The sequence below is a fragment of the Streptomyces sp. NPDC002520 genome (assembly GCF_053595235.1).
Genome location: NZ_JBSFXG010000003.1, coordinates 369,440 through 481,751, shown reverse-complemented (window position 1 = coordinate 481,751; position 112,312 = coordinate 369,440). Strand labels below are relative to the sequence as shown.

90 protein-coding genes, 11 tRNA genes, 1 other RNA gene, 1 pseudogene and 1 riboswitch are annotated in these 112,312 nt (G+C 71.5%); of the genes and pseudogenes, 47 read left to right on the top strand and 56 right to left on the bottom strand.

Going from position 1 to position 112,312, the window contains the following annotated elements; all coding sequences use genetic code 11:
• Positions 1-626 precede the first annotated feature (626 nt).
• The gene (locus ACWD5D_RS08195; RefSeq protein ID WP_451371963.1) at positions 627-1,175 is read right to left on the bottom strand and encodes a MarR family winged helix-turn-helix transcriptional regulator; all 549 of its coding nucleotides are present in this window, start codon (positions 1,173-1,175) and stop codon (positions 627-629) included.
• Between the two features lie 111 nt (positions 1,176-1,286).
• Between ACWD5D_RS08195 and ACWD5D_RS08190 the strand changes: the two genes are divergently transcribed.
• A complete protein-coding gene (locus tag ACWD5D_RS08190; protein ID WP_451371962.1) occupies positions 1,287-2,576 on the top strand; it encodes an MFS transporter in 1,290 nt (429 codons plus the stop codon).
• 188 nt (positions 2,577-2,764) lie between these two features.
• Here the strand turns inward: ACWD5D_RS08190 and ACWD5D_RS08185 are convergent, their stop codons facing one another.
• Both ACWD5D_RS08185 and ACWD5D_RS08180 read right to left on the bottom strand, forming a co-directional pair.
• Positions 2,765-4,423 carry an ATP-binding SpoIIE family protein phosphatase gene (locus ACWD5D_RS08185; protein WP_451371961.1) on the bottom strand — a complete coding sequence of 553 codons (1,659 nt, stop codon included), beginning with the start codon at positions 4,421-4,423 and terminating at the stop codon, positions 2,765-2,767.
• Positions 4,424-4,553: 130 nt separating this feature from the next.
• Positions 4,554-5,933, bottom strand: a complete 1,380-nt coding sequence (locus ACWD5D_RS08180; RefSeq protein WP_451371960.1) for an NAD(P)/FAD-dependent oxidoreductase — start codon at positions 5,931-5,933, stop codon at positions 4,554-4,556.
• A 380-nt stretch (positions 5,934-6,313) separates the two neighbouring features.
• Between ACWD5D_RS08180 and ACWD5D_RS08175 the strand changes: the two genes are divergently transcribed.
• On the top strand, positions 6,314-7,108 hold the full coding sequence (locus tag ACWD5D_RS08175; RefSeq protein WP_451371959.1) for a TetR/AcrR family transcriptional regulator: 795 nt from the start codon (positions 6,314-6,316) through the stop codon (positions 7,106-7,108).
• Positions 7,109-7,422: 314 nt separating this feature from the next.
• Positions 7,423-9,366: a sigma-70 family RNA polymerase sigma factor gene (locus tag ACWD5D_RS08170; RefSeq protein ID WP_451371958.1), complete on the top strand. Its 1,944-nt coding sequence runs from the start codon at positions 7,423-7,425 to the stop codon at positions 9,364-9,366.
• Positions 9,367-9,427: 61 nt separating this feature from the next.
• On the opposite strand, the gene ACWD5D_RS08165 is transcribed toward ACWD5D_RS08170, so the two are convergent.
• The gene (locus ACWD5D_RS08165; RefSeq protein ID WP_451371957.1) at positions 9,428-11,506 is read right to left on the bottom strand and encodes an asparagine synthase-related protein; all 2,079 of its coding nucleotides are present in this window, start codon (positions 11,504-11,506) and stop codon (positions 9,428-9,430) included.
• A gap of 812 nt (positions 11,507-12,318) precedes the next feature.
• Between ACWD5D_RS08165 and ACWD5D_RS08160 the strand changes: the two genes are divergently transcribed.
• The 4 genes from ACWD5D_RS08160 (at position 12,319) to ACWD5D_RS08145 (ending at position 17,457) form a co-directional block, all read left to right on the top strand.
• Entirely contained in the window at positions 12,319-13,746 is a 1,428-nt protein-coding gene (locus tag ACWD5D_RS08160) for an MFS transporter (protein WP_451371956.1), read from the top strand.
• 151 nt (positions 13,747-13,897) lie between these two features.
• Complete coding sequence (gene lhgO, locus ACWD5D_RS08155; RefSeq protein ID WP_451371955.1) at positions 13,898-15,115, top strand: L-2-hydroxyglutarate oxidase; 1,218 nt, start codon at positions 13,898-13,900, stop codon at positions 15,113-15,115.
• A gap of 103 nt (positions 15,116-15,218) precedes the next feature.
• Positions 15,219-16,067 (top strand): tRNA (guanosine(46)-N7)-methyltransferase TrmB, encoded by an 849-nt coding sequence (gene trmB, locus ACWD5D_RS08150; protein WP_451371954.1) that lies wholly within the window; start codon positions 15,219-15,221, stop codon positions 16,065-16,067.
• A gap of 67 nt (positions 16,068-16,134) precedes the next feature.
• On the top strand, positions 16,135-17,457 hold the full coding sequence (locus ACWD5D_RS08145; RefSeq protein WP_451371953.1) for a PrsW family intramembrane metalloprotease: 1,323 nt from the start codon (positions 16,135-16,137) through the stop codon (positions 17,455-17,457).
• Between the two features lie 67 nt (positions 17,458-17,524).
• Here ACWD5D_RS08145 and ACWD5D_RS08140 read toward each other — a convergent pair whose 3' ends face one another.
• The 5 genes from ACWD5D_RS08140 to ACWD5D_RS08120 all read right to left on the bottom strand — a co-directional run bounded on the left by ACWD5D_RS08140 (position 17,525) and on the right by ACWD5D_RS08120 (position 22,971).
• A complete protein-coding gene (locus tag ACWD5D_RS08140; protein ID WP_451371952.1) occupies positions 17,525-18,481 on the bottom strand; it encodes an aldo/keto reductase in 957 nt (318 codons plus the stop codon).
• Positions 18,482-18,799: 318 nt separating this feature from the next.
• Positions 18,800-19,852, bottom strand: a complete 1,053-nt coding sequence (locus ACWD5D_RS08135) for a M23 family metallopeptidase (protein WP_451371951.1) — start codon at positions 19,850-19,852, stop codon at positions 18,800-18,802.
• Between the two features lie 9 nt (positions 19,853-19,861).
• Positions 19,862-20,027: riboswitch (cyclic di-AMP (ydaO/yuaA leader) on the bottom strand.
• Between the two features lie 215 nt (positions 20,028-20,242).
• Positions 20,243-21,478 (bottom strand): PP2C family protein-serine/threonine phosphatase, encoded by a 1,236-nt coding sequence (locus ACWD5D_RS08130; RefSeq protein ID WP_451371950.1) that lies wholly within the window; start codon positions 21,476-21,478, stop codon positions 20,243-20,245.
• 220 nt (positions 21,479-21,698) lie between these two features.
• Positions 21,699-21,772, bottom strand: a tRNA-Met gene (locus tag ACWD5D_RS08125).
• Between the two features lie 65 nt (positions 21,773-21,837).
• Complete coding sequence (locus tag ACWD5D_RS08120; protein ID WP_451371949.1) at positions 21,838-22,971, bottom strand: dihydrofolate reductase family protein; 1,134 nt, start codon at positions 22,969-22,971, stop codon at positions 21,838-21,840.
• 72 nt (positions 22,972-23,043) lie between these two features.
• Here ACWD5D_RS08120 and ACWD5D_RS08115 point away from each other — a divergent pair, with 72 nt between their 5' ends.
• Both ACWD5D_RS08115 and ACWD5D_RS08110 read left to right on the top strand, forming a co-directional pair.
• Positions 23,044-23,562: a MarR family winged helix-turn-helix transcriptional regulator gene (locus ACWD5D_RS08115; protein ID WP_451371948.1), complete on the top strand. Its 519-nt coding sequence runs from the start codon at positions 23,044-23,046 to the stop codon at positions 23,560-23,562.
• A 132-nt stretch (positions 23,563-23,694) separates the two neighbouring features.
• Entirely contained in the window at positions 23,695-24,345 is a 651-nt protein-coding gene (locus ACWD5D_RS08110; protein WP_451371947.1) for a GTP cyclohydrolase II, read from the top strand.
• Positions 24,346-24,444: 99 nt separating this feature from the next.
• Here the strand turns inward: ACWD5D_RS08110 and ACWD5D_RS08105 are convergent, their stop codons facing one another.
• The 10 genes and pseudogenes from ACWD5D_RS08105 to ACWD5D_RS08060 form a co-directional block, all read right to left on the bottom strand.
• Positions 24,445-25,173 (bottom strand): SDR family oxidoreductase, encoded by a 729-nt coding sequence (locus ACWD5D_RS08105; RefSeq protein ID WP_451371946.1) that lies wholly within the window; start codon positions 25,171-25,173, stop codon positions 24,445-24,447.
• A gap of 99 nt (positions 25,174-25,272) precedes the next feature.
• Positions 25,273-25,852, bottom strand: a pseudogene (locus ACWD5D_RS08100) (nitroreductase).
• A 143-nt stretch (positions 25,853-25,995) separates the two neighbouring features.
• Positions 25,996-26,481 carry a MarR family winged helix-turn-helix transcriptional regulator gene (locus tag ACWD5D_RS08095; protein WP_451371945.1) on the bottom strand — a complete coding sequence of 162 codons (486 nt, stop codon included), beginning with the start codon at positions 26,479-26,481 and terminating at the stop codon, positions 25,996-25,998.
• Positions 26,482-26,596: 115 nt separating this feature from the next.
• Positions 26,597-27,886: a protein kinase domain-containing protein gene (locus tag ACWD5D_RS08090; RefSeq protein WP_451371944.1), complete on the bottom strand. Its 1,290-nt coding sequence runs from the start codon at positions 27,884-27,886 to the stop codon at positions 26,597-26,599.
• 595 nt (positions 27,887-28,481) lie between these two features.
• Positions 28,482-28,554: transfer RNA gene (locus tag ACWD5D_RS08085), tRNA-Lys, on the bottom strand.
• A 94-nt stretch (positions 28,555-28,648) separates the two neighbouring features.
• The gene (locus ACWD5D_RS08080; RefSeq protein ID WP_451371943.1) at positions 28,649-30,193 is read right to left on the bottom strand and encodes an amino acid permease; all 1,545 of its coding nucleotides are present in this window, start codon (positions 30,191-30,193) and stop codon (positions 28,649-28,651) included.
• A gap of 62 nt (positions 30,194-30,255) precedes the next feature.
• Positions 30,256-33,390, bottom strand: a complete 3,135-nt coding sequence (locus tag ACWD5D_RS08075) for an FG-GAP repeat domain-containing protein (RefSeq protein ID WP_451371942.1) — start codon at positions 33,388-33,390, stop codon at positions 30,256-30,258.
• Between the two features lie 212 nt (positions 33,391-33,602).
• Positions 33,603-35,783 (bottom strand): DEAD/DEAH box helicase, encoded by a 2,181-nt coding sequence (locus ACWD5D_RS08070; protein ID WP_451371941.1) that lies wholly within the window; start codon positions 35,781-35,783, stop codon positions 33,603-33,605.
• Between the two features lie 277 nt (positions 35,784-36,060).
• Positions 36,061-36,570, bottom strand: a complete 510-nt coding sequence (locus tag ACWD5D_RS08065) for a hypothetical protein (RefSeq protein WP_451371940.1) — start codon at positions 36,568-36,570, stop codon at positions 36,061-36,063.
• A gap of 85 nt (positions 36,571-36,655) precedes the next feature.
• Positions 36,656-37,006, bottom strand: coding sequence for a metallopeptidase family protein (locus ACWD5D_RS08060; RefSeq protein ID WP_451371981.1), 351 nt, complete (start codon positions 37,004-37,006; stop codon positions 36,656-36,658).
• A 110-nt stretch (positions 37,007-37,116) separates the two neighbouring features.
• Between ACWD5D_RS08060 and ACWD5D_RS08055 the strand changes: the two genes are divergently transcribed.
• A complete protein-coding gene (locus tag ACWD5D_RS08055) occupies positions 37,117-38,736 on the top strand; it encodes a metallophosphoesterase family protein (protein ID WP_451371939.1) in 1,620 nt (539 codons plus the stop codon).
• A 68-nt stretch (positions 38,737-38,804) separates the two neighbouring features.
• A tRNA-Glu gene (locus ACWD5D_RS08050) sits at positions 38,805-38,880 on the top strand.
• Between the two features lie 237 nt (positions 38,881-39,117).
• On the opposite strand, the gene ACWD5D_RS08045 is transcribed toward ACWD5D_RS08050, so the two are convergent.
• On the bottom strand, positions 39,118-39,993 hold the full coding sequence (locus ACWD5D_RS08045; RefSeq protein ID WP_451371938.1) for a DUF4097 family beta strand repeat-containing protein: 876 nt from the start codon (positions 39,991-39,993) through the stop codon (positions 39,118-39,120).
• A 94-nt stretch (positions 39,994-40,087) separates the two neighbouring features.
• Positions 40,088-40,285, bottom strand: a complete 198-nt coding sequence (locus tag ACWD5D_RS08040) for a hypothetical protein (RefSeq protein ID WP_451371937.1) — start codon at positions 40,283-40,285, stop codon at positions 40,088-40,090.
• 85 nt (positions 40,286-40,370) lie between these two features.
• Here ACWD5D_RS08040 and ACWD5D_RS08035 point away from each other — a divergent pair, with 85 nt between their 5' ends.
• The 4 genes from ACWD5D_RS08035 (at position 40,371) to ACWD5D_RS08020 (ending at position 42,411) form a co-directional block, all read left to right on the top strand.
• Positions 40,371-41,111: a TetR/AcrR family transcriptional regulator C-terminal domain-containing protein gene (locus ACWD5D_RS08035; protein WP_451371936.1), complete on the top strand. Its 741-nt coding sequence runs from the start codon at positions 40,371-40,373 to the stop codon at positions 41,109-41,111.
• Positions 41,112-41,324: 213 nt separating this feature from the next.
• Complete coding sequence (locus ACWD5D_RS08030) at positions 41,325-41,948, top strand: oxidoreductase C-terminal domain-containing protein (RefSeq protein ID WP_451371935.1); 624 nt, start codon at positions 41,325-41,327, stop codon at positions 41,946-41,948.
• Positions 41,949-42,237: 289 nt separating this feature from the next.
• Positions 42,238-42,315, top strand: a tRNA-Asp gene (locus ACWD5D_RS08025).
• A 22-nt stretch (positions 42,316-42,337) separates the two neighbouring features.
• Positions 42,338-42,411, top strand: a tRNA-Phe gene (locus ACWD5D_RS08020).
• 170 nt (positions 42,412-42,581) lie between these two features.
• Here the strand turns inward: ACWD5D_RS08020 and ACWD5D_RS08015 are convergent.
• A complete protein-coding gene (locus tag ACWD5D_RS08015; protein WP_451371980.1) occupies positions 42,582-43,754 on the bottom strand; it encodes an RNA-guided endonuclease InsQ/TnpB family protein in 1,173 nt (390 codons plus the stop codon).
• 249 nt (positions 43,755-44,003) lie between these two features.
• Here ACWD5D_RS08015 and ACWD5D_RS08010 point away from each other — a divergent pair, with 249 nt between their 5' ends.
• The 4 genes from ACWD5D_RS08010 to ACWD5D_RS07995 all read left to right on the top strand — a co-directional run bounded on the left by ACWD5D_RS08010 (position 44,004) and on the right by ACWD5D_RS07995 (position 48,915).
• Positions 44,004-44,156 (top strand): hypothetical protein, encoded by a 153-nt coding sequence (locus ACWD5D_RS08010; RefSeq protein ID WP_451371934.1) that lies wholly within the window; start codon positions 44,004-44,006, stop codon positions 44,154-44,156.
• Between the two features lie 167 nt (positions 44,157-44,323).
• The gene (gene hrpA / locus ACWD5D_RS08005; protein WP_451371933.1) at positions 44,324-48,286 is read left to right on the top strand and encodes an ATP-dependent RNA helicase HrpA; all 3,963 of its coding nucleotides are present in this window, start codon (positions 44,324-44,326) and stop codon (positions 48,284-48,286) included.
• Positions 48,287-48,381: 95 nt separating this feature from the next.
• Positions 48,382-48,456 (top strand) — tRNA-Asp (locus tag ACWD5D_RS08000).
• Positions 48,457-48,720: 264 nt separating this feature from the next.
• The gene (locus ACWD5D_RS07995) at positions 48,721-48,915 is read left to right on the top strand and encodes a DUF6274 family protein (protein ID WP_451371932.1); all 195 of its coding nucleotides are present in this window, start codon (positions 48,721-48,723) and stop codon (positions 48,913-48,915) included.
• A gap of 473 nt (positions 48,916-49,388) precedes the next feature.
• On the opposite strand, the gene bldC is transcribed toward ACWD5D_RS07995, so the two are convergent.
• On the bottom strand, positions 49,389-49,595 hold the full coding sequence (bldC, locus tag ACWD5D_RS07990; RefSeq protein ID WP_003949541.1) for a developmental transcriptional regulator BldC: 207 nt from the start codon (positions 49,593-49,595) through the stop codon (positions 49,389-49,391).
• A 521-nt stretch (positions 49,596-50,116) separates the two neighbouring features.
• The gene (locus tag ACWD5D_RS07985) at positions 50,117-50,959 is read right to left on the bottom strand and encodes a hypothetical protein (RefSeq protein WP_451371931.1); all 843 of its coding nucleotides are present in this window, start codon (positions 50,957-50,959) and stop codon (positions 50,117-50,119) included.
• 200 nt (positions 50,960-51,159) lie between these two features.
• On the opposite strand from ACWD5D_RS07985, the gene ACWD5D_RS07980 reads away from it, so the two are divergent.
• Both ACWD5D_RS07980 and ACWD5D_RS07975 read left to right on the top strand, forming a co-directional pair.
• Positions 51,160-52,257, top strand: a complete 1,098-nt coding sequence (locus ACWD5D_RS07980; RefSeq protein WP_451371930.1) for a Leu/Phe/Val dehydrogenase — start codon at positions 51,160-51,162, stop codon at positions 52,255-52,257.
• Positions 52,258-52,608: 351 nt separating this feature from the next.
• Positions 52,609-52,869 (top strand): DUF3073 domain-containing protein, encoded by a 261-nt coding sequence (locus tag ACWD5D_RS07975; protein WP_451371929.1) that lies wholly within the window; start codon positions 52,609-52,611, stop codon positions 52,867-52,869.
• 81 nt (positions 52,870-52,950) lie between these two features.
• Here ACWD5D_RS07975 and purM read toward each other — a convergent pair whose 3' ends face one another.
• From purM to purS, 8 genes are all read right to left on the bottom strand, one after another.
• The gene (gene purM / locus ACWD5D_RS07970) at positions 52,951-54,024 is read right to left on the bottom strand and encodes a phosphoribosylformylglycinamidine cyclo-ligase (protein WP_451371928.1); all 1,074 of its coding nucleotides are present in this window, start codon (positions 54,022-54,024) and stop codon (positions 52,951-52,953) included.
• Positions 54,025-54,058: 34 nt separating this feature from the next.
• The gene (purF, locus tag ACWD5D_RS07965; RefSeq protein ID WP_451371927.1) at positions 54,059-55,588 is read right to left on the bottom strand and encodes an amidophosphoribosyltransferase; all 1,530 of its coding nucleotides are present in this window, start codon (positions 55,586-55,588) and stop codon (positions 54,059-54,061) included.
• 202 nt (positions 55,589-55,790) lie between these two features.
• Entirely contained in the window at positions 55,791-56,252 is a 462-nt protein-coding gene (locus ACWD5D_RS07960) for an META domain-containing protein (RefSeq protein ID WP_451371926.1), read from the bottom strand.
• A 52-nt stretch (positions 56,253-56,304) separates the two neighbouring features.
• Positions 56,305-57,102, bottom strand: a complete 798-nt coding sequence (locus tag ACWD5D_RS07955; protein WP_451371925.1) for a sterol carrier family protein — start codon at positions 57,100-57,102, stop codon at positions 56,305-56,307.
• Positions 57,103-57,329: 227 nt separating this feature from the next.
• Positions 57,330-58,628, bottom strand: a complete 1,299-nt coding sequence (locus tag ACWD5D_RS07950; protein ID WP_451371924.1) for a hypothetical protein — start codon at positions 58,626-58,628, stop codon at positions 57,330-57,332.
• Positions 58,629-58,774: 146 nt separating this feature from the next.
• Positions 58,775-61,033, bottom strand: coding sequence for a phosphoribosylformylglycinamidine synthase subunit PurL (gene purL, locus ACWD5D_RS07945; RefSeq protein WP_451371923.1), 2,259 nt, complete (start codon positions 61,031-61,033; stop codon positions 58,775-58,777).
• Positions 61,030-61,710 (bottom strand): phosphoribosylformylglycinamidine synthase subunit PurQ, encoded by a 681-nt coding sequence (gene purQ / locus ACWD5D_RS07940; protein ID WP_451371922.1) that lies wholly within the window; start codon positions 61,708-61,710, stop codon positions 61,030-61,032. The genes purL and purQ overlap by 4 nt, the downstream gene beginning before the upstream one ends.
• Positions 61,707-61,979: a phosphoribosylformylglycinamidine synthase subunit PurS gene (purS, locus tag ACWD5D_RS07935; protein ID WP_356938180.1), complete on the bottom strand. Its 273-nt coding sequence runs from the start codon at positions 61,977-61,979 to the stop codon at positions 61,707-61,709. The genes purQ and purS overlap by 4 nt, the downstream gene beginning before the upstream one ends.
• A gap of 309 nt (positions 61,980-62,288) precedes the next feature.
• Between purS and ACWD5D_RS07930 the strand changes: the two genes are divergently transcribed.
• The 4 genes from ACWD5D_RS07930 (at position 62,289) to ACWD5D_RS07915 (ending at position 63,420) form a co-directional block, all read left to right on the top strand.
• Positions 62,289-62,606, top strand: coding sequence for a histone-like nucleoid-structuring protein Lsr2 (locus ACWD5D_RS07930; RefSeq protein WP_451371921.1), 318 nt, complete (start codon positions 62,289-62,291; stop codon positions 62,604-62,606).
• Between the two features lie 179 nt (positions 62,607-62,785).
• Positions 62,786-62,857: transfer RNA gene (locus ACWD5D_RS07925), tRNA-Gly, on the top strand.
• 82 nt (positions 62,858-62,939) lie between these two features.
• A tRNA-Gly gene (locus ACWD5D_RS07920) sits at positions 62,940-63,015 on the top strand.
• 329 nt (positions 63,016-63,344) lie between these two features.
• Positions 63,345-63,420, top strand: a tRNA-Gly gene (locus ACWD5D_RS07915).
• Positions 63,421-63,479: 59 nt separating this feature from the next.
• On the opposite strand, the gene ACWD5D_RS07910 is transcribed toward ACWD5D_RS07915, so the two are convergent.
• From ACWD5D_RS07910 to ffs, 6 genes are all read right to left on the bottom strand, one after another.
• Positions 63,480-64,379: a phosphoribosylaminoimidazolesuccinocarboxamide synthase gene (locus ACWD5D_RS07910; protein WP_451371920.1), complete on the bottom strand. Its 900-nt coding sequence runs from the start codon at positions 64,377-64,379 to the stop codon at positions 63,480-63,482.
• A 111-nt stretch (positions 64,380-64,490) separates the two neighbouring features.
• Complete coding sequence (locus ACWD5D_RS07905) at positions 64,491-65,987, bottom strand: N,N-dimethylformamidase beta subunit family domain-containing protein (RefSeq protein ID WP_451371919.1); 1,497 nt, start codon at positions 65,985-65,987, stop codon at positions 64,491-64,493.
• A gap of 321 nt (positions 65,988-66,308) precedes the next feature.
• Positions 66,309-68,213 (bottom strand): hypothetical protein, encoded by a 1,905-nt coding sequence (locus tag ACWD5D_RS07900; protein WP_451371918.1) that lies wholly within the window; start codon positions 68,211-68,213, stop codon positions 66,309-66,311.
• Between the two features lie 352 nt (positions 68,214-68,565).
• Positions 68,566-69,816 (bottom strand): phosphoribosylamine--glycine ligase, encoded by a 1,251-nt coding sequence (purD, locus tag ACWD5D_RS07895; protein WP_451371917.1) that lies wholly within the window; start codon positions 69,814-69,816, stop codon positions 68,566-68,568.
• Positions 69,817-70,075: 259 nt separating this feature from the next.
• Positions 70,076-72,463: a DNA polymerase III subunit gamma and tau gene (locus ACWD5D_RS07890; protein WP_451371916.1), complete on the bottom strand. Its 2,388-nt coding sequence runs from the start codon at positions 72,461-72,463 to the stop codon at positions 70,076-70,078.
• Between the two features lie 72 nt (positions 72,464-72,535).
• Positions 72,536-72,634, bottom strand: an RNA gene (gene ffs / locus ACWD5D_RS07885) — signal recognition particle sRNA small type.
• 108 nt (positions 72,635-72,742) lie between these two features.
• On the opposite strand from ffs, the gene ACWD5D_RS07880 reads away from it, so the two are divergent.
• Positions 72,743-72,830, top strand: a tRNA-Ser gene (locus ACWD5D_RS07880).
• A gap of 165 nt (positions 72,831-72,995) precedes the next feature.
• On the opposite strand, the gene ACWD5D_RS07875 is transcribed toward ACWD5D_RS07880, so the two are convergent.
• Complete coding sequence (locus ACWD5D_RS07875; protein WP_451371915.1) at positions 72,996-74,174, bottom strand: M20 family metallopeptidase; 1,179 nt, start codon at positions 74,172-74,174, stop codon at positions 72,996-72,998.
• Positions 74,171-75,601: an MFS transporter gene (locus ACWD5D_RS07870; RefSeq protein ID WP_451371914.1), complete on the bottom strand. Its 1,431-nt coding sequence runs from the start codon at positions 75,599-75,601 to the stop codon at positions 74,171-74,173. Before ACWD5D_RS07870 ends, ACWD5D_RS07875 begins: the two co-directional genes overlap by 4 nt.
• A gap of 172 nt (positions 75,602-75,773) precedes the next feature.
• Here ACWD5D_RS07870 and ACWD5D_RS07865 point away from each other — a divergent pair, with 172 nt between their 5' ends.
• Positions 75,774-76,799: an Lrp/AsnC family transcriptional regulator gene (locus ACWD5D_RS07865; RefSeq protein WP_451371913.1), complete on the top strand. Its 1,026-nt coding sequence runs from the start codon at positions 75,774-75,776 to the stop codon at positions 76,797-76,799.
• 662 nt (positions 76,800-77,461) lie between these two features.
• On the opposite strand, the gene ACWD5D_RS07860 is transcribed toward ACWD5D_RS07865, so the two are convergent.
• The 6 genes from ACWD5D_RS07860 to ACWD5D_RS07835 all read right to left on the bottom strand — a co-directional run bounded on the left by ACWD5D_RS07860 (position 77,462) and on the right by ACWD5D_RS07835 (position 86,080).
• A complete protein-coding gene (locus ACWD5D_RS07860) occupies positions 77,462-77,965 on the bottom strand; it encodes a nucleoside deaminase (protein ID WP_451371912.1) in 504 nt (167 codons plus the stop codon).
• 473 nt (positions 77,966-78,438) lie between these two features.
• Complete coding sequence (gene xdhC, locus ACWD5D_RS07855; RefSeq protein ID WP_451371911.1) at positions 78,439-79,248, bottom strand: xanthine dehydrogenase accessory protein XdhC; 810 nt, start codon at positions 79,246-79,248, stop codon at positions 78,439-78,441.
• A 1-nt stretch (position 79,249) separates the two neighbouring features.
• The gene (gene xdhB, locus ACWD5D_RS07850) at positions 79,250-81,643 is read right to left on the bottom strand and encodes a xanthine dehydrogenase molybdopterin binding subunit (RefSeq protein ID WP_451371910.1); all 2,394 of its coding nucleotides are present in this window, start codon (positions 81,641-81,643) and stop codon (positions 79,250-79,252) included.
• Positions 81,640-83,139 (bottom strand): xanthine dehydrogenase small subunit, encoded by a 1,500-nt coding sequence (locus ACWD5D_RS07845; protein WP_451371909.1) that lies wholly within the window; start codon positions 83,137-83,139, stop codon positions 81,640-81,642. The genes xdhB and ACWD5D_RS07845 overlap by 4 nt, the downstream gene beginning before the upstream one ends.
• A gap of 536 nt (positions 83,140-83,675) precedes the next feature.
• On the bottom strand, positions 83,676-84,305 hold the full coding sequence (locus tag ACWD5D_RS07840) for a poly-gamma-glutamate hydrolase family protein (protein WP_451371908.1): 630 nt from the start codon (positions 84,303-84,305) through the stop codon (positions 83,676-83,678).
• A gap of 29 nt (positions 84,306-84,334) precedes the next feature.
• The gene (locus ACWD5D_RS07835) at positions 84,335-86,080 is read right to left on the bottom strand and encodes a copper resistance CopC/CopD family protein (protein ID WP_451371907.1); all 1,746 of its coding nucleotides are present in this window, start codon (positions 86,078-86,080) and stop codon (positions 84,335-84,337) included.
• 270 nt (positions 86,081-86,350) lie between these two features.
• Here ACWD5D_RS07835 and ACWD5D_RS07830 point away from each other — a divergent pair, with 270 nt between their 5' ends.
• The 6 genes from ACWD5D_RS07830 (at position 86,351) to ACWD5D_RS07805 (ending at position 90,135) form a co-directional block, all read left to right on the top strand.
• Entirely contained in the window at positions 86,351-86,953 is a 603-nt protein-coding gene (locus ACWD5D_RS07830; protein ID WP_451371906.1) for an HhH-GPD-type base excision DNA repair protein, read from the top strand.
• Between the two features lie 89 nt (positions 86,954-87,042).
• Positions 87,043-87,750, top strand: a complete 708-nt coding sequence (locus tag ACWD5D_RS07825) for an HdeD family acid-resistance protein (RefSeq protein ID WP_451371905.1) — start codon at positions 87,043-87,045, stop codon at positions 87,748-87,750.
• A 94-nt stretch (positions 87,751-87,844) separates the two neighbouring features.
• Entirely contained in the window at positions 87,845-88,174 is a 330-nt protein-coding gene (locus ACWD5D_RS07820) for a hypothetical protein (RefSeq protein ID WP_451371904.1), read from the top strand.
• A 66-nt stretch (positions 88,175-88,240) separates the two neighbouring features.
• The gene (locus tag ACWD5D_RS07815) at positions 88,241-88,366 is read left to right on the top strand and encodes a hypothetical protein (protein WP_451371903.1); all 126 of its coding nucleotides are present in this window, start codon (positions 88,241-88,243) and stop codon (positions 88,364-88,366) included.
• A 732-nt stretch (positions 88,367-89,098) separates the two neighbouring features.
• Entirely contained in the window at positions 89,099-89,395 is a 297-nt protein-coding gene (locus tag ACWD5D_RS07810) for a type II toxin-antitoxin system VapB family antitoxin (protein WP_004943146.1), read from the top strand.
• Positions 89,396-89,496: 101 nt separating this feature from the next.
• Entirely contained in the window at positions 89,497-90,135 is a 639-nt protein-coding gene (locus ACWD5D_RS07805) for a LytR C-terminal domain-containing protein (protein ID WP_451371902.1), read from the top strand.
• A gap of 119 nt (positions 90,136-90,254) precedes the next feature.
• Here the strand turns inward: ACWD5D_RS07805 and upp are convergent, their stop codons facing one another.
• Positions 90,255-90,890 carry a uracil phosphoribosyltransferase gene (gene upp / locus ACWD5D_RS07800; RefSeq protein ID WP_451371901.1) on the bottom strand — a complete coding sequence of 212 codons (636 nt, stop codon included), beginning with the start codon at positions 90,888-90,890 and terminating at the stop codon, positions 90,255-90,257.
• A gap of 117 nt (positions 90,891-91,007) precedes the next feature.
• On the opposite strand from upp, the gene ACWD5D_RS07795 reads away from it, so the two are divergent.
• The 9 genes from ACWD5D_RS07795 (at position 91,008) to ACWD5D_RS07755 (ending at position 96,468) form a co-directional block, all read left to right on the top strand.
• On the top strand, positions 91,008-91,211 hold the full coding sequence (locus ACWD5D_RS07795; RefSeq protein WP_451371979.1) for a hypothetical protein: 204 nt from the start codon (positions 91,008-91,010) through the stop codon (positions 91,209-91,211).
• A gap of 359 nt (positions 91,212-91,570) precedes the next feature.
• Entirely contained in the window at positions 91,571-92,113 is a 543-nt protein-coding gene (locus ACWD5D_RS07790; RefSeq protein WP_451371978.1) for a tRNA adenosine deaminase-associated protein, read from the top strand.
• Positions 92,114-92,190: 77 nt separating this feature from the next.
• Positions 92,191-92,622, top strand: a complete 432-nt coding sequence (gene tadA, locus ACWD5D_RS07785) for a tRNA adenosine(34) deaminase TadA (protein ID WP_451371900.1) — start codon at positions 92,191-92,193, stop codon at positions 92,620-92,622.
• 45 nt (positions 92,623-92,667) lie between these two features.
• Positions 92,668-92,752: transfer RNA gene (locus tag ACWD5D_RS07780), tRNA-Ser, on the top strand.
• Between the two features lie 125 nt (positions 92,753-92,877).
• Positions 92,878-93,057 (top strand): hypothetical protein, encoded by a 180-nt coding sequence (locus ACWD5D_RS07775; protein ID WP_451371899.1) that lies wholly within the window; start codon positions 92,878-92,880, stop codon positions 93,055-93,057.
• A 10-nt stretch (positions 93,058-93,067) separates the two neighbouring features.
• Positions 93,068-93,361, top strand: coding sequence for a Dabb family protein (locus ACWD5D_RS07770; RefSeq protein WP_451371898.1), 294 nt, complete (start codon positions 93,068-93,070; stop codon positions 93,359-93,361).
• A gap of 182 nt (positions 93,362-93,543) precedes the next feature.
• Positions 93,544-94,443, top strand: a complete 900-nt coding sequence (locus ACWD5D_RS07765) for an RNA polymerase sigma factor SigF (RefSeq protein ID WP_451371977.1) — start codon at positions 93,544-93,546, stop codon at positions 94,441-94,443.
• A 319-nt stretch (positions 94,444-94,762) separates the two neighbouring features.
• Positions 94,763-95,698, top strand: a complete 936-nt coding sequence (locus ACWD5D_RS07760; protein ID WP_451371897.1) for an RNA polymerase sigma factor SigF — start codon at positions 94,763-94,765, stop codon at positions 95,696-95,698.
• 38 nt (positions 95,699-95,736) lie between these two features.
• Positions 95,737-96,468, top strand: a complete 732-nt coding sequence (locus ACWD5D_RS07755) for a hypothetical protein (protein ID WP_451371896.1) — start codon at positions 95,737-95,739, stop codon at positions 96,466-96,468.
• A 36-nt stretch (positions 96,469-96,504) separates the two neighbouring features.
• On the opposite strand, the gene ACWD5D_RS07750 is transcribed toward ACWD5D_RS07755, so the two are convergent.
• Positions 96,505-96,699 (bottom strand): hypothetical protein, encoded by a 195-nt coding sequence (locus tag ACWD5D_RS07750; protein ID WP_451371895.1) that lies wholly within the window; start codon positions 96,697-96,699, stop codon positions 96,505-96,507.
• Between the two features lie 205 nt (positions 96,700-96,904).
• Between ACWD5D_RS07750 and ACWD5D_RS07745 the strand changes: the two genes are divergently transcribed.
• From ACWD5D_RS07745 to ACWD5D_RS07730, 4 genes are all read left to right on the top strand, one after another.
• The gene (locus tag ACWD5D_RS07745; RefSeq protein WP_451371894.1) at positions 96,905-97,399 is read left to right on the top strand and encodes a MarR family winged helix-turn-helix transcriptional regulator; all 495 of its coding nucleotides are present in this window, start codon (positions 96,905-96,907) and stop codon (positions 97,397-97,399) included.
• A gap of 13 nt (positions 97,400-97,412) precedes the next feature.
• Positions 97,413-99,947 carry an MFS transporter gene (locus ACWD5D_RS07740; RefSeq protein ID WP_451371893.1) on the top strand — a complete coding sequence of 845 codons (2,535 nt, stop codon included), beginning with the start codon at positions 97,413-97,415 and terminating at the stop codon, positions 99,945-99,947.
• A gap of 106 nt (positions 99,948-100,053) precedes the next feature.
• On the top strand, positions 100,054-100,875 hold the full coding sequence (locus ACWD5D_RS07735) for a YceI family protein (protein WP_451371892.1): 822 nt from the start codon (positions 100,054-100,056) through the stop codon (positions 100,873-100,875).
• Between the two features lie 308 nt (positions 100,876-101,183).
• Positions 101,184-101,651 (top strand): PPOX class F420-dependent oxidoreductase, encoded by a 468-nt coding sequence (locus tag ACWD5D_RS07730; RefSeq protein WP_451371891.1) that lies wholly within the window; start codon positions 101,184-101,186, stop codon positions 101,649-101,651.
• Between the two features lie 28 nt (positions 101,652-101,679).
• Here ACWD5D_RS07730 and ACWD5D_RS07725 read toward each other — a convergent pair whose 3' ends face one another.
• The 8 genes from ACWD5D_RS07725 to ACWD5D_RS07690 form a co-directional block, all read right to left on the bottom strand.
• Positions 101,680-102,435 (bottom strand): TetR/AcrR family transcriptional regulator, encoded by a 756-nt coding sequence (locus ACWD5D_RS07725; RefSeq protein ID WP_451371890.1) that lies wholly within the window; start codon positions 102,433-102,435, stop codon positions 101,680-101,682.
• Positions 102,436-102,522: 87 nt separating this feature from the next.
• A complete protein-coding gene (locus tag ACWD5D_RS07720; RefSeq protein WP_451371889.1) occupies positions 102,523-102,663 on the bottom strand; it encodes a hypothetical protein in 141 nt (46 codons plus the stop codon).
• A 30-nt stretch (positions 102,664-102,693) separates the two neighbouring features.
• Positions 102,694-104,940: an ArnT family glycosyltransferase gene (locus ACWD5D_RS07715; protein WP_451371888.1), complete on the bottom strand. Its 2,247-nt coding sequence runs from the start codon at positions 104,938-104,940 to the stop codon at positions 102,694-102,696.
• A complete protein-coding gene (locus ACWD5D_RS07710) occupies positions 104,937-106,439 on the bottom strand; it encodes a glycosyltransferase (protein WP_451371887.1) in 1,503 nt (500 codons plus the stop codon). The genes ACWD5D_RS07715 and ACWD5D_RS07710 overlap by 4 nt, the downstream gene beginning before the upstream one ends.
• Before the next feature lie 14 nt (positions 106,440-106,453).
• Complete coding sequence (locus tag ACWD5D_RS07705) at positions 106,454-108,115, bottom strand: ATP-binding protein (protein WP_451371886.1); 1,662 nt, start codon at positions 108,113-108,115, stop codon at positions 106,454-106,456.
• Entirely contained in the window at positions 108,112-108,864 is a 753-nt protein-coding gene (locus tag ACWD5D_RS07700) for a response regulator transcription factor (RefSeq protein ID WP_451371885.1), read from the bottom strand. The genes ACWD5D_RS07705 and ACWD5D_RS07700 overlap by 4 nt, the downstream gene beginning before the upstream one ends.
• Positions 108,865-108,970: 106 nt before the next feature.
• Positions 108,971-109,846 (bottom strand): DUF2797 domain-containing protein, encoded by an 876-nt coding sequence (locus ACWD5D_RS07695; RefSeq protein WP_451371884.1) that lies wholly within the window; start codon positions 109,844-109,846, stop codon positions 108,971-108,973.
• A 141-nt stretch (positions 109,847-109,987) separates the two neighbouring features.
• Positions 109,988-110,350, bottom strand: coding sequence for an HGxxPAAW family protein (locus ACWD5D_RS07690; RefSeq protein WP_451371883.1), 363 nt, complete (start codon positions 110,348-110,350; stop codon positions 109,988-109,990).
• Positions 110,351-110,751: 401 nt separating this feature from the next.
• On the opposite strand from ACWD5D_RS07690, the gene ACWD5D_RS07685 reads away from it, so the two are divergent.
• A complete protein-coding gene (locus ACWD5D_RS07685) occupies positions 110,752-112,245 on the top strand; it encodes an MFS transporter (protein ID WP_451371882.1) in 1,494 nt (497 codons plus the stop codon).
• Positions 112,246-112,312 lie beyond the last annotated feature (67 nt).

Here is a 112,312-nt window from a genome sequence, read left to right as displayed (position 1 = left end):
GGGATGAACACCACGAGAGCGGTGCGAGAGGAGGAATGATCCTCCCGCACACAGCGTCCTCGCTGTGTTATTTCAAAGGAACCTCGACCATCGGAATGTTCCGACGGACGGGGTATCAACATATCTGGCGTTGATTTTTGGCACGCTGTTGAGTTCTCAAGGAACGGTCGCTTCCTTTGTACTCGCCCTCTCGGGCTTTCCTCCGGGCGCTTCCCTTCGGTCTTGCGTTTCCGACTCTATCAGATCTTTTCTCGATCCGATTTCCTCGGTGCTTTCCAGGTTTTCGCTCTCGCGTTTCCCTTTCCGGCGTTTCCGACTCTATCAGATCCTCGCGGCGTCTGATTCCCAGTCAGAGGGGGTTGTCTTCGCGGCTGTTGGGCCGTTCCGACGTCTCAAACCTTAGCGGATCTCTCCGGCGATTCCCAATCGGGTCACCGGGTCCCTATTCGAATTGAATTCGGGCATGCCGAAATCAATCCCAAGAGGAGATCGTGCTGATGGTGTGAGTGCCGCTCGAAGCGGCGGAGTTGCTGCCGCAGAAGCGTTACGGCTCTGTGGCAACCCGGAGAACTGTACGGATCGGGCGGGGGTGTGTCAACCGCCCCTGTCAAGATTTTTTCCGGGCCTCAGTCCAGGTCGGTGAGCCGGCCGCCCGCGTCGGGCTGGGCGTGCTCCACGCGGCGCAGCAGCCTGGTCAGGACCTCGTCGAGGACCGCGCGCTCCGCGGGGGTGAGGTCCTGGAGCAGGTCCTCCTCGAAGACGGTCGCCAGACGCATCGCCTCCAGCCACTTCTCGCGCCCTTCGGGAGTCAGCTCGACGATGACCCGGACGCGGTTGGACTCGTCGCGCTCACGGGTGACGAGTCCTTCGGCGACCATGCGGTCGATCCGGTGGGTCATCGCGGCCGGCGTGAGGCCGAGTCGCTTGGCGAGGTCGCTGGGGCCCATGCGGTACGGGGCGCCCGAGAGGACCAGCGCCTTGAGGACCTCCCACTCGGCGTTGCTGATGCCGAGGGCGGAGGTCTGGCGGCCGTAGGCGACGTTCATACGGCGGTTCAGGCGTGACAGCGCCGACACGATCTTCTCGACCTGGGGGTCGAGGTCATGGAACTCGCGCTGGTAGGCGGCGATCTGTTCTTCGAGCGTCGGCTCGGTGACGCCGGGGGTGTCGGCCATGGCCGCAGTATCGCACGCGGCTCCTTTGCTTTGAAGTCCTTCGAGGTGTACTCTTCAACATTGAACTTTAGCTTCGAAGTCTTCACTCCTAACTAGTTGAGAGAGGTGAACGTGACCAGGGCGATGGGCGCAGCGATGCGCCGGATCCACGTGGGCAATGCACTCAGCGCGTTCGGGCTCGGTTTCACGGTCCCCTACCTGTACGTCTATGTGGCGCAGGTGCGGGGGCTGGGAGCCATGACGGCGGGACTCGTGCTCGCCGTCTTCGCCGTGGCCGCGCTGATCGTTCTGCCGTTCGCCGGCAGGGCGATCGTGCGACGCGGCCCGCGGCCGGTCCTGCTCACCGCCCTGGTCACGGCAGCGGCGGGTGCGCTGAGTCTGGGGCTGGCGGGCAACGCCGCCGCGGTGCTGGCGTCCGCCGCGGCGCTCGGGGCGGGGCAGGCCGTGATGCAGCCCGCGCTGGCGACGATGATCGTGGACTGCTCGACGGCGGAGACGCGGTCGCGGGCCTTCGCGATGCAGTTCTTCCTGCAGAACCTGGGCCTCGGCGTCGGCGGGCTCATCGGCGGCCACCTGGTCGACACGACGCGGGTCTCCTCCTTCACCCTGCTGTTCGCGATCGAGGCGGCGATGTTCCTGCTGCTGGTCGGCGTGATGGCGACGGTGCGGATGCCGCACTCGCCGCGGATCGCGGACGCGCCGGGCGGTTCGGCCAAGGGCGGCTGGAAGCAGCTGCTGGGGAACCGGGCGATGGTGCAGCTGTCTGTGCTGGGCTTCGTGCTGTTCTTCGCCTGTTACGGGCAGTTCGAGTCGGGGCTGAGCGCCTACGGCGTCGAGGCCGCCGGAATTTCCACGTCCGCGCTCGGTACGGCGCTGGCGGCGAACACGTTGATGATCGTCGTCGCGCAGTTCGCGGTGCTGAAGTTCGTCGAGCGGCGTCGGCGGTCCCGGGTGATCGCGGGTGTGGGGCTCATCTGGGCGGTGGCCTGGCTCGCGGCGGGGTACGCGGGGCTCGGGCACGGGAGCCAGGAGATGGCGACGGCCGCGTTCGTGTCGACGTACGCGCTGTTCGGACTCGGCGAGGCGATGTTGTCGCCGACGGTCGCTCCGCTGGTGGCCGACCTGGCGCCGGAGGGGATGGCCGGGCAGTACAACTCGGCTTTCGCCCTGGTCAAGCAGTTGGCGCTGGCCATCGGCCCGGCGGTGGGCGGTCCTCTGGGAGCGTCCTTCCACGCGCCCTACATTGTGACCTTCCTGCTGTTCTCGCTGGGGATCACGGTGCTGGCGCTGCGGCTGGGTCGCCGGCTCACCGTCGCTCAGGACCAGCCGTGGGCCGCCACGAAGAGCCGGGTGGTCGCCCGGGGCACCGCAGCTGCGGAGCCCGTCCCCACTGAGGCGTAAGGCATCCGGTTCCCCGCGCCCCTGGGTCGGCACAGGCGCCGCCGCTTGCACAGCCCGCGGCGGCGCAACCCCCTAGGGGCGCGGGGAACCGCGCGACCAGCCACCACTCACCCGCACCCGGAAGCGCACCCGCACGCCGACCACGCTCCCCGACGACACTCCCCGGCTGCGCCCCCTCACCCCCTAGGTCACCCCCTGGGCAAGAGGAACTCGCACCACACCGCCTTACCCCCGTCCGGTGTTCTCCGGGAGCCCCAGGAGGAGGCGATCGTCGCGACGATGGCGATGCCCCGGCCCGACTCGTCGCCGGGTTCGGCGCGCCGGCGGCGGGGGAGGTGGTCGTCGCCGTCGGTCACCTCGATGATCAGGCGGCGGTCGGTGCGGCGGAGCCGCAACCGCATGGGCGGGGTGCCGTGCTGGAGCGAGTTGGCGACGAGTTCGCTGGTGGCGAGGACACCCGTGTCGTGCAGATCGGGTGGGAAGCGCCAACTGGCCAGGACGCCGGAGGCGAACGCACGGGCGCGCGGCGCGGCCTCCACCCCGCCGAGGAGGTCCAGTGCCGCGTTGCGGAAGAGGTCGCCCTCGGGGCCCGTGCGCGCGGGGTGCTGGAGGACGAGGACGGCGACGTCGTCGTCGTGGTCGGCGGTGACGCCGGCGGAGCGGACCAGGCGGTCGCAGACGACCTGGGGGGTGCCGGTCGCGCCGGACAGGGCACGCTCCAGGGAGGCGATTCCCTCGTCCAGGTCCTCGTCGCGCCGTTCGACCAGGCCGTCCGTGTAGAGGACGGCCGTGGAGCCGGGGCCGAGCGGGATGGAGCCGGAGGCGTGGATCCAGCCGCCGGTGCCGAGCGGCGGGCCGGTGGGTTCGTCGGCGCGCAGGACGGTGCCGTTCTCGTCGCGGACCAGGATCGGCAGATGGCCGGCGGATGCGTAGACCAGGCGGCCCTCGTTGGGGTCGTGGACGGCGTAGACGCAGGTGGCGATCTGGTTGGCGTCGATCTCGGTGGCGAGGCCGTCGAGGAGTTGCAGGACCTCGTGCGGGGGCAGGTCGAGGCGGGCGTAGGCGCGGACCGCCGTGCGGAGCTGGCCCATCACCGCGGCGGCCCGGACGCCTCGTCCCATCACGTCGCCGATGACGAGTGCCGTACGGCCGCCGCCCAGGGTGATGACGTCGTACCAGTCGCCGCCGACCGCCGCTTCCGTGCCGCCCGGCTGGTAGGTGGCGGCGATGCGCAGGTCGTCGGGCTGCTCCAGTTCCTGCGGGAGGAGGGAGCGCTGGAGGGTCACGGCCGTCTCGCGCTGGCGGCGCTCGCTGGCGCGCAGCCGTTCGGCGGCCTCGGCGTGGTCGGTGACGTCGGTGGCGAAGACGAGGACCGCGCCGTCGCCGCCGTCGCCGTCCTCGGCGACGGGGGTGCAGGTGAAGGTGTAGGAGCGGCCGTCGACGGCCTTGCGGGACTTCAGGGTGCGGGGCTTGCCGCTGCGCAGCACCTGGTCGAGGAGCGGGAGAAGACCGAGTTCGGCGAGTTCGGGCAGGGTCTCGCGGGCGGGGGTGCCCAGGGGGCGGGCGCCGAAGGCCGTCGTGTAGGCGTCGTTGACGTAGGCGATGCGGTGGTCGGGGCCGTGGACGAGGGCGACGAGGGCCGGGACGCGGTCGAGGACGGCGCGTGCGGGCAGCTCGTCGACGGCGGGGACGGCCGGGACGGCGGTTGTCCCGTCGGCGGGCCGTTCGGCGCGGGCCGCGGGTACGGAGCCTTCCCCCCGCCGGTCCGGGGAGACCGCCTGCTCGGTCCGCGCTGCGGCGCGGCGCTGCGTTCCGGGGAGCCGGGCGCTCCAGCGCGTGAAGTTCACAGTGGGGAAAGCCTCGTGGGTGCTGAGGGCGGGCGGGTGCCCGTCCGAGGACGTGTTGCAGTCTGGCAGGTGGCGGTCCGCGGCGATATCCGTCAGACGCCCGGGAAGGTCGGGGAGTTCCTCGCTCCGGTCAGGACGACCCCTTCGGGTTGTCCGAGTGCCCGTGGGGAGGTTTGCCACCGGCCGCGAGTTCGAACTCCGCTCGGGGATGTTCGAGGGATCCGAGCGAGACGATCTCCCGTTTGAAGAGCCCGGCGAGGGTCCATTCCGCCAGCACGCGGGCCTTTCGGTTGAAGGTGGGCACCCTGCTGAGGTGGTAGACGCGGTGCATGAACCAGGCAGGGTAGCCCTTCAGCTTGCGGCCGTAGACCTGGGCGACGCCTTTGTGCAGGCCGAGGGAGGCGACGGAGCCGACGTACGCGTGCTCGTACGTCTCCAGGGGCTCGCCGCGCAGCGCGTGGACGATGTTGTCGCCGAGGACCTTGGCCTGGCGGACCGCGTGCTGGGCGTTGGGGGCGGTCTCGGTGCCGGGTTCGGCGGCGGTGACGTCGGGGACGGCGGCGGCGTCGCCCGCGGCCCAGGCGTGCTCGGTGCCGTCGATCGTCAGCTCGGCGGTGCACTTCAGCCGGCCGCGCTCGGTGAGCGGCAGGTCGGTGGCGGCGAGCAGCGGGTGCGGTTTGACGCCGGCCGTCCACACGAGCGTGCGGGTCGGGAAGCGCTGGCCGTCGCTGAGGACCGCGACGCGGTCGGCGCAGGATTCCAGGCGGGTGCCCAGCAGGACCTGGATGTTGCGGCGGCGCAGCTCGGTGACGGTGTAGCGGCCCATCTCCGCGCCGACCTCGGGGAGGATGCGGTCGGAGGCCTCCACGAGGATCCATTTCATGTCCTCGGGGCGGAGGTTGTGGTAGTAGCGAGCCGTGTAGCGGGCCATGTCCTCCAGTTCGCCGAGCGCCTCGACGCCGGCGTAGCCGCCGCCGACGAACACGAAGGTGAGGGCGGCGTCGCGGATCGCGGGGTCGCGGGTGGAGGAGGCGATGTCCATCTGCTCGATGACGTGGTTGCGCAGCCCGATGGCCTCTTCGACGGTCTTGAAGCCGATGCCGTACTCGGCGAGGCCGGGGACGGGCAGGGTGCGGGAGACCGAGCCGGGGGCGAGGACGAGTTCGTCGTAGCCGAGGAGTTCGGCCGCGTTGCCCTCCTCGGCGGTGGCGAGCGTGGTGACGGCGGCCGTGCGTACGGCGTGGTCGATGGAGGTGACCTCACCGACGACCACGTGGCACTGGTCCAGGACGCGGCGCAGGGGTACGACGACGTGACGGGGGGAGATCGAACCGGCTGCCGCCTCGGGGAGGAACGGCTGGTACGTCATGTAGGGGTCGGGGGTGACGACAGTGATGTCGACCTCGCCCCGCCTGAGCTCCCGCTTCAGCTTCCGCTGAAGGCGCAGGGCGGTGTACATCCCGACGTAGCCGCCGCCGACAACCAGAATGCGCGCGCGTTCCTTCACCATCCCATGACGCACCGGGCGCTGTTGTTTGTCCACAGCCTCGTCAATTTGTGTGACCGGCGGACTGGTGTGCGCGGGGGTGGAGGTGCGAGCGAGGAAAGGGGAATGCGGGCTGGTCAGCGGGGGCGGACGGGCGGGTGCGAAGGAGTGGAACCCGGACAAAAAAGATCCGTACTCCGATCGGGGGCGCACTGTGCGGAACCTGCCCCTTCTGAATTGACTTCCTCTCAACTATGTTCGTGTGTCGACGGGGTGTAGGGAATGTGGTCGAAAGGGTCCAGGACGGGCGGTCCCGCTCTCATGGGCCGACGCGAGGGTTCCGCGCACTCCGGATCCAGTGGCGGGGAGTCTCCGGGGGGAGACGTCATTACCGGGGGAAACACATGCATGTTCAGGACACTCATTGGGCATCGGCAGCCGCCATCGCACCAGGCGGCAAAGCGGTGAACGCCGCGGTCGGCAACGGGCGCGCCGACGCGGCGCGTACGACGCCGCTGCGGGTGGACGCACAGCGCAATCTGGAGCACGTGCTGCGGGCGGCGCGCGAGGTGTTCGGCGAGCTGGGGTACGGCGCGCCGATGGAGGACGTGGCGCGGCGGGCGCGGGTCGGTGTCGGCACGGTGTACCGGCGCTTCCCGAGCAAGGACGTGCTCGTACGCAGGATCGCCGAGGAGGAGACCGCGCGGCTGACCGAGCAGGCGCGGACCGCGCTCGGGCAGGAGGACGAGCCGTGGTCCGCGCTGGCGCGGTTCCTGCGGACGTCCGTGGCGTCGGGGGCGGGGCGGTTGCTGCCGCCTCAGGTGCTGCGGGTCGGGGTCGCGGAGGAGGGCTCCGCCGGGCCGGCCGGCACCGGTGGCGGCTCCGACGAGGCTCGGGTGCCTCAGCAGCGGTCGCAGGCCGGGCTCGGCAGCGCTGAGCTTCGGCTGGTGACCGAGGAGCGGGCCGTCGTGGCCGCGGTCGCCGACGACCACGGGGCGACCGCGCTGCTCGACGTGGTCGGGCAGTTGGTGGAACGGGCCCGGACCGCGGGCCAGTTGCGGACCGACGTGTCGGTGTCCGATGTGCTGCTGGTGATCGCCACGGCGGCTCCGTCGCTGCCGGACGCGGCCCAGCAGGCCGCGGCTTCGACTCGGCTGCTGGACATCCTGCTGGAGGGGCTCCGGTCCCGTCCGGCGTAGCCGAGATCGCCGGCCCGCCTCGGCTCCGGCCGCGGCCGTCCGGGACGGCCGGCCCTGGACCGTCCACCCCGCTCGGCGTGCGGCCCTCGTTCGCGCCGAGGTGACAAGCGGCGCCGCCGTGTGGGGGTTTCGTGGGGGCAGGGGGAGGCTCGGGAATGAGGACGGGGCGTCTTGTTCGGGTGGTGTTCGGCAGGGGCGAGGGTTCGGGCGCTCGGATGAGTGACGGGCTGGTCGAGGGGGCCACCGGTTCATGGCGATGTGGCACCCTGAGCCGGTGACGGAGTGGGCTGGGCCGGTGTCGGGGGCTTTGCGCAATGAGCGTTGACGGACGGGACGGGTCGCGCGGTGGCGGTGACACGGACGCCGGGGGGCTGACCTCGCCCCAGGTGCCCAGCCAGGGGAGACGAGCCGCCGCGCCGGGCAACACGGCGGGCGGCACCGAGCGCGGTGTCGGGGCGAGCCTCCCGGCACAGCGTGACGGCAGTGCGCTGCCACCACCGCGGGACTTGCCGCCGTCCGACGGTGACCTGATCGAGCGGTTGCGCGGCGGCGGCGACTCCGCCTACGAGGAGTTGTACCGGCGGCATGCCGAAGCGGTGCGGCGATACGCCCGTACCTGCTGCCGTGACGGCCACACCGCGGACGACCTCACCGCCGAGGTCTTCGCCCGCATGCTCCAGGCGGTGCGCGGCGGTTCGGGGCCCGAGCACGCCGTGCGTGCCTATCTGCTGACCTCCGTGCGGCGCGTCGCCGCGCACTGGACGAAGTCCGCGCGGCGTGAGCATCTCGTCGACGACTTCGCGAAGTTCGCGCAGCAGGCCTCACGCGCCTCCGAGGTGTCCGACGACACCGCGTCCATGGGCTCCTTCGGAGCGGGTCTCGACCTGGGCGCCGACGTACGCGCCATGCACGAGGCCGAGCAGTCCATGGCCGTGCGGGCCTTCCGCTCGCTGCCCGAGCGCTGGCAGGCCGTGCTGTGGCACACCGAGGTGGAGGACGAGTCGCCCAGCGAGGTGGCCGTTCTGTTCGGTCTTGACGCCAACGGCACCCGGGTGCTGGCCAGCCGCGCCCGCGAGGGGCTGAAGCAGGCCTATCTGCAGGCCCACGTCAGCGCCACCCTCGCCGACGACGCGGAGTGCGCCCGCTACTCCGACCAGCTCGGCGGCTACGCCCGCCGCAAGCTGCGCATCCGCGCCGAACGCGGCCTGCGCAAGCATCTGGAGCAGTGCGCCAAGTGCCGGCTGGCGGCCGCGCAGATCGAAGAGGTCGCGAGCGGCATCCCCGGTGTCGTCCCGGTCGCGGTCATCGGTTGGTTCGGTGCGGCCGGGTACGCCAAGGCACTCGGCATCATCGCGGGCGGCGCCGGAGCGGGCGCCGCGGGTACGGCGGCCGCGGTGAGCGGCTCCTCGGGAGGCGCGAGCGGCGGCGCGGCGGCCTCGGAATGGCTCGCCGCCCCGGTCAAGGCCGGTATCGCCGCGGGTGTGGTGGCGGTCGCGGTGGCCGCCGTGGCGATGGCCCTGGTGAACGACGGCCACCGGGCGAAGGAGGTGGCCGAGCCGGCGCCGTCCGCGCCCGTGATCCAGCAGCAGCCGCCCGCGCCGGAGCCCACCCCGAAGAAGCCCGCGCCGAGGAATCCCGCGCCGGAGCCCGTGGTGCTGACTCCCCACCGCCCGGCACCCCCGCCGAAGCCGACCCCGGCCTCCACACCCACACCCACACCCAGGCCGGAACCGAAGCCGACCCCGACGCCCGCACCCACACCCACCCCGAAGCCGAGGCCCACGCCGACCCCGACGCCCACGCCGACTCCCCCGCCGCCTCCCGTCGTCTACGAGATGAACGAGCTGAGCTACGACGTCACCGGCGACGGCACCGAGCCCGAGATGCGGCTGGGCGCGAGCAGCTGGGTGTGGCAGCGCTACGGCATGTCCGTCGGCGGCACGCGCTACGCGCGCGGTGTCACCGTCCGCGGGCAGTCGTCGGTCACCGTCGACCTCAACCGCCGGTGCACCGCCTACGACGCCGTGGCGGGCGTGGACGACATGACGCTCGGGCTCGGCAAGGTCTCCTTCTCCGTCTACGCCGACGGGGTACGGCTGTGGAAGTCCGCCGCGGTGAAGGGCGGCGACGCGGCCGTACCCGTCCATGTGGACCTGACCGGGCGCAAGACCGTACGGCTCGTCGTGGAACCGGACAACCGGATCCTCGACCGGACCACCCTGGCGGACTGGGCCGACTCCCGGTTCACCTGCGAGTAGCCGGCGACCGGCCGCACGGCGGCCCGCGGGGCTCCGCTCCGGCAGCGCGCTCCCGCGCCGCTCAGGCGCCCGGCGTCAGAGCGCCCCTCCTCGGCGTGATCCCGGACGGCACCGCGCGGGCGCGGGCGGGGGTGCCGGTCCAGCAGGTGCCCCGGCGGGAGAGGATGCGGCGGAGCCAGAGTTCGAGGGAGACGAGGTCGGCGAGGCCGTCCAGGGGGAGGGGTTCGCCGGCGGCCGCGGCGCGCAGGGCCTTGCGGACGACCCGGGCCTCGACCAGGCCCGCATCGGCCAGCAGGGGCGTGGCGAAGAGGTCGACCAGGGAGTCGGCGGCCACGCGCAGGCCCGTGCGTGCGGCGGCTGCCGAGGACGCGTGGGAGGGGGCGCCCCAGCCGGGCGGGAGGTCGGTGATGCCGGCGCCCTCCAGGACCGTGCGCAGGACGGCGGAGCGGGCGCCCGGCTTGACGCGCAGGGCCTCGGGGAGAGCGCGGCAGGCGCGGACGACCTGGTTGTCGAGGAAGGGCGCGTGCAGCCGCTGGGAGCGGATCTCGGCGGCCTGTTCGAGGACACGCAGGTCGGCGGCGTGCCGGGCGAGCACCGCACGCGCGCGGAACTCGCCGGGACGCTGGGCGGCGCCCGTGGAGGACCGGTCCGCCTCGGCCTGGAGCAGAACCGATACTTCAGCCAGTGCCTCTCCCGTCAGCCACCGCGCCGCCGGCCCGGGACCGGCCCAGGTCAGCGCGGCCAGGGACGCGCCGACCGCGCCCTTGGGCTCCTCCAGGCGGCGCCGCATCAGCCGCTCGGCGAGCAGCTCCAGGCCCGCCCGGTACGGGGTGCGGGCCAGGCGCCGGGCGGCGCCGTACACGCGCGCGGGGACCATCACCGAGCCGTCGGCCCGGGTGAGGGCCGCGACCGGGCGGACCAGGTGGCGCCGCTGCCGGTCCATCAGGAGGTCCGCGAGACGGGCCGGGTGGGCGTCCAGGACCTGGCGGGCACCGTGGCCGGTGAAGTGGTCGGCGCTGCCGGCGGCGAGCCGGGCGCGGTGCCGGGCCGCCGTGACCAGCGAGGGTCCCGGCTCGTCGGTGAGGGGGCCGTCGAGGTCGGCGTAGGGCAGGGTCTCCTCGCCGCCGGTGACCACCACGTGGTGCAGCCGGGGGTTGGCGGCGAGGGCTCCGGCGCGCTCCAGCTCGTCCTCCCGGCCGCCGACGGCCAGGTCGTTGAAGGTGACGGCGACGAGCCGCTCGCCGGCGCCGGTGCCGTGGCCGAGCAGCGTGCCGGGCCGGCCGGGCAGTCCGGCGGCGAGCAGCGCCAGCGTGCCGGAGGCCGGTCCGCCGGACAGGTCGGCGCCGATGCCGGGCACCGGCATCCCGCGCGCGGCCCGCCGCTCGGCCGGGCCCATGCCGGGCACCGGACCGGGGTCGAGGTCGGGCACGTGCCGGGGTGCCGACAGCCGTGTGCGTACGGCCTCGATCAGGGCGTCCCGTACGCCGTCCACGGCGCGGTCGGGGTCGGTGGGGGGCGCGGCGACGGCGAGGGAGGCGACCGGCTCGTATCCGGCGATCTCCCGCGCTCCGGCGCGCAGCACCAGCGCGTGCCCCGGTGGAATGCGTCGTACGCCTTCGTACGGGGTGGTGTCGCGCAGTGCGGCCGGTACGTCGGGGGCGGCGAGCAGGGCAGCGAGGTGGCCGAAGTCCAGGTTGGCCTCGGCGAGGTCGGCGAGCGGCAGCGCGGCGGTGGCGTAGGCGGTGCCGCCGGCCCAGGGGGTGTGGAACACCGGGCGGGCGCCCGCGAGATCGCCGCAGACCGTGATGCGCCGGCCGACCTGGACGACGGCCGTGTAACTGCCGGGCCAGGTCGTCAGGTGCCGGAGCGCGCCCCCGCGCGCGGTGAACAGGCTGCGCCGCAGCTCCTCGTCGGAGGCGCCGCAGATGCCGAGGACGGCGATCCGGCTCTGCGCGTCGGCGGCCACCACGCGGACCTCGTCGGGCCGCCAGTCGCCGACGGCCCACAACGGATCGGGGTCGCCCCACAGAAGCCGGGAGCCGACCGGGTGCAGCGTCTCGCCGTCGTATCCGGTGGCGCCCGCGGAACCGGTCCCGACGGCGCCCGCGGCGGTGCTGCTCCAACCCACCAACCACCGCATCGACGCCTCCACAGGCTGTGGACAACCAGTGCACCCTTGGAACCGGACCCCATGCTGCCATGAAGAACGCGCCGTGGAGGGACGGTGGCACCGCCTTCGATCGAGGGAAAACCGAGGGAAAGCTGCGGGAAAGCTGCGGGAAAGCCGAGGGATGGCCGCGGGGAAACGGTGGGGAGACTGCGACACGGGCGCCGCGGAAGCCGAGAGGGGGGCCGGCGTCGCGCCCACGGAGAAGGGTCACGCGAACGCCCGTACGGGGAAAGGGTGAAAGCTCGGTGCGACTCGAATGCGCCCCCGAAACGCTCCCCTAAAACACCCTTCGCGCCCTCAAGTCCCATGGTGGGAGCGGATTTCACCCACGAGGACAGGGGGCTGTTTTCAGCCAAATCGGCGGAGGGCAGGGAGGTTTGAGCACGCTCTGTACAGGCCTGTGAAACGCACGGCGGCGCGGTGGCGCGCACAGTCCGGGAGGCGGGCATCGCCTCCCGGACCGGTCCGCCACCCGCGGGGATGAAGGTGGCGGTGTCCCCCAGCCCACTGGATCCAGTACAGCGGGCCGACCCACGCACGAGCCATGGAACCGCTCCCCCGATGGCCGGAGAAGAGCGCACGCACAGGCGCACGGCCACACGGGCGGGTGCACACCCGGCCCGGCCGTGCACGGTGCGTACAGGACCGTACTCCCGTACGGACCACAATCCCGCCATCCGGAACAATGCCCCTTAACGCTTGGGATCCGGCGAACTACGCTGTGTTTACGAATGCCGCGTGGTTATGCCAGAGCGGCGGCCGTCTGTGTCGAGGGGTGGCGCATGTCCAGGGAGCAACGCGGGCCGAACGAAAAGCTCGGCACCGTTCTCGCCCTCGCGGGAATCAGCAACGCAGGACTCGCGCGTCGCGTCAACGACCTTGGCGCCCAACGCGGGTTGACTCTTCGCTACGACAAGACCTCGGTGGCGCGCTGGGTGTCGAAGGGGATGGTGCCGCAGGGTGCGGCACCGCACCTCATCGCGGCCGCCATCGGCCAGAAGCTCGGCCGTCCGGTGCCGCTCCACGAGATCGGCCTGGCGGACGCGGACCCCGCCCCCGAAGTCGGCCTCGCCTTCCCCAGGGACGTGGGACAGGCGGTGAGGTCGGCGACGGAGCTGTACCGGCTCGACCTCGCCGGGCGCCGGGCGGGCTCCGGCGGCATCTGGCAGTCGCTCGCCGGATCGTTCGCGGTGAGCGCGTACGCAACGCCCGCCTCACGGTGGCTGATAACCCCCGCCGACAGTTCGGTCGCGCGGGAGGCGAACTCCGCCGAGGACTCCGGCGCACCGATCAAAGTCGGCCACAGCGATGTGCAGAAGCTGCGGGAGGCCGCCGAGGACGCCAGGCGCTGGGACTCCAAGTACGGGGGCGGCGACTGGCGTTCGTCCATGGTTCCGGAGTGCTTAAGGGTGGAGGCGGCGCCGCTGCTGCTCGGCTCCTACTCCGACGAGGTCGGCCGCGCCCTGTTCGGGGCGAGCGCCGAACTCACCCGGCTCGCCGGCTGGATGGCCTTCGACACCGGCCAGCAGGAGGCGGCGCAGCGCTACTACATCCAGGCGCTGCGGCTCGCACGCGCGGCGGCCGACGTCCCGCTCGGGGGCTACGTACTGGCCTCCATGTCGCTGCAGGCGACGTACCGGGGGTTCGGTGACGAGGGTGTCGACCTGGCGCAGGCCGCCCTGGAGCGCAACCGGGGCCTGGCGACCGCCCGCACGATGAGTTTCTTCCGGCTGATCGAGGCGCGGGCACACGCGCGCGCGGGGGACGCGCAGGCGGCGGGTGCGGCGCTGAAGGCGGCGGAGGGATGGCTCGAACGCTCCAGGGAAGGTGACAACGACCCTTCATGGCTTGGTTTTTATGGATACGACCGGTTCGCCGCCGACGCGGCGGAGTGCTACCGGGACCTGAAGGCGCCACGGCAGGTGCGGAGGTTCACCGAGCAGGCCCTGTCGAAGCCGACGGAGGAGTTCGTGCGCTCCCACGGGCTGCGGCTGGTGGTGTCCGCCGTGGCCGAGCTGGAGTCCGGGAATCTGGACGCCGCGTGCGAGCAGGGAGTGCGGGCCGTGGAGGTGGCCGGGCGGATCTCCTCGGCCCGCACCACCGAGTACGTGAAGGATCTTCTGCACCGGCTGGAGCCCTACGGGGACGAACCGAGGGTGGTCGAGCTGCGGGAGCGGGCGCGGCCGCTGCTGATGGCTGCGCCGGCGTAGGGGGCGCCTGCTCGTCTGCCTGGTTTGTGTCTGTTTGCGGCTGCGGGTCGTCTTTGCTGGATCGCGCAGTTCCCCGCGCCCCTTCAGCACGCCGCCGCTCCGTGGCGTTTGAAGGGACTGTCAGTGGCGCAGTGCACTATCGAGGTGGGAGGTGGTGCAGGTGGCGGTCGGTGCGTACGACTGTGATGTGCTCGTGGTGGGTGGCGGGATCGTCGGACTGTCCACGGCGTACGCGATCACGCGTGCCGCGCCGGGTACGCGGGTGACCGTGCTGGAGAAGGAGGCGGGGGCGGCCCGGCACCAGACGGGGCGCAACAGCGGGGTCATCCACAGCGGGATCTACTACCGGCCGGGCTCCCTCAAGGCGCGGTACGCGGTGCGGGGCGCCGCCGAGATGGTGAAGTTCTGCGCCGAGTACGGCATCGAGCACGCGGTCACCGGCAAGCTGATCGTCGCCACCGAGCGGGAGGAGCTGCCCCGGCTGCACGCGCTCGTGCAGCGCGGCCGGGAGAACGGGATTCCGGTGCGGGAGCTGGGCCCCGCGCAGATCGGTGAGTACGAACCCGAGGTGCGCGGCCTCGCGGCCATCCACGTGGGCACGACGGGCGTGTGCGACTTCGTGGGCGTCGCCCGGCAGCTGGCCCGGGCCTCCGGGGCCGAGATCCGGTACGGCGCACGGGTCGTGCGGATCGACCGGCGCCCGGAGCGCGGCGTGGCCGTGCTGACGTCGGGCGGGGACGTCGTCCGCGCGCGGGTGCTGGTGAACTGCGCCGGCCTGTACTGCGACGAGGTGGCCCGGCTGACCGGCGACGAGCCCGGGGTGCGGATCGTGCCGTTCCGGGGGGAGTACTACGAGCTGGCGCGGCCCGAGCTGGTGCGGGGACTGGTGTATCCGGTGCCGGATCCGGCGTTCCCGTTCCTCGGCGTGCATCTGACCCGGGGGATCGACGGAGGCGTGCACATCGGCCCGAACGCGGTGCCGGCGCTCGCCCGGGAGGGGTACGGGTGGGGGGTCGTACGCCCCCGGGAGTTTGCCGGGACCGTGGCCTGGCCGGGGTCCTGGGTGATCGCCCGGCGGCACTGGCGGTACGGGGCGGGAGAGCTGCGGCGGTCGGTGTCCAGGAAGGCGTTCCTGGGGGCCGTACGAAGACTCCTGCCCGCGGTGCAGGAGACGGATCTGGTGCGGGCCCCCGCGGGAGTGCGGGCGCAGGCGGTGCTGCGGGACGGGACGCTGGTCGACGACTTCCTCATCCGGGAGGGGAGCCGGGCCGTGCACGTGCTCAACGCGCCCTCTCCCGCGGCCACCGCTTCGCTGCCGATCGGCCGGGAGGTCGGGCGTCGGGCGCTGGACATGCTCGGTTCGCTGTAGTCGCCGTACCGGGGGCTCTGCCCCCGGCTCCCGGCTCCCGGCGGCCCGCCCGTCCCGTGCCCGTCCCGGCGCATCGAAGAGGCGCCGTAAAATCGGCCTCACTGTGTCTGACTTCCTCAACGCCCCCGAAGCCACCCGGTCCGCTGCCGCCGCGCACGCGCCGGCGTCCTCGCACGTCCCCGGTGAGTCCGTCCGGCACACGCGGGCCAAGGGCGAGCCGCGGTTCCCGGACGGCCCCAAGGCCGATCCCGCCGGCTCGCACTTCGAGCGGCGGATCCGGAGTTTCCAGCCGCGGCGGAGCAGGGTGACCACGGGGCAGGCCGACGCGTTGCAGCGGCTGTGGCCCACGTGGGGACTGGACATCGACGGCCAGCGGGTCATCGACTTCGCGGAGATGTACGGGAACGGGAACCCCGTCGTGCTCGAGATCGGGTTCGGCATGGGCGAGGCCACCGCGCAGATGGCGGCCGCGGACCCCGGGACCAACATCCTCGCCGTGGACGTGCACACCCCGGGGCAGGGCAATCTGCTGGCTCTCGCCGAGCAGAACGGGCTGTCCAACGTCCGGGTCGCGAACGGGGACGCGATCATCCTGCTCAGGGAGATGCTCCGGCCCGGCTCGCTCGACGGTCTGCGCGTGTACTTCCCGGACCCCTGGCCGAAGAAGCGGCACCACAAGCGGCGGCTGATCCAGCCCGAGTTCCTGTCCCTGGCGGCGACCCGGCTGAGGCCCGGGGCGATCGTGCACTGCGCGACCGACTGGGAGCCGTACGCCGAGCAGATGCTGGAGGTGCTCACCGCGCACCCCGACTTCGAGAACACGCAGGCCGACGGCGGTTTCGCGCCGCGTCCCGACTTCCGGCCGCTGACCCGTTTCGAGGGGCAGGGTCTGGACAAGGGACATGTGGTGAACGATCTCCTCTTTCGTCGCGTACCGCAGCCGAAGCAGTAACCATCCGTAGCCGCGACGACGGCGACAGCATCACCGCCTTCGTCCGGTCACCGTTAGGGTCGATGCCGTGGCCAGCAGTCCTCCGTACCCGACGTACTCCCCCGGCCCCATGAGCGGAGCGCATCCGCACTGGTGGCAGCGCCGGTCGGTGCGCTACGGGGCGCTGATCACACTGCTCGCCCTGTCCGGTCTGGTGATTCTCGCGCTGGTGCGGCGGCAGACCGGCACCGAGGGGTTCCTGGTCGGACTGGGTCTCGCGGTGCTGCCGGTGCCCTGGCTCATAGCCGCCTTCCGGTGGCTGGATCGGGTCGAGCCGGGACCCTGGCGGAACCTGGTCTTCGCCTTCGCCTGGGGGGCGTGCGCGGCGGCGCTGATCGCCATCGTCGCCAACAGTTTCGCGACCAAGTGGATCGTCACGGCCACCGCCGACCCCGGGAGCGCCGACACCCTCGGCGCGACGGTGATAGCGCCGATAGTGGAGGAGTCCGCCAAGGCGGCGGCCGTGCTGCTGGTCTTCCTGTTCCGCAGACGCGAGTTCACCGGGATCATCGACGGGGTCGTGATCGCGGGGCTCACCGCGACCGGGTTCGCGTTCACCGAGAACATCCTCTACCTGGGCACGGCCTTCGGGACCGACCAGCTCACCGGCGGCGGGGGCATCGCCTCCGTCACCGCCGCCACCTTCTTCGTGCGCGTCGTGATGTCCCCGTTCGCGCATCCCCTGTTCACCGTGCTCACCGGCATCGGCTTCGGCATCGCCGCGCTGTCCGCGGACGGCCGGACCGCCCGGCGCGTGCTGGTTCCGCTCGGCGGGCTGCTGCTCGCGATGAGCATGCACGCCTTCTGGAACGGCTCCTCGACCTTCGGCGAGTACGGCTTCTTCGCCGTGTACGGGGCGTTCATGGTGCCCGCGTTCGGCCTGCTGACCTGGCTCGCGGTGTGGACGCGGCAGCGGGAGCTGCGGACCGTGCGGGAAGAGCTGACGGCGTACGTGTACGCCGGCTGGCTGGGTCCCGCCGAGCCGTTCGTCCTCGGGTCCATGCGGGCGCGGCGGATGGCCCGCGACCATGCCCGCCGGCACTTCGGGGGACGGCCGGCGGCGCGGGCGGTGGCCCAGTACGAGGCGTACGCCACCTCGCTCGCGTTCCTGCGCCACCGGGGGCGCCGGGGGAAGGCCGGGGCCGACTTCATCACCCGCGAGCGGGAACTGCTGGGCGCGCTGTGGGAGCGGCGCCAGGTGGCCCGCCCGTCCCTGGAGTACGCCTCCCGCGCTGTGGCGCCGCCCCGCCCGGTGCACGGCGCCCCGGCCCCCTACTGGTACGGCTACGCGGCGGCGCCCTATCCCGCGTACCAGGCGCCCTATCCCGCGTACAACCCGTACCGGTCGTAGGCCTTCGGGCCGCGCAGGGTGCCGCGCCCCCGTACCGGTACGGGGGCGGCGCGGCGGGGGGTCCCGGTCAGGCCGAGGCCTGCGTCAGCTGGTTCACTTCCTGGTCCGTCAGGTGGAGGCCGGCGACGCCCAGCAGGGCCGGGAGCTGGTCGACGGTGCGGGCGGAGGCGATGGGGGCCGCGATGGTCGGCTGGGCGGCGAGCCAGGCGAGGGCGACCGTGGCGACGGGGGCCTCGTGGGCGGCGGCGACCTCGTCCAGGGCGGCGAGGACCTTCTGGCCGCGCTCGGTCTCGAGGTGCTGGGCGGCGGAGCCGGCGCGGGCGCTGTCGACCGTGGTGCCGGGGCGGTACTTGCCGGTGAGGAAGCCGGAGGCGAGGGCGAAGTACGGAATGCCGGCCAGGCCCTCGCGGGCGGCCAGGTCCTGCAGCGGGCCCTCGTAGGTGTCGCGGGAGACCAGGTTGTAGTGCGGCTGGACGGCGACGTAGCGGGCCAGGCCCTCGCGGGCGGAGAAGTCGAGGGAGGCCCGCAGACGCTCGGGGGTGATGTTGGAGGCGGCGATCTGCCGGACCTTGCCCGCCTTCACCAGCTCGTCGAGGGCGCCGATGATCTCCTCGACCGGCACCTCGGGCTGGTCGAAGTGCGTGTAGTAGAGGTCGATGTAGTCGGTGTCCAGGCGGCGCAGGGACGCGTCGGCGGCGGCCTTGATGTTGGCGGCGGTGAGGCCCATGTACTCCGGGTGCTGGCTGACCTTGGTCGCGACGACGACGTCCGAGCGGTTGCCGCGCGCCTTGAGCCACTTGCCGATGATCGTCTCGGACTCGCCGCCCTTGTTGCCCTCGATCCACGCCGAATAGGAGTCGGCGGTGTCGACGAAGTTGCCGCCGGCGGCCGTGTAGGCGTCGAGGACGGCGAAGGAGGCCTCCTCGTCGGCGGTCCAGCCGAAGACGTTGCCACCGAGGGCCAGCGGGAAGACCTCGAGGTCGGAGGAGCCGAGCTTGCGCAGAGGGGAATGTGAAGCAGTCATGTTTCAGTTCAACTGCCACTTCCGCCCCACCCATTCCGGGTTCCTGCGAAGAGTGGGTGAAAACGCCCGGACGGACCACGTGCGTGCCCGGAGAACGGGACCTGCCCGAGAGCGGGACCTGCCCGGAGGACGGGACTTGCCCGGCCGGCCGGGCTCACACGGGCGGCGAAGGCGCACCCGGGCGGCCGGGCGCGCCGACGGCCCTGACGTCGGGGGGATGCCGCCAGGGCCGCCGGGGGCCGGTCATGGGGGGATCAGAACCGGCCGAGGCCCGGTCGCGAACGACCGGGCGTGGGCCGGGAGCGGGTCAGTGGCCGCTCAGGGGGTGAGACCCTTGCCGCGCAGCCACGCCGCCGGGTCGATGCCGGTGGACTGGCCGCCGGGGTGGACCTCCAGGTGGAGGTGCGGGCCGGTGACGTTGCCGGTGGCGCCGACGCGGCCGATGACCTCGCCGGTGGTGACCTTCTGGCCGGCGGAGACGGTGATCGAGGACTGGTGGCAGAACCACAGCTCGGTGCCGTCGTCGAGGGTGAGGACGGTGCGGTAGCCGTAGGCGCCGGCCCAGCCCGCCTCGGTGATCGTGCCGCCGTGGACGGCCTTGATGAGCGTGCCGGTGGGCGCGGCGAAGTCGAGGCCGGTGTGGTAGCCGGAGGACCACATGGAGCCGGGCTGACCGAAGGTGCCGGTGATGGTGTACGAGACGACCGGCAGCTTGAACTGCCGCGCCAGCGCGGCCAGGCGCTCCGCCTCGGCCTTCTTCCTGGCCTCGGCCTCCGCCTTCTCCTTCGCGGCGGCCGCCTTGGCGGCGGCCTCCTTCTTCGCCTTGGCGGCCGCGTCGGCGGCGGCCTTCTCGGCGGCGGCGGCCGCTGCCGCGGCGGCCTTGTCCTCGGCCCGGCTGTCGGCCTTGCTCTGCTGCTGCTCGGCCTGCGCCATGATCCGGTTGCGCAGGGCCTCGCCCGCGTCGGCGCCCTTCGCGCTGTCGGCGGAGGTCACGCCGACGTTGGTGAGGGAGGCGGTGGTGGCCTTGGGCGCGCCGGAGGAGTCGTCGAACAGGTGCTCGACGGAGTCCATGGAGGGCAGGTGGTCGGGCAGCGAGATGGACACCGGCGGCTTGCCGGTGTTCGCGCTGGCGATGCCGCCCGCACCGACGGCGGCGATGACACCGACGCCGAGGACGGTGGAGCTGCGGGCGAGTCCGCCGCGCTGCTTGGCGACGCGGTGCCGGCCGCGCACCGGGCGGATGGACTCCTCGGTGGGGTTCCACTCCTCCCAGGGACCCTCTTCGGGGCCGGGACCGCCGTAACCGAAGGTCTCGGGATCTCGCTGAGCGGGCACGAACGGGGCTTCTGGGGCAGGGCGGTTGGACGCCACGCGGGCGTACTCCTTTCCTTCCTTCGCCTACCGGGTTAGCTGACGGGTTCGGAGCAGGAAGGTCTCCTACGCGCGTATACCGGTCGTGAGTCAAGCAGTTCACGACGGCGTCCGCGTGATTCACCCCAAGGTGGTGGTTCCCCGGTTCCCTTGCGAGATTCGGCGTGTGCGCACGGAGCCGCCTCTTGTGACGGCTGGGACGACCGCGCTGCGTTATCGAACGTTAATAGACCCGGGCGCCAGATTCCAAGCCGTTCAAGCTGATCCTTAACACTCTCCGGGGTGGACGTACGCGTCAGGAACGGCGGAAAACGGGCGAGTTGGTCCACGTTCAGGAGTCACGCACTTTTTGATGGTGACTCAGATGTTATGCGGAGGGCTGCCACCCGATCACCGTGAGTGAGAGTCCGGCGAGGCCGTCGCCGTACGGCGGTCACGGTCGGCGGCGTGGTGCCGCGGGGGTCTTCGTACGGCCAGCAGCGCCATGTCGTCCGCCATCCCGCCGCCCGAATGCCGCCGCACCTCGGCGGCGAGCCGGCCGAGCAGGCTCCCCGGGTCCGGGCAGAGGCGTCCGGTGAGGCGGCGCGCGGGGTCGTAGAACCGGCCGTGGGCGTCCCGGGCCTCGGACAGGCCGTCGGTGTAGAACAGCAGGGTGGAGCCGCCCGGGAAATCGGTCTCGAACGCGCGGTCCGGCCACAGCCCCAGGTCGCTCATGCCGAGCGGCAGGGCGGGCTCGTGCACCGTGAGGGCGCGCAGGGTGCCGTCGGAGTGCAGCATCAGCGGCGGCGGGTGGCCGCGGTTGAGGATGCGGGCGACGCTGTCGTCGTGCGGGAGTTCGGCGAGCACGGCGGTGGTGAAGCCCTCGCAGGCGTCGGGCCCCTCCCGCCGGGTGTCCTCGCGGGCCAGCGCCCGCTCCAGCCGCGTGGCCACCGCCTCCAGCGTGGCCTCCTGCTCGGCGGCCTCCCGGAACGCCCCGATCACCACGGCCACGGCGGCGACCGCCCCCATGCCCTTGCCGCGCACGTCCCCGACGATCAGCCGTACGCCGTGCGGGCTGTCCTGCACCGCGTACAGGTCGCCGCCGATGAACGCGCCCTCCTGGGCCGCCTCGTATCGGGCCGCGATGTCGAATCCGCCGATCCGCGCGGCGGGTTCGGGCAGGACGGCGCGCTGAGCGGCCTCGGCGATCTGCCGGGCGGAGGCGAGCCGCTCGTCGCCACGGCGTACGACGCGGTTGATGACGAGGGCGAGGACGGCGACCGTGACGACGGTGACGGCCTCGGTGACGGCGCCGGCGTCCGTCAGGGCGTAGCGGGAGTGCACGAGGAGGGCGGCGAGCACGGTGGCGAGGCCGGTGAGGGCCGTGGTGCGCAGCGAGGACAGGGGCGCGGCGATCAGCGGGGCGGCCGTGAAGAACGGGACGGCGGTGAGGGCGGGCGGGGTGAACAGGTCGTAGACGATCCCGACGGTGATCAGGAGCGCGGGCAGGGCGCGGGCGAGCGTCCGCAGGGTGGGGCGGCACATCCGGTCCCGGGGCGCGGGTCCGGGGTCCTCGCCGGGGCCCGGGTCCGGGACGGGGTCCCCGGGGAGCCTGCCGCAGGCGCGGGCGTAGGTGTTCTCCTCCATCTCACCTGGGCCCACCGTTCGTCTCCCGTGTCATCGACGTAGATACAGCGTGGTGGGGCCGGGGGCGGCGGGCGACCGGTGTGGACCGAGCGGATGATCTGGTGTGAGGTACGCCACTACGGCGTGCACGGGGGGCGGCGGACGCCCGGAACCGGGGGGAAACACCGGGAAAACACTCAGGGCCGGTATCCATTGCTGGATACCGGCCCTGAGCCTTCAGTAGCGGGGACAGGATTTGAACCTGCGACCTCTGGGTTATGAGCCCAGCGAGCTACCGAGCTGCTCCACCCCGCGTCGTTGTGTCTCAAGCATACGTCATGTTCGGGGTGCTCAGCGCACGGGTTTGCGTGAGGTGGCCCTCAGGGCAGCAGGTGCGCGTTCGGCTCCTTCGCCGCGGCCTCGTGTTCCGGGAGCAGGACGACGTCCACACCCTCGCCCGCCAGGAGCCCGGCGCCGTCGGCCGCCGTCACGAAGGTGTCCGGCTCCCGCCAGGCCGTGACCACCCGGCGCACGCCCGCGCGCAGGATCAGCTCGGCGCACGGGGCGGGGCGGGAGGCGCGCCGGGAGCAGGGCTCCAGGCTGCTGTAGACGGTGGCTCCGGGCAGGCGCGGGTCGGCGGGGTCCAGCTTGGCGAGGGCCGCCTCCTCCGCGTGCACGACGGGGTCGCCGCCCTCGCGCGAGTGGCCGCGCGCCAGTTCGGTGCCGTCGGCCGCGACCACCACCGCGCCGACGCTGAAGGCCGTGGACGAGGGCGGGCACAGGGCCGCCAGCTCGCAGGCGGTGCGCAGCCAGTGGTGGTCGGCGGCGGTGGGCAGCGGGCCGGCGCCGGGGGCGGTGGGCTCGTAGCGCATCAGGACGACGTCCTCGATGCGGCGGGTCTCGACGAGGCGCAGCCGTCCGGCCTGGTACGCCCCCGGGCCGAACAGGCGTGGGGCCGCCGGGTCGCCGACGAACAGCGGTGCCAGGACCAGCTGGAGCTCGTCGGCGAGGCCCTGCCGCAGGAGCTGGGTGTGGACGGTGCCGCCGCCCTCCACCATCAGGCGCCGTACGCCGCGCACGTCGTAGAGGTGTTCCAGCAGGGCGCGCCAGTCGAGGTCCGGGCCGAGGGAGACCACGTCGGCGGTCCGGCCGAGGACGCGGGCGGCCCGCTCGGCCCCCTTGTCCGTCGTGCAGACGAGCTTGTCGCCGCCGGTGTGCCAGAACCTGGCGTCAGGGTCGAGGTCGCCGGAGGCGGTGACGGTGACCTTCAGCGGGTACTCCGGCTTGCCCTGCGCCCGCCGGGCCGCGCGGCGCTCGGGCGCGTTGACGAGGAGGCGGGGGTTGTCGGCGCGGATGGTGCCGGCGCCGATCAGGATCGCGTCCACCGAGGCCCGGACCTCGTCGACCCGGTCGAAGTCGGCCGGGCCGGAGAGCAGGAGGCGGTCGGGGCCGGTGTCGTCCAGGTAGCCGTCGAGGGAGACGGCGGCGGACAGGAGGACGTACGGGTACGGCATCGGCGCGGACTCCCCGGGAGTGATGAGGACGGGCGGCTTGGTTCAAGTTTGAAACAAACTTACACTGGCCGCATGACGACCCGCTGGCTCACCCCCGAGGAGCAGCGCGCCTGGCGCGCCTACATCGCCGCCTCCCAGCTCCTGGAGGACGCGATCGACCGGCAGCTCCAGCAGGACGCCGGCATGCCCCACCTGTTCTACTCCGTGCTGGCCAACCTCTCCGACGCGCCCGACCGGCGGCTGCGCATGACCGATCTCGCCGAGGCGCTGAAGATCACGCGCAGCAGGCTGACGTACGCGGTGACCAGGCTGGAGCGGGACGGACTGGTACGGCGGGAGGGATGCGACCAGGACAAGCGCAGCAGCATCGCGGCGCTGACCGGCGAGGGGATGGCCGTGCTGGAGCGTACGGCACCCGGGCACGTGGAGACGGTGCGCGCGACCCTCTTCGACCGGCTCACGCCGGAGCAGGTGGGTCAGCTGGAGGAGATCTGCACCAGCATCGCGGGGGCGCTGGAGGGCGAGGACGGTGCACGCAGCGCACCGGACGAGGTCCCCTGGCTCCGGCGCTCGTCCAGGGGCTGCTCGTAACTCACCCCACCGGCCAGTTGATTCAACTTTAAAGCAGAGGTAGTGTCTCCGCGGAAACCTGCTTCAAATCTGAAGCAGAGGCCTCGGCGGTCTTCCGTCCGCCCCGCCCCGCCCCGCCCCGGAGGGACCCGCATGCCCGACACCCCCGCCGCCACACAGCGCGCCCGCGTCCGGGTACCGCTGCACTTCCACGACGGCTACGGCGTCGACGCCGAACTCGTCACCTTCCACGGCCTCGCCGACGGGCTGGAGCATGTCGCCGTCGTCCTCGGCGACCCGGCGCCCGGAACCGTACCCCTGGTGCGCCTGCACTCCGAGTGCCTGACCGGGGACGTCTTCGGCTCGGCCCGCTGCGACTGCGGACCCCAGCTGCGCGAGGCGGTGGAGCGGATCGCCGAGCGCGGGGGCGTGCTGCTCTACCTGCGCCAGGAAGGGCGCGGCATCGGCCTGTACAACAAGCTCGACGCCTACGCCCTCCAGGACCAGGGCCTCGACACCTACGAGGCGAACGCCGCGCTGGGCCTCCCGGAGGACGCCCGCGACTACACTGCCGCCGCCCAGATGCTGCGCGCCCTCGGCGTCACCGAGCTGGATCTGCTGTCCAACAACCCCGACAAGGCGGAGCAGTTGCGCTCCCTCGGGGTGTCCGTGCGCGACCGGGTGCCGACCGGCGTCTTCACCACGGCCCACAACGTCCGTTACCTGCGCGCGAAGGTCCTCCAGACCCAGCACACCCTGCCCCTGGCGGAGTTGGCCGACCTGACCGGACGGAACGCGGGCTGACGCGGCCGGACCCCGGCCGGCTCACGCCGGCTCACGCCGCCGCACCCGGCGGACGCGACGAAGGACCGCCGGGCCGGGGCGTGCGGGAGGCGGGGACCGTCAGGAGAGCCACTCGGTGTAGCTGGTGGGGGCGAGGTGGGCGTTCTTGTCCGTGAGGACGTCGCCCTTGACGACGGCGAACATGCCGGCGGTGGGGTCGGTGACGACGGTGCGGTTGTCGCCCTTGTGGGACAGGGTGATCCGGCCCAGCTCGTCCAGGGTGTAGATGTCGGGGCCGGCGATGTTGCGGATGCCGTTCAGCGGAGCGCCGGCGGCGACCTCGGCCACCGCGGCGGCCACGTCCTTGGAGGCGATGGGCTGGATGGGTGTGGCGGGCAGCCGGACGGTGTCGGCGTCGGCGGTCCAGGAGATGACCGCGTCCATGAAGTCCATGAACTGTGTGGCGCGCACGATCGAGTAGGGGATCGGCCCGGCCGCGAGGATCTTCTCCTGGAGCGTCTTGGCGCGGTAGTAGTCCATCTCCGGCACCTGGTCCACGCCGACGATCGACAGGATGACGACGTGGCCGACGCCGCCCTTGTGGGCCGCCGCCAGGAGGTTGTCCATCGAGGTCTGGAAGAAGGCCGGGGAGGCTTCGTCGAAGGTCGGGGAGTTCGTCAGGTTCACGACGACGTCGGCCCCCGCCACCGCCTCGTCCAGTCCCTGGCCGCTGATGACGTCGACGCCACTGGACTTCGAGTGCGGTACCGCCTCGTGCCCGGCGGCGTTCAGGTTCTTGACGACCTGCGACCCGATCAGCCCGGTACCACCGATGACTGCGATCTTCATGGCACACCTTTCCTTGGCGTTTTGTGCGCAATATGGCATATGTGCGCCTATGTGGGCGCGGCAAGAAACGGCACCTCGACCGGCTGAGGCCGGACGCCGTCAGCGGCCGTCGACGAACGTGACCGTCTCGTCGAGCGGCGCCCGGGCCGTATGGGGGTCACTCACCGTGACGTCTTCGAACCCGATCGACATGCCGCAGAAGAGGACGAGACCGTCCGGGGGCGACAGGACCTCCGCGACGGTCCGGTGGAACTTCGCCCATGCCATCTGCGGGCAGCTGTGCAGCCCCTCGGCGCGCAGCAGCAGCATGACGGTCTGCAGATACATGCCGGCGTCGGCCCACTGGGGCGAACCCATCTCGCGGTCGATGTAGCAGAACAGGGCAGCGGGCGCGCCGAAGCAGTCCCAGTTCGCGGAAGCGGCCCGCTGGCGCCCCTCCAGGTCCCCGCGCGCAATGCCGAGCGCGCCGTAGCGCTGCTCCCCGAAGGCGGATCGGCGCTCACTTGAGTTCGGCAAGCGGTGCGCCGGTCAGCACGTAGACGTGCCACGGCTGGAGGTACGATCCGGACGGCGCCCAGGCCGCGGCGGACAGCACCCGTTCCAGCGCCCGCCGCGGGACGGGCCGGTCGGTGAACGCGCGTACCGCCCGTCGGCTCACGACCGCCTCATAGACGTCCATGATCGCCCATCTCCATCTGCTTCATGGGTCGACCTTCGTTACAGAGGAAATCCACTCGCGCGGCGCCTCGCCGCGTGACCCGCCGGGCCGTGGACGCCGTGTGACGCCCCGTCCCGGGAGGTCACACGGCGCCCGCGCAGTACTTACGCCTCGTCATCCGCCGGATGGGCAAGCCGGGTCAGCAGTTCCGTCAGCTTCTCGGGCTCGCCGGGCCCCAGTTCGGCGACCAGACGCTCGGCCAGCGGCTCCGCCGCCAGGTGGACCGCGTCGAAGAGCTCCAGCCCCTGAGGGGTGATCTCCACCGCCCGCACCCGCCGGTCCCCCGGAACGGACTTGCGTACGGCCAGCCCCTTCCGCTCCAGGTCGTCCACGACCCGCATGATTCCCGCCTTGTCCGACCCCGTCGCCGCCGCCAGATCCCGCTGCACCGTGGGCCCGTGATTGACCAGCTCGATCAGCACAGCGAAATGCCGCAACTCGATGCCGAGCGGCCGAAGGGCCTCCGTCATCACCGCGGCCGCGCGCCAGTGCGCCCGGCGCAGCAGCAGACCGAGAGCGAAGGGCGACGTGTCCCCGGGGCGGTCGGTCGCGTGCGAGGCGGTGGTTCGGTGGGGAGCGTCAGCGGCCATGGGACCAGACTACTTCGTTCGATACGGTATCGCTTGAAACTAAATGGCCGTCCGAGCGTGCTGGGAGGCGACAGGAGCCGGGCGATGCAGACCGTGCGAGGGCCCCAGACCCCTGTCAGTGCTTGCGCTTGCCGTGCTTGTCGGCCTCCTTGGGGCCTGGTTTGACGTCGGGCTCCCTCTCCGGCTTCTGCTCGGCAGGCTGTTCCGGGGGTGAGGAAGCAGTCTCGTACGACGTCGAGGGGGACGGCGTGGCGGGGCTCGTGCTCGCGGACGGGCTGATCTGCGGCCCCTGCGCCGAGCCGGTGCCGGGCGAGAACCACACCATGCCCACCACCAACGCCACGGTGAAGAGGCCGGCACCGCCCAGCACAGCCACCAGCCGGGAACGGCGGAGGAACGGCAGGTGTGAGCGGCGGGTCGCGGCACGGTGCACGCTCGTCTGCCACTCGGTGTCCGCCACCGGGGCGAAGGCGCCGTCGGAGCGGGCGGTGGGAGCGGAGACGGGGCGTGCGGGGGCGGCGGCCCTCGAGCCGGTGACGTGCGGCCGGTCCGGACGGCCGTGGTCCTGGTGTTCGCTCGGCAGTGGCTCCGTCACCCCGCGCCAGGCTCCGCGCCCGAACCAGTCCGCCACCTCCCCGGCCGTGGGCCGGCTCTCGGGCTCCTTGGCCAGCAGACCGAGCAGATAGCTCTCGAAGGCGGCCGGTAGATCGGCGCCGAGTTGCCGGGGTGGGACCGGGGCGGCATCGAGGTGCTGATGAAGCACCGCGAGCGCACTGTCCGCCTGGAACGGCGGCCGACCGATGAGGAGTTGGTAGAGCACGCAGCCCAGGGAGTACACGTCGGATGCCGGGCCGGCGGTGCGGCCCAGGGCCCGCTCGGGCGCGAGGTAAAGGCTGGTGCCGACGATCTGCCCGGTGGCGGTGAGCGCGGCACCGGGGTCGTCGAGGAAGCGGGCGATGCCGAAGTCGCCGATCTTCAGGGTGCCGTCGGCGTCCAGCAGGAGGTTGGCCGGCTTGATGTCCCGGTGCACGATGCCCTGCTGATGCGCGGCGGCCAGCCCGGCGGCGGCCTGCGCGGCGATACGGGCCACCCGCTCGGCGGACAACGGTCCGGAGTCGGTGAGCAGGTCGGCGAGGCTGTCACCGTCGACAAGCTCCATCACCAGGAACAGACGGTCTTCGTGCTCGCCGAAGTCCAGGACGCCGACCACATGCGGGTGACTGAGACGGCCGGCGGTCTGCGCCTCCAGCCGGAAGCGGGAGGGGGCGGTGGGGTCGGAGTTGTGCGGGAGCAGGAGTTTCAACGCAACCGGTCTGCCGAGCGTCTCGTCGAAGGCCCGCCAGACCTCCCCCATCGCGCCCCGTCCGATGGTGTCTCGCAGCCGGTACCGGCCCGCTATCAGCACTTGTTCTTCATCCTCATGCCCAAAGACGTCTTGATCGCCGCAAGCCATGACTCACCGTGGGGCGCGGATCAAGGTGCGGGGTGCCACAGCGGCCCCAGCGTACCGGCCCCGCGATCTTGTTCTTCCCGTCGGCGCGGAGACCGGCCACTACGGGCAGCCCCGCCAGAGGACGAGGATACGTGCATGGTTCCCGGCCGAGTCGTGACGGCTCCAAGTCGCTCTCTTCACACGAGCGTTGGATTCGTGACCATCTCTCACCACCAGTGACATTCCAGAGACACGATGCGCTGGAGGGAGTGACCCGATCATGAGGGTCGAGGCGCTCGCTCTCCTGGGGAGGTACGCGGGCGCCGACCGCAGGAGCGGGCTGGTTCCCCCCGTGCCGGCCCGCTCCTGCGCGCAAACGGCAGCCCGGGCGTCCCACGTGGCAGTGGCACCCGGGCTGCCGTATGGCCGACTTCGTCGCACGTTCTGGCTGCGTACCCGGCACATCCGCTCACGCAAGGGCCCGAAACCGAAGCAGCGCCCGAGTCGACCGAAGCCGACCCGAGCGCTGCACCGCAGGTCAGAGGGGGTAACCCCTCTTCCGCACCGGTAGGCCCTGTGGGACTCGAACCCACAACCAATGGATTAAAAGTCCACTGCTCTGCCAATTGAGCTAAGGGCCCAGGCGATGTTGCCTGTCCGAGCATAGCCGGACACGGCCGCGTCTCCGATCGGGTATCGGTGTCGCGGCCGCGTCGGGCGGTGGCGAAAGGGGGGTCAGGGGCTCGGCATGCCGGTGGGAGCCGTGCGGGACGCCTCGCGGGCCACGGTGCGGGCGTGGTCGGGGTTGAGGAACCAGTGGCGGGCCGAGGCCAGCCACCACGTCGCGGCGAAGCCCAGGACGACAAGGACCGCGACCGGCGCGTAGTTGAAGGTCTCCCAGGTGACCGGGGAGACCTGCGGAAGCATGAACAGGATCGTGATCACACCGACCCAGATCACCGACACGATGCCGATCGGCTGGGACCAGCGGCCCAGATGCCACGGACCGCGTTCGAACGCGTCGCCCTTGCGCACCCTCAGCAGCGTCGGGACGACGTACGCGATGTACAGGCCGATCACCGCGATCGACGTCACCGCCGCGTACGCCGTCACGTTGATCAGATACGGCAGCCCCAGCACCAGCGCACCCCCCGCCGCCAGCCACACCGCCGCGACCGGGGTGCGTGTGCGCGGGCTGACCGTGTGCCAGACGTGCGAGAAGGGCAGCGCGCCGTCGCGGGAAAAGGCGTAGATCATGCGGCTGTTGGCCGTCACCGACGCCATCCCGCAGAAGAGCTGTGCGCCGATCACGACGAGCAGGAGCAGCTTGCCGGCCGTCGCGCCCAGCGCGTCCAGGAGGATCTGCGCCGGGGGAGCGCCGGTCGGGGACGCCAGCTCCTTGTCGTACGACTGGATGGCGAAGGTGAAGCCCAGAAGGAGTACGAAGCCGGCGATCCAGGACGTCCAGATCGATCGGACGATGCCCTTCGGGCCCGCCGTCGACGCGTCGCGCGTCTCCTCGGTCATGTGGGCCGAGGCGTCGTACCCCGTGAAGGTGTACTGGGCCATCAGAAGGCCGAGCAGCACCACGTACACGCCGCTGCCCCAACCCGTGTTGTTCACGAAGTGGGTGAACACGAAGGACGCCGACTGGTGGTGGTCCGGCACGAAGGCCAGCGCGCCGACGATCACGGCGACACCCAGCACGTGCCACCACACGCTCACGCTGTTGAGGAGCGCGACGATGCGGACGCCGAAGGTGTTCAGCAAGCCGTGCAGGAGGAGGATCGCCGCGAAGAGGAGGACCGTACGGCCCGGGGTCACCTCGAAGTCGAACTGCAGGTTCAGATAGGCGCCCAGGAAGGACGCGGCGCCGAAGTCGATGCCCGCGGTCACCGCGACCTGGCCGAGGACGTTGAACCAGCCCGTGAACCAGGCCCACGCCGCCGCCGAACGGGGCGGCGCGAGACGGTGCGCCCAGAAGTACAGGCCCGCCGACGTCGGGTACGCCGAACAGATCTCGGCCATCGAGAGACCGACGAACAGCGTCATCAGACCGACCCCGACCCAGCCCCAGGTGATCACGGCGGGACCGCCGGTGTTCATCCCGAACAGGTAGAGGGTCAGACATCCGGACAGGACCGAGATGATCGTGAAGGAGACGGCGTAGTTGGAGAACGCCGACATACGGCGGGCGAGGACCTGGGTGTAACCGAGCTGGGCCAGCCGTTCCTCGTCCGACAGCCCGGTGGCCCCACGGACTCTCGCATCATCTGTCATGCCCCCAGCAATTCCCCGGCCGGGGGCGTGACATGCATCACAGGTTGGCCAAAACGGGACGGTCAGAAGAGGCCCTTGTAGCCCTGCCAGCCCGTCGCGATCCGCGTCCGCGCCCCGAACGAGCCCTTGCCGTCACCGTTGTTGCGGTACAGGTTGCCCGCCGTGTCCCGCTCGACCAGGTCGCTCTTCCCGTCCCCGGTGATGTCACCGACGCCGACGATCGCGTTGTAGGAGCCGCCCCAGTTCGAGAACACCTTCACACGGTCCTTCAGCAGGCCGTTGCCGAGCCCGTTGTAGCGGTAGAGCGTCCCGGACTTGTCCCGGGCGAGGACGTCACCGATGCCGTCGCCGTTCAGATCACCGGCGCCGACGACCTTCGTGTACCCCGTCCACGCGGACCGGATCTTCTTCGCCGCCGCCAGCGTGCCGTCGCTCTTCGCGGCGAAGAGGTACACGTCCCCGGTCGACGCCTTGCGCGCCAGCAGGTCCGCCCGCCCGTCACCGGTCAGGTCACCTGGTGAGGTGAGCACGTTGTAGGCGTTCCAGCCGGTGCCGAGCTTCGTGTACGGCGTGGACGTGGTGAGCGCGCCGCCGCACGGCACCTTGTAGCCGCGCAGCGAACCGTCGCTCATCCGCACCAGCACGTCGTTGCAGCGGTCCTTGTTCAGGTCGCCGAACGGCACGGCCACCGCCTTCGTGGACCAGCCACCGCCCGAGACCTTCCCGGAGAACGTGCCCTTGCCCGTGCCCTGCTGGAAGGTGAAGGCGCCCGAGGCGTTCAGGGTGAGGAGATCACCGGTGCCGTCGGGCAGGCCCGGGGAGCCGACGTGGTCGTGGCGCACGGCGCTGCCGTACTCCAGCTGGACCGTGCCGCGCACCTGAAGCGGAGCGCCCGCGCCGTCCGCGGGCGTGACGGTCAGGGTCCAGTCGTAGGTGCCGTTCGGCACGAACGCGTCCCCGGTCTTCGTAGGGTCGTCACCGTGCCATCCGACGGTCAGCTCGCCCCGCGCCGGCCCGCCGTCGCGGCCGTCGTCGTAGACCTTGCCGGTCGCGCGGTTGCGGACCGTCAGGTCCCAGCCCGAGGACGGCTTCGACAGGAGCACGGTGGCCAGGGTGTCGGGCGTGGTGTCGACCTCGTGCCCCCAGACGTACGACGTCTTCTCGACCGGTGCGAGCAGGCGCAGCGGCTGCTGCGGCACTCCCGACGGTACGAGGTGGACGCGCTCCTGGTCGTCGACGTACGCGACGTTGCCGCCGGACTCGTCCACCGTCCAGCGGACGTCCCGCTGGGAGACGCCGGTGTCGGGCAGCTCGCCGATCACCCGGCTCGCCGGGGTGCCGTCGGCGAAGGTGGTGAGGACGAGCTCGCCGGCCTGCTTGTCGTGCGTGACGACGTAGCCGTCGCCGAGCTCGGCCTCGTCGGTGGGGACGGGCACGGACTTCTTCAGCGTGCGGTCGTAGACTCCCGCCTTCCCGTCACAGGCCCAGTAGATCCAGCGGCCGAGCGCCTGCAGTTCGGACGGTGTGCAGCCGACGTCGGTGGTGACGGTCTCGGTGGTCTCCTTCGTCGACAGGTTGTACGCCGTGAGGGTGCCGGGGGACGCGGCCGGCGTCCACAGAAGGTCACCGGACAGGGCGGCGGCGCCCGGGGTCCGGCTGACGGTCGGGATACCGGCATTACCGATCTTGTAGACGTACTGGTGGGTCCGGCCCGTGTAGAGGAGGTAGTGGCCGGAGACGTCCGTGATCCGGCCGCCGTCGGTCACCCCCCGCTGCCAGATCGGGCCGTGCGGGCCCGTACCCATGACCCTGATCTGGTCGGAGTACCCCGACGTGCCGCGCTCCAGCCAGGCGATCTGCCCGTCGGGGGTGCCGTGCAGCGACGCGCAGGCGATGTCGGAGGACGCGCAGTGCGCGACGACAACACTTGAGTCGAGGGACGAGTAGGGCTCGCCGAACTCGGGGGTGCCGGCCGGGGCGACGGTCCGCACGCGGCTGACGCGACCACCGCTGGTTCCGTAGCTGGTCCCGTAGTCCGTGACGACCAGCCGCCCCTGGTCCAGGGAGATCCCCTGGATCCGGTACGGCGGCTTCGGCAGCGGCTTGACCATGTCGACGACGGGCCCGCCGTCCGCTCCGGCGCGGATGCGCCGGATTCCCCAGTCGTCCGCGCCGGTGCGGCCGACGACGAGGGCGCTGCCGTCGGGGGCGGCTGAGATCCCTCCGCGGTTGGAGGCGGCGACCACGGCGACCGGATCGCCTCCCGCGATCGGTACGGCCGTCACCCGGGCTCCGGCACCAGGGCTGTGGACGAGCCAGTCACCGACGACGGTGAGGTCGGTGGCCGTGGCGGCGCCGGTCGTGCTGTCCAGGGTGACCTCGGCCGGGGTGGCCGACAGATCGGCGCGGGAGTACACGTACGCCTGGGTGGCGCCCGTGCCGGCGTACATGACGAGATGGTCGGGCGAGAGCAGGGCGTAGGAGTTGCCGGACGGCAGTACCGGGGTCCAGCCGCGGACCTGACCGGTGCCCGGGTCGACCTCGGCCATGCGCATCCCGTCCAGGTCCGCCCGGAACACGATCCCCGAGGCGTCGCCGCGCAGCGGCGTGCCGACCGTCATGCCCGCCGGCGCGTGGACGGTCACGTCACGCGTGGTGCCGTCGGGCCCGGCGCTCAGCAGGTGGTGGATCGTGAAGTCGCGGCTGCCGTCCGGGGAGGAGACGTCCTCCGCCGCGGCGATCGTGCTGCCGTAGATGCCGAGGAACCTCTGTCCCGCCGGGACGTGCACCGTGCTCGTCGTACCGTCGACCGCGTTCCAGAGGTCGATCCGGCCGTCGTTGTAGCGGTAGGCGAGGACGTCGCTGCCCGTGCTGCTCATGAACGACGCGGCGCCGAGCGGCGGCGTGTCGAAGGTCCGGCCGTCCGAGTACCGCGTCCACACGACGCCGGCACGGCCTTCCAGCCGGTGGAAGACACCCTGCGCACCGGCGCCGTCGCCGCCGCTCGTGGTGGAGGCGTAGAAGAACGAGGCCACGGTGTACGTACCGCGGTAGGTGGCCGGTACGACGGTCTCCTGCGCACCATCGGCCGCGACGGCGGGCAGCGGCCCGAAAGCCGAGACCAGGGCGGCCGAGGCCACGACGGCCAGCGCGGCGCGTCTCGCGCGGGATCGGCGTACAAGGGCATCGTGAGCCACGGTTGGGTCCTCCCCGAGGATCGATCGGAGGACGTGCGCCGTGCGCGAACTCCCCTGCCCCGCCCGGCACTTCCCCCACAGAAGTCGCCCGATATTACAAGAACTTCAGACGCTCGTGGGAAGTCCTTCACCCTGGTCCGAGCACCGGCCATGACAGGCAAGGGCCCGTACGACCGAAGTCGTACGGGCCCTTGTCAGAACGTCAGCCGGCGTCAGCCGTTGCGCTTCCAGCGCGGCTTGTCGTCGCGGCGGCCGAAGGAGCCGCTGCCGCCACGGTGGTCGTCACGGCGGCCGGAGGGACGCTCGTGACCGCCGGACCGGAAGCCCGGGCGGTCGTCGCGACGGTCGCGGTTGAACGGGCGGTCGCTGCCCCGGTGGCCGGCGCGGTCGTCACGGCGCTCGAAGGAGCGGCCGCCACGGTCGTCACGACGATCGAAGGATCGGCCACCACGGTCGTCACGACGGTCACGGTCACCGCCGAAGCCACCACGCTCGCCACGGTCGTCGCGACGGAAGCCACCCCGGTCGTCACGGCGCTCGTCGCGACGCTCGAAGGAACGGCCACCACGGTCGTCACGGCGCTCGAAGCCACGGCCACCACGGTCGTCACGACGCTCGGTGCGGTCGAAGGGACGACGCTCGTCGCGACGGAAGCCGCCACGGTCGTCACGGCGCTCGAAGGAGCGGCCACCACGGTCGTCACGACGGTCACGGTCACCGCCGAAGCCACCACGCTCGCCACGGTCGTCGCGACGGAAGCCACCCCGGTCGTCACGGCGGTCGTCGCGGCGCTCGAAGGAGCGGCCACCACGGTCGTCACGGCGCTCGAAGCCACGGCCACCGCGGTCGTCACGACGCTCGGTGCGGTCGACGTCCGCCGCGGCCGGCTGCTCCGGCACGGACGCCTCGGCCACGGCCTCGGCAGCCGTCGCCTGGGCCTCCGCCACCGCGGCCTCCGGGTCCTCGCCGCGCTCGCGGGCGACACGGGCGACCAGGCGGTCGGCCTCCTCGCGCAGCTCGGTGGCGCGGCGCTGGGCGCGCTCCAGCTGCTTGGTGAGGTGGGAGACCTCGCGCTCGGCCTGCTGGGCGGCGTTGCCCGCGGACTCGGCCTGGACCTCGGTCATCGAGCGGGCGCCGGTGATCTCGGCGACCTCCGGGTCGAAGGCGCCGGCGCCCTGGATGATGTGGCGCGCGGCGTCGACGCCGGCGTCCTCCATGAGGCGGAAGATCTGGCGGCGCTGGTGCGGCAGGGACAGGGAGACGACCGTGCCGGTGCGGCCGGCACGCGCGGTGCGGCCGGCGCGGTGCAGGTAGTCCTTGTGGTCGCCGGCCGGGTCCACGTTCAGGACCAGGTCGATGCCGTCGACGTGGATACCGCGGGCGGCGACGTCGGTGGCGACCAGGACGTTGACGTAACCGTCCTTGAAGTCGGCCAGCGTGCGGGTGCGCGCGCCCTGGGTCATGCCGCCGTGCAGCGCGTCGGCCTTCACGCCCGCCTCGCGCAGCTGCTCGGCGACGCGGTCGGCGCCCAGCTGGGTGCGGACGAAGATGATCGTGCGGCCCTTGCGGGAGGCGATCGCGGCGGTGACCGGCGCCTTGTCCTTGGGCTTCACGATGAGGATGTGGTGCGACATGGTCGTCACCGCGCCCTGGGCCGCGTCCACCTCATGGGAGACGGGGTTGTTCAGGTAGCGGTCGACGAGGGTCTGGATCTCGTTCTCCATCGTGGCGGAGAAGAGCATGCGCTGGCCGCCGGCCGGGACCTGGTCGAGCAGCTCGGTGACCTCGGGCAGGAAGCCCAGGTCGGACATCTGGTCGGCCTCGTCCAGGACGGCGATCTGCACGTCCTCGAGGGAGCAGGCGCCGCGGTTGATGATGTCGCGCAGGCGGCCCGGGGTGGCGACGAGGATGTCGACGCCGCGCTCCAGGGCGTAGATCTGGTTGCCCATCGAGGTGCCGCCGCAGACGACCTTCATCTTCAGGCCGAGGACGTCGCCGTACGGCTGGAGGGCGTCGGCGACCTGCATGGCCAGCTCGCGGGTCGGGGTCATGATGACCGCGCGGGGGCGCTTCTTCTCCGTGCGGCCGCCGGCCAGCGTGGCCAGGGTGGGCAGACCGAAGGAGAGGGTCTTGCCGGAGCCGGTGCGGCCACGGCCGAGGATGTCCTTGCCGGTCAGGGCGTCCGGGATGGTCGCGGCCTGGATCGGGAAGGGGGTGGTCACGCCGTTCTGCGCGAGCTTGCGCACGATGCCCTCGGGGAGGCCGAGGTCGGCGAAGGTGGTCTGGGGGGTGGTGTCTGCGGCCTCGACGGCCTCGGTGACCTCGGTCGTCACGTCCACGAGCTCGTTGTCGTTCTCGGGCATGACGATCTGATCAGTACTGGACACGGACATGCGAATGCGAAACCTTCCGGAGTCTCTTCGGCACGCGCCCGTCAACTCCGTGATTCGCTCACGACCGCCTCTATGCGGTCCGCCACGGCAAGGGAGAGTACGCGCCACACGGCGCGCTCTTTGATGGCGCCGGGCAAATGGGATCAAACGATCTACCACCATACGCACCCCTGCCCCCTCAAGGCAAACAGAGCCGCGTCACATCGGTTAGAGCTGCGTCACACTCCGGTCGCCCCGGCCCCGCGAGCTGCACCGGACCCGGCGAGAGTGGCACTCGTCACGCCGCGGCCCCCGCCACGGGCGCCGGCTCCCGGTCGACCAGCTGCGGGCCGGGATCCTCGTGCGCCGAGGACGACGGCTCTGCCGACGGCGGCTCCGAGACCGGCGGCGGCGGGGTGGAGGCCGGGGGCTCGGGAGGCACGGAGGTCTCCGGGGGCGTCGGCGGGACCTTGGTCGGCGGCGGGTCGCCGGGCACCGTGGGCCTGCCCGGCTTCGGCGGCGCGGGCGGCGCGCTGTCCGCCCCGGACGGGGAGGCGGAGGCCGAGGACGACTCCCCCGGCTTCGCCTTGTGACCGCGTCCGCGCTTGCCGTCGACGGGTTCCTCGCCGTACCCCTGCGCACCGCCGCCGGCCGCCGGGCCGCCGTCGGGGGCGTCGTCGCCGCGCTGCGCCGTCGAGTGGGAGGGCCGGGCCCGGCCCGCGCCGTCGCCCACGTTCACACAGCCGGCCGCGGTGGCGACGGCCAGCACCGCGACGGCCAGACGGACGGGTACGTACAAGGAGCGCACGACGGCCACCTCCGGGGACAGGGGAAGGAGTCACCTCCCCAACTCCCGCCGCCCGCGCAAGGACACGCCCGGTGTTCGAACCGGTTCACCCGTAGCCGAGGGCGTGCAGGCGGGCGTCGTCGATGCCGAAGTGGTGGGCGATCTCATGGACCACGGTGACCTCGGTCTCCGCGACGACGTCCTCGCGGCTGTCGCACATCCTGAGCGTCGGCCCCCGGTAGACGGTGATCCGGTCGGGCAGGACGCCCGCGTACCACTCGCCGCGCTCGGTGAGCGGGGTGCCCTCGTACAGGCCGAGCAGGTCGGGATCCCCGGCGGGCGGTTCGTCCTCGACGAACACCGCGACGTTGTCCATCAGCCTCGTCAGCTCCGGCGGGATCCGGTCGAGCGCCTCGGCGACCAGTTCCTCGAACTCCTCGCGCGTCATCTCCAGCACACGGTCATTGTCCGGCACGACGCGCGCGTACGGGACGTGCGTGCGGCGCGAGGCGCGCGAGAGTGGCGGACCGTCGCATATCCGCTTCCGGGGCTGGGCATACGGCCCCAATGGCCCGCGTCGCCGTCGCAGCCCTCAAGCGCCTGCCGGACCGGATCCCGGGGCGGGTCCGCCGTCCGCGCGGGCGGCGGCGGACGTCCGGGCACCCGCTGCCCGTCCTCGAACTCGGTGCGCGGCCCCGCTCCTGGCCGGGCGTCCTGGGACTGGTCGCGGTCGTGCTCGCCGGGGCCTGGCTGGGATTGCTGATCGTCGGGAACGTACGGGCGCCGGTCGGGCCGATGGACACCACGATGGCGCTGCGCCCCTCGCTCAGCGGGGGCACGAAGATCAACGTCTCGCCGCTGGGCTCACTGACCCTGGACAGCCACGTCGCGCCCGTCCGCCTGGACGTCAACGTCGACCAGCTCGACCCGGTGCGCTCCCAGGCGCTGGTCGACCACCCGGAGCGGCTGTCCGGGCTGCAGGACGAGGTCGCCCACGACGTGCGGCACGGCACGTTCGACCTGGCGGTGCGCTCGTGCGTCGCCGTGGTGTCCGGGGCGACGGCCCTCGGCCTCGCCGTCTACCGCCGGCCGCGCCGCGCCCTGGCGGCCGGCGGGCTGGCGCTCGCCCTGCTCGCGGCCTCGGGGGCGTCGGCGTACGCGACGTGGAACAAGAACTCGGTGCTGGAGCCGCGGTTCTCCGGACTGCTGTCCTCGGCGCCGTCCGTGGTGGGCAACGCGCGCAGCATCGTCACCGAGTTCGACGTCTACCAGAAGGAACTGGCCCGACTGGTGACGAACGTGACGAAGCTGTACGACGTGACGTCCACGCTCCCGGTCTACCAGCCGGACCCCTCCACCATCCGGGTCCTGCACGTGTCGGACATCCATCTCAACCCGGCGAGCTGGAAGATCATCGGCTCGCTGGTGGAGCAGTACGAGGTGAACGTGATCGTCGACTCCGGCGACACGATGGACCACGGCACGGCGGCGGAGAACGGCTTCCTGGATCCGGTCGCCGATCTCGGCGTGCCCTATGTGTGGGTGCGGGGCAACCACGACTCCCGGATAACCCAGCGGTACCTGGAGCGGTTCAAGAACGTGCACGTGCTGGACGACGGGCGGGCCGAGACCGTCGCCGGTCTGCGCTTCGCGGGCATCGGCGACCCGCAGTTCACCCCGGACCGCGCCGTCGTGCCGGGCGGCGACGCGGCGGAGGATCTGGCGGGCGCGCGGCTGGCGTCGGCGCTGGAGGACCAGCGGGCCGCGAGGACCCCGGTGGACGTCGCCGTCGCGCACGAGCCTGCGGCGGCCCGCGAGACGGACGGCACGGTCCCGCTCGTGCTGTGCGGGCATCTGCACCACGAGGGGACGGAGATCCTGCCGTACGGCACCCGGCTGCGCATGGAGGGCTCGACGGGGGGCAGCGGGCTGCGCGCGGTGGAGCGCCGGTACCCGGCGCCGATCGAGGCGTCGATCCTGTACTTCGACCGGGACACCCGGCGGCTCCAGGCGTGGGACGAGATCAGACTGGGCGGCCTCGGGCAGACGACGGCCGAGGTCAGCCGCCATCTGCCGAAGGAGAACAAGCCGGGCGCCGCACCGGGCCCGGCGGCGCCCTCGGGGCCGTCCGCCTCCGCGCCGGCCGGCCCGCTGACCTCCCCGTCGGCAGGTTCGTCCGCGCCGTGAATCCGTTTTGGCGATCGTCCCCGCCATCCGGTACGTTGTTCTAGCCCCGCAAGGGGTTGGCTCATACTGCCCTCATCGTCTAGCGGCCCAGGACGCCGCCCTTTCAAGGCGGTAGCACGGGTTCGAATCCCGTTGGGGGCACCAGACCAGCAGTGCGCTTCAGCCCGCCTCGACGAAGGCGGGCTTTCGCGTTCGTGGCGTCGGCGGTCAGCCGGGCGCAGGTCTCCGCGCAGTCGCCGCCCCGCGGCGGGATCGCCTCGCCGCGGGCGAGCCGGGCCCAGGCGTGCGGGCCGGACCCAGGCGTGCGGGCCGGCGACCGGGCCGAGTGAGAACCGCCCCCGCCCCCATCTGCCCGGGGCAGGGACGACGGGGGACGGGTTCTCAGGGCCAGTACTCGTCGTTCTGGGTCTGGGTGGCTCGGCGTACGGCGATGTCGCCGATGATCGCGTGGGCGTGGACACGCACCGCGTCGGGGCTGTCGGAGCAGACCTCGGGGGCGAGGAGGTCGAGGGCGCGGTAGACCGTGCCGACATGGGAGTCGAGGTCGAGCAGGGCCGGCATGCCGACGGTGATGCCGATGTCGACCTTGCCGCATGCGGTCTCCAGGACGAGGGGACCGCGGACCGCCTCGTCGACACGGATGTCCCCCTGCGAGGCCCGCGCCTCCACGGACCCGTGCGCCTTCCCGATGTGGAGGTCACCGCTGTCCGCGTGCACGTGCACGTCACCCTTGGCTTCCCCGATCCGTGCGTCGCCCTTGGTCCGGTTGAGCCGGACGGTCCCGTCGACCACGCGTATGCGGACGTCACCGCCCTCGGCGAACGCCTCCACGTCCCCGACGGCATGCCCCACACCGACGTTCCCGAGGATCGAGGTCAGGTGAAGCGGCCCGGCCTCCTCCAGGTCGATGTGCCCGCAGTCCGTGGTGAGCCGGCACTCCCCCAGGCGCCCCACGCAGTGGAAGTCCGCGGCCAGCGCGTCCCCCCGTATCCGCGAGCCGGAGGGCACCTCGATGTCGATGATCACCGCCCCGCCGCCCCGCGGAAACCCGCGCGGCTTGGGCGCGGCCACCACGAGTTCTCCGGCGGCGAAGGCGATACGGGCCTGTTCCGCGGTCGCCACGTCGCACGGGTCGGAGCGATCGCCCGGGCGCACCTCGACGACCGTGTCGGTGCGGTCGCTCGCGGCGATCCGGACGCTGCCGACGTTCAGTTCGATGGTGGCGAGGATCGGTTGAGGAGTGTCGAATTCCGGCATGGCGAACCCTCTGGGGATGGCGAGCAGCCCGTGGATACGCGGGGTGTCACGGGCTGCGGAGGTGTGTGGGGCTTCGCTGACGTACCCGCCGCCGTCAGTTGGTGCGGTCCTTGTTGAAGTGCTTCATGGCCCAGGTGAAGCCGAGGAGGGTGAGGCCGACGCACCAGGCGAGGGCGATGTAGGCATTGTTGCCGATCCCGGTGCCGAGGAGGAGGCCGTCAGCAGCGTCGAGACACTCGTCATCACAGTCCTCCTCACTACAATCCCCCTCACCGACTTGCACATCGTTCAAGTCCATACCGTAGGGGCGACTCGCACGCTGTGCAAGCGCTGGCTTGAACTTTGTGCAATCCGAATTTCTGATCTAGCCTGAGCCCATGCCCCGTGACACGTTGACCCGCGAGCAGATCGTGCGTGCCGCCATCGAGCTGCTGGACGCCGAGGGCCTCGAGGGCTTGAACATGCGCAGTCTCGGCAAGCGGCTCGACTCGGCGGCCACCGCCGTCTACTGGCATGTGAAGAACAAGGACAACCTCGTCATACTCGCCAGCAACGAGGTGTGGAACGAGGTCGGACTACCCGACCTGGACACCGTCGACTGGCGTACGGCGGCGACCACCATGGCGACCGACCTCTACCGGATGGTCACCGCACATCCGTGGCTGGTGATGGCCTTCGCGTCGCAGCCGCTGTACGGGGAGAACAAGGCCCGCCATGACGACCACAGTCTCGCGGTCTTCGAGAAAGCCGGCTTCGTCGGTGCGGAGGCCGACCAGGCGGCCACCGCGGTCTTCACGTTCGTACTCGGACACGCCCTGGGTCTTTCGGCCACCGTGTCGGTGAACCGGCGTCTGACCAATGCCGGCCGGAACGCCCAGGAGACCATCCGGGAGGCCATGACGCAGGCGACGGAGATCGCGATGCGGTTCCCGCATCTGCGGGAGCGCGTCGGCTCCTTCGCCGCCGGCGACTACGGAGCGGCACCCGAGCACAGCTTCGAGTTCGGGCTCCAGGCCATCCTGGACGGAATCGAGCACCGGCTCGACGCCCGGTCGCTGCCGCTGCCGGACCGGACCGGAGGACCTGGACAGCGTCCATCGGTGAACTCCCGTCGGTAGGTGAGAGGTTCATTCCCCTCGGTTCGCCTACGACGTTACGGAGTCCCCTTGTCGCCGGGTTATTGACGCGCTATCGCGTCCGGACATGAGGACCGGACCGCCAGGGAGCGGACGCCGGTGCATGGAGTCCCTGGCCGAACTCTTCGACCAGACTCCACGGCTCACCACACAAGGCGCCCGTCCCTGGACGACCCGGGTTGGGGGTACCTTCCCGTGCAAAACCAGGCCGCCCACCGTGAATTGAACCCGCTGGCCCTCTTCACCCGCTGCCACGCCGCCCAGCCACAACGGCGGCACCCGGCGGTGCTGAACCGGCCTCCATCCATGCCGGTCCGCACCGGGACGGGCCCAAGACGGGCCTCACTGCTCGGCACCGGTCCGGAGTCGATCCGTTTCCACACGCAGTGCCCCGACTGCGGCGGCCCGCACGGCAAACCGCACGTCGTCGGACCCGGCGCGGGCTGGGAACCGGCCATCTCGCACTCGGGCGACGTCGTGGCGGTGCCGATCGGGGCCGGCCGGCCCCTCGGCCTGGACGTCGAGAAACCCGAACCGCGGAAAGGACCCGGCCTGCCGCCGGAGTACGAACTCGGCCACACCCACGACACCGAACCGACCCTCGTCGGCGACGACCCCGGCTCCTCCTCCGTCCTGCTCTTCCTCGACGACGACCTGATCGCCGTGGAATCCGTCAACCGCCCCGCCGACCACATGGCCGCCCGCCGCCTCCTGGCAGCCGGCATCCCCCTCACCCCGGCCCAGGCAGCCGACCCCGGCTTCACCCTCCGCGCCCACCTCAAGACCCACACCGCCCCCCGCGTCCCGGCAGCCCCATGACCCACCTGAGCCCATTCCCTCCACCCAGGGGCGCCACATGCCCCACCCGCACCCGGCGACCGCGGCCCACCCCCGCCCGGACCGCCACCCCCTCCGCCTGGCAGAGCCGGCCCCGACCGGACCGCCCCGTGCGGCCCGCGGAACCTCGGCCAGCTCGTTTTCAGGGCACACCCCGTCCTCTGATACGCTGCTCCAGCGACGTCACCCCAGCTGATGGCCATCTCACCGCAGGTGAAAATCACGTTGGGAGCACACGTAACACTGTGCGAGACTGTCGTACGAAGCACCTGGTCCTGTGGAGCAGTTTGGAGTGCTCGCCACCCTGTCAAGGTGGAGGCCGCGGGTTCAAATCCCGTCAGGACCGCCAAGGTTTTGCAAAAGACCTTGACGGCTGGGTAGCTCAGTTGGTACGAGCGTCCGCCTGAAAAGCGGAAGGTCGCCGGTTCGACCCCGGCCCCAGCCACAGCTAAGGCCCCGATCTCAGATCGGGGCCTTGTTGTATGTCCTAGTTGGTTGTGTGTCCTGTTGATCCCGCCCGTGCGGTACGAGCGATCGCGTCCGCTACCGGAAACCACGTTCCCGGCTTGCAGCTCGCCCCCGTCGATGGCTTCGGCGGTGGCGGCGCATCCAGCCCTACGCGGTGAGCGTGAGGGCAGGGGCCTGCGACTCGGCCCCGCGGACCCACGCCCACCAGCCTCGCCGGCCGATGACATGGGACGCGTTGAGGTCTGCGTGCTCAACGAAGCCGCAGGACCTGCAGGCGAACACGGCCTGGCTGGGCCGGTTGCGCTTGTCGACGTGGTGGCAGCGGGAGCACTCCTGGCTGGTGAACGCCGGCGAGACGTGTACCAGCGGGACGCCTGCTCGGCGCGCCTTGTAGGCGATGAAATCGCCGAGTTGGGCGAAGGCCCAGGAGTTGATCGTGACGCGTTGGGGCTTTTTCAGCCGGGCCCGTTCGCGGATGCCGCCGAGGTCTTCCAGGGCGATTCCGCGGCCGGTGCGTTCAGCCTCCGCCACGATGTGCTTGCTGATCTTGTGGTTGATGTCGCGTGTGCGCCGGGCTTCCTTGCCCGCGCGGCGCTTGGCCCGTCGCTTCGCGGACCGTGTCCCCTTCTTCTGCAGCCGGGTGCGCAGGGTGCGGTCGTTCTCACGTCTGCGGTTGAGTCGGCGTCCGCTGTGGCGGTGGCCGGTGGACGTGGTGGCGATGTTGGCGATGCCCAGGTCGACGCCGATGAAGGCGTGGGGGTCCGGGTTCGGCGGGGTTTCCGGGATGTCCAGTGTGGCCAGCAGGTACCAGGCGTTGTTCTGCCTGATGAGGTCGGACTCTCCCTGGCGGTACTGCGCGAGGAGGCGTAGCTGCTGCTCCTGCCCGGTGAAGGCGAGCCCTTTCTTGCGGCCGACGACGGTCCAGATGGAGACGGTGCGTTGCTGTGTCTGCCAGGAGAGCATGCGGTCGTCGTAGGGCTGGGCGGCGTCGTCGCGGAAGGTGATCTGCTTGCTGGTGGCCTTGTGGTGGCGTGGGGTTCCGGGGCGTCCGGGGTTTCCGGCTCTGCGGTTGTTCTTGAGGGTTGCGTAGGCGTCGCTGGCCTTCTTGATGGCGTGCTGGGCGGCCTGGGCGCCCAGGCCCCACTTCTGCTTGATGCCCGTGTAGGTGAGGGACCGGAGTTCGCGGTTGCGGGTGACGCCGGTGGTGAAAGCGACGGCAGACGCCTCGTTGGCGGCCGCGTTGCAGGCGTGCAGGGTCGCTTCCAGCGCCGAGGCCTGTTCCGGCGTCGGCAGTAGTTTGACCCGCACCACGATCTTCACGAACAAGGAATCTAGGTTCGTGCTGTCGTCCTGTCGGACATATGGCGACTGATCACTGGATCAGGTGATGGAGTCGATCACGCGTTCGTCGATCGCGCGGGCCTGTCGGCGCGTGGCCGTCGGTCGTGCGCGGCGCTGCCTTGTGGCCGCCGGTGCTGGACCATGGGAACGGGGGACGTCGAAGTGGCGCGTGGGGACGGTAAGGCCGGGGAGGTTGAGCGGCAGCGGGCTCGGTACGGGGTGCAGGCCGTGCTGGGGAGCAATCTGGCGATCGTCGCCGCCGCGTGCTTCGGGTGGTGGCGGATCGACGGGGACCAGGCCGTGAAGGTGGGGGTGCTGACGACCGCGTTCACCGCGATCAGTGGGGTGGCGACGGCGTATCTGGGGATCAAGGCCGTGTAGGACACCGCGCAGAACATCGCCATGGCCGGGACCACGCCGCGGCCGACGCGGGAGTCCGCGCAGGCCGGGCCGCCGGGGCACGTGCCTCCGAGGGAGCTGGGGCTGAGCCCGGCCCCGGGCAAAAGGGTTCGCTCCTTCTTCGTCGGAGGTGCGATCCTGGATCGCGTATGTCTACGCACCCTGCCCCCGCCCTCGGTACCCTCGCCCCGCGCCTGGCCGAACTGACGCTGCGCGACGCGCACCGGCTCGGCCGGCGGCTCGAGGGCGCGCGCAAGATCCGCAAGCCGGAAGCCCGTGACGCCGTTCTCGCCGAGATCGAGGCGGAGATCGGCAAGGCCGAGACCCGGATCGGTGAACGGCGTGCCCGCGTACCCGCCGTCACGTATCCCGAGCAGCTGCCCGTCAGCCAGAAGAAGGACGAGATCGCGGCGGCCATCCGCGATCACCAGGTCGTCATCGTCGCCGGTGAGACCGGGTCCGGAAAGACCACGCAGATCCCGAAGATCTGTATGGAGCTGGGGCGGGGCGTGCGCGGCATGATCGGGCACACCCAGCCCCGTCGCATCGCCGCGCGCACCGTCGCCGAGCGGGTGGCGGAGGAGCTGCACACCCCTCTCGGGGAGACCGTCGGCTGGAAGGTCCGCTTCACCGACCAGGTCGATCCGGACGCCACCTTCGTCAAGCTGATGACGGACGGCATCCTGCTCGCCGAGATCCAGACCGACCGCGAGCTGCGCGCCTACGACACGATCATCATCGACGAGGCGCACGAGCGGTCCCTCAACATCGACTTCCTGCTCGGATACCTGGCACAGCTGCTGCCGAAGCGTCCTGACCTCAAGGTCGTCATCACGTCCGCGACCATCGACCCCGAGCGCTTCTCGCGGCATTTCGGCGACGCGCCGATCGTCGAGGTCAGCGGTCGGACGTATCCGGTGGAGGTGCGGTACCGGCCGCTGCTGGAGGAGCCCACCGAGGACGCGGCGGACGCCGCCGACGCGGACCGGGACCAGATCACCGCGATCTGCGACGCGGTCGAGGAGCTCCAGACCGAGGGCAAGGGCGACATCCTCGTCTTCCTCTCCGGCGAGCGGGAGATCCGCGACACGGCGGACGCGCTGGAGAAGAAGAAGTACAGATTCACCGAGGTGCTGCCCCTGTACGCCCGGCTGTCGCACGCCGAGCAGCACCGGGTCTTCCAGCCGCACACCGGCCGCCGGATCGTTCTCGCGACCAACGTCGCCGAGACCTCGCTGACCGTGCCGGGCATCAAGTACGTCATCGACCCCGGTTTCGCCCGGATCAGCCGGTACAGCCACCGCACGAAGGTCCAGCGGCTGCCGATCGAGGCGATCTCGCAGGCCAGCGCGAATCAGCGCAAGGGCCGCTGCGGTCGTACGTCCGACGGTATCTGCATCCGTCTGTACTCCGAGGACGACTTCGACGGGCGCCCGGAGTTCACGGACGCCGAGATCCTGCGTACGAACCTCGCCTCGGTCATCCTGCAGATGACGGCGGCCGGCCTCGGCGACATCGAGAAGTTCCCCTTCATCGACCCGCCGGACCACCGCAACATCCGCGACGGCGTCCAGCTGCTCCAGGAGCTGCACGCGCTGGACCCGGCCCAGAAGGATCCGCGCAAGCGGCTCACCGACACCGGCCGCAAGCTGGCCCAGCTGCCCGTCGACCCCCGCCTCGCGCGCATGGTGCTGGAGGCCGACCGGAACGGCTGTGTCCGCGAGGTCATGGTGATCGCGGCCGCGCTGTCCATCCAGGACCCGCGCGAGCGCCCCGCCGAGAAGCAGGCGCAGGCCGACCAGCAGCACGCCCGCTTCAAGGACGAGACCAGCGACTTCCTCGCGTACCTGAACCTGTGGCGGTACGTCCGCGAGCAGCAGAAGGAGCGCGGCTCCAGCTCGTTCCGCCGGATGTGCAAGCAGGAGTACCTGAACTTCCTGCGGATCCGCGAGTGGCAGGACATCTACACGCAGCTGCGCACGGTCGCCAAGCAGATGGGCATCCACCTCAACGAGGACGACGCCCCCGCCGACCGCGTCCATGTCTCCCTCCTGGCCGGCCTGCTCTCCCACATCGGGATGAAGGACGTGAAGGACGGCAACAAGAACGAGTACCTGGGTGCCCGCAGCGCCAAGTTCGCGATCTTCCCGGGCTCGGCGCTGTTCCGGAAGCAGCCGAAGTTCGTGATGTCGGCCGAGCTGGTGGAGACGAGCCGGCTGTGGGCGCGGGTCAACGCCAAGGTCGAGCCGGAGTGGGTCGAGCCGCTCGCCGAGCGCCTGCTGAAGCGCACGTACAGCGAGCCGCACTGGGAGAAGGACCAGGCGGCGGTGATGGCGTACGAGAAGGTGACGCTGTACGGCGTCCCGATCGTCGCCCAGCGCAAGGTGAACTACGGCCGTATCGACCCCGAGGTCTCCCGCGAGCTGTTCATCCGCAACGCGCTGGTCGAGGGCGACTGGCGCACGCACCACAAGTTCTACGCGGACAACCGCAAGCTCCTCAGCGAGGTCGAGGAGCTGGAGCACCGGGCCCGGCGCCGGGACATCGTCGTGGACGACGAGACGCTGTTCGACTTCTACGACCAGCGGGTGCCCGAACACGTCGTCTCCGGTGCCCACTTCGACTCCTGGTGGAAGCGGAAGCGGCACGAGCGGCCGGAGTTCCTGGACTTCGAGCGGGAGATGCTCGTCCGGGAGTCGGCGGAGGCGGTCACGAAGGCCGACTATCCGGACTCCTGGCGGCAGGGCGACCTCAAGTTCCGGGTGACGTACCAGTTCGAGCCGGGGGCGGACGCCGACGGCGTGACGGTCCACGTCCCGCTCCAGGTCCTCAACCAGGTCACGGACGAGGGCTTCGACTGGCAGATCCCGGGTCTGCGCGAGGAGGTCGTGACGGAGCTGATCCGCTCCCTGCCGAAGCCGATCCGCCGCCACTACGTGCCGGCGCCGAACTACGCGAAGGCGTTCCTGGAGAAGGCGGTGCCCCTGCAGGAGCCGCTCACCGTGACGATGGCGCGCGAGCTGAAGCGGATGGTCGGCGTGCCCTTCGAGGCGGAGGACTTCGACTGGGCGAGGGTCCCCGACCATCTGAAGATCACCTTCCGTATCGTCGACGAGCGGCGCCGGAAGCTGGCCGAGGACAAGGACCTGGAGGCGCTCAGGCTCCAGCTCAAGCCGAAGGCCCGCCAGGCCCTCTCCCAGGCCGCGGCGGCGACCGCGTCCCGGCACGGCGGCGAGTCCCTGGAGCGCAAGGGCCTCACGGACTGGACGATCGGCACGCTCACGCCGGTCTTCGAGACCCGCCGCGCCGGCCAGCCGGTCAAGGCGTACCCGGCGCTGGTGGACGACGGCGACACGGTCTCGGTGCGGCTGTTCGACACGGAGGCCGAGCAGGCGGAGGCCATGTGGAAGGGCACCCGGCGGCTCATCCTGCGCAACATCCCGGTGAACCCGGCGAAGTTCGCGTCCGAGAAGCTGACCAACCAGCAGAAGCTGGGCCTGTCCGCGAACCCGCACGGCTCGATCCAGGCCCTGTTCGACGACTGCGCGATGGCCGCGGCCGACAAGCTGATCGCGGACTTCGGCGGGCCGGTGTGGGACGAGGAGTCGTACCGGAAGCTGTACGACAAGGTGCGCGCGGAGATCGTCGACACGACGGTCCGCACGGTCGGCCAGGTGCAGCAGGTCCTCGCCGCCTGGCAGGCCTGTGAGCGCCGTCTGAAGGGCGTGCGCAGTCCCACCCTGCTGGCGAACCTGACGGACGTTCGGGGGCAGCTGGACGCCCTCGTGAAGCCCGGTTTCGTGACCTGGGCGGGGATACGCCGGCTGCCCGACCTCGTGCGCTATCTGGTGGCCGCCGACCGGCGTCTGCAGCAGATGCCGACGAACGTCCAGCGGGACACCACCCGCATGGAGAAGGTCCACGAGATGCGGGACGAGTACGCCTGGCTCCTGGAACAGCTCCCGAAGGGCCGCCCGGTGCCGCAGCAGGTCCTGGACATCCGCTGGATGATCGAGGAGCTCCGGGTCAGCTACTTCGCACACGCTCTGGGCACGGCGTACCCCGTCTCCGACAAGCGCATCGTGAAGGCGATCGACGCGGCCGTTCCGTAACCGGTCGACCGCACACAGTGAGTTCGACCAGGACCCCACCCCTCCTGTACAGTCTGTTCTCGCAGCGCAACGCACCAAAAAGCGCCGCGAAACCTGGTCCTGTGGAGCAGTTTGGAGTGCTCGCCACCCTGTCAAGGTGGAGGCCGCGGGTTCAAATCCCGTCAGGACCGCATCGAAGAAGGGCCCGCATCCGGCAACGGAAGCGGGCCCTTCAACCATCCCCACCCGCCGACACCCACACCGCGCCCGCGGCGGAGCCGCGATCGAACACGGCGGATCCCGTCAGGAGCGCGTCGGAGAAGGGTCCCGGACGGGGGCCCTTCTCGCGTCGCCCCTCGCGGCCGGCGGGGATCCCGCGGCCTTGACGGCGTCACTTTCCGCCGGTACCCAGAGACCAGGCCCCGCTTCCCCTGTGCGGCCTCCGGAGGTGGCGTATGGCGGCATCGGCCAGGCACGAGACGCGGGCGCTCCTGAGGGCGCATCTGTCGGCCGCCTCGCCGTACCGGCATCTGACCCGCCACTGTCCGATCTGCCATCACCTGCTGCGGCTGGCCATGAGCGCCGACCCGCTTCCCCTGGAGGCGAGCGACGACGTCGTGGAGGAGGAGGAGAGCGCGCAGAGCGCATGACCAGCTCCCGGCCCAACACCCGTACACACGTGGGGCGATGGAACGCGAGGCTCCACTAGCGCACACATGCCGACGGCAACAAGCGCCCTGGCATGTGACGGGAGTCACCGCGCGAGTTTCTGAAACGGGTGCACTTACCCCCCTCCTACAACTAGTCGATTTAATATGTGCAATTGCACCACCCTCGGGAGGTCCCGCGCGGCCGTTCCGACAGCCCTCCCCAGACTCCGACAAGCCCGCTCACGGAGACCCGCGTAGACCGCACGCCACCCCCGACCAGCGCACAAAAAAGATCGCGCTGGACTCGGCGGAGTCCAGCGCGATCTACGACGCACCCTGTGTCGCTTGCCTACAACGTTCTCTTCGGCTTGGGCGTGGGCCCTGTTGGGGCAGGTCCCGCGTCGCTCGGAGCTAGGGTTCCGGGCGCCTCGACTGGTTGGGGGATCAGCCGTTCTGCCCGGCTATGGAGTTGTTCAGGCCTCGCTGCGCTGCTGCGGGATACCCGCCAGCAGAGCGCGAACCTCGGCCTCGCGATAGCGGCGGTGCCCGCCGAGCGTACGAATGGACGTGAGCTTGCCGGCCTTCGCCCACCGCGTGACCGTCTTGGGGTCGACACGGAACATGGTGGCGACCTCAGCCGGGGTCAGCAGCGGCTCGGCATCAGGGGTGCGAGCGGTCATGAGCGGCCTCCTCGGGAGAACCGAACCTTCTCGGTTCTTTCCTCTAAATTCTGCACCTTGACCCGCGTTGCCCGAAATGGCGGACGCGAGTCGAGTCGGTTATAGGACGAACGGCTTGTCCTCGGCACTACAACTACACCATCCGTCCAGCCGCGTCGGCCAAACCGATGGAATTGCCCTCCCAGGTGTTCATCAGCGACGGAAGCCGATGGACCATGCCATAGCGGACAGTCACGCCACTGTGACGATCAGTCACAGTGGCGATCAGGAGGCACCAGACCCCCCAAAGCACGCAATGCGGAGATTCCGCCCATAGTGGAGCACAGTTGGACGGAAGGAGCCCTCCCCGGACTCCTTGTCCTATTTTGGCATGAGGGGCGGCAAGGGGCGCAAGGGCCCCGTACGTGCCGTCCGTCACCCTTGGGAACAAAAGCCCGGATCGGGACCAACGTCCCGTCAGGTGGTCTAAGTGCCGTTGACCGTACGCTGTTCGAGGGCATTTCGACCGTGACGTGCGTCACTCAGTTCGCGGAGCGCAACTCCCGCACCGCACGCCACCGGTCCACCAGCCGCGCGTAGGCCTCGCCGGCGGCCGAACCGTCGCCCCGGCGCAGCGCCTCGACCCCTTCGGCCACGTCAGCGGCCGAGCGGTCGTCCTCCAGCTCGCCGGGCGGCACCACGTGCACCAGGCCGCCGTAGTCCAGTTCCACCAGCGAACGCGGGTGGAACTCCTCCAGCCAGCGGCCGACATCGATCAAACCGTCGATCAACGGCCCTTCCTCGACAGCGTCCTTGAGGGTGCGCAGCGCCCGCGCCACCCGTCGCCGGGCCTGCACCATCGGCGTGCGGTAGCGCAGCATCGGGGGCACCTCCGCGCTCCCCTTGTCGTACCGCCGCTCCTCGTCGGAGACCAGTACGAACCAGTTCAGCGGGACCTGCCAGGTCGCGGTGCGGATCCAGGGGCGGGCGTCGGGGTTGCGGGCGAGCCAGCGCTCGTAGTCCTGGGCGGCCTGGTGGCGCACCACCGGCGGCAGCACCGCGTCCAGCACCGGCGCGGGCAGCTCGGACGCGAAGTCCGCCAGGGCCTGCCAGCCGCGCAGCCGGGTCCGCCAGGGACAGACGCACAGGACGCCGTCGACGTCCAGCACGAAGGCGTCGCCGCTCTCGTGCACCGGCACGGCGACGGGCGGGGTGGGCAGCAGGTCGGCCAGCGAGCGGCGCAGCTCGTCCTGGTAGGAGGGGCGCTCCGGGCGGCGGGCGTAGCGCTCCCAGTGGGTGCGCTCGGGCTCCGGGAAGGCGGCCAGCGGCTCGTAGACGCGCAGGTACGCGGCGTAGGGGACGACCACGGAGGACACCTTCGGCACGCCTGCTCCCTCCCCATCGGGCCCGGCTCGAAACCACAGCAAATCGTCCCACGGTCATGCGTGCACAGAGGGCGCGGGAGAGTGATCCTGAACACTGCACGGATGGTGAATCGGCCGAGGCTCTACGCTCATGCCACGGCACCCGCCACCCGTACGGGAGCCAAACCCCACTCGCCGCTACTTACACAGGAGTCACCACAGTGACCGACGTAACCGGCGCACCCGCTGATGTCCTGCACACCCTGTTCCACTCGGACCAGGCAGGCCATGAGCAGGTCGTGCTCTGCCAGGACCGCGCCAGCGGCCTCAAGGCCGTGATCGCCATCCACTCCACCGCCCTGGGCCCCGCGCTCGGCGGTACGCGCTTCTATCCCTACGCGACCGAGGCCGAGGCCGTCGCCGACGCTCTCAACCTCGCGCGCGGGATGTCGTACAAGAACGCCATGGCCGGTCTGGACCACGGCGGCGGGAAGGCCGTGATCATCGGCGACCCGCAGCGCGACAAGACCGAGGAGCTGCTGCTCGCCTACGGGCGCATGGTCGCCTCCCTCGGCGGGCGTTACGTCACCGCGTGCGACGTCGGCACGTACGTCGCCGACATGGACGTCGTCGCCCGCGAGTGCCACTGGACCACCGGCCGTTCCCCCGAGAACGGCGGCGCCGGCGACTCCTCCGTGCTCACCGCCTTCGGTGTCTACCAGGGCATGCGCGCCTCCGCCCAGCACCTGTGGGGCGACCCCTCGCTGCGCGGCCGCAAGGTCGGCATCGCGGGCGTCGGCAAGGTGGGCCACCACCTGGTGCGGCACCTGCTCGACGAAGGCGCCGAGGTCGTCATCACCGACGTGCGCGCGGACGCCGTCCAGCGCATCCTCGACCAGCACCCCGAGGGTGTCTCGGCCGTGGCCGACACCGAGGCGCTGATCCGGTTCGAGGGACTCGACGTCTACGCGCCCTGCGCCCTCGGCGGCGCCCTGAACGACGCCACCGTGCCGGTGCTCACCGCCCAGGTGGTGTGCGGTGCCGCCAACAACCAGCTCGCCCATCCGGGGGTGGAGAAGGACCTCGCCGACCGCGGGATCCTCTACGCACCGGACTACGTGGTGAACGCGGGCGGCGTCATCCAGGTGGCCGACGAGCTGCACGGGTTCGACTTCGACCGGTGCAAGGCGAAGGCCGCGAAGATCTTCGACACCACTCTGGCGATCTTCGCACGCGCGAAGGACGACGGGATTCCGCCGGCCGCCGCGGCCGACCGGATCGCCGAGCAGCGGATGGCCGAGGCCCGCGCGGCTCGCTGAGTCACCCGGCGCAAACCGTGAGGGAAGCGCCAAAGAGCCGTAAATGACCCGCGATCGGGTGTCCGATCGCACACATGAGCGGTACCCGCCGGCGGGAACTTCGAGAGAACTCTCACTTCCACCGGCGGGTCGTACCCCGATAAGTGGTTAAAATCGCCACTGACCAGCGAGGACGGGGCGCCTCGAGGGTCCTGTGCACACGCGCGTGGTGCGGGCGACGTACCGTATGGGCGCGGGCTCAGGTACCGTGGAAGCCCTACGGACCGGCCTCTCTGCGGAGGGTCCGTTCCGGATCATGAACGCGTGTCAGACTCTGGGGCCGTCGAGCCCTGTCACCGAGGGGGTCGAGCCATGGGGCGCGGCCGGGCCAAGGCCAAGCAGACAAAGGTCGCCCGCCAGCTGAAGTACAACAGCGGCGGGACTGACCTGTCGCGTCTGGCCAACGAGCTGGGCGCATCGACGTCGAACCCGACTTCGAGCCAGCCGCCGAACGGCGAGCCGTTCGAGGACGACGAGAACGACGAGGATGATCTCTACTCTCGCTACGCCGACCTCTATGAGGACGACGAGGACGAGGACGAGGGTCCCTCACAGCACCGTCGCGGCGCTTGACCTCGCTTTGAGCACCTGCCCGGTCGGTGGCATCGCCACCGACCGGCTTCTGTGCTACCCGCAGGTCGGCCCGCGGCGCCTCTAGGCCGAATACGTCCCGACCAGCTCGGCGCCGGTCTCCTGGTCGCCCCGGTCGGTGATCTCACCGGCGACCCATGCCTCGACACCCCGGTCGGCCAGCGTCGCGAGGGCCACCTCGGCGGACTCCTGCGGGACGATCGCCATCATGCCGACGCCCATGTTCAGGGTCTTCTCCAGTTCCAGGCGCTCGACCTTTCCGGTCCTGCCGACCAGGTCGAAGATCGCGCCCGGGGTCCAGGTGGAGCGGTCCACGGTGGCGTGCAGCTCGTCGGGGATGACGCGGGCCAGGTTGGCCGCGAGTCCACCGCCGGTGATGTGGCTGAACGCGTGCACGTCGGTGGTGCGGGTCAGCGCCAGGCAGTCCAGCGAGTAGATCTTGGTGGGCTCCAGCAGCTCCTCACCGAGGGTGCGGCCGAGCTCCGCGATCTCCGCCTCCAGGGCCAGGCCGGCCGTGTTCAGCAGGACGTGGCGGACCAGGGAGTACCCGTTCGAGTGAAGCCCGGAGGACGCCATGGCGATCACCGCGTCACCCTTACGGATACGATCCGCGCCCAGCAGCCGGTCGGCCTCCACGACGCCCGTACCGGCGCCGGCGACGTCGAAGTCGTCCGCGCCCAGCAGACCCGGGTGCTCGGCCGTCTCGCCGCCCACCAGGGCGCAGCCGGCGAGCACGCAGCCCTCGGCGATGCCCTTGACGATCGCGGCGACCCGCTCGGGGTGGACCTTGCCGACGCAGATGTAGTCGGTCATGAACAGCGGCTCGGCGCCGCACACGACGATGTCGTCCATGACCATGGCGACCAGGTCGTGGCCGATGGTGTCGTAGACGCCCATGCGGCGCGCGACGTCGACCTTCGTGCCGACGCCGTCCGTCGCGGAGGCGAGCAGCGGGCGCTCGTAGCGCTTGAGGGCGGAGGCGTCGAAGAGGCCGGCGAAGCCGCCGAGGCCGCCGAGGACCTCGGGGCGCTGGGTCTTCTTCACCCACTCCTTCATCAGCTCTACGGCGCGGTCGCCCGCCTCGATGTCGACTCCGGCAGCCGCGTAGGAAGCACCGGGAACAGCAGTCTCAGACATTGCCTGGGATCTTTCGGGTTGGTTTCTACGAGGCTTACGGGCGACGGATCGCGTCGGCCGCGGCCGTGGCGGCGGGCCCGGCTGCCAGCTCGGTCTCCAGGAGCTGCTTGCCGAGCAGCTCGGGGTCCGGGAGCTCCATCGGGTACTCGCCGTCGAAGCAGGCGCGGCACAGGTTCGGCTTGGCGATGGTGGTCGCGTCGATCATGCCGTCGATGGAGATGTAGGCCAGGGAGTCGGCGCCGAGCGAGGTGCCGATCTCGTCGATGCTCATGCCGTTGGCGATCAGCTCCGCGCGGGTGGCGAAGTCGATGCCGAAGAAGCAGGGCCACTTCACGGGCGGCGAGGAGATCCGGATGTGGACCTCGGCGGCGCCCGCCTCGCGCAGCATGCGCACCAGGGCCCGCTGGGTGTTGCCGCGCACGATCGAGTCGTCCACGACGACCAGGCGCTTGCCCTTGATGACTTCCTTCAGCGGATTCAGCTTGAGCCGGATACCGATCTGGCGGATGGTCTGCGAGGGCTGGATGAAGGTACGGCCGACGTAGGCGTTCTTGACCAGACCGGCGCCGAAGGGGATGCCGGAGGCCTCCGCGTAGCCGATGGCGGCCGGCGTGCCGGACTCCGGGGTCGCTATGACCAGGTCGGCCTCGACCGGGGCCTCCTTCGCGAGCCGGCGGCCCATCTCCACGCGGGAGAGGTACACGTTCCGGCCGGCGATGTCGGTGTCCGGGCGGGCCAGGTACACGTACTCGAAGACACAGCCCTTGGGCTTCGCTTCGGCGAAGCGGGAGGTGCGCAGGCCCTTTTCGTCGATGGCGACGAACTCGCCGGGCTCGATCTCCCGCACGAAGCTGGCGCCGCAGATGTCCAGGGCGGCGGTCTCGGAGGCGACCACCCAGCCGCGCTCCAGGCGGCCGAGGACCAGCGGGCGGATGCCCTGCGGGTCACGGCCGGCGTAGAGGGTCTGCTCGTCCATGAAGACGAGGGAGAAGGCGCCCTTGACCTTCGGGAGGACCGCGTGGGCGGCCTCCTCGATGGTCAGCGGCTTGCCGTCCTCGTCGACCTGGGCGGCCAGCAGGGCCGTCAGCAGGTCGGTGTCGTTGGTGGCCGCGACCCGGGTGGAGCGGCCGTTGCCGTCCTTGGGGAGCTTGGCGACCATCTCGGCGAGTTCGGCCGTGTTGACCAGGTTTCCGTTGTGGCCGAGCGCGATCGAACCGTGCGCGGTGGCGCGGAACGTCGGCTGGGCGTTCTCCCACACGGAGGCACCGGTGGTCGAGTAGCGGGCGTGTCCGACCGCGATATGACCTTGGAGCGAACCGAGGGAGGTCTCGTCGAAGACCTGGGACACGAGGCCCATGTCCTTGAAGACAAGGATCTGAGAGCCGTTGCTGACCGCGATTCCCGCGGATTCCTGGCCTCGATGCTGGAGGGCGTAGAGCCCGAAGTACGTGAGCTTTGCGACCTCTTCACCAGGAGCCCAGACACCGAAGACGCCGCAAGCGTCCTGGGGGCCTTTTTCGCCGGGAAGCAGATCGTGATTGAGTCGACCGTCACCACGTGGCACGCCACCGAGTGTAGGCGAGGTCGACCACTGGTCCGAATTGGGGATGCGCGACCGTAACGCCGGCCGCCTTGGTGATCACTTTGGCGGTTTCTTCGTTTCCGCAGGTCAACGGCTATGCGCCCTTGAAGTTTCGCGCCGCGGGACGGCTTGGCGGGTGGGGTCGCGGGCCTCTTCACCGTGTGCGTGAGTGAGGCGTCGCACATCATTGGGGGGCGCTGCGGCTGAGTTGCACCCGGTCGCCGTCGCCATTGGTGAGGGTCAGCCTCCCGTCGTCGGTGCGGGCGGTGAGCGTGCCGGTGGTGAGGGTGCGGGCGAGGGTCCGCTCGAAGGTCATGCGGGGTTCGGCGCAGGCCATCCGGGTCGTCCGGACGTTCCCGAACGTGATCCGGTCGCCGTGCACGGTGGCGCTGGCGCTGAAGTGGTTGCAGCCGAGGTTGCCGCCCGCCTTGCCGTCCTCGTCGATGCGCAGGTGCGCGGTGGCGGGCGCGTGCAGGGACTCTCCGCCGGCGGTGAGGCCGTCGACGCGCCAGTCGATCCCGGTCACGGGCTGTCGAGCACTCACGGAACCACTCTCCGCCCGCGCGCCGCCGCAGGCCAGTGTGAGCGGGACGAGCACGCCCGCCACCGCCAGGGTCATGTGCTGCTTGTACCGGTTCATACGCATTCGACGGTCCGCCCGCGCCACCGGTTCCGTCAAACCGACGGATGCCGGCCCGTCAGGACATGACCGGCAGCAGTCCGCCGATGTCCGCCCGCTCCCCGCCGGCGCTGACCTTCGCGTCCTCCAGCGCGTCCGTCCAGGCCAGCCGCCCGGTGGCGAGCCGGATCCAGGTCAGCGGGTCGGTCTCCACGACGTTGGGCGGGGTGCCGCGGGTGTGCCGGGGCCCCTCGACGCACTGCACGACCGCGAACGGCGGCACGCGCACCTCGGTGGAACCGCCGGGCGCCTTCACGGCGAGGGCGTCGGCGAGCAGCCGGGTGGCGGTGGCCAGGGCCTGCCGGTCGTACGGCACCTCGAGGCCGGGCACGGCCGCGTTGAGGTCGTCGGTGTGTACGACGAGTTCGACGGTGCGGGTGACCAGGTAGTCGTCCAGGGACATCGCGCCGGCGCTGGTCTGCAGGAGCCGGGTGCCCGGATGCGTGTCGAGCAGCTCGCGCAGGGTGCGCTCGACGTCGGCGAGGTAGGTGTCGAGGTCGGTCCGCTCGGCGGCCAGGGTGCGGGTGAAGTCGTCGATGACGGCGGAGTCGGCGGCGGTGGCGAAGGGCCACCGGACGACCGTCGTGTCCGCCTTGGCCGGGGCCGGCAGGTCCACGGCGCGGTGCACTGCGGTGACCGCCATCCCGAGGTGCGCGACCAGCTCCCGCACCGTCCACGCGCCGAGCCGGGTCGGCAGGGCCAGTTGCCCGGGGTCGAGACCGCGCACGGCGTCGTGCACATGGCCGAGCTGGGCGAGGACCGCGGCACGGGTCCGGGAGGGGTCGTAGCTGCGCGCGCGCTTCTTGGCCGGGGGCATGGCGGTGAGCCTATGCCCTGACCGCGTAGCCCTTCAGTCCGTTCTCCACCAGCCCGAAGGCCACCCGCGCCCGCTCGGCGACGTCGGCTTCCTCGCGGCCCTGCGCGGTGTTCCTGTGCGGCGCCGGAGTGCTGGTGCTGTGCCTGCTGCCGGCGTCGCGCCTGCCGAAAACCGGCCCGACGGAGGCCGGGCCGAGCCGGTCCGGGAGGTGGCGGCTGCGTGAGGAGTCAGTCCTCGGCGGCGAAGTCGGAGGCGGAGGGGAACTTCAGGTGGGTGCAGTGGCGGCGGGTGGCGACGTCGTGGACGTAGGCCTGGAGGAGGGCGCGCAGCCGCTTCTGGACGACGCGGTTGTACGGGTAGTCGATGCTCAGGGTGTGGACGGCCGGCCGGCCTTCGCAGGTGGAGGATGCCCACCACACGAATTCGTCACCGTCGCGGCCGGCGGTGCCGGGACGCAGCTTCGTCTGGCCGCCGCCGAAGTGATCCGGCTCGACCTCGCCCGCCTCGTCACCGAAGTAGGACTCGGTGCGCAACCAGAAGGGGGCCACGTGCAGGACGTCGTCCAGGCTGTCGCTGCTGACCTCGTCCTTGCTGAGAGAGGGCCACAGCCTGCGCACCTCCTTGTCGCTCATCCCGAGCAGGCAGCTCTCCTCCTGGGCGTGGGCGGCAGGGGCGGCCAGGGCGCGGTCAGGGAAGCGCCCCCGGCCCTCGGCCGCGATGAAGTCGGCGTACCAGCCGCAGGTCCCGCCGGCCGACTCCGCGTTCACCAGCCGCTTGCTCGGGGTGGGCAGCTCGGCCGGGACCGCGGGCAGCGTGGCCTTGCAGCCGAGCTTCTTCGCGGCCCGCCCGGCGGCGGTGCGGGCCAGCTCGGCGAGGGTTCCGCGGTCGGTGTCCGTGACCGGGTCGTCCTCGAAGTACTTGGCCACGGTCATGGTGTTGACGGAGGTCGTCTCGCCCAGTTTGTTGGTGCACCTGGCCTTCACCACGGCGGCGTTGTCGTCGTACACACCGAGCCGCCCGACGCCGAGCGGGTACGGAATCGCCGCGTCCGCCTCCCGCGTGATGTCGCCGTCGGGATCCCTCTCCCAGTTCTGGAACGGATCGTCCCAGCCGCTGACGAGCTGCGCCCGGCGGTCGTTCGGGTTCACCCAGACCGAGAGCAGGAAGTGGTCGTACGTGGTGCCCGGCTTCCCGACCCGGTAGATCACGCAGTCCGTCGGGGTGGAGACCAGCGCGTTCGGTGAGTCGAGGTCGTACATCGAGTCGTCCTCGCCACTGCCGGCGGTCGCCCGAAGGGTCCCACCGCCCAGCCCGAGCACCAGGTCGGGGTCGACGAGCCCCTCACAGGCCTTGGTGATCCGGTCGCGGCTCTCGGCCCGGTCGAGCCGGTCCCTCGTCTCCAGCCACAGCCCCCAACCGCCCGCCAGAATGCCGAAGACACCGGTCGTCGCGACAAGTTGGTTGACGACGTTCCGCCTACGACTCCCCCGGTCCGGTGTCAGCCACCGCGACCGCGGAAGAGGCACGCGGGCCAGTTCCGATGGATCAGGTATGTGTTCGCTCCGGAAACTGCTCACCGCTCCCCCGTAACAGCCGACTGCCCGACCGAAGTTAGCACGAGCGAAGGCCCCGCCCGGAGTCCGGGCGGGGCCTTCGCAGGGGCTGTGACCGCTTACGCCAGCAGCGCCGGGATGGTGCCCTCGTGCGCCTCGCGCAGCTCGTCCAGCGGGAGCGTGAACTCGCCCTGGATCTCGACCGCGTCGCCGTCGACGACACCGATGCGGGTGACGGGCAGGCCCCGCGCACCGCACATGTCGTTGAAGCGGACCTCTTCGGAGCGCGGCACGGCGACGATCGCGCGGCCGGCCGACTCGGAGAAGAGGAAGGTGAAGGCGTCCAGGCCGTCGGGGACGACCAGGCGGGCGCCCTTGCCGCCGAGCAGGGCCGACTCGACGACCGCCTGGACCAGACCGCCGTCGGACAGGTCGTGCGCGGAGTCGATCATGCCGTCGCGGGAGGCGGAGATCAGGATCTCGGCCAGCAGCCGCTCCCGCTCCAGGTCGACCTGCGGGGGCAGACCGCCGAGGTGGTCGTGGACGACCTGGGACCAGGCCGAGCCGCCGAACTCCTCACGGGTGTCGCCGAGGAGGTAGAGCAGCTGGCCCTCCTCCTGGAAGGCGACCGGCGTGCGGCGGGCGACGTCGTCGATGACGCCCAGGACCGCCACGACCGGGGTGGGGTGGATGGCCGCCTCGCCCGTCTGGTTGTAGAGGGAGACGTTGCCGCCCGTCACCGGGGTGCCGAGCTGCTGGCAGCCGTCCGCCAGACCGCGCACGGCCTCCGCGAACTGCCACATCACCGCCGGGTCCTCGGGGGAGCCGAAGTTCAGGCAGTCCGACACCGCGAGCGGCTTGGCACCCGTGGTCGCCACGTTCCGGTAGGCCTCGGCCAGGGCCAGCTGGGCGCCCGTGTACGGGTCCAGCTTGGCGTAGCGGCCGTTGCCGTCCGTCGCGATCGCGACGCCGAGGCCGCTCTCCTCGTCGACCCGGATCATGCCGGAGTCCTCGGGCTGGGCGAGGACGGTGTTGCCCTGCACGAAGTGGTCGTACTGCGAGGTGATCCACTTCTTCGACGCCTGGTTCGGCGACGCCACCAGCTTCAGGACCTGCTCGCGCAGCTCCTCCGCCGTGGCCGGGCGCGGCAGCTTGTTCGCGTCGTCGGCCTGGAGGGCGTCCTGCCAGTCCGGGCGGGCGTACGGGCGCTCGTAGACCGGGCCGTCGTGCGCGACCGTGCGCGGGTCGACGTCCACGATCTTCTCGCCGTGCCAGAAGATCTCCAGGCGGTCGCCGTCGGTCACCTCACCGATGACGACGGCGATGACGTCCCACTTCTCGCAGATCTCCAGGAAGCGGTCGACCTTCTCCGGCTCGACCACGGCGCACATGCGTTCCTGCGACTCGCTCATGAGGATTTCCTCGGGCGAGAGAGTCGAGTCGCGCAGCGGCACGTCGTCCAGGGTCACGCTCATGCCGCCGGAGCCGTTCGAGGCCAGCTCGGAGGTGGCGCAGGACAGGCCCGCCGCACCCAGGTCCTGGATGCCGACGACGAGCTTCTCCTTGAAGGCCTCCAGGGTGCACTCGATGAGGAGCTTCTCCTGGAAGGGGTCGCCGACCTGGACGGCGGGACGCTTCGAGGGCTTCGCGTCGTCGAAGGTCTCCGAGGCGAGGATCGAGGCGCCGCCGATGCCGTCGCCGCCGGTCCGGGCCCCGTACAGGATGACCTTGTTGCCGGCGCCGGAGGCCTTCGCGAGGTGGATGTCCTCGTGCTTCATGACGCCGATGGCGCCGGCGTTGACCAGCGGGTTGCCCTGGTAGCAGGAGTCGAAGACGACCTCGCCGCCGATGTTGGGCAGGCCCAGGCAGTTGCCGTAGCCGCCGATTCCGGCGACGACGCCGGGCAGGACGCGCTTGGTGTCGGGGTGGTCGGCCGCGCCGAAGCGCAGCGGGTCCACGACCGCCACCGGGCGGGCGCCCATCGCGATGATGTCGCGGACGATGCCGCCGACACCCGTGGCCGCGCCCTGGTAGGGCTCGACGTAGGAGGGGTGGTTGTGCGACTCGACCTTGAAGGTCACGGCGTAACCCTGGCCGACGTCGACGACACCCGCGTTCTCGCCGATGCCGACGAGGAGGGCGTCGTTCTCGGGTGCCTTCTCGCCGAACTGGCGCAGGTGCACCTTGGAGGACTTGTACGAGCAGTGCTCGGACCACATGACCGAGTACATGGCGAGTTCGGCGCCGGTCGGGCGGCGGCCGAGGATCTCCACCACCCGCTCGTACTCGTCCTTCTTCAGACCGAGTTCGGCCCAGGGCAGCTCGACGTCGGGGGTCGCGGCCGCGTGCTCGACCGTGTCCAGAGGCGTCCGGCTCATGCGCCCACCAGCTTCTTGAGGATCGAGGTGAAGAACGGGAGGCCGTCGGTACGGCCCGTACCGATCAGCGGCTCGACGGCGTGCTCCGGGTGCGGCATGAGGCCGACGACGTTCCCGGCCTCGTTGGTGATGCCGGCGATGTCCCGCAGCGAGCCGTTCGGGTTGAAGTCCACGTAGCGGAAGACGACCCGGCCCTCCGCCTCCAGCTTGTCGAGCGTGTACTCGTCGGCGACGTACCGGCCGTCCATGTTCTTCAGCGGAATGAGGATCTCCTGGCCCTGGCGGTAGTCGCCGGTCCAGGCCGTCCCCGCGTTCTCCACCCGCAGCTTCTGGTCGCGGCAGATGAAGTGGAGGTGGTCGTTGCCGAGCATGCCGCCCGGGAGGAGGTGGGCCTCGGTGAGGACCTGGAATCCGTTGCAGATACCGAGGACCGGCAGGCCGGCCTTCGCCTGCTCGATGACGGTCGCCATCACCGGCGAGAACCGGGAGATGGCCCCGGCCCGCAGATAGTCGCCGTAGGAGAAACCGCCGGGCAGCACCACGGCGTCGACCTGCCCCAGGTCCTTGTCCTTGTGCCACAGGGCGACGGGTTCGGCGCCCGCGAGGCGGATCGCGCGCTGGGTGTCCCGGTCGTCGAGACTGCCCGGGAAAGTGACGACGCCAATACGAGCGGTCACTTGGCCGCCTCCGCGACTTCCGCGGCGTCTTCCACCTTGACGGTGAAGTCCTCGATCACGGTGTTGGCGAGGAAGGATTCCGCAAGATCGTGGATGCGGGCGAGCGCGGCCTCGTCGACCGGCCCGTCAACTTCCAGTTCGAAACGCTTTCCCTGACGGACGTCCGAGATCCCCTCGAAACCCAGACGCGGCAGCGCACGCTGGACCGCCTGGCCCTGGGGGTCGAGGATCTCCGGCTTGAGCATGACGTCGACTACGACGCGTGCCACTGGCACTCCCGGTGTGTGGTGCTGAGCAGGTTCCTTCAGACTACCCGCACAAAATTTCTACGCGAGTAGAGTTGTAGGAAACTACGTGAGGCGCATCACGATCGGGTGTCGAACACGGATCACCGTGAAAAGTTCTGGGAAAGTTCTACGGTCCGTCCACGACAGCTATTGCACCCGGACACGCGGACGGATTTAGTCGGGCTTCACATTGCATTGCCGGGCACTGTACAAATGAATTGGCAATAGCCGATACTCGGCACGTCATCGCCGTGAGCTGTATCGACGTGCCGCACGAAGGGACCGATATTCGTGGCGCAAAAGGTCGTGGTCACTCTCTTTGACGACATCGACGGCTCGGAAGCGGCGGAAACGATCGCCTTCGGACTCGACGGCAAGTCGTACGAGATCGACCTGAACGAAACCAACGCCAAGAAACTGCGCAAGGCGCTCGCGCCCTACGTGGAGGCCGGCCGCAAGCGGTCGCGGTCCGGCAAGGCGTACAAGCAGACGGAGGTCGCACCCGACCCGGCGGCCGTCCGCGCCTGGGCCCAGGCCAACAAGATGGACGTCCCCACGCGCGGTCGGATCCCGAAGAAGGTCTACGAGGCGTTCAGCGCCGCCCAGTGAGCCCGCGAAGGGGCAGCTCCTCAGGGTCCGTCAGCGGGCCCTGGGAGCCGTTCACTTGGCTTCGGGGGAGCCGGCTCGCGACCTCCGGGGGAGCCGACTTGCGCTACCCCCCCGCCGATCAGCTAATGTCTGGGAACACGCCGAGGGGCGAGGCCGGAAGGCCGAATCCCACGGACCGTGCGGGTGTAGTTCAGTAGTAGAACATCCCCCTTCCAGGGGGAAGGCGCAGTGTGCAATTCCTGTCACCCGCTCTGGCACCGGTCGTCACGACCACTCTTGTGGATCAGGTAGGCTGGTGCTCGCACCGATCGGTGGGAGCCGGTCGGGAGCAGTGCGGACGTAGCTCAGTTGGTAGAGCGCAACCTTGCCAAGGTTGAGGTCGCGAGTTCGAGCCTCGTCGTCCGCTCCAGGAAAACCCCGGTCATCACGACCGGGGTTTTTTCGTTCCCGCGCAACACGATCACGTGAGAGAGGTCACTGGCCTCCGCCATGATTCGGATGCGCGGAACACGTGATCGCGGGACGGCGGGAACACCCGGGCAATGCCGCAAGTCCCCGCCGTACCAAGGCGACGAGCGCCCGTCGCGGAGATCGCCGAGCGGGCCGCGCCACCCCCCGACGATCGGCGGGAACCACCCCTCCCCGGCCTTGGACACGTCAGAAGGGGTGCTCCTTCTCCACGGCGTTTCCTCGCACACCTGCGAGGTTGCTATAGTTGCTCTCGCGCCACGGCGCAACGCGGACGTAGCTCAGTTGGTAGAGCGCAACCTTGCCAAGGTTGAGGTCGCGAGTTCGAGCCTCGTCGTCCGCTCCATCGCGAAAGGCCCCCGGTTTCCACCGGGGGCCTTTCGCGTTCGGGTTTTCGTGACCGGGCTACGTCCAGCCCATGCCGGTGAGGCGCTCGTAGGCCTCCACGTACTTCTGCCGGGTCGCCGCCACGACCTCCTGCGGCAGGGCCGGCGGGGGCTGCTCACTCCCCCGGTCCCAGCCCGACTCGGCCGAGGTCAGCCAGTCGCGGACGAACTGCTTGTCGTACGACGGCTGCGCGCGGCCCGGCTCCCACTGGTCGGCCGGCCAGAAGCGCGAGGAGTCCGGGGTGAGGACCTCGTCGGCGAGGACGAGGGTGTCGCCGTCGAAGCCGAACTCGAACTTGGTGTCCGCCAGGATGATGCCCCGGTCGCGGGCGACGTCCCGGGCGCGGGAGTACACGGCGAGGGTGGCCTGGCGCAGCTGGGCGGCGGTATCGGCGCCGACCTGGCGGGCGACCTCCTCGTAGGAGACGTTCTCGTCGTGCTCGCCGACCTCGGCCTTGGTGGCCGGGGTGAAGATCGGGCCGGGCAGCTCGGAGCCGTCGACCAGGCCCTCGGGAAGGGCGAGGCCGCACACGGTCCGGGACTCGTCGTACTCGAGCAGCCCGGAGCCGGTGAGATAGCCGCGGGCCACGCACTCGACCGGGACCATCCGCAGGGACTTGCAGATCAGCGTGCGGCCCGCCCAGTCGGCCGGGGCGCCCTCGGGCAGCTCCGTGCTGATCACATGGTTGGGGGCCAGGTCGCGGAGCTGGTCGAACCACCACAGGGAGAGCTGGGTGAGGACGCGGCCCTTGTCGGGGATCTCGGTGGGCAACACCCAGTCGTAGGCCGACATACGGTCACTGGCGACCATCACGAGGTCGCCCGCCTCGTTCTGGTACAGCTCGCGCACCTTTCCGGTGTGCAGATGCACCAGGCCCGGAACCTGGATCGGCTCGGGCTTTTCTACGAATCCGGACACGGTTCCTCCCCGTGGATCTGACTAAGTGCCTCGATTCTCTCTTATCGGGGCGATCGGTCTCGGCCAGGGGTCGGTCGGGGTCGGTCGAGGTCGGTCGGGGTCCGCCGGGACTCAGTCCCGCTTGCAGATACGGTCCAGCAGATTCGCCGTGGCCCGCTGGATACGGCTGTCCACATGGCCGGGGCGGTCCAGGGCCGGGGACCAGGCGAAGGTGCCGGAGGCGAAGACCCAGGCGCCGGAGGGGGCGCGGTAGAGGGAGGTCTCCTGGTGGCGCCGGACGCCGTCGTTGTCGGTGTAGGGGGAGTGCGCGAGCAGGATGCGCTCCTCGTGGTCGGGGAGCGCGGTGCGCGGGAAGTAGCGGTCGGCCTCCCCGGCGACCAGGCCGTCGATCTCGTCGCCCTCGTGCGCGCCCGTCGCGTCCCACAGCCAGTGGCCGGCGTTGCGGACGACCAGCGGGGAGGGTTCGGGCACCCGGCCCGCGTACTGGATGCCGACCAGCTGCTGCTCGGGCCGGTCGATCTCGCGCCACAGCACCGGCCTTCCGGGTCCCTTGCGCTTGCGGCAGGTCAGCAGCCGGTCGGGGACGCCGGACGGGGAGGGGCCCAACTCCACCTGCCAGTACATGGTGTTGGCGGAGAGGAAGACCAGCGAGGTGCCGCGGTCGCGGGCCTCCTCGACGGCCCGGCGCATCGGCGCCGACCAGTACTCGTCGTGGCCGGGGAAGACCATGCCCCGGTAGCGGCTCGGGTCGACGCGGCCGGCGTGCAGGTCGCGGGCGTCGGCGTAGGCGAGGTCGTAGCCGTAGCGCTCGGCCCAGCGGATGAAGTCGTAGGCGTGACCGACGTGCAGGGGCAGGCCGGCGCCCGCGTACGGGCGGTCGAAGGAGACGGTCGTGGCCGCGTCCGCCTCGCCGAGCAGACGGCCCTTCTCGTCCCAGGCGTGGTAGAGGCTGGCGCCGGTGTGGCCGTCCTCCGGGTAGAGGTTGTACGCCTGCCAGGTGATGTCGGGCAGCAGCAGGAGCAGGTCGGCGGGGCGGTTGTCGCGGACCGTGAAAGGCACGTGGGAGCGGTAGCCGTCGGCGGTGGTGAGGACCGCCACGTAGGCGCCGATGCTCCAGTGGTCGGGCACCTGGAGGCGCCAGGACAGCCACCAGTGGTGGCAGGAGACCGTGCGGTCGGCGGCCAGCGGCGAGGGCTGGACGATGCCGGACAGCCGGGGACTCGTGGTGACCTTGGAGGCGCCGTCGCCGCCGTAGTGGCCGATCCGGTAGATGTCCACGCTGAACTGCTGGGGCGGGTCGACCGTGATGTGGAAGTCGATCGCCTGGCCGGGCGCGACCGCGCCGGTGGAGGTGAAGCCCTTGATCTGGCGGTTCACGTCGTCGGCGGAACGGGGGCCCGGGCCCGCCGTGCGCGGTGCGGGGACGCGCGCGGCCGTCGTGGTGGCGTGCTGCTGGACGGCGTCGACGTACCAGGGCACGACGTGGCCGGTGTCGTCGAAGTAGGTCTCGCTGCCGCGCAGCCAGGGAACCGGGCCCTGGCCGAAGGGATCGGTGACCGCGTGCGCGAGTGCTCCGGACTCCCAGCGGCGGATGTGGTCCGAGGCCATGGCCGCTCCCCTCCCTCGTGCCCCCGTCGGCAGTGTCGTCGGTGCGTCGGTGTCGGCATGGCGTCTGCGTCGGTGGCATGTCTGCATCGGTAACGCGTCTGTGCCGGCGGTACGTCGGTTTCGACGCGCTCAGTGTCGGTCGTGCGTGCAGATGCAGCCTTATGTCGCACGCCGTCGCCATGTGCGTGGTCGGTCCCAGCACATCACATATCGCACGGGTTCGGTCACGGTTCGTTGCGAATTGACCTGAACTGGAAGACGCAGCTCCGGTAGGGCGGGAGTCGGCCGCCGTACGCTCCCGGCCCGGCGGACCGGGCGGGCTCAGACCAGGCGGACCGGCTTCTCCGGGCGTATGCCGGACGCGGCCAGCCAGTCGCGCAGCGGACCCGGGTCTCCCTCCTCGATCAGGCTGAGCACCTTCGGCCCGAGGTCGGCGGCCCGCTCGCCGCCCATCAGCAGGGACGGGCCGTCCAGCCAGTCCATGCCGGGGGCCGCGCCGGCCGTGTCGACGGCGGCACAGCACACCATCGCGGTGACGTGGTCGGCGAGCAGTTCCCGCCCGGTGCGCGGGGGCTGCAACGGGAACAGCGGGAGAGCGCCGTCGTCCCAGAGCGCGCCGGCGTGCCCGGTCGCGGTCGCGTCCTTCGGCACACCCACCTCCTCACGGGCCAGCTCGGCACACAGACCGGCGGCCAGGGCGGCGCTGCGTTCGGTGGAGGGGTCGTCGGGGACACCGAGTTCGTCGAGGCCGTCGATGTAGCCGGCGTCGTGGCCGGCGTCGTGGCCGTCCGCGCCGGGGCAGGCGGGTGCGGGCTCGGCGGGGTGGACCGGCTCGGCGGGGTGGGCCGGCTCGGCCTGGTCGACGTTCTCGGCGGCGGGTGCGGGCGCGGCCGGGTGGGCGGGGTGATGGGCCGCGGGAGGCCGGCGCGTCGGCGGGTGGGGTTCGGTGAGGTGGTCCAGGACCCGGGCCAGGGTGGCGCCGGGGTTCGAGGTCGCCGGATGGACGGTGGGGCGGACGCCGAGGGCGTCGAGGACGCGGTGGAGGCGGGCGGCGTCCGCGCGCCAGGTGCGGTCGACGACCTCCTCCGGGTACACCTGCCAGTCCACCGGCGACCACTCCGGGCAGGGCTCGGCGGGGCCGCCGTGGAAGAGGCGGGCGGCGAGCAGGGAGGTGGCCTCGTCCACCGCTCCGGGCTCCTCCAGCAGGTCGCAGGCGGGGCGCTCGCCGAGCCGGGAGGCGAAGCCCTCGGCCAGACGGTCACGGCGGGACAGCTCGGTCAGCGCGGCCACCACGCCCGCGTCCAGCCGGGAGGGCCAGCGCCCCATGCGCCAGGCGGGCAGCGCCACCCGGGTCAGCAGCCGGTCCCAGCCCGCGTAGGCGAGCCCGACCTGCTCCTGGGCGACGATCCGCAGGCCGTAGTCCACCGCCTGCGCGCGCTCGGCGGCCGCCACCGCGACCCCACGCTCCATCAGGGCGGCGTGCTCCCGGCAGGCCCGCATCAGCAGCCGGGGCACCCAGCCGAGCGCCGCGCACACGCCCCGGGCCAGCGGGCAGCGGCCCGGCGTGGCGGCGACGGCCACCGCGGCGTCGAGACCGCGCACGAAACGGCGGGCTGCGGATATGTCCGGGTGCGCGGAAGGCCCCGTACCGGCGACGACCGGCGCGAGGACCGCGCGCAGCTCACCGACGCGCATCCACCACAGGAACGGGGAGCCGATGACGAGGACCGGGGCGGTGACGGCCCGGCGGTGGGCGTGGGGCCCGGAACCGGGACCCGCTATCTCGTCGCGTGCCCGCGACGGGGGCGGACCGTGCGCCGGATGGGTGCGGTCCTCCAGCCAGCTGTCGCAGTCCGGGGTGAGCGCTATGGCCGAGGGAGCGGGGACGTCCAGGCGGTCGGCGAGGTCACGCACCAGCCGGTACAGGTCCGGGGCGGACTTCTCCGGGATCGGGACCGTGGGGGTCACGGTGGGGCGCGCGCGGGCCACGACCACGGCGATACCGGCGGCGACCAGCAGCACGAGCACGGCGAGCACGCCCACGACCCAGCGGGCGACGTCCCAGCCCCGGCCGACGAAATGCCCCGTGGAAGCGCCGGACAGCAGGATCACCTCGGCGGCCGCGGGCAGCACGGCCACGGCCAGCGCCCGGCCCCGGACGCGCAGCACGGCCAAGGCCCGGGAGCGCGCGGCCTGCGCGCCCGCTTCCGCACCGATTCCGGTCATGAGCGGATCTCGCCCCCTCCCTGCCGATCCCGCGCTGTCCTGGCGTTGCCCACTCCCCCACTGTGGCACCCGTCACTGACATCGCAATGCAGGTGGGCCAAGTGCCGGAATGCTTGCGCCGCACCCTAGTTGGGGCCCCGGCCCAAGTCAGCCGGATGGCGGATTGCTCACTCGATGGAATGGCTTTGGTCAGAGCTGCGTGACACACGGCAAAGATCAGGCCCCGAATTCGGGAATCCGGGGCCTGAGTGGGTGCGGGGTGCGGGGCGCGGGGGCACGTCGGGGCACCTGTGACCGGTGAGGTCTCCCTACGCCCGCGCCGCGTCAGCCTTACGCCTGCGCCACTTCCGCCTTACGCCTGCGCCGCCTTGGCGGCGATGTCCGTGCGGTGCTGGGAGCCGTCGAGGCCGATGCGGGCCACCGCCCGGTACGCCCGCTCGCGGGCCTGGGACAGGTCCTCGCCGACGGCCGTGACGGACAGCACGCGGCCGCCCGCGCTGACCACGCTGTCGCCCTCCCGCCGGGTGCCGGCGTGCAGGACGTACGCGTCCGGGGCATCCTGTGCGGCCACCTCGTCCAGACCGGTGATCGGGTCGCCGGTGCGCGGGGTGCCGGGGTAGTTGTGCGAGGCGACGACCACGGTGACGGCCGCGTCCCCGCTCCAGCGCAGCGGCGCCAGGTCGTCGAGGGTGCCGGTCGCGGAGGCGAACAGCACACCGGACAGCGGGGTCCTCAGACGGGCCAGCACGACCTGGGTCTCCGGGTCGCCGAAGCGGGCGTTGAACTCGATGACCCGGATCCCGCGCGAGGTGATGGCGAGACCGGCGTACAGGAGCCCGGAGAAGGGGGTACCGCGTCGGCGCATCTCGTCGACGGTCGGCTGGAGCACCGTGCGCAGCACCTCGTCGACCAGCGTCGGGTCGGCCCACGGCAGCGGGGAGTACGCGCCCATGCCGCCCGTGTTCGGGCCGTCGTCGCCGTCCAGGGCCCGCTTGAAGTCCTGGGCGGGCTGGAGCGGTACGACGGTCCGGCCGTCGGTGATGGCGAAGAGAGACACCTCGGGGCCGTCGAGGAACTCCTCGATGACAACCCGGTCGCACGCGGCCGCGTGTGCCTTGGCGGCCTCCACGTCGTCCGTGACGACGACGCCCTTGCCGGCGGCCAGCCCGTCGTCCTTGACGACATAGGGGGCACCGAAGGCGTCGAGGGCCTCGGCGACCTCTTCGGCCGTGGTGCAGACGTACGACCGGGCGGTCGGCACACCGGCCGCCGCCATGACGTCCTTGGCGAAGGCCTTGGAGCCTTCCAGCCGCGCGGCCTCCCCGGAGGGGCCGAAGACGGGGATGCCCGCCTCGCGCACGGCGTCGGCGACACCGGCGACGAGCGGGGCCTCCGGGCCGACGACGACGAGTTCGGCACCGAGGTCGCCGGCCAGCGCGGCCACGGCCTTGCCGTCGAGCGCGTCGACCTGGTGCAGCTCGGCGACCTCGGCGATGCCGGCGTTGCCGGGGGCGCAGTACAGCGCGGTGACGTCGGGGTCGAGGGACAGGGAGCGGCACAGGGCGTGTTCGCGGGCGCCGCTGCCGATGACGAGGACCTTCACGGGGTCAGCCTATCGGCTGGGTCGCCGAAGACCGGCAGGCGGGGAAACCGTATGTTCCTACAAGGGGCTGTATCTGCTCGGGCCCCGCACGAGTGAGGAGCCTGCGTGTGTGAGGGCCCTGCATGTGTGGGGCCCTGCACGGGCGAGGGCGAGGGCGAGGGCGAGGGCGGGCGAGGGCGTGGGCGGAGCCGTCGTGCGAGAGCGCCCGGTGCCGAGGAGTCCGGGGGCGCCGGGCGCCCGGTGCCGACGGCGGCCCGGGTCACTCGTTGGAGAACTCCTCCATGACCGTCGCCCCCAGCTCCCGCACGATCAGATCGTGGCCGGACAGGGCCGACTCGTCGAGGTCGGGGTCGTCGTCCTCGGGGGTGTCGTCCTCGGGGGCGACCGGGGGCGGCTCGGGAGCGGCTGGAGGCCGGGGGGTGGAGGTGGCCGGTGCCGGGGCCGCAGGGGCGCTGCCCTGAGGGGCGGAGGGCGCCGGGGCGGACGGCTGGGCCGGGGCGGGGCGCGGCGCGGCGGGGGCGCCGTAACCACCGTCGGCGGGCGTGCCGCCGTAAGCCGGGCCGCCGCCTCCGCCGAAGCCCGGCGCACCGCCGGACGGCGGGGGCGCGGAGCCGCCCGAAGGGTCGACGATCGCGTCGATCTTCCACTGCACGCTGAACTGCTCGGCCAGCGCCTGCCGCAGTACGTCCTCGCTGCCGCTGCTCGCGAAGTTGTCGCGGGCGCCGGCGTTGACGAAGCCGAGCTGGAGGGTGGTGCCGTCGAAGCCGGCCACCTGCGCGTTCTGGCTGAGCAGGATCCACGTGAAGCGGCGGCGGTTCTTGACGGCCTCCAGGATGTTCGGCCAGAGCATGCGGGGGTCCAGGCCACCGGCGGGGGCGGCCTGAGGCGGAGCCGGGGGTGCCGTCGGGGCAGGGCTCTGCGGTGCGGCGGCGGGCGCCTGGGGCTGGGGCTGGTTCGCGGGGGGCTGGGCCGGGGCCTGGCCCTGCTGCGAACCCGCCTGAGCGGCCGTGGGCCAGCCGCCGGGCCGCCGGCCGCCACCGGCCGGGGCGGCGGTGGGCCAGGCGCCGGGGGCGGAGGCGGCTGCGGGAGCGGCAGGGGCAGGGGCAGGGGCAGGGGCAGGGGCAGGGGGCGCCGCAGCGGGGCTGGGCGCGGCGGGGCTGGGCGCGGCAGGGGCAGGAGCGGGCGCAGGAGCCGTGGACGGGGCGGCAGTCGGCGGAGCCGCGGGAGCCGGGGCAGCCGCAGGAGCCGAGGGAACCACGGGAGCCGCCGGAGCCGCGGGGGCGGGACCGCCGGTCGCGATCGGTGCTCCGCCCGAAGCCCGTACGGCCGCGCGCGCCGCGGCGGGACCCCCACCGGGCGGCACCTGCGCACCGCCCCCGGCGCTGCCACCCGCACCCCCCGCACCCGCTCCACCGGCGGCCATGCCCATGTGGGCCTCGGGGCCGGGCACGTACCCCATGGCGGGGGCGCCGGCGCCGGCCGAGAAGTTCACGCCGCGCTCGATGCGGTCGAGGCGGGCCATCACGGACCGCTCGTCGCCGTAGGCGGCGGGGAGCAGGACGCGGGCGCAGATGAGTTCCAGCTGGAGGCGGGGCGAGGTGGCGCCGCGCATCTCGGTGAGGCCCTCGTTGACGAGGTCGGCGGCGCGGCTCAGCTCGGCGGCGCCGAAGGTGGAGGCCTGGGCCTGCATGCGCTCGAGGACGTCGGCCGGGGCGTCGATGAGCCCCTTCTCCACGGCGTCCGGGACGGCGGCGAGGATCACCAGGTCCCGCAGCCGCTCCAGCAGGTCGGCGACGAACCGGCGCGGGTCGTTGCCCCCCTCGATGATGTGGTCGACGACCTCGAAGGCGGCGGCGCCGTCCCCGGTGGCGAAGGCTTCGACGACGGAGTCGAGCAGGGACCCGTCCGTGTAGCCGAGGAGGGAGGTGGCCATGGCATACGTCACACCCGCCTCTCCCGCGCCGGCGAGCAGCTGGTCCATGACGGACATGGAGTCACGCACGGAACCGGCACCGGCCCGCACCACCAGCGGCAGCACGCCGTCCTCGACGGGGATGCCCTCCTTGCCGCACACCTCGGAGAGGTAGTCCCGCAGGGTCCCCGGGGGCACGAGCCGGAACGGGTAGTGGTGCGTACGCGACCGGATGGTCCCGATGACCTTCTCGGGCTCGGTCGTGGCGAAGATGAACTTGAGGTGCTCCGGGGGCTCCTCGACGACCTTCAGCAGGGCGTTGAAGCCGGCCGGCGTGACCATGTGGGCCTCGTCGATGATGTAGATCTTGTACCGGCTGCCCGCGGGTCCGAAGAAGGCCTTCTCGCGCAGCTCACGGGCGTCGTCCACACCACCGTGAGAGGCCGCGTCGATCTCGATGACATCGATGGAGCCCGGCCCGTTGCGCGCGAGGTCCTGGCAGGACTGGCACTCGCCGCACGGGGTCGGAGTGGGACCCTGCTCACAGTTCAGGCAGCGGGCAAGGATCCGCGCGCTGGTCGTCTTGCCGCATCCGCGCGGACCGCTGAAGAGGTACGCGTGATTGACCCGGTTGTTCCGCAGCGCCTGCTGCAGCGGGTCGGTGACATGCTCCTGCCCGATGACCTCGGCAAAGGTCTCCGGGCGATAGCGGCGGTACAGCGCGAGAGACGACACGCATACGAGGTTATAGGCGCCCGCTGACAACCAACCCCGCCGAAGGCTCCCGCCCCGCGGCCCGCCCCGGCAAACGCAAGCGCCCCCCACGCACCCGCCAGAGCCGACCTACCCTTGCTGCCTTCCGGCCCTGGGGGAGTTCAGTCAGATAGCGCCGCGTGAGGGGCTGCGCTCCACACTACCCGATCGCGGCTTGCGGGCAGTACCCGATGCGGACCCGATCCGGGCCTGCGAGAACGGGTTCGCGAGCACTCCCCTCGGTCATGTAATGTTTCCGGCGGAGGATTCGCCTAGAGGCCTAGGGCGCACGCTTGGAAAGCGTGTTGGGGGCAACCCCTCACGAGTTCGAATCTCGTATCCTCCGCCAGTGCCTCACCGGGCACGATGTCGAAGGGCCCCGCTGCTCGCAGCGGGGCCCTTCGACGTTGTCCGTCTCAGTTTTCGTCTCGGTCGGGGTTCTGGGTCCCAAGTACCGCGATTGGCGTCGCTTCCTGCTCCTCGGCCTTGCCTCAGAGAGCTTGGGGACAGTCCCCTATCGGGCTGCGAGGCGGGTGAGCAGTGAGGCCCGGTGGGTGGGGTCGAGGGCGAGGTCGAGGGTGGTCCAGGCCATGGCGAGGCCGCCGTCGAGGAGGGCGCGGTCGGCCTGGGGGCTGGTGCCGTAGCGGGTGAACTCGGGGTTGTGCATGATCGTGTCGCCGCAGTCGTAGCCGATCATCGGGTGGATGGTCGGGACGATGTGAGAGACATTGCCCATGTCGGTCGAGCCGCCCCGCAGGTCCGGGTCGGCATCAGGGACGCTACGGCCGAGGGCTTCGGCCGCCGCACGGTAGCTGCGGCTCATGGCAAGGTCCTGGCGCAGGTCGGCGTAGTCGTTGCCGACGCTCTCCAGAGCGAGTTCGGCCCCGGTGGCCAGGGCCCCGGCCTCGAAGCAGGCGCGGACCCGCGACCGGAGCTCGGCGAGTTCCTCGGCGGTGCGGGCACGGCAGTCGTACTCCGCGGTCGCCTGCGCGGGGATGACGTTGGCCGCGTCACCGGCCGAGGTGACCACGCCGGAGACCACCGCGCCCGGCGTCAACTGCTGTCGGTAGGCGGCGATGGCCACCTGGGCGATCATCATGGCGTCGGCGGCGTTGATGCCGCGGTGCGGCATGGCGGCAGCGTGCGCGGGACGGCCGGTGTAGCCGACGCGCAGGCTGCTGATCGCCAGGGAGCTCAGGCCGACCGCGTCGGCGGGCGCGGCGTGCACCATCATGGCGGCGCCGACGTCGTCGAAGACGCCGCCGCGCAGCAGGTCCACCTTGCCGCCGCCGGACTCCTCGGCCGGGGTGCCGATCAGCTTGACGGTCAGGCCCAGCTCGTCGGCGACCGGGGCCAGTGCGAGCCCGGCGGAGACCGCGGCAGCGGCGTTGACGTTGTGGCCGCAGGCGTGGCCGATGCCGGGCAGCGCGTCGTACTCGACGCAGATCCCGACGACCAGGTCGCCGCTGCCGGCGGTCGCGGTGAAGGCGGTGGGCAGGTCGGCGACTCCCCGGCTCACCGCGAAGCCCGCGCCTTCCAGTAGATCGGCGATCCGGCGGGCGGAGCGGTGCTCCTCGTAGGCGAGCTCAGGGTCGGCGTGCAGGCGGTGGCTGAGGTCGATCACCTGGTCCTGGCGGCTCGTCAGCACGTCGCGGGTGCGGGCGCGGAGCGCGTCGAGTGTGGTGACGGTCATCGGTTGGCTCCTCGGTAGAACAGGGCGACAACGGCGCCGGCGAGGGCGATCGCGCCGCAGGTCAGCCAGCTGGCCGTGTAGGCGCCGAAGTCGGGCAGGGCCGCGCCGGCGGCGGTGTGGGCGGCGAACACGGCCAGCACCACGGCGGCGCCGATCGAGCCGCCGACGTTGATCAGCAGCTCGTTGATGCCGGAGCCGACCGAGGTCTGCTCGTGCGGCACGGCCTCCACCGCGAGGGTGCGGGTGGAGTGCTGCAACAGGCCGCTGCCCAGGCCCGCGACGGCGGTGGCGGCGAGGAAGGCGACGGCGGAGGCGTGGCCCAGGTACTCGGCGCCGTAGCCGCCGGCCATCAGCAGTGAGCCGGTCACCAGCACCCGTCGGTCGGTGATGCGGGCGGCCAGGCGGGGGGCCGCCAGGGCGCCGAGTGTGAGCGCCAGCATGTTCGGCAGCATGGCCAGGGCGATGCCGAACGGGTCCAGGCCCAGCCCGTACCCGGCCTCGTGCTTCGCGGTGCCGAGGAAGACCGGGTTGGCGACCAGCAGGCCGAGCATGCCGAAGGTGAACGACAGCGCCACCAGCGAGACCACGACCAGGTTGCGGTGACGGAACATCCGCACGTCGATCATCGGCTCCGCGGTGCGCAGCTCCACCAACGCCCACAGGACGACTACGGCCGCCTCGCCGATCAGGCAGGCGAGCGTCCGCGCGGAGGTCCACTCCCAGCCGGGCGCGCCGCCCTGGCCCAGGCCCAGCATGACCGCCACCAGGCCGAGGCAGAGCAGCAGGCCGCCCGCCCAGTCGACCCGGCCGCCGGGCCGGTGGCCGGACTCGGGCAGCAGCGGCCAGGTCACCGCCAGGGCGAGCCCGACGGCGGCGGTCGGCACCCAGAGCGCGGCGGTGGGGCTGGCCACCGACCGGGCGAGCAGACCGCTGGCCACCAGGCCGAGCGCGACGCCGCCGGTGAGCGCCGCGACCATCAGGCTGATGCCGCGTCGGCTCTCCGCGGCACTGCTGCGGTTGCGGAGGATGCCGACGAGCAGCGGGAAGAAGCCGGCGAAGGCGCCCTGGAGCAGCTGGCCGACGAGTAGCAGCCCGAAGGAGCGGCTCAGACCCACCAGGACGGAGCCGAGCAGCACGATGGCGAGGTTCCAGCGCAGGATCCGGCGGTGCCCGTACAGGTCTCCCATCCGGGAGAGCACCGGTGTGAAGGCGACGCTGGCCAGCAGGTTGGCGATGCTGACCCAGTTGAGGTCGGCGGCGGTGACGTGCAGCGCGCCGGTCAGGCCTTTGAGCAGCGGGGACAGGAAGCCCTGGGTGATTCCGCTGGAGAGTTCCACCAGGGCCACCGAGGCGATCACGGTGGCGGCCGAGGTGGTGCGGACCGCGGGTCTGATCGGTCTGGGACTGAGGGTGCCGGTCTCGGACATGGGCAGCACCTGCTTCGCGACGAGGTGAGGGTGGGGAGAGAGACCCGCCGCCGGCCCGATCGAGGGGCAGATCGGCGGCGGAATCCGCACCACAATGTGACCTGGGGGTTGCGACGCAGGCAACACATGGGGAAATAATCGGTTGAAGGCGGCGCCGAGAGGAGTACCAGCGGTGGATTCAGGCATCGAGCCGCGAACCGGTGGAGGCGAACACGCGGGGGCGACCAGGCTCCTCGACGGCCTGGACCATGCCATCCTGCGAGCCCTCCACCGCGATCCCCGCGCGCCCTTCGCCGACATCGCCGCTGCCACCGGTGTCCACGAGCGCACGGTCGCGCGGCGCCTCGACCGGATGACCGCGACCGGCCAAGTCCGCTTCACCGCCTCCCTGGTCCCCGAGCACATGCACGAGGGCGTCATCGCCGAGGTCGCCGTCCGCTGCGCCCCGGGGCGCCTGCACGAGACAGCGCTCGCCCTGGCCGACCGCCCCGACGCCCGCTCGATCGAGGTCGCCACCGGAGCGCTCGACGTGTTCGTCGAGCTCACCGCCCCCACCCGCGAGCACCTGCTCACGGTGATCGACGGTTCCATCGGCCGGCTCGGCGGTGTCCGGGACATCCACACGGCCGTGGTGCTGCGACTGCTCCTCACCACGATGGACTGGGCCCCCTACGACGAGGAGCCCACACCGGTCCGCCGCCTCATCGCCGCGGGCCGGCCGCTGCCCGAGCCGATCACCGTCGACGACCTCGACCGCAAGTTGGTCGGACTCCTTCAGGACGACGCCCGCATGTCCACCACCCGCATCGCCCGCGAACTGAACCTCGGCGAGACCACCGCGCGCCGACGGCTCGCCCGGCTGATGAACTCCCACGTCCTGCACGTGCGCCTGCACGCCGAGCCGGGCGTTCTCGGCTACCCCGTCGAGGCGCGGTTCCGCCTCGCTGTCGCGCACCGGCATCTCGACGCCGCACTGCGCCGCCTCGCCGAGGAGCCGGCTATCCGCCACCTCGTGCTGACCACTGGCACCACCAACGTCCTCGGCTACTCCAGCCACCGCTCCCCGGCCGACCTCGACGCCTTCGCCGCCGTTGTCCTCGCCGACCTCGACGGCGTGACGAGCGCCGAGACCGCCCTGCTGATGCGCACCTACAAGCGCGCCTGGGTCGTCGCCGACACCGGCCCCGGAGATCGCTGACCCATCGGCCGTGGACCTTGTCGATGGCCGACCTGGACGCCTTTCGCCGGATCCGTGACGAGGGCGGAGGTCGCGGCCGGATCTGGGCACCGGGATGGCCGGCGCCGTTCCCGCGTGCCGACGGGAGTGCTGCGCTCCGGTCGCCCCCAGCCGCGTGAGGCCGATTCAGGCGCACGGAGCGGCCGGCGTCCTCGACCCCGACCGCAGTGCTGGAGCGCGGTGCTGCCATCACGGGCAAGCGGGCCGGAAATCGACAGATCGCGTCGGGCCGGAAACCGTGGATCGGGTCGGCCCGGAGCCGGCGGGACCCGGATCGACCGCCCGATGTCCGGTCCTTGAGACGGGCGAAGGCGTGCTCGACCGGGCTGCACGGTCTCGCGGGCGCGCGGTCGACGGACCCGGCAGTGCCGGTGAGCCGCGGGCGCGGCTTGCGGCGGCGGTCACCCTCGCAGGTGAGGACAGGCATCGTGACCCACTCCACGAGTGCGTGCGGCAGGTCGAGTGCGCAAGGACAGAACGCCGACGAGGCCCCCGGGCCGCTGTGTCGAGACGTCAGACATCTCGATCAGCAGCCCGGGGGCCTCGTCCGGGTTCGTGTCGACCAGCCCGGCACCCGCGCCGGGTGACGCGAGGTCCCCGGAGATCCGCGGGGAACCGGTCTTTCAGTAGTCGATGCGGTCGGACTTGTCCTGCCACGCGTCGAACGGCGCCGTACGGTTCGGCATGTCCACTCGCACGATCTCCATCGGCCACAGCTCCGCGGGCTTCTTCTCGAACAGGCCGTAGAACTTGCGGTCGTCGAAACCGGCCACCGCGGCGTCATCTCGATCAGCGGCGAAGATGATCCGGTCGACCCGCGCCCACAGCGCGGAGGAAAGACACATCGGGCACGGCTCGCACGAGGTGATCAGGACGCAGCCCTCGAGCGAGAAGGTGCCCAGCTTCTCGCAGGCGGCACGGATCGCGCTCACCTCGCCGTGTGCCGTCGGGTCCAGATTCGAAGTGACCTTGTTGTTCCCGATCGCGACGATCTCGCCGTTCTTCACGATCAGTGCGCCGAACGGACCGCCGCCGTTCTTCACGCTGTCGGTGGCAAGGCCGATGGCCTCGTGCATCCAGGCGCGCTCGATCTCCTGGATGCTCGTTTCTTCGGTGTGCGCGGTCACGGTCACTCCTTCTTTTGGAGACGGTCGGGACATCAGCGCGACTGGTCGCCGACAATGCGCTCCGGTGAGACCGGGGTGCGGGTCGGGTTCAACTCCGTCGCATTGCGGATGGCGTTCACGACCGCCGTCGGCTCTCTTCATTCGTATCGGCGTCGTTCGCAAGTACACCCGTCGGACCCGCCGACGGGTCAGTCACCGAAAACATGAAGGAATTGGCCGGTCGGCAGACCCCTCTTGTAGATTCACATGAATGGCGGACTCGGTGATCCCAGCAGCTTCCGCCCGAAACATCCGGCGGTGACGCCATGCGGCCGCGCGGCCGGTCCGACAGCCGCCGGGATCTGCGACAGGGATCGAAAAGCCGCCGACGGGCCTCAGCAGGGCCGAACGCGAGGTGCTCGCCGGCCCGCTCGGCCGCGTCGTACGGGACGAGGTAGGTGCTGTTCCATCCGGTCGGAGGGTCGCTTCTCCCCTCAGTTCTCCTCGGTCTCGAAGGTGCGCAGCAGATCGGCGGCGACGCTCACGGCGATGGTCGCGGGTTCCTTGCCGGTGATGTCGGCCAGCCCGATCGGGGTCTTGATCCGGTCGATGGTGGCTTCGTCGTGACCGCCCTCGGTGGACAGGCGCCCCCGGAACCGCGCCCATTTGGCCGCCGAGCCGATCAGCCCGATGGAGCCGAGGTGATCGGTGCGCAGAGCGGCGTCGCACAGAGCGGCGTCCTCGGCGTGATCATGGGTCATGATCAGGATGTGGGTGCCGCGCGGCAACTCCTCCAGCACCTCCTCGGGCAGCAGCGGCGTGTGATGCACGTGCACCTGCGCCACCGCGTCCGCCAGCACATCCATCCGCTCCTCGGTGAGGATGTCGGAGCGGGAGTCGATCAGATGGAGGTCGAGGTCCTGACGTGCCAGGATGCGCGCCAGTTCCAGCCCGACGTGGCCGACGCCGAAGATCGCCACCGCCCGTACCACCGGCAGCGGTTCGAGCAGCACCGAGACCGCGCCGCCGCAGCACTGCACGCCGTGCTGGTTGCTCACCTTGTCGTTCAGGGCGAAATCCATCAGCTCCGGCTCCGGCTTGGAAGCGGCGATCATCTCCCGGGCCCGGTCGATCGCGACGGCCTCGACATTGCCGCCACCGATCGAGCCCCACGTCCCGGTCTGCCCCACGACGAGCTTCGCACCGGCGTCACGCGGGGCATGGCCGCGCACGGTCGCGACGGTCACCAGCACGCCGGACTCCCGGCGTGCCCGCAACCGTGCGACCGCGGCGATCCATGTCATGTCAGGCACCGCTCAGCGCGTCCACGGCGGGGCCGTCGACAGCGGCGCCGTTCCGGGGGACCTCGCCCTCGCGGGCCTCCTGGATCGCCCAGTACACCGCTTCCGGCGTCGCGGGCGAGGCCAGATCGACACTGACCCCACTCGGCCCGAACGCGGCGGCGGCCTGCCGCAACGCTTCCCGCACCGAGAACGCCAGCATCAGCGGAGGCTCACCCACGGCCTTGGAGCCGTAGACCGCGCCCTCCTCCGTGGCGTTCTCCAGCAGCGTGACGTTGAACTCCTGCGGCATCTCGGAGAAGCTCGGCAGCTTGTACGTGCTCGCCGCCTGGGTCTGCAGCCGTCCGCGGTGCGGCCCGTCACTGGTGTCCCAGCGCAGGTCCTCCAGTGTCAGCCAGCCCGCGCCCTGCACGAAGCCGCCCTCGACCTGACCGATGTCGATCATCGGGGAGAGGCTGTCGCCGACGTCGTGCACGATGTCCACGCGCCGGATGCGGTACGCACCGGTGAAGCCGTCGACCTCCACCTCGGTCGCGGCGGCGCCGTTGGCGAAGTACTTGAACGGCGAGCCCCGGAACGCCTTGGCGTCCCAGTGCAGCCCCTCGGTCCGGTAGAAGCCGGACGCCGACAGCTGCACCCGCTGGAAGTACGCGGTGTGCACCAGGTCGTCCCAGGCCAGCTCCTTGTCGCTGCCCAGGGCGCGCGCGACGCCCTCGACGATGCGCACGTCGGAGGCGTTCGCACCCAGCTGGGAGGCGGCCACCTGCAGCAACCGCCCACGCAGCTGCTCACAGGCGTTCTTGATGGCCCCACCGTTGAGGTCCGCGCCCGAACTGGCCGCGGTCGCCGAGGTGTTGGGCACCTTGTCGGTACGCGTCGGGGCGAGGCGGACCTTGTGCGGCGGGATGCCCAGGGTGGTCGCGGCCACCTGGATCATCTTGGTGTGCAGGCCCTGGCCCATCTCGGTGCCGCCGTGGTTGATCAGGACGGAACCGTCCTTGTAGATCAGCACCAGCGCGCCGCCCTGGTTGAAGGCGGTGAGGTTGAACGAGATACCGAACTTGATGCCGGTGATCGCGAGCGCCCGCTTGGTGTGCGGGTGCGCGGCGTTGAAGGCGGCGATCTCGCGCCCCCGGTCGGCGATGCCGGCGTTCTCCTGGACCTGCCGCCAGACGGTGGAGATCCGGTCGGCCTGGGTGACCGGCTGCCCGTACGGCGTCGTCTGGCCCTGGTCCGGCTGGTAGAAGTTGCGCTCGCGCAGCTCCATGGGGTCGAGGCCGAGCCGCGGCGCGACGCGACCCAGGATGTCCTCGATCACCAGCATGCCCTGGGGGCCGCCGAAGCCGCGGAAGGCTGTGTTGGAGACCGTGTTGGTCTTGGCGATGCGGCCGGCGACACGCGCGTTGGGGATCCAGTACGTGTTGTCGATGTGGCACAGCGCCCGCGCGAGGACCGGCTCGGACAGGTCCAGGCTCCAGCCGCCGTCCGCGGTCAGCGTGGCGTCGAGGGCCTGGATGCGGCCGTCGGCGTCGAAGCCGATCCTCCACGAGGCGTGGAACCCGTGCCGCTTGCCGGACATCGTCAGGTCCTGCGTCCGGTTGAGCCGGAACCGGACCGGGCGGCCGGTCAGCTTGGCGCCGAGCGCGGCGACGGCCGCGAACCCGTGCGGCTGCATCTCCTTGCCGCCGAAGCCGCCGCCCATCCGCAGGCACTGCACGGTCACCTCGTGAGCGGGCACACCGAGCACGTGGGAGACGATCTCCTGGGTCTCCGACGGGTGCTGGGTGCTGCTCTGGATGAACACCTGCCCGTTCTCGTCGACCTGGGCGAGAGCCGCGTGGGTCTCCAGGTAGAAGTGCTCCTGACCGGCGAACTGGAACTCACCGGTGAACACGTGCGCGGAGTCGGCGAAGCCGGCGTCGATGTCGCCGCTCTCCATGAGCGGCCTGGCACCGTGGTAGCTCTCGGCCGCCATCGCGTCCTGCAGCGTGATCAGCGCGGGCTGCTCGTCGAGCTCCACCTCGACGGCCGCGGCACCGAGCCGGGCCGCCTCGATGTTCTCACCGAGCACCCAGGCCACCGCGTGGCCGTAGAACATGACCTCGTCGGGGAAGAGCGGCTCGTCGTGCTTCATGCCGGCGTCGTTGACGCCGGGCACGTCGGCACCGGTCAGCACACGGACCACGCCGGGCACGTCGAGCGCGGGCCCGGTGTTCAGCTTGGTGATCCTGCCGTGGGCCTTCATGACCTGCACCGGGTAGGCGTGCAGCACGTCCTTGGTGCGCTGCACCAGGTCGTCGGTGTAGAGCGCGGTGCCGGTGACGTGCAGGACAGCGCTCTCGTGCGGCATCGAGACGCCGACGACGGACTTCTCGGGGCGTTCGGACAGATGGCTCATGACGACACCGCCTCGGTGGTTCGCGCGTGCAGCTTCAACAGGCTCTGGCCGAGCATCGCGGAGCGGTACTCGGCGCTGGCGCGGTGATCGTTCATCGGCGTGCCCTCGGCCCGCAGCACCTGGGCCGCGGCCTCGACGGTCTCCGGCGCCCACGGCCTGCCCTCCAGGGCCGCCTCGGTGGCGAGGGCGCGGATCGGGGTGGCGGCCACGCCGCCCAGGCCGATCCGCGCCTTGCGGACGATCCCGTCCTCGATGCCGAGCGCGAAGGCGACCGCCACGCTGGAGATGTCGTCGAAGCGCCGCTTGGCGATCTTGTGGAAGGCCACGACCGGCGACAGCGGCAGCGGGACGCGCACCGCGCGGATCAGCTCGCCGGGGCGGCGCACGCTCTGTCGGTAACCGGTGAAGTAGTCCGCCAGCGGGACCTCGCGCTCACCGTCGGCGTCGGCGAGAACCAGCGATGCCTCAAGGGCGAGCAGCACCGGCGGGCTGTCACCGATGGGCGAGCCGGTACCCAGGTTGCCGCCGAGGGTCGCACCGTTGCGGATGAGCCGGGACGCGAACTGCGGGAACAGCTCCGCCAGCAGCGGGACGCCGCCGTCGAGGCGGCGTTCGATCTCGGTGAGCGTCAGCGCCGCCCCGATCTCGATGTGGTCGGACTCGACGCGCAGCTCCCGGAGTTCGGGCAGCCGGTCGATGGCGACCACGCAACCCTCCCGGCGGGAGCGGATGTTCACCTCGACGCCATAGTCGGTGGAGCCGGCGACCACCACCGCGTCGGGCCGCTCGCGCAGCACCCGCAGCGTTTCGGCCAGGGTGCTCTTCCGCAGGAACGTGCTGTCGCCCTGGGCGTATTCGGTGGCGACCGGTGCGGGCGGGGACTGCTCGCGGCGCTGCGCCAGCGGATCCTCGTCGGTGGGTTCCCCCACGGCGAACGCGGCATCGCGGATCGGGCGGTAACCGGTGCAGCGGCACAGGTTTCCGCTCAGCGCGTGCAGGTCGAAACCGTTCGGACCGTGCTCGGCGTCGGCGTTTTCGGCCGAGCCCGCGCCGTCGGCCGAGCCCGCGCCGTCGGCCGAGTCCGCGTGCGCGCAGCGGCCCGGCCGGTAGTACTCCGCGGCCATGCTGCAGATGAATCCCGGTGTGCAGTAACCGCACTGGGAGCCGCCGCGGACCGCCATCTCCTCCTGCACCGGGTGCAGGGCGGGCGGCGTGCCGGGTTCGCCGGCCGTGGCGAGACCTTCGGAGGTGATGATCTCCTGACCGTCGAGCGCCGCTGCCGGGACCAGGCAGGCGTTGACCGCCACCCAGTCGGTGGGCTTGTTCACCCCGGGACGGGCCACCAGGACCGAACAGGCGCCGCATTCACCCTCGGCGCAGCCCTCCTTGGTGCCGGTGAGGCCACGCTCGCGCAGAAAGTCCAGCACTGTGGTGTGGGGTGCGGCCGGTGAGACCGGTGTTTCTTTCCCGTTGACCGTGATCCGCGCCTCTGTCATGACAGGCCTTCGTTCCGGTGCGTGATCGATCGATTCATCATGTTCGCCAATTTCAGGCAGCTTTCTGTGTTCAGGCGCGCCACATAAAAGGAGCGGGCGCAAAACAGCACGCAACAGCGACGTGCCGGAAAGGTGGTGACGGGAAACCCGGAATGTGTGTGCCACGGACGGGCACATCAGAACGGCGTGCTCAGCAGCCGTGCGCGATCCGACCCGGAACCCAGACATTGCGCTGGGCGAGGCGACCGAGATCAGAGCTGGTGTTCATCCGCTGGTCGCCTCCTTTCGGTGTTATGGGTCGACGTTTACCGCAAATTAGTGGCCGGGGCCACCGAGGTCAAGAGGTTGACCTCGGTGTCTCGAAAGCCGACCGGATTCGAGGCCGGGGCGCCACCGCAGGGTGGTCGAGCGCACGGTGTCCTGACCGGCCGGCCGCCGTCGCCTGCACCGCCGCTACGAACCACTGGCATACCGGGCCACGCCGCCGCCCGAGCACCACATGTGAGCGGGCGATGAGGGCGGTGTCCACGCGGCGTTCAGTGAACCGCCCCGGTCCCGTCGGTCCCCGGTGACAGCAGCAGCCGGACCCCGGTCGTGAGCGCGGTCGTCACCGTGGCCGGTGGGACGTCCGGGGTTCCTGGGGAGGTACGGGGGCCCTGGGTCCGTGCGGCCAACGGGAGTTCGAGCTGGACGCCGCCCTCGGCGGTGAGGTTCACCGGGTTGCGGGGGTGGAGGCCGCGCAGGCCGGGCGGGATGTCCGGCAGGGCCGTCACGGGGTCGAAGTCCGGGGCCTCGCGGGCGAGGGCCCGGCGGAGGGTGTGGGCCGCCTCGCGGTTGGTACCGCCCAGGAAGATGGAGCGGGGCGCCGAGCGGCGGAAGTGGCCGTGCAGGGAGACCGTGAGGGTCACGTGGGCCAGGAAGTCCCGCAGGGCCGCGCTGTGGGGCACGGACATCCGGTGCGAGGGGATGTGCACCGGGTCACCGGCGGGCTGCGTGAAGACCAGGCAGCTGGCGCCGGTACGGGCCGCCACCTCGTACGCCAGCTCCGCCGTACCGCCCTCCTTGCTGCCGTGCAGGGCCAGCACGCCGACCTCCGACCCGAGCGTCAGGGTGGCGAGGAACTCAGCGCCCTCGATCTCGATCCGCTCCTCCACCCGATCCTCCACCCGGTCCTCCGTCCGGCCGCCGCGTGCCCTCACCGCGTCACGCGCACGGTCCGGGACACGGTCACCTGGTCCACCTCCGACACCCGTACCGTCACCTTCATCGTCCACTCCCCGGGGATCGGCAGGTCGAAGGAGTCGGCGGCCCAGTAGCCGCCCCGGTCGGTGACCCCGGTGTCGAGGGGGCCGATCCGGCGGGCGGGCAGGGTGAGGGTGACGCGGAGTTCGGGGACCGAGGACAGGCCGCCGTCGGGGCCGTAGACCACCGCCTGGACGGAGTTCGCGCCGAGCCGGCCGGGATCCAGGGTGATCTGCACCTTGCCGTGGCCGCCGGGGGTGCCGACGTCGAACGGGATCGTGGTGACCGAGGCGACCGGGATGCCGGTCCCGGTCGCCGCGCCCGACGCGGACCGCGCCGCCTCGGCCGCCGCACGGCCGGGCAGCGTGCTCGTCAGCAGGGTCGTCAGCACGAGGACCACCATGCCCACGGCCACCTCCACCAACACCGAGCGGCGGAGACGACTGAGGTGATGGTGATGATGATGAGGGTGGTCGTGATGGTGATGGTGGTGCGAGGCGGTGCCGGTCGCCAGGCGTCGGGACCAGGCCGCCGCCGCGAGCAGCACGGCCACCGCCGCGAGCTTGGCCAGCAGGACACGCCCGTACGTGGTGCCGGCGAGCGCATGCCAGGAGCCCAGGCCGCGCCAGGACTGGTAGACACCGGTCACCACCAGGACGGTCACCGAGGCGAAGGCCAGCCGGGAGAAACGGGCGACGACCCGGGCGGACGGGGCGGACGCGGCGGACGGGGCGGACGCGGCCGGCGACGCGGGCGAGTCCGGCGGCGTTCCGCGCAGGATCAGCAGCAGGGCTGTCAGGCCGCCGAGCCAGGCCGCCGCCGCCAGCAGGTGGAGCGACGTGGAGGCGACGGCGAGGGGGACCTGAAGGCCCGCCGAGGCGTGTTCGGCGGCCGACCAGGTCAGGGAGAGGGCCACGGCGAGGATCCCGCCGGTCGCGAGGACGGCGCGCCGGGGGATCCGGCGCCGCCACCTCCTCAGGACCAGCGCGCAGGCGGCCGTGAGGAGGAGCAGGGCCAGGCGGGTCAGGAGGAGTTCGCCGGGGCGGGTCGTCGCCGTGCGGGCCAGGGAGGAGAGGGCGAGTGCCCTCGCCGGGGAGACGCCCTCCTCGTACGGGCCCCGCAGCAGGAGCTGGGCGACCGTCGAGGCGAGCAGGGTCCAGCCGCCGGTGCTCAGCAGGGGGCGCAGCCGGGACCGCGCCGGCGGGCGGCAGTACGCCACGAACGCCGCCGTGCCCAGCAGGAGGGTCACGGACAGGTAGGAGAGGTAGCGCGCGATGTCGTACAGACGCGTGGTCGTACCGTTCTCCGCCCGGTCGGGGAGCCTCGCCGGCGTCGCCGTGCGCTCGCCCACCGAGAACGTCAGCGCGCCGGACACCGGGTGGCTGTCCGCCGACACCACCCGCCAGGCCACGGTGTAGGTGCCGGTGCCCAGGCCCGCGGGGAGGGTGACGCGGGCCGTGTCGGAGCGGCCGGGGGCGTGGTCCGCCTCGCCCGTGCGCACCCGGCGGTTCCCGGGGTCGTAGACGCGGAACGAGTCGACCAGCAGCCCCACCGACTCGGTGAAGGTGAGCGTCACGTGCCGTGGGGCGCGTGCGAGCACGACTCCGTCGCCGGGGTCCGACTCCCGCAGGGCCGCGTGGGCGGAGGCGGGGGTGGCGGTGCCGAGGAGGAGGGCGAACAGACCTGCCGCCAGCACCAACAGGGTGCGCGGGCGACCGGGGCGGAGACGGCCAGGACGGAGACGGCCAGGACGGAGACGGCTGTCTGGTGAGAGATACGGGCGGTCCGCCTGGTGCGCGTTCTGCTCGCCGCACTCGCCGCACTCGCCGTACTCGCCCCGCACGTCACCCGCCCTCTGTCCCCGGACCCGCCGCTCCCCCAATACGTACGGACGGATCCGGGATGGTGCTCAATCGGCTCCGGAAACCACTGGCGGGCGGAGTGTGGCACCGCGCGGGATCATCGACCCATGGACGTCACTCTGCATCTCTCCCAGGACCGCGAGGCCGACGCGCTGCTCGGGCGCAGTCCGCTCGCCGCGTTGACCGGGATGCTCCTGGACCAGCAGATTCCGATGGAGTGGGCGTTCAAGGGGCCGGCCACGATCGCGCGGCGGATGGGGGCCGAGGACCTGGACGCGCACGACATCGCGGCCATGGACCCGGAGGCGTTCGCCGCGCTGCTCTCCGAGAAGCCCGCCGTGCATCGCTACCCGGGGGCGATGGCCAAGAGGATCCAGCAGCTGTGCCAGTACCTGGTCGAGCACTACGACGGGGACGCCGAGGCGGTGTGGCGGGGCGTCGGCAGCGGGGCCGAGCTGCTGAAGCGGCTGGAGGACCTGCCCGGGTTCGGGAGGCAGAAGGCGCAGATCTTCCTCGCCCTGCTCGGCAAGCAGCTGGGGGTGCGGCCCAAGGGCTGGCGGGAGGCCGCCGGGGCCTACGGGGAGGCGAAGTCCTTCCGGTCCGTCGCCGACATCACCGGCCCCGAGTCACTCGCCAAGGTACGGGCGCACAAGCAGGAGACGAAGGCGGCGGCCAAGGCCGCGAAGGCCACCAAAACCGCAGGTCAATAGGGAACCAGGGGTATCCGGGCAGCAGCCGGGCGGCGGTCGGCCCGTCGCCCCGAGTGGCGGAACGGGCCCGTTCGGTCCAAGCATGGAACATGACCGAGGCACCCAGTGGCGGTCCCTCCTGGGACCGCGATTACGAAGACCGCAACGTCAAGGCGGAGCACCCGCCACAGGGCCAGACCAGGCCCGCACCCCCACCCCCAGCCGCACCCGCACCCGCACCGCCCGAAGCGCCCTTCGAGGGACCGCTGCACGCCCTGTCCCAGGCCGCCTGGCAGGTGGTCCTGCTGACGGGGCTCGCCTCGCTGATCCTCGGAGTGCTCGTCCTGATCTGGCCGGGCCCCTCCCTGGTCGTCGCCGGCGTCCTGTTCGGCGTCTACCTCGTGGTCAGCGGTGTCTTCCAGCTCGTCGCCGCCTTCGGCACGCACAAGAAGACCTCGCTGCGCGTGCTGGCCTTCGTCAGCGGTGGTCTGTCGATCGTGCTGGGCCTGTTCTGCTTCCGCGGGGCCATGCAGTCGATCCTGCTGCTCGGCCTGTGGATCGGCATCGGCTGGCTGATCCGCGGAATCACCCAGACCATGGCCGCGATCTCCGACTCCACCATGCCCGCCCGGGGCTGGCAGATCTTCCTCGGGGTCATCACCTTCATCGCCGGCATCGTGCTGATCGACTCGCCGGTCCAGTCCGTCGCCATCCTGACCCTGGTCGCCGGCTGGTGGCTGATCGTCGTCGGCATCGTGGAGATCGTCACCTCGTTCGGCCTGCGCGGCCGCGCCAAGGAGGTTCCGCAGACGGTGTGAGCGCCGTCAACCGCGTGAACCGCGGGGTACGCCGAGCGAGCGGTTCTCGTCCCCGGGCGATGAACACCCCGGCTCCCGTGGGGACATGACCCGTGTGAGCAGCACCGCACGCTACCGCCCACCGCGCCCTCGCGCATGGCTACGGCTGCTCGTGCTGCTCCTCGCCCTGCTGGTGCCCGGCGTCCACTTCCAGGCCCAGGCGCTGCCGGCGCCGACGGTGGCCGCCGAGACCTCCGAGCACGACGTCCATCACGGCACGCTGCTCCGGCCCCCCGCCCGCAGCGTCCACCGGGCCCAAGCGCCCGAGCGCACCGCGCCCCTCCTCGGCCCGGCACCCGCGCGGCCCGCGGCACCCTCGTGCCCCGCCGCACCGTTGCCGCCGCACGCCGTACCCCTGCTGCGCACCGTGGTCCTGCGCTGCTGACTGACCCCGCTCCCGCGAGGTCAGTCAGCTCGACGCAGTGGAACCGAGGAACCCGAGGAACACAGCATGCCCACCGACCTGTACGCGGTCCTGCGCGCCCTGCTGCGCGCGGAGGCCAGGCGCAGCACGCCTCAGCGACCGGACAGCACACCACAGCAACCGCAGCGGCCGCCCGAGGAGAACACCCGCTGACGCGGCGACGGCGGAGGCGGTGGGGCCCGTCGGACGTCCGACGTCCACCCTGGTCGTCGGACGTCCAACGACCAGGGTGGACCTGCCGCCTCTGCCGAGCCGTCCCGCACCGGGGGCCTGGGGTGCGACGACTCGCGATCCACAGCCTGTGCATAACGTCCGTACAGCGGGGACTCCCGCACCGTACGGTCCAGCTCCGCCCCCCGACGCTCCGACGCGTGGACCCCTCCTCTCCAGCCTCCTCCGGCCTCCTCCAGGCTGCGCGGTCTCGTCCTTCGGCTTGGCGTCGCTCCAATGGGCGTCACCGAGAGATGTCCCGCCGGTTGCTCCTCGGGGGGACATCAGCCTGCCGAGGGCCCGAAGCCGGCGACGGTGGCCCGTACCGGGATGCCGTGGCCGAGCCCGCCGAGCGGACAGCGGGATGCGTACCGGCGCGTCGGCCCGGCACCGCTCGCCCCACAGCAGGGCGCCCAGGTCGAGGGCGGGACCGGTGAAGGCGTACCCGGCGGCGATCTCCCGGGCCGCGGCGGGCGTTTCCGGCTGTGCGGGGGAGGGCGCCGGTGTCCCGGGAGGGGGGCGGCCGGTGCGGTCTCGCGGTCACTCATCTCGGGCCCCTGCTCCCGGCGGCGCTCCCGGTAGTCGCCGTTTTGCCCTGCTTCACCCGGTCTTTTCCGGCGTCGCACTCCGCCTCCATGGCTGCGCCCGGAACGTGTTGGCCGGTAGGCTTTCCGTGTGATCTTCAAGCGCATCGGAAACGGCCGGCCGTACCCCGACCACGGCCGGGAAAGCACCCGGCAGTGGGCGGACGTCGCGCCGCGCCCGGTCCGCCTCGATCAGCTCGTGACCACGAAGCAGCAGCTCGACCTGGAGACCCTGCTGGCCGAGGACTCGACGTTCTACGGCGACCTCTTCGCGCACGTCGTGAAGTGGCAGGGCGACCTGTACCTGGAGGACGGCCTCCACCGTGCGGTCCGCGCCGCGCTCCAGCAGCGCCAGGTGCTGCACGCGCGCGTGCTCGAACTCGACTGACCCCGGCGGCGGCACCGGCGTTGACCCTTTCGGGTTCCGCTGGGCGGCGCCGACTGATCATCTAATAGGCATCACCGCTCAGAGCGCACTACGCTGCGCTCATGAGCATGCTGACTCCTCCGGGCATGGGCGGCAAGTACCGGATCACGGGGGACATCTATCCTCGGATGCGCCCGCGTCGGCGGCGCGCCGGGCTCGCGGTCGCCGTAGTGGCGTCCGTGGCCGCGCTGGGCCTGGTCGGCTGGGGCACGCTGCAGCTCATCGACGTCTTCACGGGCGGCGACAAGCACACGTCGGCGGGCTCCGGAGCGGACTGCACCACCAAGGCCACGACCGCCGCGCAGACCCGGGTGCTGCCCAAGCCCGGCGCGATCACCGTGAACGTCTACAACGCCACCGCACGCACCGGGCTCGCCAAGCAGACGGCGGACGAGCTGAAGAAGCGCGGCTTCAAGATCGGCGACGTGGGCAACGCGAGCAAGGACTTCGACAAGAAGGTCAAGGGCACCGGGATACTCCTCGGCCCGGCCTCCGCGCTCGACACCTCGCTGCCGGTGCTGTCCACCCAACTGGCCGACGCCCAGCGCCGTACGGACGCGGCCCGCAAGGGGAACGACGTCGACCTGATCATCGGCGACGGGTTCAAGAACCTCACGCAGCGCACGGCCGCCGACCAGGCCGTGGCCAAACTGACGGCGCCGGCGCCCGCGCCCGCGGCGACGGAGAAGAAGAGCTGCTGACTTTTCGCTGACGGGAGTCGGGGAGCCGCACGTCGCCGTCCGGCCGCGGGCCGTTCGTGGCCGGACGCGCCCCGCGGCGGAGCCGCATGTCGACACGGCCCCGCGCCCCTCAGGATTCTTTACTCGGCCGCGCCGTAGAGGCGGTCGCCGGCGTCGCCGAGCCCCGGGACGATGTAGCCCTGCTCGTTGAGGTGGTCGTCGACGGCGGCCGTCACGACCGTCACCGGCGTGCCCGCAAGCTCGCGCTCCATCACGGCGACGCCCTCGGGGGCGGCGAGCAGCACCACGGCGGTCACGTCGTCCGCGCCGCGCTTGATCAGCTCCTGGATCGCCGCGACCAGGGTGCCGCCGGTGGCCAGCATCGGGTCCAGGACGTACACCTGGCGGCCCGAGAGGTCCTCGGGCATGCGCGAGGCGTACGTGGAGGCCTGCAGCGTCTCCTCGTTGCGGATCATGCCCAGGAAGCCCACCTCGGCGGTCGGCAGCAGCCGGACCATGCCGTCCAGCATGCCGAGACCGGCGCGCAGGATCGGCACGACCAGCGGGCGGGGGCGGGCCAGCTTGACCCCGGTGGTCTGCGTGACGGGCGTCCGGATGTCGACGGCCTCGGTGCGCACGTCCCGCGTGGCCTCGTAGGCGAGCAGGGTGACCAGTTCGTCGGCGAGGCGGCGGAAGGTCGCGGAGTCGGTGCGCTGGTCGCGCAGTGTGGTGAGCTTGTGGGCGACCAGGGGGTGGTCGACGACGTGGAGACGCATGTCCCTAACAGTAACCGCGCCCGACCGCGGCTCGCTCTGGCATCAAACCCCCCGTCCGAGGGAAAGTAGGAGGACGGACTGGGGTGGTGTGACGTGTCTGACCTGCCTGACGTGCCCGTGGACACCTCCGACGACGCCGACGGTCCCGGTGGCACCGCCGAGCCGGAGCGGACCGAGACGGACGCCGAGCGCCGGCTCAGACGCGCCCGGTTCCTGCGCGATCTCGCCGAGGCGCGGCAACTGCGCGACCGCGTCCAGCCCCGCCGGGCGAAGGCGGCACGGCTGCGCCACGCCATGCGTATGCGGACGTTCCGTTGGTAGGGGGGTCCGGCGTACGGTCCTTAGGGCAAGGACCCGGGGAAGATCCCGGCGGGAAGGACAACGGAAGGCCGAGGCCGATCGAGGAAGATCGACGCACGCCCAGGTGTCGCGGCCGTGGGCGTGCATGAGCTTGGGAAAAGCCGCGTACGATCCGCACGTGGCGGCAACGAGTGCGCTGGTGGGTCGTTCACGGATGCACGATCGAAACAGCCAGACACAGGGGGTCGAAGACATCCCCTGAACGCCTTGTTTCTGCCACGATTCCGAGTGGGTGGGGCTCGGAGCGAAGCTCTCTCCGCCCAGAACCTCCGCCGGGGGGACCCCCAACCGGCACGCCTATGACCAGTGGGAGAGTCACGGTGTACTTCGCCGCACTGCTCGCGCGCACCGAAGACGGGTGGGAAGCGAGCGACACAGAGCTCGACGATGTGGAGACCCTGTCGGATCTGGCCGACCTGGCCCGGGAAGCCTCTCCCGAGGAGGACACGGTGCTCGTCCTGATCGAGCAGGAGGACTCCTGGTTCGGCGTCGTCCGCGTGGACGGCGAGGACGACCCTCGTATCTACGTCTCGGACGCGGCCGCCGCCCAGCGCAGCGCGTACGGGGAGCTGCTGCTCACCGACGAGCTGCTGGGCCGCGATCCCGGCGCCGACGACGGCACCGACCTGGACGCCCTGGACCTCGACGGCACGGAGGACGGCGAGTCGTCCGAGGACGAGGACGGGGACGACGCGGACGGCACCTCCGGGGACGCCGTTCCGCACAGCCCGGTGGGCGACAGCCAGATCCTCGACGATCTGGGCGTCAGCGAGAAGGAGCTGCGCTCGCTGGACGCCGAGGACGCGCTGGGCGCGATCGCCGGGGCCCTGGGCGCCTCGGAGGTGCTGGAGACCGTCCGCTGACCGCACGACAGGACTCGGAAGGCGCAGGCGCAGGCGCAGGCGCTCCGGACCCGGTACGGGACCGCTGGCGGGACGCGATGCGACTCGCCCTGGAGGAGGCCGGGCAGGCCGTCCGGGGCGGGGACGTACCCGTCGGCGCCGTCGTGCTGTCCCCGGACGGTACGACGGTGCTCGCGGCCGGGCACAACGAGCGCGAGGCCACCGGGGACCCCACGGCCCACGCGGAGGTCCTCGCGCTGCGCCGGGCCGCCCGGACCCTCGGGGAGTGGCGGCTGAGCGGCTGCACGCTCGTGGTCACGCTGGAGCCCTGCACGATGTGCGCGGGAGCGCTGGTGCAGTCCCGGGTGGACCGGGTGGTCTACGGCGCCCGCGACGACAAGGCGGGCGCGGCAGGCTCCCTCTGGGACGTCGTACGCGACCGCAGGCTCAACCACCGGCCCGAGGTCGTCGAGGGCGTCCTGGCCGAGGACTGCGCCCGGCTGCTCACGGACTTTTTCCGGGACCGCTGAATACCGATTTCGAACCACGTGCCGCCGTGCTGTAAGGTCTCCCTCGGTAGCGTGTCCGAGCGGCCGAAGGAGCTCGCCTCGAAAGCGAGTGTGGCGCAAGTCACCGAGGGTTCAAATCCCTCCGCTACCGCTTGAGAAGGGCCCCGTCATACGGCGGGGCCCTTCATGCGCATACCCTCAATTGGCGAAGAGAGGGCGGACGTTACACTCGCCGCCGGCAACAGGGCCCGCAAGGCACAGACAGGGGAGGCCGCGGTGGCGGTGAACGCCAAGAAGATCACCGTGTTCGTGCTCGTGGTCTTCGCGCTGTACGTGATCATCACGGACCCGGCCAAGGCGGCCGACTACGTCCAGATAGGCTTCGAAGGCATATCGGACGCGGCCAAGGCCATAGGCGACTTCATGACCTGGGTCGTCAACGGAGGAAAGACCTGAGGTACACCCCATGATCCGCCACCTGGTCCTCTTCAAGCTCAACGAGGGCGTCGAACGCGACGATCCGCGGGTCGTGGCAGGCGCCAAGGCCTTCGAGGAGCTCGGCGGCCAGATCGAGGAGCTGCGCTTCTGGGAGTGCGGCTGGAACGTCAGCGACCGCCCCATCGCCCACGACTTCGCGATCAACTCCGCGGTCGAGGACACGGACGCGCTGAAGCGCTACCTCGAGCACCCCGCCCACCAGTCCGGCGTGGCCATCTGGCGGGAGTTCGCCACGTGGGTGATCGCCGACTACGAGTTCTGAGCCGCACCCGCTCCCGGGAAGCGAGCCCTCCGCCGGAACGGCGGGGGGCTTTCGTGCGTCTTGCGACCCAACTTGGCCCAGTTTGGCCACAACACGGAGTTATGCGGTGCTTGCACACAGTGCACATGTCTTGTGATGCTATGACCGCTTTTGACGGATGATTGACCGATGAAGAGGTGGCGTTGACCGTGTCGGCCAGTACTGCGCCGCCCCAGGCGGAGGCGCCTGCCCCCGCCCCCGTTCCGCCCACTTCTCCCGCCCCGGAGGCGCCCACCTCCCCCACACCGGAGGCGCCCACTTCCCCTGCCCCGGAGAAGCGTCGCGGCGCCGACACCCGCGCCCTGACCCAGGTGCTCTTCGCCGAGCTGAAGGAGCTGACACCGGGCACGCCGGATCACACCCGGGTACGGGGAGCGCTCATCGAGGCCAACCTCCCGCTCGTGCGCTACGCGGCCGCCCGCTTCCGCTCCCGGAACGAGCCGATGGAGGACGTGGTCCAGGTCGGCACCATCGGCCTGATCAACGCCATCGACCGCTTCGACCCGGAGCGGGGCGTGCAGTTCCCGACCTTCGCGATGCCGACCGTGGTCGGGGAGATCAAGCGCTACTTCCGGGACAACGTCCGCACCGTCCACGTGCCGCGCCGGCTGCACGAGCTGTGGGTGCAGGTCAACAGCGCGACCGAGGACCTGACGACCGCCTTCGGACGCACCCCGTCGACCGCCGAGATCGCCGAGCGGCTCAGGATCAGCGAGGACGAGGTGCTGTCCTGCATCGAGGCGGGACGCTCGTACCACGCCACCTCACTGGAGGCCGCGCAGGAGGGCGACGGGCTGCCGGGCCTGCTGGACCGGATCGGCTACGAGGACCCGGCCCTGGACGGCGTGGAACACCGCGACCTCGTCCGGCATCTCCTCGTCCAACTCCCCGAACGGGAACAGCGAATCCTGTTGCTGCGGTACTACAGCAATCTCACCCAGTCCCAGATCAGCGCGGAACTCGGCGTGTCCCAGATGCACGTCTCGCGCCTCCTCGCCCGGAGTTTCCAGCGACTGCGCTCCGCAAATCGCATCGATGCCTAGGGGCATGACCGGCGCACGGAAGCACGGGACGGAACACCGCAGGTCACACCCGTTCGCAAGCAAGATCGATCGGTAACCGTCGCGAGCGAATCACCCACCAGGGCTGTTCCCGACAGTTGTGCGCCGAAAAAGCGTCAGACCCCTTCTTTCCAGGGCTGATTCGCCTCTGACATGTCGACATGTCTCTACAGCGCGTTGCCGACATGTGACATTCTGCGGGAAGCGCGTTTGCCGGACCTCCCGCTCCGGTATTCAGGTGAAGGCCGCGTTGCTCGAAAGGCAGCGCGCCACGACCGTCCCGCGACCCAAAGGGGGTGGCATGTCCGCAGACAAGGGCAGCTCGAAGGTGCTCACGCCCACGAGCGAGGCAGCGCCCAAGGAGCTCGACGCTCTCGACGTCATCGACGGCATCGAGGGCGTCTCGGCCCTCGACACCGTGCCGTCCCCCGCCGGTGCGGCGCCGACCCCCGAGCCGGTCCTTCCGGCCACGGCGGACATCGACACCCGCACCCTGTCCCGCTCCCTGTTCCTCAGGCTCGCCACCCTCGGCGAGGACAGCCCGGAGCGCGGCTACGTCCGGGACACCCTGATCGAGCTGAACCTCCCGCTCGTGCGCTACGCGGCGGCCCGCTTCCGCTCGCGCAACGAGCCGATGGAGGACATCGTCCAGGTCGGCACGATCGGCCTGATCAAGGCGATCGACCGCTTCGACTGCGAACGGGGCGTGGAGTTCCCGACGTTCGCGATGCCGACGGTCGTGGGCGAGATCAAGCGCTTCTTCCGCGACACCTCCTGGTCGGTGCGCGTCCCGCGCCGGCTCCAGGAGCTGCGCCTGGCCCTCACCAAGGCCAGCGACGACCTCTCCCAGAAGCTGGACCGCTCCCCGACGGTGACGGAACTGGCGGCCGTGCTCGGCGTCTCCGAGGAGGACGTGGTCGACGGCCTCGCGGTCGGCAACGCCTACACGGCCTCCTCGCTGGACTCCCCGGCCCCCGAGGACGACGGCGGCGAGGGCTCCCTGGCGGACCGCCTCGGCTACGAGGACAGCGCGCTGGAGGGCGTGGAGTACCGCGAGTCCCTCAAGCCGCTGCTGGCCAAGCTGCCGCCCCGCGAGCGCCGGATCATCATGCTGCGCTTCTTCGCCAACATGACCCAGTCGCAGATCGGCGAGGAGGTCGGCATCTCCCAGATGCACGTCTCCCGACTGCTGACCCGGACGCTGGCGCAGCTGCGGGAAGGGCTCATCTCCGACTGAGGGTTCTTTTCTGACGCAGCGTCAGTCACCATGACGGGATGCTTCGTCAGACATGGACGCACGGCCGCCGGGGCGCCCTCGTGGCAGCGTCGGCGGCCGTCGTGTGCCTGGGCGTGACACTGGGCGCCTGCGGGGACGGCGGCCGGGACGGATACGTGGCCGTGGGCGCGGTGCCGGGCCCCGGCAGGACGGCCGGCGCCCCGACCGGAGGCGTGCGGATGGTCCCGCTGGACGGACCGTCCGGCGCGGCCGGCTCCACGGGGAGCGCCAACTCGGCCGGCGACGCGGGGACTTCGCAGCCTCCCTCGCAGCAGGCCCCTTCGACCGCCGAAGGCACCGCACCCGATCGGACCGCCGACGGGACCGGGGCCGCGGGCGCCGCGCCGGACCCGGCCGAAACGCCTTCGGGCACCACGCCTCCGCCGTCCCCGACGCCAACTCCCTCGCACGCGAAGCCTCCCGAGCCCGCGAAGCTCGCCTGGGGCGACCCCGAGGGCGAGGCCACGGACCAGCGGTGGTGCGAGAAGGTGACCGTCGCCTTCCACAACTCGGGCGGCTCGGCCGTGCGTTCGGGGACGGTGACGTTCGGGACGCACATCATCGGCCTGCTCGGCATCGACTGGGGGACGGTCGACTCGACCGAGGACCTGCCGGTGCCGATCGCGGCCGGGGCGCGCGAGAAACACACCTGGACGGTGTGCGTCGACGCCTGGCGCGTCCCGCTGGGGATGCACATCGAGACGCGGGACGTGTCCGTCCGGTGGGAGTGATCGCCCGACGGGCCCGCGGGCCCGTCGGGCACTCGGTTACTTCAGCGCGAGCCAGGCCACCGCGGCGACGACGGCCACGGCCACGACGATGCCGATGATCAGGCCGGTGCGGGGACCGGAGGAGGCGGCCTGCTGCTGGCGCGCCTGGGGAGCCTCGTCGACGAACGCGCGGAACATCTGCGTGCTGCCGGCGGGGTCGTAGTTGCCCTGGGGGCCCTGGGTGTTAGCCATGGCCCGAGACACTAGCGAATACAGGGGTGCGGCCCAAGTGCGGGGCCATCGGGACAGAGGGGGGCACCTCACCCGCGGCGACCTGCGCGTTTACGTTCGCAATACTTGCCTTTGCCAAGTTTTTGCGCCGCTCCCCGCCCATTTGTTTGCCTGCAGCAACCAAACAGTCTTATGGTTGCCCCAAGCAACGAATACGGGAGGTGTGATGGCCGGGCAGGCGCAGTTCGAGGAGCTGGCACGTCAGCTCAGCGCCGTCGGCGCCGTCAAAAGGGACATGGGGCGGATCCTGCCCCCCGACTGTCCGGGCGGCTCCGCGGCCGTACTGACGCTGCTCGGCTGCCACGGCGACATGCGCATGAGCAAGCTCGCCGAGCTGCTGGCCGTGGACATGTCGGTCACCAGCCGGCACGTGGCGCACGTCGCCGACCGCGGCTGGATCGAGCGGTCACCGGACCCCGCGGACAAGCGCTCGCGCATCCTGCGCCTGACGCCCACGGGCCAGGATCAGCTGGACGAGCTGTCGCGGCGGACCACACGCCTGCTCACCGAGCGGCTGGGCGACTGGAGCGACGACGACCTCGCCGAGCTCATCCGCCTGATGACGCGCCTGCGCGCGTCCTTCGGCGACAGCCGGTCCGCCCCGCCGCGGCTGCCCGCACCCGTAGTCGAAGAGACCACCCGTACACCCGCAAGCACGTAAGAAAAGGAAGCCCATGGCAACGACCACACCAGCCGGTGTGCGGGCTCACGCCAAGCACGGGGGAGGCTCCCAGGGGGCCTCCGGGCACGCCCCGATGTCCCACCGGCAGATCATGGAGGCCCTGTCCGGGCTGCTGCTCGGCATGTTCGTGGCGATCCTGTCGTCCACGATCGTCTCCAACGCCCTGCCGCACATCATCGGAGACCTCGGCGGCGGCCAGTCCGCCTACACCTGGGTGGTCACCGCGTCCCTGCTGGCGATGACGGCGACCACTCCCCTGTGGGGCAAGCTCGCCGACCTGTACAGCAAGAAGGCGCTCGTCCAGATAGCCCTGGTCATCTACGTCCTGGGATCTGCGGCCGCCGGTCTGTCGCAGAACGCCGGCATGCTGATCGCGTGCCGTGTCGTTCAGGGCATCGGCGTCGGCGGTCTGTCCGCCCTGGCCCAGATCGTCATGGCCGCGATGATCTCCCCGCGTGAGCGCGGCCGTTACTCCGGCTACCTGGGCGCCACCTTCGCGGTCGCCACCGTCGGCGGCCCGCTGCTCGGCGGTGTCATCACCGACACCTCGTGGCTCGGCTGGCGCTGGTGCTTCTACGTCGGCGTCCCCTTCGCGGTCATCGCGCTGATCGTCCTGCAGAAGACCCTGCACCTGCCCGTGGTCAAGCGGGACGTCAAGGTCGACTGGGGCGGCGCGTTCTTCGTCTCCGCCGCCGTCTCCCTGCTGCTGGTCTGGGTCACCTTCGCCGGTGACAAGTACGACTGGATCTCGTGGCAGACCTACGCCATGGTCGGCGGCTCGATCGTCCTCGGCGCGCTGTTCGTCCTCGTCGAGGCCAAGGCCAGCGAGCCGATCATCCCGCTGCGGCTGTTCCGCAACCGCACGATCACGCTCGCGTCCCTCGCCTCGCTGTTCGTCGGTGTCGCGATGTTCACCGGCACCGTGTTCTTCAGCCAGTACTTCCAGCTGGCCCGCGACGAGTCCCCGACGATGTCCGGTGTCCTGACCATCCCGATGATCGGTGGTCTGTTCATCTCCTCGACCGTCTCGGGTCAGTTCATCACCCGTACCGGCCGCTGGAAGGGGTGGCTGGTCACCGGCGGCGTGCTCGTGACGGCCGGCCTGGGCCTGCTGGGCACCATCCGGTACGACACCGACTACTGGAAGATGGCCATCTTCATGGCCCTGCTGGGTCTCGGCATCGGCATGATGATGCAGAACCTGGTCCTCGCCACCCAGAACCAGGTGGCTCCCTCGGACCTCGGCTCGGCCAGCTCCACGGTCACCTTCTTCCGCTCCCTCGGCGGTGCGGTCGGCGTCTCCGCCCTCGGCGCGGTGATGTCCCACCGGATCACGCACTACGTCCAGGACGGCATCTCCGCGCTGAGCCCCAAGTACCAGGCCGCCCTGGCCGGGTCGGGCTCCACCGACAGCATCCCGGACATGAACGCGCTGCCGAAGCCCATCCGGACGCTGCTGGAGAGCGCCTACGGCCACGGCATCGCCGACGTCTTCCTCATCGCGGCCGCCCTCGCCGCCGTCGCCTTCCTGATCACGCTGTTCATCAAGGAGGTCCCGCTGAAGACCAAGGGCGCGCTGGCGCAGGCCGCCGACGGTGAGACCACGGCCGCCGAGGCCGCCGCCGTGGAGACCACCACCGAGATTCCGGCCCAGGAGCGGGTGCCCGGCTGGGCCGTCCCCGCGGCCGACGAGAACGGCACCGCGGCGAGCGCGGCCACGCAGCTCACCGCCGTCGCCCTCGCCGAACCCGGCTCCGCCGGCACCGGCGGCACCCCGGTGCACGGCTACGTCCGCGGCGCCGAGAGCGCCCCGGTCCCGCAGGCCGCGATCACGCTGATCTCGCTGTCCGGCCGCCAGCTGGGCCGCTCGGTCGCCCAGGCCGACGGTTCCTACGCGCTGGCCGCCCCGGGCACCGGCTCGTACGTGCTGATCGCCTCCGCCGACGGCTATCAGCCGCAGGCCTCCACGATCGTGGTGGGCGAGGAGCCGCTGGCGTACGACATCCTGCTCAGCGGCACCAGCGGCCTGACCGGTGTGGTCCGGGCGACCGGGAGCGCGCTGCCGGTCAAGGACGCCATGGTGATCGTCACCGATGTGCGCGGGGACCTGCTGGCCAGCACCGCCACCGGTGAGCAGGGCGAGTTCGCCTTCACCGACCTGGTGCCGGGCGTGGTGACCGTCGCGGTCAACGCGAGCGGCTTCAGGCCGCGGGCGCTGCCGGTCGAGGTGGCGACCACCGGGATCACCCGGATCGAGGTCGCCCTGGACGCGGGCGCCCGGCTGCAGGGTGTCGTCCACGCCCCGCACGGTCCGCTGGCCGACGCCCGCGTGACCCTCGTGGACGCGGCGGGCAACGTGGTCGGCACCGCCACCACCGGCACCGACGGGGCGTACGCCTTCACCGACCTGAACGTCGGCGAGTACACCGTCATCGCCACGGGCTACCCGCCGGTCGCCACCGCGCTGACCGTCGCCGGCCCCGGCACCGACGGCCACGACATCGAACTCGCCCACCCCGGGGAGTAGTTCGACCACCGGCCCGTGGTGCGCGCACCGCCATGCGCGCACCACGGGCCGGATGTTTTACGACCGTTTTGTAAGTGTTCGTAGTTCCTTGCAGGGAGAAAACGGGATGGGACTGACCGCGAGGATCCGCACCCGGGACGGATGGGCCGTGTCGCACGCGGTCGTCACGGTGACCGACATGACCGGCACGCAGGTGCTGCGGGCCGAGGCCGACGCCGAGGGAGCGGTGCGGGACACCACCGAGCTGGCACCGGGCGCGTACACGGTGATCGTGACCGCCGTCGGGTACGCTCCCGCCGCCTCCAGCGCGATCGTCACCGCCAGTGGCCGGGCCGAGGTGGGCGCGGTGACGCTGGCCCGGCAGGGCGGCACCGAACTGCCGCCGCCCGGCCCGTGGACCGTCGACCCGGTCCACTCCTCCGTCGCCGCCGTCGCCCAGCACCTGGGGATCTCCAGCGTGCACGGCAGGTTCACGGAGTTCGGCGGGGCGATCGAGATCGCGCCGGACGACATCGCCAAGTCCCGGGTGGAGGCGGTGATCCGGGCCGAGTCCATCGACACCGGCAACGGGATGCGCGACACGCACCTGCGCTCCGCCGACTTCCTCGACGTCGAGCGGTACCCCGAGATCACGTACCGCTCGACGGGCCTGACGCAGGCCGGTCCGGACCGCTGGACGGTGCACGGCGAGCTGTCGATGCGCGGGATCCTGCGGCCGGTCGACCTGGACCTGGCCTACCTCGGCACCGGCGCCGACCCGTGGGGCGGCACCCGGGCCGCGTTCCGCGCGACGGCCGAACTGCACCGCGAGGACTTCGCGATGAACTACAACCAGGTCCTCCAGGCGGGCATCGCCGCCATCGGCACGACCCTCAGGATCGAGCTGGACATCCAGGCGGTCCAGGGCGACGCGCTGCCGGGGGCCTAGGGGGTGTCGTTCGGATCAGGCCGGCCGTGACGAACGGTGCGGACCTGGCCGACCCGAGCGGGGTCTGGTGCGTGCAGCTGCAAGGCGGAGGAGTGAGTCGACGCGATGGGGGTCCCCCCGCGATGGGGGTCCCTCTCGCTCGAGCGAAGCCGAGAGTGGGGGAGAAGCCGAGCGTGGGGGAGTCGGCGATCGACGACAACGCCGCAGATGTGCGTGCCAGACCCCGCGACGCCGGGATGATCCAAACGACACCCCCTCGGCACAGCAGGGTCAGGCACATCCCGGGCGGCTGCCCCTAGGCTGCGGCCATGGCACCGAACATCGCGACCAACACGCGTGTATCACGGGACGAACTGCTGGACTTCGTACGGCCCCGCCACCGCGCCCTGCTGCTCACCCGCCGCTCCGACGGCACCCCGCAGGCCTCCCCGCTGACCTGCGGGGTCGACGACTCGGGGCGCGTCGTGGTCTCGACCTACCCCGAGCGCGCCAAGACCCGCAACGCCAAGCGCGACCCGCGCGTCAGCCTGGTCGTCCTCAGCGACGAGTGGGACGGCCCCTGGGTCCAGATCGACGGCACCGCCGAGGTCCTCGACATCCCCGAGTCCGTCGAGCCGCTGGTCGAGTACTTCCGCAACATCGCCGGTGAACACCCCGACTGGGACGAGTACCGGGAGGCGATGGCCAAGCAGGGCAAGTCGATCATCCGGGTGACACCGGAGCGCTGGGGCCCCGTCGCCACCGGCGGCTTCCCCGCCCGGCTCGCGGAGGACTGAGCGGTCGGGGCTTCGCCCCCGGAGCGCTTCAGGTGCCGCTTCTGGCCACCATCGCCTCGATGCCGGCGATCAGGAGGTCCAGGGCGAAGGTGAAGTCCCGGTCCATCATCTCGGCGACCGTGTCCCCGCCCCGGGCCGCCATGATGTCCTCCGACTCGTGGATGACCTCGGCGGTCTCCGGGGCCTCGGCAACCATGCGCATGGCTTGTTCGTGGTACTCGTCCGCGCTCAGCCCGGTGTCCGCGATCCGGGCGAAGAAGTGGCCCTCGATGGTGCCGTAGCCGTACACGAACTGGAAGACGGCCGAGATCGCCCCCGTCACCCCGTGCGCGGGCAGCCCCGCCCGGCGAACGACCCGCTGCACCACACGGGAGAAGGCGAGCGAGTTCGGGCCGATGTTGAGATAGCGCCCGGCGAGCGGGGACAGCCAGGGGTGCCGCACCAGCAGCGCACGGTACTCGGTGGCCAGCCCCCGCAGCTGATCACGCCAGTCGGCACCGGTGTCCTCCAGGTCGGGCAGCAAGAGCTCGCCGAAGGCGGCGTCCAGGGCGAGTTCGAGCAGATCGTCCTTGGTGTCGACGTACCAGTACAGGGACATCGCGGTGACGTTCAGCTCACCGGCCAGCCGCCGCATGGAGAACTTCTGCAGCCCCTCCGCGTCCAGCAGCCGTACGGACACCGCGGTGATCCGCTCCCGGTCGAGACCGGAGGGCTGCGCGTTACGCCCGCCGCGCCGCGTCTTGCCTCCCAGCCAGACACTGCCACGCGCAGCTGACTTCGCCATCGGCGCACCCTCCTGAAACTCCGGCCACTTCTCCAGATGCTAGGGCCGCGACGAACCTGAGGGGCGCGGGGAACGGCGCGACAGCTTTCAGGCGACCTTCCGCTCCGCCCGCCGCAGCAACCCCACGGCCAGCACTCCACCGGCCAGCACGGCGACGGCGCCCACCAGTTGCCCCGCCCCGAGCCCGGCCGACAGCGACTGCCCCGAGGCGACGGACGAGCTGAGCACCGCCCCCAGCAGATTTCGGTCTCAGCTGTCTCAGCCGCTCGCCTTCTGCGTGAGGTCGTAGAACGTGGCCGAGCCGACCGTCACCTTCTTGAAGGTGCTCTCGACCCACGAGCTGATCTGCGAACCGGTGGAGCCGCCACCGCTGCCGCCGCCGGCTTCACGACCGCCGAAGCCTCCGCCCGCGCCGAATCCGCCGCCCGCGATGAAGTAGTGGATCCTTCCGTCCGCCACGTACTTCTTGAACTGGGCGAGCGTCGGGGAGGGGTCGGTGCCGTTGAAGCCGCCGATCGCCATCACCGGTTCACCGGTGGCCAGTTGGTAGCTCGCGGCGTTCTGGGAGCCGAGGGAGGCGGCGACCCAGGTGTAGTTCCCGGCGTCCTTCTCCAGTAGCTTCTTGGCGGCGGAGCCGACGTCCGCGCCGTTCAGCAGGCCGCCCGCGCCGCCGCCGCCCATCCGGCCGCCTTCGCCCATGACACCGCCCCGGCCGTCGGTGTTCTGGCCCGGCATGCCACCGCCCGGGAAGCCCTGGCCCGGATTCGGCATGTTCCCGTTGCCGTTCTGCCCGCCCGGCAGACCCTGCCCGCCCTGCTGGCCCGGCATACCGCCGCCGCCGAAGCCGCCCCGCATTCCACCACCGAAGCCACCGTCGCCGCCGTCGCCGGCCTTGGCCCCGCCGGGCCGGCCGCCGCCGAATCCCATCATGCTCGCGCCCGCCGGACCGGCCGTCGGGATGGAGCCGGTGTGTGCGGAGTTCACTGTGCTGAGGGTGTACGCCGTCGGACCCGCGAGCGCGGCCACCAGGCCGGCCGCCGCCGCACCGAGCGCGAGCCGCCGCGGGATCCGGCCGGCGAAGAGCAGGCCGAACGCGGCCCCGAGCCCTCCGATCAGGACCAGCCACTTCAGCCAGGGCAGATAGTCCAAGGTGCGGTTGAGCAGGACGTACCCCCAGGCCGCGGCGGCCACCACGGAGGCGGCAAGCGTGAGCGACGCCCAGGTCTCCTTGCGCCGCTCCCACAGCAGCCCGGCGCCCATGCCGGACACGGCGGCGACGTAGGGGGCGAGGGCCACCGTGTAGTACTGGTGGAAGATGCCGGCCATGTAGCTGAAGACCGCCATGGTGATCAGCAGCGAGCCGCCCCACACCAGGAACGAGGCGCGCGTGACGGACGTACGCCGTGCCTTCCTCGTCGCCCACAGGCCCGCGACCAGCAGGATCAGCGCGGCCGGGATCAGCCAGGAGATCTGGCTGCCGACCTCGGAGTCGAACATCCGGTCCCAGCCGGTGGTGCCCCAGCGACCGGTGCCGCCCGCACCGCCACCGGGGCCGGCGCCGCCTCCTGTGACGCTGCCGGTCTCGTCGCCGCTGATCCGGCCGAGGCCGTTGTAGCCGAAGGTCAGCTCCAGAAAGCTGTTGTTCTGCGAACCGCCGATGTAGGGGCGGGAGGAGGCCGGCCACAGCTCGACGACCGCGACCCACCAGCCGCCGGAGACGACCAGCGCGACGGTGGCCAGGCCCAGTTGCGCCAGCCGCTTGCGCGGCCTCACCGGACCGCACACGGCGTAGACGACCGCCAGCGGCGGCAGGATCAGGAAGGCCTGGAGGGTCTTGGCGAGAAACGCGAACCCGATCGCGACCCCCGCCCACACCAGCCACCTCGTCCGCCCGTCCTCCACGGCCCGTACGACGAAGTAGCAGGCCAGCGACGTCAGCAGGGCCAGCAGCGCGTCCGGGTTGTCGAACCGGAACATCAGCGCCGCGACGGGGGTGAGCGCGAGCACCGCGCCCGCGATCAGCCCGGCCGCCGGACTGAACCGCCGCCGTACCGCCGCGTACACGACCGCCACCGTGCCGACGCCCATGAGCACCTCGGGGGTGAGGACCGCCCACGAGTTCAGGCCGAAGATCCGCACCGACAGCTCCATCGGCCACATGAAGGCCGAGGGCTTGTCGACGGTGATGGCGTTGCCCGCGTCCAACGAGCCGAAGAAGAACGCCTTCCAGGACGTGCTGCCCGCCTGGACGGCTGCCGAGTAGAAGGAGTTGGCGTAGCCGGAGGCGCTGAGGTTGTAGAGGTAGGTGACGAGGGTGAGGGCCAGCAGGCCGAGGAAGGCCGGGCGCGCCCAGCGCGGATCCTCTAGGCGGCCGCGCCACAGTCTCCGTACGAACGGCTGCCGGGGCTCGGGGGCCGGTGGGGGAGCGGCCGGGGTCTGCCGAGCCGGCTGATCCGTCGGGGCCGGCCGGGCCGGCTCGGCCGGCGGGTCGTAGTGGGTGGTCATCGGGGCTCCCCCGGGTCGGTGTCGTGCGGGCGGCGCACCTGCTGCGGTCGCACGGTGGCCTCCCTCCGGCTGTCGTCCGCGGCCTGACCGGCGCGGACCTGGGTGGTCGGGTACGGCTGCGGGTACGGCACCGGGCGCCGCGGGAGCGGCGCGTACGGGGCCGTCGTGCTGTAGGTGGGCGAGGACGGGTGATGTGCCGCCACCACCGGCTCACCGTCCGGCTCGCGATCCGGCTCACCGTCCGGCTCCGTGTCGGGCTCGCGGCGGTCCGGGAAGACCCAGGCGCGGAAGAGCAGGAAGCGCAGGACGGTCGCCGCGAGATTGGCGGTGATCAGGACCGCCAGCTCGGTGGAGTGCGCGGGGTTGCCGGTGGCCGTGTTCAGGGCGGCCAGGGAGCCGCTCGTCAGGGCGAGTCCGATGGCGAACACGACCAGGCCCTGCGCCTGGTGCCGTACGGCGCCGCCCCGGCCGCGCACCCCGAAGGTGAGCCGGCGGTTGGCGGCCGTATTGGCGACCGCCGAGACCAGCAGGGCGAGCGCGTTGGCGGCCTGGGAGCCGGAGAACTGCCTGAAGAGGCTGTAGAGCACCAGGTAGAACAGTGTCGACAGGCCCCCGACCACACAGAACCCGACGAGCTGGCGGGCCAGTCCCCCGGGCACGTCCTTGATCTCGCGGTCGCGCGGGTCGTCGCCGAAGGGCCGGGTGAGCCGGTCCAGCGGCAGCGAGCCGGTGGCCAGGGCCCTGCCGACGCGCCAGACGCCCAAGAGGTCGTCGGTGGCCGTCTTCACTATGCGCACGGTGGAGTCGGGGTCGTCGACCCAGTCGACCGGCACCTCGTGGATCCGCAGCCCGGCCCGCTCGGCGAGCACCAGCATCTCGGTGTCGAAGAACCAGCCGGTGTCCTCCACCAGCGGCAGCAGCACCTGGGCCACGTCCCGCCGGATCGCCTTGAAGCCGCACTGCGCGTCGGAGAAACGGGCCTGGAGGGAGCCGCGCAGGATCAGGTTGTAGGTCCGGCTGATGAACTCCCGCTTGGGTCCGCGCACGACCCGGGAGGTACGGGCGAGCCGGGAGCCGATCGCGAGGTCGGAGTGGCCCGAGATCAGCGGTGCCACCAGCGGGAGCAGGGCGTTGAGGTCGGTGGACAGGTCGACGTCCATGTAGGCGAGGACCGGCGCGTCGGACGCGGACCACACGGTCCCGAGGGCACGCCCGCGGCCCTTCTGCTCCAGCCGGACGTGGGCGACCCCGGAGAGCTCGGCCGCCAGCCGTGCCGCCACCTGCGGGGTGCTGTCCGTGGACGCGTTGTCCGCGACCGTGATGCGGAAGGCGTAGGGGAAGGTGCGGGTGAGGTGCGCGTGCAGTCGCAGCACGCACGGCCACAGGTCCTTCTCCTCGTTGTGGACGGGGATCACCACGTCCAGGACAGGCGTTCCGGCGTCCCCGGCCGGGAGGTGCTCCCGCGCCGGCAGGGTGCCGGGAGAAGAGTCGGTTCGCATGGAACCGACTCAACTCACCTGCCCTGTCGCGCCCGTGTGGTGACGCTGTGCCGTACCTGTGAGTGCTGTTGCCCGTGTGCCTCGGGGGCCGGCAGCGGCGCGGCGGGCGCGGGCGCGGGCGTGGTCAGGTGCACGGTGAACACCGTGCGGCCCGGGACGCTGTCCACGGTCACGGCGCCGCCGTGCGCCGCGGCGACGGCCTGCACGATGGCCAGACCCAGACCGGTGGAACCGGTGGCCCGGGAGCGGGCGGAGTCCCCGCGCGCGAACCGCTCGAAGACGTGCGGCAGCAGGTCCGGCGGGATGCCCGGCCCGTCGTCCTCGACGTCCACGCACGTCCACGGCCCGCTCCGCCGCACGCGCGCGGTGACGGTCGTACCGGGCGGTGTGTGGTCGCGGGCGTTGCCCAGCAGGTTGACCAGCACCTGCTGGAGGCGTGCCGCGTCGGCGTGGACGAGGGCCGGCTCGTCGGGCAGGTCGAGCCGCCAGGTGTGGTCCATGCCGGCGGCGCGGGCGTCGCTGACGGTGTCCACGACGAGCGGGACGAGGTCGGTCTGCTCGAACTGCAGCGGCCGGCCGGCGTCCAGCCGGGCGAGCAGCAGCAGGTCCTCCACGAGGAGGGTCATCCGCCCGGCCTCCGACTCGATCCGTCCGAGGGCGTGCCGGGTGTCGGGCCCGACCTGCTCCCTGCCGCGCCGGGTCAGCTCGGCGTATCCGCGTATGGAGGAGAGCGGGGTCCGCAGCTCGTGGCTGGCGTCGGCGACGAACTGCCGTACCCGCGTCTCGCTCTCCTGCCGGGCGTGCAGGGCGCCGTGGACGTGGTCGAGCATCCGGTTGAGCGCGGCGCCGACCTGGCCGACCTCGGTGTGCGGGTCGCACTCGGACTCGGGGACCCGCTCGCTGAGGTTCACCTCGCCGGTGTGCAGGGGGAGTTCGGAGACCCGGGTGGCGGTGGCGGCGACCCTGCGCAGGGGGCGGGTGGCGACGCCGACGATGACGGTGCCGGCGAGGGAGGCGGCGAGCAGGCCCGCCACCGTGACGCAGACCTCGACGAGGACCAGGGTGTCGATGTTGTCGTCGACGTCCTTGGTGGGCAGGGCGACGTAGTAGGCGTCACCGCCCTCGGGGTTCTGCTTGTAGCGGACGCGGTAGTCCCCGAGACCGGGCAGCTCCACCGTGTGCGCCCTGCCGTCCTTCGACACCTGGGCGAGCGCCCGCTGCTGCGCGGCGGAGAGGGGAACGGTGTCCATCCTGCGGAACCTGTTGTAGCTGTCGTTTACCTGCACGGCCTTGCCCGAACTGACGACGGATCCGCCGCGCACGTACGCCGCGACCGTGCTGGGCTGCGTCGGGCCGATGGTGAGCAGGCGCGCGATCCGCTCACCCGGCGTGTCGGCGCTCTGGGCCAAGGGGTCGGGCTCCGCCGGGGCGCCGAGTGCCGTACCGCCGGGGTTCTGCGGATGCCCGCCGCCCGTCGCCCGCATGGCGATCTCGCCGACCTTGTTGTCGAGCTGGTCGTACAGATGAGTCCGCAGCGCGAGCGTGGTCACGGTGCCGATCACCGCGCACACCACGGCGATCAGCACCACGGACGCGACGACGAGCCGTGTCCGCAGGGCGCGCGGCTGTCCGAGTCGCCGCTGCCGCTGCGGACTCGGCCGCCGTCGCCCGCTCATGAGGCGGCGGGCGTGACCGCGGGCTTGATCAGATAACCGGCTCCGCGCCGCGTGTGGATCATCGGCTCCCGCCCGGCGTCGATCTTCCGGCGCAGATACGAGATGTACAGCTCGACGACATTGGCCTGCCCGCCGAAGTCGTACGACCACACGCGGTCCAGGATCTGCGCCTTGCTGAGCACACGGCGCGGATTGCGCATCAGGAAGCGCAGCAGCTCGAACTCGGTCGCGGTCAGGTGGATGTCCTGGCCGGCCCGCGAGACCTCGTGGCTGTCCTCGTCCAGGGTGAGGTCCCCGACGACCAGCACGGAGTCGGACCGCCGGTCGGCCGCCCCGGCGCGCCGGATGAGTCCGCGCAGCCGGGCCACGACCTCCTCCAGGCTGAACGGCTTGGTGACGTAGTCGTCCCCGCCGGCGGTGAGTCCGGCGATACGGTCCTCGACGGCGTCCTTGGCGGTGAGGAAGAGGACGGGCACGTCGGGCAGTTCACGGCGCAGCCGGCCCAGCACGGCCAGCCCGTCCATGTCGGGCAGCATCATGTCGAGGACGACGGCGTCGGGCCGGAACTCACGGGCGGTCTGTACGGCGCCCTGCCCGTCCCCCGCGCTCCTGATCCGCCAGCCCTCGTAACGAAGGGCCATGCTCAGCAGTTCGGTGATCGACTGCTCGTCGTCCACCACAAGCACGCGGACGGGGCTCCCGTCCGGCCTCAGCAGTTCGGTGCGCCCCTGGGGCGAGGTCGTGGTCATGGCGGACACCTTGTCGGTGCCCTCTGAGACAAGGCTTTCCGCAATCTGTGAATTGTCTGAGAAACACACAGGAGCCGCTCCGCCCGCGCATCCGTACGCACCCGGGTCAGAACAGCCCGTCCTGCTCCTTCCTCCTGAACCCCCGCACCGGGACGGTGAATTCGGCGCCGGCCCCGGGCAGCGGGACGAGCTCCCACCCGGTCAGCAGCCGTGCGTCGAGGACGACGACCCCGCGTCCGGCGACCGCGAGATGCAGATCGGGTCCGGCGGCCGCGACCAGGTCCCCGCTCACGGCACCGCCCGGCACCAGCTCGACGACGTCACCGAGGGCCGCCGGTGCGTCCGCGAGCCCGAACACCCCCACGTGATCGACGGGCCGGCAGGGCTCCTGGGCCAACGACTCGGGCCACCGGTCGAGCTGGACGGCCCGCGCGTGCAACTCCCGCACCTCGGCCGCCCGTTCGTCCTCCGTCCGCGGCAACACCGCTCGTACGGCCCGCTTCTCGGCGTACGGAATCCGGTCCGGCACCTGGAGGGCGGCCCGCAACAGCTCCTCGGTGCGGCGGGCGGCCATCAGCGGCCCGGTGCCGAGCCAGGTGAAACAGACGGCACCCTGTTCGAGCAGCCGCGCCGAGCCGCGCTCCACGGCGGTGATGCCGACCTTGACCATGCCGGGCCCGAACCAGGCCAGGTAGACCCGGTACGGCCGCGGATCGTCGGCGATGGTGTCCGCGGCCACGGAGTGCGCCCGGTCCAGCCGCGCACACTCCTCGCACCGGGCCCCCGTACTCCGCCCCGACACCGCGGCCCGCACCGGACAGGCGTTCCCCCGCGCCCCCACACACGTCCGCACACCCCCCTCCGGCACCGCGAAGGCGACCCTCTTCCCCCACGGCAGCACACTGCGCCGCCCGCCCTCCCACACCAGCACGGGCCCGTCGGGCGACCAACGCAGTCCCGAGCACTTCCACATCTGTGCCATCACTTTTGAGGGTATGGCCCGGGTCTGACAGCGGGCTGTGAGCGCACACGGCCGGAGATTGCCGGGAGTGTGCTTGCGGAGCGCACTCCCGACCGTGCCCCAGGGGCGACGATCACCGACCGCCGCTCGCGGAACGTGCGTCTATTCGACCGGTGACAGAGGTGCCGATTCGGCGGGAACCGCCTCGGGCGCCGAGGATCGCGCCGGTCCGTGGCCCCGCCCCGCCAGCCGACAGGCCACGCACCCCGGATGGCCCTCCTTGGCCCGGGTGTCGCGGACGCGCATCCCCCACTGGTCCCGGGGTCGTACGCCCGGCGGTTTGCCCCAGCCGGACAGGTGGAGGAACCAGGTGACCAGGACGCTCCCCGCTGTGATCGCCAGCCCTCCGGCGAGAGCCGGCACGGAGGACGTGACCACCCCCAGCCCCGCCACAACGCTCCCGACCGTGGCGATACCGGCGCCGGTCCAGCCGGCGACCGTGTGACCCTCGTCGTGCAGACTCATGTGCCGCCCCCAGGGACCTCTCACGATGCAAGAGATTTTCGGCACCGAATATCTCACGTACCAAGGGATCAAGGAAGATGGACCGCCTTTGTCCGCGCCACGGCACTGGCCCACGGGTACCTGGAGAAGCTGAACGGGGACGACCCGAAGGAGGAGTGCTGAACGCGCACGGCCGCACGGATCGGTGAATCGGTGAAGGTGTGCTGCGAGCAGTATCCGAGCAGGAGGTGACGGTCGGGCAGTGGTTCACCCCGCACCGCCCCTCCCGGACGGCCCATCGCGGGCCGGCGGTGCGTCGGACGGCTGTGACACGGGCGAGGGACCGGCGACGGACCTGTACCGACCGCCCGATGACATGCCGTGCGGTGGTGAGACATACCGCGGCTGCTTAGCGTGATCGTATGACCACCGAACTCACCCGGCCCGCCCCCGACGACCGGCGGTGGAAGGCGCTCGCCGTCTGCCTGACAGCGGGCTTCATCTCGCTGCTCGACGCCTCGATCGTGAACGTGGCCCTGCCCTCGATGGAGCACGGGCTCGGCGCGTCGGAGGCCGCACAGTCCTGGGTCGTCTCCGGGTACGCCCTCGCCTTCGGGCTCACCCTGGCGTCCGCGGGACGACTGGGCGACATGCGCGGGCGCCGCCAGGCCCTCCTCTTCGGACTCGCGATGTTCACGCTCGCCTCGGTGGCCTGCGGACTCGCGCCCAGCGCGGCCTGGCTGGTGCTGTTCCGGCTCGTCCAGGGCAGCGCGGCCGGCGTGATCGCTCCGCAGACGTCGGGGCTGATCCAGCAGATGTTCCAGGGCCCCGAACGGGCCAAGGCGTTCGGCCTGCACGGCAGTGTCGTCGCCTTCTCGGCGGCGGTGGGTCCGCTCGCGGGCGGACTGCTGATCCACGCCTTCGGTACCGAGAACGGATGGCGCTGGGTGTTCTTCGTCAACCTGCCCATCGGGGCGGCCGCGTTCGTCGCGGGGCTCCGGTTCCTCCCCCGCCTTCCTCCGACGGCGGCACGGCACGAGGAGTTCGACCTCCTCGGAGTGCTGCTCCTCGGATCGGGAGTGGTCGCGCTGATGCTGCCCCTCGTGCAGGAACAGCAGTGGCAGGGACGGGGGAAGTGGGCGCTCCTGCCGTTGGCCGCGCTGCTGCTGTGGGCGTTCTGGCGGTGGGAGCGACGCCAGGGACGCCTCGGGCGGGCCCCTGTCGTCGACCTGGAGCTGTTCAGGCTGCGTTCCTTCACGCTCGGCACCCTGGTCAGCCTCACCTACTTCGCGGGGCTCACCTCCGTCTTCTTCGTGTTCACCCTGTTCCTGCAGAACACGGTCGGCTACAGCGCCCTGGCCGCGGGTGTCGCGGCCCTGCCCTTCGCGGCCTCCTCGGCGATCGGCGCCGCCCTCGGGGGCCGGCTGGTGCTCCGCCACGGCCGCAGGCTCGTCGTCATCGGACTGAGCATGGTGGCGCTCGGCCTGCTCGGCGTCGTCGCGGCGGTGCAACTGGTCCCGGGGCGGAACGTGGGGTGGGCGACGGTCCTGCCGATGATCGTCGGAGGAATCGGCTCGAGCCTCACGGTCGCGCCCAACACGACGCTCACGCTCACCCTCGTACCCGTCCGGCGCGCCGGTGCGGCCGGGGGTGTGTTCCAGACCGGGCAGCGCATCGGCGCGGCGGCGGGGATCGCGGTGGTCGGCGCGGTGTACTTCGCGCATCTCGCCAACCACGGATCCTCGGTCACCGCCATCCAGCTCGCGCTGCTCACCGCGGTGGCCAGCATCCTCGTCGCCCTGGCTCTGGCGGCCACCGACCTGCGGACCCGCCACACCCAGCCCGGCCCGGGGCAGTCGGCGGGAGCCGTCGAGCAGCGCGCGGGCGAGAACGGGGCCGGTGAGAAGGTCGGTTGAGGGGGCGGGGCACAGGAGGCCACGAGCCCGAGGCCGACCACCGCGGGGCGGAACACCGAACACCGCG

Excerpts from the sequence above, each read along its gene's own strand:
- ACWD5D_RS07975 (WP_451371929.1), top strand. The coding sequence starts at position 52,609 with ATGGGGCGCGGCCGGGCCAAGGCCAAGCAGACAAAGGTCGCCCGCCAG.
- ACWD5D_RS07695 (WP_451371884.1), bottom strand. The coding sequence starts at position 109,846 with ATGGCACAGATGTGGAAGTGCTCGGGACTGCGTTGGTCGCCCGACGGG.
- ACWD5D_RS07960 (WP_451371926.1), bottom strand. The coding sequence starts at position 56,252 with ATGCGTATGAACCGGTACAAGCAGCACATGACCCTGGCGGTGGCGGGC.
- ACWD5D_RS08160 (WP_451371956.1), top strand. The coding sequence starts at position 12,319 with ATGTCCAGGGAGCAACGCGGGCCGAACGAAAAGCTCGGCACCGTTCTC.
- ACWD5D_RS08140 (WP_451371952.1), bottom strand. The coding sequence starts at position 18,481 with ATGACTGCTTCACATTCCCCTCTGCGCAAGCTCGGCTCCTCCGACCTC.
- ACWD5D_RS07740 (WP_451371893.1), top strand. The coding sequence starts at position 97,413 with ATGGCAACGACCACACCAGCCGGTGTGCGGGCTCACGCCAAGCACGGG.
- ACWD5D_RS07700 (WP_451371885.1), bottom strand. The coding sequence starts at position 108,864 with ATGACCACGACCTCGCCCCAGGGGCGCACCGAACTGCTGAGGCCGGAC.
- upp (WP_451371901.1), bottom strand. The coding sequence starts at position 90,890 with ATGCGTCTCCACGTCGTCGACCACCCCCTGGTCGCCCACAAGCTCACC.
- ACWD5D_RS08105 (WP_451371946.1), bottom strand. The coding sequence starts at position 25,173 with ATGAAGATCGCAGTCATCGGTGGTACCGGGCTGATCGGGTCGCAGGTC.
- ACWD5D_RS07705 (WP_451371886.1), bottom strand. The coding sequence starts at position 108,115 with ATGAGCGGGCGACGGCGGCCGAGTCCGCAGCGGCAGCGGCGACTCGGA.
- ACWD5D_RS07830 (WP_451371906.1), top strand. The coding sequence starts at position 86,351 with ATGGACGTCACTCTGCATCTCTCCCAGGACCGCGAGGCCGACGCGCTG.
- ACWD5D_RS08080 (WP_451371943.1), bottom strand. The coding sequence starts at position 30,193 with ATGACAGATGATGCGAGAGTCCGTGGGGCCACCGGGCTGTCGGACGAG.
- purL (WP_451371923.1), bottom strand. The coding sequence starts at position 61,033 with ATGAGCCGGACGCCTCTGGACACGGTCGAGCACGCGGCCGCGACCCCC.
- ACWD5D_RS07825 (WP_451371905.1), top strand. The coding sequence starts at position 87,043 with ATGACCGAGGCACCCAGTGGCGGTCCCTCCTGGGACCGCGATTACGAA.
- ACWD5D_RS08070 (WP_451371941.1), bottom strand. The coding sequence starts at position 35,783 with ATGTCCGTGTCCAGTACTGATCAGATCGTCATGCCCGAGAACGACAAC.
- ACWD5D_RS07715 (WP_451371888.1), bottom strand. The coding sequence starts at position 104,940 with ATGACCACCCACTACGACCCGCCGGCCGAGCCGGCCCGGCCGGCCCCG.
- ACWD5D_RS07745 (WP_451371894.1), top strand. The coding sequence starts at position 96,905 with ATGGCCGGGCAGGCGCAGTTCGAGGAGCTGGCACGTCAGCTCAGCGCC.
- ACWD5D_RS07755 (WP_451371896.1), top strand. The coding sequence starts at position 95,737 with ATGCTTCGTCAGACATGGACGCACGGCCGCCGGGGCGCCCTCGTGGCA.
- ACWD5D_RS07995 (WP_451371932.1), top strand. The coding sequence starts at position 48,721 with ATGGCGGCATCGGCCAGGCACGAGACGCGGGCGCTCCTGAGGGCGCAT.
- ACWD5D_RS07905 (WP_451371919.1), bottom strand. The coding sequence starts at position 65,987 with ATGGCCTCGGACCACATCCGCCGCTGGGAGTCCGGAGCACTCGCGCAC.
- xdhC (WP_451371911.1), bottom strand. The coding sequence starts at position 79,248 with ATGACATGGATCGCCGCGGTCGCACGGTTGCGGGCACGCCGGGAGTCC.
- ACWD5D_RS08170 (WP_451371958.1), top strand. The coding sequence starts at position 7,423 with ATGAGCGTTGACGGACGGGACGGGTCGCGCGGTGGCGGTGACACGGAC.
- ACWD5D_RS07750 (WP_451371895.1), bottom strand. The coding sequence starts at position 96,699 with ATGGCTAACACCCAGGGCCCCCAGGGCAACTACGACCCCGCCGGCAGC.
- ACWD5D_RS07710 (WP_451371887.1), bottom strand. The coding sequence starts at position 106,439 with ATGCGAACCGACTCTTCTCCCGGCACCCTGCCGGCGCGGGAGCACCTC.
- ACWD5D_RS07760 (WP_451371897.1), top strand. The coding sequence starts at position 94,763 with ATGTCCGCAGACAAGGGCAGCTCGAAGGTGCTCACGCCCACGAGCGAG.
- ACWD5D_RS08180 (WP_451371960.1), bottom strand. The coding sequence starts at position 5,933 with ATGGTGAAGGAACGCGCGCGCATTCTGGTTGTCGGCGGCGGCTACGTC.
- ACWD5D_RS08165 (WP_451371957.1), bottom strand. The coding sequence starts at position 11,506 with ATGCGGTGGTTGGTGGGTTGGAGCAGCACCGCCGCGGGCGCCGTCGGG.
- ACWD5D_RS08195 (WP_451371963.1), bottom strand. The coding sequence starts at position 1,175 with ATGGCCGACACCCCCGGCGTCACCGAGCCGACGCTCGAAGAACAGATC.
- ACWD5D_RS08120 (WP_451371949.1), bottom strand. The coding sequence starts at position 22,971 with ATGCCGTACCCGTACGTCCTCCTGTCCGCCGCCGTCTCCCTCGACGGC.
- ACWD5D_RS07805 (WP_451371902.1), top strand. The coding sequence starts at position 89,497 with ATGAGCATGCTGACTCCTCCGGGCATGGGCGGCAAGTACCGGATCACG.
- ACWD5D_RS08035 (WP_451371936.1), top strand. The coding sequence starts at position 40,371 with ATGCCCCGTGACACGTTGACCCGCGAGCAGATCGTGCGTGCCGCCATC.
- ACWD5D_RS07875 (WP_451371915.1), bottom strand. The coding sequence starts at position 74,174 with ATGACCGTCACCACACTCGACGCGCTCCGCGCCCGCACCCGCGACGTG.
- ACWD5D_RS07770 (WP_451371898.1), top strand. The coding sequence starts at position 93,068 with ATGATCCGCCACCTGGTCCTCTTCAAGCTCAACGAGGGCGTCGAACGC.
- purM (WP_451371928.1), bottom strand. The coding sequence starts at position 54,024 with ATGTCTGAGACTGCTGTTCCCGGTGCTTCCTACGCGGCTGCCGGAGTC.
- ACWD5D_RS08095 (WP_451371945.1), bottom strand. The coding sequence starts at position 26,481 with ATGGCCGCTGACGCTCCCCACCGAACCACCGCCTCGCACGCGACCGAC.
- ACWD5D_RS07955 (WP_451371925.1), bottom strand. The coding sequence starts at position 57,102 with ATGCCCCCGGCCAAGAAGCGCGCGCGCAGCTACGACCCCTCCCGGACC.
- ACWD5D_RS08110 (WP_451371947.1), top strand. The coding sequence starts at position 23,695 with ATGCCCGACACCCCCGCCGCCACACAGCGCGCCCGCGTCCGGGTACCG.
- ACWD5D_RS07690 (WP_451371883.1), bottom strand. The coding sequence starts at position 110,350 with ATGAGTCTGCACGACGAGGGTCACACGGTCGCCGGCTGGACCGGCGCC.
- ACWD5D_RS07730 (WP_451371891.1), top strand. The coding sequence starts at position 101,184 with ATGGCACCGAACATCGCGACCAACACGCGTGTATCACGGGACGAACTG.
- ACWD5D_RS07900 (WP_451371918.1), bottom strand. The coding sequence starts at position 68,213 with ATGACCGGAATCGGTGCGGAAGCGGGCGCGCAGGCCGCGCGCTCCCGG.
- ACWD5D_RS07735 (WP_451371892.1), top strand. The coding sequence starts at position 100,054 with ATGGGACTGACCGCGAGGATCCGCACCCGGGACGGATGGGCCGTGTCG.
- ACWD5D_RS07815 (WP_451371903.1), top strand. The coding sequence starts at position 88,241 with ATGCCCACCGACCTGTACGCGGTCCTGCGCGCCCTGCTGCGCGCGGAG.
- ACWD5D_RS07685 (WP_451371882.1), top strand. The coding sequence starts at position 110,752 with ATGACCACCGAACTCACCCGGCCCGCCCCCGACGACCGGCGGTGGAAG.
- xdhB (WP_451371910.1), bottom strand. The coding sequence starts at position 81,643 with ATGAGCCATCTGTCCGAACGCCCCGAGAAGTCCGTCGTCGGCGTCTCG.
- ACWD5D_RS08055 (WP_451371939.1), top strand. The coding sequence starts at position 37,117 with ATGGCCCGCGTCGCCGTCGCAGCCCTCAAGCGCCTGCCGGACCGGATC.
- ACWD5D_RS07870 (WP_451371914.1), bottom strand. The coding sequence starts at position 75,601 with ATGTCCGAGACCGGCACCCTCAGTCCCAGACCGATCAGACCCGCGGTC.
- ACWD5D_RS08045 (WP_451371938.1), bottom strand. The coding sequence starts at position 39,993 with ATGCCGGAATTCGACACTCCTCAACCGATCCTCGCCACCATCGAACTG.
- ACWD5D_RS08175 (WP_451371959.1), top strand. The coding sequence starts at position 6,314 with ATGCATGTTCAGGACACTCATTGGGCATCGGCAGCCGCCATCGCACCA.
- ACWD5D_RS07725 (WP_451371890.1), bottom strand. The coding sequence starts at position 102,435 with ATGGCGAAGTCAGCTGCGCGTGGCAGTGTCTGGCTGGGAGGCAAGACG.
- ACWD5D_RS08115 (WP_451371948.1), top strand. The coding sequence starts at position 23,044 with ATGACGACCCGCTGGCTCACCCCCGAGGAGCAGCGCGCCTGGCGCGCC.
- hrpA (WP_451371933.1), top strand. The coding sequence starts at position 44,324 with ATGTCTACGCACCCTGCCCCCGCCCTCGGTACCCTCGCCCCGCGCCTG.
- ACWD5D_RS07845 (WP_451371909.1), bottom strand. The coding sequence starts at position 83,139 with ATGACAGAGGCGCGGATCACGGTCAACGGGAAAGAAACACCGGTCTCA.
- ACWD5D_RS08130 (WP_451371950.1), bottom strand. The coding sequence starts at position 21,478 with ATGGAGGAGAACACCTACGCCCGCGCCTGCGGCAGGCTCCCCGGGGAC.
- bldC (WP_003949541.1), bottom strand. The coding sequence starts at position 49,595 with ATGACCGCTCGCACCCCTGATGCCGAGCCGCTGCTGACCCCGGCTGAG.
- tadA (WP_451371900.1), top strand. The coding sequence starts at position 92,191 with ATGCGACTCGCCCTGGAGGAGGCCGGGCAGGCCGTCCGGGGCGGGGAC.